Below are 109663 nucleotides of genomic sequence, written 5' to 3'. Positions count from 1 at the left end.
TATGGCGCTTTTATGGCGCCACCGACATTTCGGAGGATCAGCATGACGGATCAAAGCGCTACAATAAAAATCGGTGACAAATCAGTCGACCTTGCCGTTAAAAGCGGCACGATCGGCCCGAGCGTCATCGATATCGGTGCCCTCTACAAGAACACCGCCTCCTTCACCTACGATCCGGGCTTCACTTCGACCGCATCCTGTGAATCGAAAATCACCTATATCGACGGCGACGAGGGTGTCCTGCTGCACCGCGGTTATCCGATCGAACAGCTCGCCGAGCATGGCGACTTCCTCGAGGTCTGCTACCTCCTGCTCTACGGCGAACTGCCGACCGCTGCGCAAAAGAAGGATTTCGACTATCGCGTCACGCACCACACGATGGTGCATGAACAGATGACCCGCTTCTTCACCGGCTTCCGCCGCGACGCGCATCCGATGGCCGTCATGTGCGGCTGCGTCGGCGCGCTGTCGGCCTTCTATCACGACTCGACTGATATCACCGATCCGCACCAGCGCATGGTCGCCAGCCTGCGGATGATTGCCAAGATGCCGACGCTTGCCGCCATGGCCTACAAGTACCATATCGGCCAGCCCTTCGTTTACCCGAAGAACGACCTCGATTACGCGTCGAACTTCCTGCGCATGTGCTTTGCTGTTCCCTGCGAGGAATATGTTGTCAATCCGGTGCTTGCCCGCGCGATGGACCGCATCTTCATTCTGCATGCCGATCACGAACAGAACGCCTCGACCTCGACCGTCCGTCTCGCCGGTTCGTCGGGCGCCAACCCGTTCGCCTGCATCGCCGCCGGCATCGCCTGCCTCTGGGGCCCCGCTCACGGCGGCGCCAACGAAGCGGCGCTCAACATGCTGACGGAAATCGGCTCGGTCGACCACATTCCGGAATACATCGCCCGCGCCAAGGACAAGAACGATCCGTTCCGCCTGATGGGCTTCGGTCACCGCGTCTACAAGAATTACGATCCGCGCGCCAAGATCATGCAGAAGACGACGCATGAAGTGCTCGGCGAACTCGGCATCAAGGACGATCCGCTGCTCGAAGTGGCGATGGAGCTGGAGCGCATCGCGCTCACTGACGAATATTTCATCGAGAAGAAGCTCTACCCGAATATCGACTTCTATTCCGGCATCACGCTGAAGGCGCTGGGCTTCCCCACGACCATGTTCACCGTGCTCTTCGCGCTTGCCCGCACCGTCGGCTGGATTGCCCAGTGGAACGAGATGATCGAGGATCCGGAACAGCGCATCGGCCGTCCGCGCCAGCTCTATGTCGGCGAACCGAAGCGCGACTACATCCCGGTTTCGAAGCGCTGATCGCTTCAGGACTCAAAAAAAACCCGGTCAGGAATGGCCGGGTTTTTTCTTTTTCAATACGTCGAGAAGGATTTCGGCGGCGTGTTCGCCCGGCGGCTTTTCCGTCTGCATGCGCTGCCAGATGAGCTCGTAGCCTTCCTTCATCGCCTTGAGCTGAAAGGTGTCAGCCGACAGCCTTTCCATCCACCGTGCAAGGCTTGCGCCGCGAACGATGTCGTTCAGATATTCCGGCACGACCGGATAATCGGCGATCAGGTTCGGCAGCGCGCCGGTCCAGGTCTTGATGCCCGATGTCAGCATGCGCATGATCCAGTCGACCTTGTAGGCGGAGACGACGGGAACATCGGCTAGGGCAAGTTCAAGAATAACGGTTCCGGACGCCGCCATGGCTGCATCGGCCTCGGCAAAGGCTTTCCATTTTGCTTCCGCGCCGATGACGATCTCCGGCTTTACCGCCCATCCCGCCGTCATTTTCCGGACAAGCGCCTCCTTGTGCGTCACCGTCGGCAGAACGAACCGTGTCGGCCCGTTGCGGGTGACAAGTTCGTTCGTTGCGACCTCGAAATAAGGCAGAAGCTTCTGTATTTCGGAGGAGCGTGAGCCGGGAAGAAGCAGGATCGTGCCGGTGCCGGGTCGCCTTCCCACGCGCAGGCGGCGCGTCTCCTGCAGCGCTGGGTCGGCGACCAGACGATGCCCGACATAGGTTGTGGCGGGGCCATTCAGGCGCTGCATCGTTGCCGGTTCAAATGGCAGGACGGCAAGCACGTGATCGACATAGCCGAGCATACGCTTGGCCCGATATTCCTTCCAGGCCCAGACACTCGGGCAGACGTAATTAACGACAGGAAGGTCGGGCAGCGCGGTGCGCACGCGCTTGGCGACACGATGGGTGAAGTCGGGGCTGTCGATGATGAGAAGGATATCCGGCTTTGCGGCGATGATCTCCGCCGTTGTTCGACGGATCAGGCCAAACAGCCTTGGCAGCCGCGTCAGCACCTGCGTGATGCCCATGATCGACAGCTCGGAGAAATCGAATAGGGAACGCAGTCCTTCCGCCTGCAGCCCCTCGCCGCCGACACCGACGAGTTCCACCGGTCCGGCATGAATGCGCTTGAGCGCGGCGATGAGATCGGCGCCAAGCAGATCACCCGACACCTCCCCGGCAATGACGGCAATCTTCAGGGGCGCCCCACTCATTCCAGCCCCCATGCCGGTAAGCCGCGATCAATGCCGCAAACGAAAAGGCGGGCCTCATCGGCGGCGCTGATGACTGCGGCCCGATCGAGCACCAGCGAACGGCCGGCCTCGACGGCGATGCCGGCAAGGCCGGCTTTCGCGGCGTTCAGGATTGTGGAAACACCGATCGCCGGGAGGTCGGCGCGGATATCCTGCTGCGGTTTGCAGAGCTTGACGAGCCCGCCGCGGCGGCGCGGCGAGATACGCCCGGCGGCCCTGAGCCCCGCGACACGCTCCAGCATCTGATCGGTGCCTTCCAACCCCTCCAGTGCAACGACGCGTCCGCCGATGCTGACGGCACCCTGCCCGACATCGAGCCGGCCGAGCATTTCGGCGGCTTCGGCCGCGCAGGCAATATCGCGCCGATCTTCCTCACCGGGCGCCACGGCACCAAGCGGTCCGACTGATGCAAGAAGATCCGGAGCGATCTCATGGGCGCCAACGACGCGCCGGCCGTTCCCCTCGATCAACCGGATCACCATCTGCAAAACCGTATCGTCGCCGCCGGACAGCAGGGTACGAATAGCAGCAGGAACCTTCATCAGGATACGCATCGTGGGGCGCACATCGCGCCATTCCGGCCGGCGGCGTACGCTCCCCGACATTACCACGCGCCCGACGCCATACCGGTTGAACAGCCCGTCGAGGGCGGCGAAATCGCCGATGCCGATGACGGCGTGATCGTAGTCCTCCCAGCGCCGGTCACTCTCATCCTTCAGCGCAACGATAATGGGATCTTCCCCGGCCGCGCGCGCGGCTTCGGCGACATAGGAAGGCAGAAGGCCGCCGCCGGCGATGATCGCCAGCCGGCCCGCAGCGGTGTCGCTAGGTAAAGCCACGGGCTAGCCCTTCTGCCCTCGCGTCGGCGAGGACAGTGCGCGGTCGCTATCGGCCGCGATGAAGTCGAGGATCTGCACCACCTGCTCGCAATCGGAGTATTCCTCGCGGATTGCCGCGGCGTTTTCGCGGATGGAGGCCGTTCCCTCGAAAATCGCCTTATAAGCACGACGCACTCTGTGGATGACGGCGCGATCAATGCCGGCGCGCGTCATGCCGACGACGTTGAGGCCGCTCAGCACACCGGGATTGCCGTTCAGCATGCCATAGGGAATAACATCGTAGCTCACCGCCGACAGGCCGCCGACGAAGGCCTGGCGGCCGACACGGGTGAACTGATGAACGGCCGAGCCGCCGCCGAGGATCACGCGATCCTCGATGACGACATGGCCGGCGAGCATGACGTTGTTTGACATGATCACATGATTGCCGACCCGGCAGTCGTGTGCGACATGGGAATTGGCTAGGAAAAGGTTGTTGTCGCCGACGATCGTCTGGCCGCCGAAATCGGCCGTTCCGGTGTTCATGGTCACACCTTCACGGATCGTGCAATTGGCGCCGACCGTCAACGTCGTCTCCTCGCCGCCGTGATGCACGCTCTGCGGATCACCGCCGATGACGGCCATCGGGAAGATGCGCGTGCCCTTGCCGATGACGGTACGGCCGGTGACGACCGCATGCCCCAGGAGCTCGACATGCGCATGCAGGACAACATGCGGCCCGACATGGCAGAAAGGACCGATTTTCACGCCCTCGCCGATGGTAGCCCCGTCTTCGACGACGGCCATCGGATGAATACGGGCGCTTTCGGCGATATTGCTCATGCCTGATCCTTACGAACGATCATCGCGCCGATATCGGCCTCGGCGACAAGCGCGCCATCAACCTTGGCGTCGCAATGGAATTTCCAGATATTGCCGCGCTGCTTGTGCTTCTTGACGTGGAATTCGACGCGATCACCAGGCACGACTGGCTTGCGGAAGCGCGCGTTCTCGATGGTCATGAAATAGACGAGGTTGCCCGGCTGACCTTCCTTCTTGGCACAGATCGCACCCGCCGTCTGAGCCATGCCTTCTATCAGCAGAACGCCCGGCATGATCGGTGACTCCGGGAAATGACCGGTGAAGTGCGGCTCGTTCACCGTAACGTTCTTGATGCCGATCGCCGTATTGTCACCGTCAATCTCAATGATCTTGTCGACCATGAGAAACGGGTAACGATGCGGCAGCAACTTCATGATCTCAATGATGTCAGCCGAAGAAAGCGTTGTCGTGGCTTCCTCAGTCATTTTGCTTGCCTCCAGGTTTCCGCCCCTGCGATCTGGTTTTCGACACCAGTTGCGCGGCATCTCTCAAATAGTCTTTTAACGGACGCGCAGGTATGCCGCCATATTGTCCGCCGGCTGCAAGATCGGTCATGATACCGCTTTTGGCAGCGATCTGCACGCCGTCACCGATCGTCACATGCCCCTTGATTCCAACCTGGCCACCGATCTGCACGCCGTTGCCGATCTTCGTGCTGCCAGCAATGCCGACCTGTGAAACTACGGCGCAATGGCGGCCGATCTGAACGTTGTGGCCGATCTGCACCTGATTGTCGATCTTGGTCCCCTCGCCGATCACCGTATCGTCCATGGCGCCGCGGTCGATGGTGGTGTTGGCGCCGATCTCGACATTGTCCTGGATGATTACCCGGCCGATCTGGACGATCTTGATCATGCCGCGCGGACCCGGCGCATAACCGAAACCATCCTGGCCGATGCGAACGCCGTTGTGGATGATGACGCCGTTGCCGATCAGCGCGCAGAGAACGCTCGCGCCAGCCGCAATCGAGCAATCCCGGCCGATCTTGACGTTCGGTCCGATGACGCAGTTCGCGCCGATGCGCGTTCCCTCCCCGATCTCCGCATGTGCACCGATGACGGCCAGCGGTTCGACGATCACGCCCTTTTCAAGCCTGGCGCTCGGATCGATGACAGCGCTCGGAGCGATGTCGCTCTCACCCGAAATGACGACCGGCCGCAATGCCGCGGGGTAGAACAGACCGCCCGCCATCGCGAAAGCCGCATGCGGATTGGACGAGAGGATGACCGGAAGATGCGGAGGAACGAGATCGGCGAGCGACTTGTCGCAGATCACCGCCGACGCCTCGCATGTCGCAAATTCCTCGCGGTTACGACGCGAGAGAATATAACAGACATCGCCCGCCTGTGCCCGGCTGATGGGGGCGACAGACCGGACGACGACATCTGCGTGATCGGAATTGGCGAGTTCTGCCCCAAGAAACTCTACCAGCTCAGCGAGCTTCAGACCTTCATGGGGCAGAAAAAAAACGTTTTGCTCCATCGGCAATGCTCCAGAACGGAATTGAGTCTTACAGTTCCGGACTGCCGATATCAGAATTGGTTGTTGATGCCAAACTTGAAGTTCTGCGTCTTGTCGAAGTCTTCTTTGAGAACCGGGATCGCGTAATCCAGACGCAATGCACCGAAAGGAGACTGCCAGACGACACCGACACCGACGGAAGCGCGCAGCGAAGCACTGGTGCCTTCAGCCTGATCGGAGCCGAGAAGCTCGACATCGTTGCCGAAGAGCGTGCCGGCGTCGGCAAAGACTGCGCCACGCAGGTTGAAGTCACGCGGGAAGCCCGGCATCGGGAAGGTGGCTTCAGCAGACGCCGTGAAATAGGTCGTGCCGCCGAGCGGGTCATCGTTGTTGCCCCTGATGCGCGGACCGATGCCCTTGTTTTCAAAGCCGCGAATATCGGCGTTGGTCAGGGTGAACTGGTCGAAGACGTTCAGGTTATTGTCGAAGCCAATGACATAACCCGCCGACGCGGAGAGCGAGCCGATAATATCGGCATCGTCGGCGAGAAGGTGGTAATAGCGCGCCTTGCCGTAAATCTTGTAGAACTGGGAGTCGCCGCCGAGGCCGGCAATTTCATGCGTCGCCGTCGCATAGATGCCTTCACGCGGCAGGACTGTGTCGTCGAGCGTGTTGTAGGTCAGCGTCTGCGAGACGGAAGAACGCGTCCAGGGGCTCTCGTCCACCAGGTTTGCGTAGGTGGCCGAAAGGTCGGCGGTATCGCCGTCATACTTCATCTGCTTGTAGTTATAACGGAAGGTCGTCGCCAGATCTTCGGTGATCGGCGCTGTGACGCGCAGTACGACGCTGGTTTCCTCGTAGTCATAATCATCGTTGCTCGACGTCTCGCTGTGGTTGACGTCGAAGCCCGCCGCCAGGCGATAGCCGAGGAAATAGGGTTCGGTGAAGCTGACGCCGTAGGCGCGCGAGCCTTCCTGACCGCCGCCGGCGGAAATCCGGATGTACTGACCGCGGCCGAGGAAGTTCTTTTCTTCGATCGATGCTTCAAGCAGCAGACCATCGCCGCCGGCAGCATAACCCGCGCCGACACCGAACGAACCGGTCGACTGATCCTGCACGTCGACCACCACCACGACCCGGTCAGGCGAGCTACCCGGCTGGGTGGAGATATTGACGGAAGAGAAGTAACCGAGCGCTTCCAGGCGACGCTTGGCCTTGGTGATCATCTGCTGATTGAAGGCATCGCCTTCACTCATGTCGAATTCGCGGCGAATTACGTAGTCGCGCGTGCGGCTGTTGCCGCGGATTTCGATGCGCTCGACATAGGCGCGCTCGCCCTGATCGACGAGATATTCGACGCCGATCGTGTTGTTGTTGAGGTCGCGGTTACCGCGCGGCGTCACGCGCGCGAAGGGATAACCGGCGGATGCCACCTGATCGGAAATCGCTTCGATCGACTTCTGCACCTCCTTGGCGCTGTAGACCTGGCCTTCCTTCGTGCGCACGAGCGGCAGCAGCTGATCGGAACCGACGCCTTCGACGGTCGATTGGACAGTCACCGGCCCGAAGTCGTAACGCTGGCCTTCCTCGATGTTGAAGGTGAGCGTGTATTTGTTGGTCGCCTCGTCGAAGGTCGCATCGGAAGAGACGATGCGCATGTCGGCATAGCCGCGATTGTAATAGAACTGACGCAGCGCTTCTTCGTCGGCGTGGAGCTTGTCTTCGTTGTAGACGTCCTTGCGGGTCAGGAACGAAAGGAAGTTCGAACGCTTGGTGTTGATGACCGCAGCCAGTCGGCCCGCGCTGTAGGCGTTGTTGCCGACGAAATTGATCGAGTCGATCTTAGTCCGATCGCCCTCGTTGATGACGAAGGCGAGATTGACGCGGCCCTCACCGAGCGGCACCACCTGCGTCGTCACTTCGACTTCGCTGCGGCCAGTGGCGGCATAGGCGTCCTTGATCGCCTGGATGTCGGACTGAATCTGCGTGTCGCTGTAAGGACCAGCAGCACGGGTCTGAACGATCGTCGCGAGCTTGTCATCCTTGATCTTGCGGTTGCCATTGAAGACAACCTGGTTGACGAGCTGGGCCTCCTGGACATTGACGACGAGAGTGCCGCCGGAAACCGAAATCTTGACGTCGGAGAAGTAGCCCGTGCCGTAAAGCTGTTTGACGGAATTATCGATATCAGTGTTCGAGAAACTCTTGCCGGGTGTGATGGTGAGATTCGACCGGACGGCTTCCGCGCCAACGCGGCTTGCGCCACGCACATCGATGCGCTGAATGACCGCGGCCTCAGCGGCCGTAGCGGAAACGAACGTCAAAGCACCTGCGCCCGAAGCAACAACACCAGCAGACAGCGCAACCGCCGATACTGCGTTCAAAAACCTTGAACCAGCCTTCATTTCACCTATTACCTTTTTTCCCTCGTCCCCGTCCCCGGGAGAACCCGATTCCGGTCACGTGTGTCGTTTTACCCGCTTTTGACATACAAGCAAGGGAGGTCGTTAATTTCTGTTTACTTCATTTCCAAGCGTGACCCATTCGCCACTACAGCCTTGAAACATCGTAAATAAATAGTAATTCCCTTGCCTTACGCGTTTACCCTCAGCTCAGGCTGATGTCGTTCCAGGTCGTGAAAACCATCAATGTCAGTATCATCGCCAAGCCTATACGAAACGCAATTTCCTGGGCCTTGGCGCCCAGCGGTTTTCCTCGGACCGCTTCCACCGCATAGAACATCAGGTGGCCGCCATCAAGTACCGGAACCGGCATCAGGTTAAGCAATCCTATCGAAACCGACAGCACAGCGGCAAGCTGCAGCACCGCCCCCAGGCCAAGCTGCGCCATCTGGCCGGTAGCCTGCGCCACACGGATCGGGCCGCCCAGTTGATCGGCTCGCATCGACCCGTTGAAGATGTTGCCGATATATTTGAAAGTGCCGGTAACAATTTGCCCGCTGGCGATCACGCCCTCACGCAGCGCCTGAAGCGGCGTGTAGGTCTGCAGGCGGAAATTGCCGGCTTCCTTGCTGGTGACGATGCCGATCTGGCCTACTTCCATCTTGTTGCCGAACTGGTCGGTCTGCTCTACGCGCTGCGGCACCATCGGTACATCGAGCTTCTGGCCACCGCGCTCGACCGTAACTACCACCATCTGGCCCGGGCGCATGCCGACATAGCGGCGCACATCTTCGAAGGTCTCTACCTTGCCGCCGTCGATGGCAACCAGGAGATCGCCGGGAAGAATGCCGGCGGCGGCGGCCGAGGTCCCCGGCCTGACCTCGGCTACGACCGGGTCGGCGATCATGCGGCCATAGACGGTGAAGAGAACAGTGAAGATGGCAATCGCCAGCAGGAAATTTGCGATCGGGCCGGCTGCCACGGTCGCAGCACGTTTCCAGAGCTTGGCGCCGGCAAAGGAGCGCGCCCTGTCCTCCTTCGACATGGCGGCAAGCTTGTCGCTGTCCGGTTTGCTCGAAACATCCTCGTCGCCGAAGAACCGGACGTACCCGCCCAGCGGAATCACGGAGAGCTTCCAGCGTGTTCCATGGCGGTCGGTGAAGCCGAATATCTCCGGACCGAAGCCGACGGAAAAGGCAAGGATGCGGATGCCGCTCCACCGCCCGACCAGGTAATGGCCCATCTCATGAACAAAGACGAGCAGCGAGAGCACCAGGATGAAGGTGACGATGTTCCCCATCACGAATGCATATAGGCCTGTCATCACGTCCATGAGTTCCTTCCGTCAGGCTGCGTCATCAAAGACCGAACAATGCCGCTCCGAGCGACGCCATGCCGGTCCCTTTTATCACGGAAAATAGTCCAGCAAGCAAGAACGCCGCAAAACAGGCGAAAATCAGTCCGTCGACCCGATCCATGACGCCGCCATGGCCGGGAATGAGACGGCTGGAATCCTTGGCGCCGAATTTTCGTTTGATAAAGGATTCGAAAAGGTCTCCCGACTGGCTGCACACCGACAGGACGAGCGCCACGCCGGCGGCGACGACTTCCGAGCCCGGGAAAAGAAAGTGAGCGAGAAGGACGCCGGCGGCAACAGCGGAAATGGCGCCGCCGATTGCACCCGACCATGTCTTTCCTGGCGAAATCGATGGGGCAAGCTTCGGTCCGCGGAGCGCCCTGCCGACAAAATAGGCGAGGATATCGGTCGCCCAGACGACGGCAAAGACGAAAAGCATCGCGTAAAGGCCTGGTTGGTCGTTGCTTCTGATCGCGGCGAGCGCCAGGCCGGTGGCGCCCGCATAAAACAAGCCTAGTGGCAGCCAGCGGCTCGTGCCATGCAGGATGATCAGCGCTATGCCGACGGCGGTGATGCCGGCCAGCATGCCGGCGGCAAATTCGAAATTGCCGACAAGCACGAGGAAGGCAACCGCCGCTTCGCCAATCCAGCCGACCACATTGGCGACCCAATCACGCGCAATGCCGGTTATTTTCGACCATTCATAGTAGATCAGCAGACCGATCACCGCCGCCAGCATGCGGAAGGCAAGGCCGCCATACCAGGTGGCGACAAGAACGATGACCGCGAGAACCAATCCTGAAACGATGCGCAGTTTCAGTTCCTGCTGCATCAGGTACCGACCGCGGCTGCCTGGGATGACAGGCCGCCGAAGCGCCGGTCGCGGGAGGCGAACTTTTCCAGCGCCGAGCGGAAAATCTCCGGGCTGAAATCGGGCCAATATTCCGGCACGAAAATGAATTCCGAATAGGCCGCCTGCCAGAGCAGGAAGTTGGAAAGCCGTTCCTCGCCGCTGGTGCGAATGATGAGATCCGGATCGGGGATGCCCGCCGTGTCGAGGCGGGCGTTGATCAGAGCGGGAGTGATGTCCTGCGCCCTCAGGCGCCCGGCCTCGACGTCCCTCGCCAAGCTCACCACGGCGCGCGCGATTTCGTCGCGCGAACCGTAGTTGAAGGCGATGACCAGGGTCAGCGCCGTATTGTCCCTGGTCGTCTCCTCCGCCTCGAGCAGCAGGGCGAGGATGTCGCTGCGCAGACTGTGGCGGTCGCCGATCACCTTGATGCGCACATTCTGGCGATGAAGCTCGGCCAAGTCGCGGCGGATGAAAGCCTTGAGCAGACCGAGCAGATCGGAAACCTCGGCCTCGGGCCGGCGCCAGTTCTCCGAGGAGAAGGCGAAGAGGGTGAGATATTTAATGCCGGCGGCGCCGGCGGCGCGTACTGTCTCGCGCACCGCTTCGACGCCCTTGCGATGGCCCATCGTGCGCGGCAAGCCGCGCTGCTTTGCCCAACGGCCATTGCCGTCCATGATGATGGCAACATGCTCTGGCACAGTCACAAATATAGATTCCGACATTTCCCGTCCGGTCTTTCCAGGCAAAGGCACAGATCCACTAGACCTGCATGATTTCCTTTTCCTTCTCGCCAAGCAAGCGGTCGATTTCGGAAATCGTTTCGTCCGTCATCTTCTGTACGCGTTCGGATTGCGCACGGCTCTCGTCCTGGCCGATTACACCGTCCTTTTCGGCTTTCTTGAGGCCGTCCATGCCGTCGCGGCGAACATGGCGAATCGCGACCTTGCTCTTCTCGGCATAGTCGTGAGCCACCTTGACGAGCGACTTGCGGCGCTCCTCGTTCAGCTCCGGCAGCGGAATGCGCAGATTCTGGCCGTCGACGATCGGGTTCAGCCCGAGATTGGATTCGCGGATGCCGCGCTCGACGGCGCTGACCATCGACTTGTCCCAGACGGAAACCGTCAGCATGCGGGGCTCGGGTACGGTAATGTTGGCGACCTGGTTCAAGGGCACGCGCGAACCGTAGGCCTCGATCGTTACCGGATCCAGGATGTTGGCCGAAGCACGGCCGGTGCGCAACGATGCGATGTCGCTCTTGAACGAGGAGACCGCGCCGTCCATGCGGCGCTTCAATTCCTTGATATCGATACCTTCACTCATGTCGATGCTCCCGTTTAGAGCGATGCCGAATAGTTTTAGCGGTTTTCGGGCGTCTCACGCTCTAATTATTCAATGTAGAACATGATTCAGATTTCGGGCCAACCGGACCTAAAGTCTGAAGCATGTTCTAGCGATGGCTGCGCCGAAAACGCGGCGCAACTTGTATCAGTTGTCGGAGACAATGGTCTTGAGGCCACCGCCCGTCAAGATTTCACCAAAACCACCCTTCTCGTGGATCGAGAAGACGATGATCGGAATGGAATTTTCCCTGGCAAGCGCCACGGCGGCAACGTCCATCACTGCAAGCCCCCTGTCCAGCACTTCCTGGTGCGTCAAGCGGTCGAAGCGGGTCGCGTCGGGATATTTCTTCGGGTCGGCGGTGTAGATACCGTCCACCTGCGTGCCCTTGAAGATCGCTTGCGCGCCCATTTCGGCGGCGCGCAGTGCGGCGGCGGAATCGGTGGTGAAGAAGGGATTGCCGGTGCCACCAGCGAAAATCACCACGCGCCCCATCGACAGATGATAAAGGGTTGCTCGCTGCGAAAAGCTCTCACAGATCTCCGGCATAGAGATGGCCGAAAGCACCACCGTATCGATATTCAGCTTGCGAAGCGAGGTCGCCAGCGCCAGCGCATTGATGATGGTGCCGAGCATGCCCATATGGTCGCCCGTCACCCGGTCGCCGCCTTTGGACGCGACTGCGACACCGCGGAAGATATTGCCGCCACCGACGACGACGCCGACTTCCACGCCCATATGCCTTGCTTCGGCGATATCAGATGCAATGCGGTCCGCCACCGCGACATCGATCCCGAAACCCTGGGCACCCATGAGCGCTTCGCCGGAAGCCTTGAGTAGAACGCGTTTATAGACAGGCTCTAAAGACATCTTGGCTCCTCGTAAATTGCCGTGAATGCCCGATACACGAAGGGCACCGCGTTGTCACGCGATGCCCTGGCGTTTTCCCAATTATGGCTGAAAGATCAACCCTTGACGGCAGCCGCAACTTCGGCCGCAAAATCGGTCTCTTCCTTTTCGACGCCCTCGCCGAGCAGGAGACGGGCCATGCCGGCAATTTCGATCGGGGCGCCGACAACCTTTTCAGCTTCCTTGATGGCGGCTGCGACGGTGAGATCCGGATTGATGACGAAAGCCTGCGAGAGAAGAGCGACTTCTTCGAAGAACTTGCGCATGCGGCCTTCGACCATCTTCTCGATAATGTTGTCGGGCTTGCCCGAAGCGCGCGACTGCTCGATGAAGACGTTGCGCTCGCGCTCGGCGACGGCGGCATCGACTTCTTCCGGGCGGATCGCCAGCGGCGCGGTCGCAGCAATGTGCATGGCGACCTGGCGGCCGATTGCGTTCAGGGCTTCCTTGTCGCCGGTCGACTTCAGCGCGACGAGAACGCCGAGTTTGCCGAGGCCGTCGGAAACCGCATTGTGAATGTAGGTGGCCACGACGCCGTTCTCGACGGAGAGAGCGATCGAACGGCGCAGGTTCATGTTCTCGCCGATCGTTGCGATCGCATCCTTGATCGTGTCGGAAACGGACTTGCCAGATGCCGGGTAGGTCGCAGCAGCGACGGCCTCGACGGTGCCGTCCGTCGAGACGGCGACCTTCGCGATGCCGCGGACGAGATCCTGGAAGGCATCGTTGCGGGCGACGAAGTCGGTTTCGGAATTAACTTCGACGACGACGGCCTTTGTGCCTTCGCTCGAAACCCCGACGAGGCCTTCGGCGGCGGTACGGCCGGACTTCTTGTCGGCCTTGGCGATGCCCTTGGCGCGCAGCCAGTCGATCGCCGCTTCCATGTCGCCATTGGTTTCAGCAAGCGCCTTCTTGCAGTCCATCATGCCTGCGCCTGTCTTTTCGCGCAGTTCCTTCACCATTGCAGCCGTAATCTCGCTCATTATCTTCCTCTTGTCGGTTCAAACGGTGGACCGCAAAGCGGCGCGGCACCGGATTGAGGCACGAAATGTACCTGTATGTATGACAGCGTGATGAAGACGCGTCATAACGAAACTTAACTGGCGGAGCGCCTGACGCCTCTGCCTGAAACAGGTAAGGCCGCCGAACTTCATGAGTCGCGAGCGGCCTTCCCAGTCTATGCAAGCTTCGACGGAGTTTTCGCTCCGCCCGCTTTCATCAGCCTTCGGCTGCTTCCTCGAGAGCCGGCTCGACCGGAACTTCGGAGGATGCGCCAAGATCGCGGCCGGAAGAGCTTTGCTGGCGCGCAATACCGTCGATGGCAGCGCGGGAAATCAGCTCGCAGTACAGGGCGATGGCGCGCGAAGCGTCGTCGTTGCCCGGGATCGGATAGTCGATCAGATCCGGATCGCAGTTCGAATCGATGATGGCGACGACGGGAATGCCGAGGCGCTTGGCTTCGTCGATTGCGATCTTTTCCTTGTTCGTGTCGATGATGAACATCAGGTCGGGCGTGCCGCCCATATCGCGGATACCGCCGAGTGCCTTGTCGAGCTTTTCACGCTCGCGCTCGAGGTTCAGGCGTTCCTTCTTGGTGAAGCCCTGAGCTTCGCCGTTGAGGATCTCGTCGAGCTTGCGCAGGCGCTGGATCGAGTTGGAGATCGTCTTCCAGTTCGTCATCATGCCGCCGAGCCAGCGCGAGTTGACGTAGTACTGGGCCGAGCGCTTGGCACTGTCGGCGATAATCTCGGACGCCTGGCGCTTGGTGCCGACGAAGAGAACGCGGCCGCCGCGGGCGACAGTGTCGCTGACGACCTGAAGGGCGCGCGACAGCATCGGAACGGTCTGCGCCAGGTCGATGATGTGGATGTTGTTGCGGTCGCCGAAGATATACGGCTTCATCTTCGGGTTCCAGCGATGGGTCTGGTGGCCGAAGTGAACGCCTGCCTCAAGAAGCTGGCGCATAGAAAAATCAGGCAATGCCATGCCTTGTTACTCCTTTTCCGGTTGAACCTCCGCAAGACGAACAGCACCCTCGTCGAGAATGCCACCGGCGGAACAGCCCGGATTTCTCCCGGACGATCCCATGCCTTACGTGTGGAATGCCGGTGCCCATACATTCGATTTGCCACGAAAGCAAGGCTTATCCCGAAAAAAGCCGGCCTTTCGCTGTCACCGCGCGGCGATCCGGAACAAAGGCATGCCCGCCGCCTGCCCGCCCATACAAATGCCGCGGCTCAGCTCGCTAGCGTGGGCGTTAGCGCCAGCATGACGCCGGCGTATGGAAGCGGAGGAACCGCAGCCTACTTGCACACCTCAGCCTTGTGATCGAGCAGCTCGAGCTTGGCGAGCTTACCGGTCAGGACGAAATCGCCATAATCCATCGTCAGGTCGCGGGTGATGCCGTTCTCGTAGAGCTTGAACGACATACGATAGACCGGCACCGAATCCGATTTCGCACTCTCATTGAAATAGGCGATGGTCACCGGCCAGAAGGCTGTCTTCGAGAAGGCGCCGGCGTTGCCGGCATCGGTCTCCTCGGCAGCGGGCGTCTCCTGCTTGCCGACGATCGTCGTCGTCACCAGCGACTTGTCGCCGTCATCGGAACCGTCGAAAATGCGCGCTTCGAAGAAACGCTTGCCGTCCTTGGCGTTCTGGATCACATCGAGCATATGCTCCGTCGGGAAGCTGCTTTCGGCAAGCTGCAACTCGCGGCTCGCCGGCTGCTTGAGGTCGACCTTGACGCCATTGGCCTGATTCTCGGCCGCTCCATTGACCTCCTTGTCGAGCTGATCGTCGGTGAAGGATTTTGTGTCGAAGGTAAACTTGCGGTCCTTCAGGTTTTCGAAGGTCCTTGTCTGCTGATCGCTGACGCGTACGCTGTCGCCGGTGTCGATCTGAGTCACGAAGCGGAAATTGGTGGTGAAGCCCTGGCAATAGCTGCCGTCGAATTCATAAACCATGCGGCCGTACATGGAGGCGATGCCGGAGCGGTCCGACGCATCCTTCAATTCCAGATCATAGACCGCGCGATGGGCGACGAGGCCGCTTGCAATCGCAGCGCTTGCCGCTGGCGCGCCCGCCCATGCATCGGCGGAAACGCTTGCAAGAAGCAGAGCGGCAAGACTCGATCGGAACATTCATTCACTCCTGTTGGATTCGGCCGCGATGTTATAAGAACGCTTTCGGCCAAATCGAGGCTCGGACCTGTCATATTAAAGATTCTAGTCTTGATGCATAATTTTTGAAACATTGACAACAAAAGCGGAGACGAAAATGTCAGATGAAATTGCAGCGCGTCTGAGTGAGATGGGGATAACTTTGCCCGAAGCTGCGGCGCCCGCCGCAAATTACGTTCCCTATGTCATCAGCGGCAATCTGCTCTACATCTCCGGCCAGCTGCCGCTCGAAGGCGGCAAGGTTGCCATATCCGGCCATCTCGGCAAGACGATCGACGTTGCGACTGGCCAGCGCGGCGCCGAACTCTGCGCCATCAACATCCTTGCCCAGGCGAAGGCTGCACTTGGCGGCGATCTTGGCCGCATCCGGCGCGTCATCAAGCTGAACGGCTTCGTCGCCTCGGCTCCCGACTTTGTCGAGCAGCATCTCGTCATCAACGGCGCCTCGAACCTGATCGCCGGCGTACTCGGCAAAGTTGGCAAACATGCACGCGCTGCCGTCGGCATGGCCGCTCTTCCGCTGAACGCCGCCGTCGAGATCGACGCTATCATGGAAATCGCAGAATGACCAATGCAGACTGGATCAAGGACGTGCCAGTCGCCCATCGCGGCTATCACGACCTCAACAGGCTTGTCTGGGAGAATACGCTTTCGGCCTTTTCGCGCGCTGTCGAAGCCGGCTTTGCGATCGAATGCGACCTTCACTACGCCTCCGACGCGGTGCCGATCATCTTCCACGACGAGGACCTCAAGCGTCTGTGCAATCTCAACGGCGACATCCGCGAGCGCACCTCCCGAGAACTCGGGCTGATCGCCATCGGAGGCACGGGCGACAAGGTGCCGACGCTCCGCCAGCTCCTCGATCTCGTCCAGGGCAAGGTACCGCTGGTGCTGGAGCTGAAGGGCCGTGAGGCCGACGACGAAGGTTTTGCCGAATCCGTGATCGAAGTGCTCGAAGGCTATGAGGGCAAGGTTGCGCTGATGAGCTTCGACCACTGGCTGCTGCGCGATCTGAAAGCGCTCGGCTCGCCCTACCCGATCGGATTGACGGCGGAAGGCAACACGCGGGAGGCGTTCAGGTTACATGCGGAGGCAATGGAGATCGGCCTCGATTTCATCTCCTATTATTATGGTGACCTGCCGAATGCCTTCATCACAGGCGAACGCGAAAAGGGCATTCCGGTGATCACCTGGACGGTGCGTGACGAAGAGGCGCGCCGTCGCACTTTCGCCAATGCAGACCAGATGACCTTCGAAGGCTTCGATCCGCGCATGGCCGTTTGACGCTCGCTTTTTGGCCAAGATCATGCGCAGACTGAGGCAGAGCCGAACCGTCCCCCACAGGCTTCGCATTTGCCCCATGACAGATGAACTATCCATTCGAGTAGAACGCTCCTTCACCGCGATTTCCCCGGAGAGCTGGTCCAGGCTTTCCGGGGCGTCGAAGGCTTGCAGCACACTTGCGTACAACCCATTTGTTTCGCACGCTTTTTTATCATCGCTGGAAGAATCCGGCTCTGCCACGGCCGAAACGGGTTGGCTCGGCCATCACCTGTTACTCGAGACAGATCGCGGCGAACTGATCGGCGCCCTGCCCGGCTACCTCAAAAGCCACAGCCAGGGCGAATATGTCTTCGACCACGGCTGGGCCGACGCTTTCGAGCGGGCTGGCGGGCGCTATTATCCCAAGCTGCAGTGCTCGATCCCGTTCACGCCGGCGACCGGGCCGCGTCTCCTTGTCGCCGAGGGGCTGCAACGGCTACCGATCCAGAGCGCGATCGCCGAAAGCCTGAAGGAGATCGTGCGCCGGCTCGGCATCTCCTCGGCACATATCACCTTCGTGCCGGACGAGGAGATCGGCGTCTTCGAAATGGACGGCTATCTGCACCGTACCGACCAGCAGTTTCATTTCATAAATGCCGGTTATGCCAATCACGACGAATTTCTGGAGACGCTCGCTTCGCGCAAACGCAAGGCGTTGCGCAAGGAGCGCCGCGCCGCGCTCGAAAACGACATCAGCATCGACTGGCTGACCGGGCGCGACCTGACAGAGCGGATCTGGGACCAGTTCTTCAAGTTCTACATGGATACCGGCGGCCGCAAGTGGGGCCGGCCTTATCTTACCCGCAAGTTCTACTCGCTGATTGGCGAACGCATGGCCGACGATATCCTGCTCGTCATGGCCAAGCGCGAGGGCCGCTATATTGCCGGCGCGATCAACTTCATCGGCGGCAATACGCTCTACGGCCGTCACTGGGGCTGCATCGAGGACCACCCCTTCCTGCATTTCGAGGTCTGCTATCACCAGGCGATCGACTTCGCCCTTTCCAAAGGTCTGAAGCGCGTCGAAGCCGGCGCGCAGGGCGAACACAAGCTAGCGCGCGGCTACCTGCCGGTGACGACGCATTCCGCTCATTATGTCGCCCATGCCGGGCTCCGCAGGGCGATCGGCGACTATCTCGCGCGCGAGCGTGCCGATGTCGAACAGATGGGTGAGCTTCTGAGCGAGCACAGCCCTTTCCGCAAAGGCGAACGCCTGCAGGAGGATTGACGCCGCCCCGGCGAGCGCGCTACCCGATCAATTGGAACGTGAGGAGATTTCGCGATGACCAGCGCCTATGACGATAACAATATCTTCGCCAAGATCCTGCGCGGCGAAATTCCCTCGCACCGGATCTACGAGGACCAGTATACGGTCGCCTTCATGGATGTGATGCCGCAGGCGCCGGGCCATGTACTGGTCGTTCCGAAGGCGCCTTCCCGCAACATTCTCGATGCCGATCCGACTACCCTCACCCAGGCCATCACCGTTGTCCAGAAGGTCGCCAACGCGGTCAAGGACGTCTTCGACGCCGATGGTGTGTTCATCGCCCAATTCAACGAACCGGCGGCCGGACAAACGGTGTTCCATCTGCATTTCCACGTCATTCCCCGCCATGAGAGCACGGCGCTCAGGCCACATTCCGGCAAGATGGAGGACGGCGCCGTTCTTGCCGCGCATGCTGAAAAACTTCGGGCCGCGCTGGCGTAACGCGGATCGCTGCCAGCACGGGAAACGAAAAAGGCCGCGGGTGACGCGGCCTTTTCCAAATTCGGTGACGAGGTCTTACTTCCTGCGCGGAACCTTGGGAACGGCGCTTCCCTTCTTCGGAGCGTCGCGGACCTCGGGCTCGGCCCGCGGAACCGTCTTGGCACGGGTCTTGCGAGTCGTCTTCGTTTTCAGCTCGCCGTCATCCTCATCGTCGGCTTCGGGATGCACGACCTCGGCTTCCGGCTTCGGCTTGATCGGCGCCGTATCCGGAATGGCCTCCAGCAGGATGCCGGGCTTGCCATCTTCCTTCGGGCCGACGGTGACGTTGACAACGCCGCCCTTCTTCAGCTTGCCGAAGAGGATTTCGTTGGCGAGCGGCTTCTTGATCGTGTCCTGGATCACGCGGGCCAGCGGGCGGGCGCCCATCTTCTCGTCGTAACCCTTTTCGGCGAGCCAAGCGATCGCGTCCTCATGCAGGTCGAAGGTGACGTTCCTTTCGGAAAGCTGGGCCTCCAGTTGCATGATGAACTTCTGCACGACCTTGTGGATAACCGCCGTTGGCAGGGCCGCGAAGGGAATGATCGCGTCGAGTCGGTTGCGGAACTCCGGCGTGAAAAGACGGGTCAGCGCCTCCTCGTCCTCGCCCGTGCGCTTGGACGAGCCGAAGCCGATTGCGGCCTTGGCCATTTCGGAAGCGCCCGCATTCGTCGTCATGATCAGGATGACGTTGCGGAAGTCGATCTTCTTGCCGTTATGGTCGGTCAGCGTGCCGTGGTCCATCACCTGCAGCAGGATATTGTAGATATCCGGATGCGCCTTCTCGATTTCGTCGAGCAGGACCACGCAATGCGGATGCTGATCCACGCCATCGGTCAGAAGACCGCCCTGGTCGAAACCAACATAGCCGGGAGGTGCGCCGAGCAGACGGGAAACCGTATGCCGCTCCATATATTCCGACATGTCGAAGCGCAGGAGCTCGACGCCGAGTGACGAAGCAAGCTGCTTTGCCACTTCGGTCTTGCCTACACCGGTCGGACCGGAGAAGACATAGGCGCCAATCGGCTTGTTCGGCTCGCGAAGACCGGCACGCGCCAGCTTGATCGAGGTCGAAAGAGCTTCGATAGCAATATCCTGGCCGTAGACGACCGAGCGCAGTTCCTGCTCGAGATTGGCAAGAACCGCCTCGTCGTCCTTGGAGACGGTCTTGGGCGGGATGCGCGCCATCGTGGCTATCGTCGCTTCGATCTCCTTTTCGGTGATCAGCTTGCGGCGCTTCGAGGGCGGCAGAAGCATCTGGGCCGCACCCGTTTCGTCGATCACGTCGATTGCCTTGTCCGGCAGCTTGCGGTCGGAGATGTAGCGGGCCGACAGCTCGACGGCCGACTTGATGGCGTCGTTCGAGTAGCGCAGGTGGTGATATTCTTCGAAATAGGGCTTCAGGCCCTTCATGATCTCGATCGCATCATTGATCGAGGGCTCGCTGACGTCGATCTTCTGGAAACGGCGGACCAGCGCCCGGTCCTTCTCGAAGAACTGGCGGTATTCCTTGTAGGTGGTCGAACCGATGCAGCGGATGGCGCCTGATGACAGCGCGGGCTTCAGCAGGTTCGATGCATCCATCGCCCCGCCGGATGTGGCGCCGGCGCCAATCACCGTATGGATCTCGTCGATGAACAGCACGGCACCCGGATATTCTTCCAGTTCCTTGACGACCTGCTTCAGGCGCTCTTCGAAATCGCCGCGGTAGCGTGTGCCGGCGAGCAGCGTGCCCATGTCGAGCGAGAAGATCGTCGCATCGGCAAGCGCCTCGGGCACCTTGCCTTCGACGATGCGCTTGGCAAGACCTTCGGCGATCGCCGTCTTGCCGACGCCGGGATCACCCACATAGAGCGGATTGTTCTTCGAACGGCGGCACAGGATCTGGATGGTGCGGCTCACCTCGGCATGACGGCCGATCAGCGGGTCGATCTTGCCGCCCTTGGCCTTCTCGTTGAGATTGACGCAATAGGCCTTGAGCGCATCCTGCTGCTTCTTCGGGCCGCCCTCTTCCTCGCCGCCGCGCGCCGTCGGCTTGCTTTCGGCCTCCTCCTCGGCGCCGCGGGGGGTGCGGGTCTCCGAGGCGCCCGGCCGCTTGCCGATGCCATGGGAGATATAGTTGACGGCATCATAGCGGGTCATCTCCTGCTCCTGCAGGAAATAGGCGGCATGGCTTTCGCGCTCGGCGAAGATCGCTACGAGCACGTTGGCGCCGGTCACTTCCTCGCGCCCGGATGACTGCACGTGGATGACCGCGCGCTGGATTACGCGCTGGAAGCCGGAGGTCGGCTTGGAATCCTCGTCGTAACCGGTGATCAGATTGGAGAGTTCATTATCGACATATTCGACGAGCGTCTTGCGCAGCGCGTCGAGATCGACATTGCAGGCACCCATGACCGCGGCCGCATCGGCATCGTCGATCAGGGCGAGCAGCAGATGCTCGAGCGTCGCATATTCATGATGCCGCTCGTTGGCAAAGGTCAGTGCCTGATGGAGCGCCTTCTCTAAGCTAGGCGAAAATGTTGGCACGTTCAGATCCTCACTTCTTTTCCATGACGCATTGCAGCGGATGCTGGTGCTGCCGGGCGAAGTCCATCACCTGGCTGACCTTCGTTTCCGCTACCTCGTATGTGAATATTCCGCACTCGCCGACGCCGTGATTGTGGACATGGAGCATGATGCGGGTGGCACTTTCACGGTCCTTCTGAAAAAAACGCTCCAGAATGTGAATGACGAATTCCATGGGCGTATAGTCATCATTCAAAAGCAGCACGCGATAGAGGTTGGGCTTCTTGGTCTTCGGCTTGGTGCGCGTGATGACCGAGGTTCCGCGATTTCCGTTGTCCCCGTTCCTTTCGCTGTCGTTCTGCATCCGGATCGGCTTTGCGATCATTGTCATTCATTCCTCGATCAATCCGACGGAGCATGGGAGGGTGCTTTTCCCGCCGAATATCTGAAACACTAACTTAGTTCATAATAGGCCGATTTTAAGCCCCCTGTCAGACACTGCAATCAAGAAATGCCGGCATGCACGGGAAAGGCCAAAAAAGTCCCCGGCCGATCCATGCAGCGCTGCGGCGAAAGCGGAAGCAAAAAAAGACCGGCTACAAATGCGTAGCCGGTCTTGGCATTTCAATACGTAGCGCAGGTTGCGCTACCGAAATCAATTCATGCGGCGGCGGGCGTTGCCGGCGGCGCCTGCCGGGTCGTCTTGGCGACGGCAGCGGCGATCGGAGCCTCGTAAGGCTTATAGGCGGACTTGGCGAGATCGGCGTACATTTCGCCGAGCTTCGTCGCTTCGGAAACGAAGCTCTCATAGCTCGACTTGACATAGCTCGTCTGCAGCTCGAAAGCGGCCTCGAAGCTCCTGACGCCCGCCAGCGTTTCGAAATGCGTTACCGCATCCTGAAAGGACTTCTTCGAATATTCAGCAGCTTCGGCGGCGATCGCCTGAAAGCCCTTGGCCGTGTCAGAATAGGTTCTCAGCGCCGTGTCGACGGCTTCCCTGCTCTTCTTGTTGGCTTCGTCAAAGTTGAACATGGCCGTCCTCCGTTGGGCTGTTGGATGGCGGCAGGGTAGCCGCAACGCACAAATAGTCAAGTAGTCTTGTGCGGCGCAAAACATCCAAAGGTTGTGTTACAGCAATAAGACAAAGCCAACGCGCCGGTGAACGTACGTCTTTAACGGTTTTTGCTAATATATATCACAACTCCACAACCAAGCGTTTTAAAAAAAATTTGATTCGTCAGCAAAAAAACAAAAAAAGACCGGGCGGATGGCACCGCCCGGTCTCATGCGCGATCAAAGATCGACGTCGAGGATCGCCATCGAAAAGTTGTAGGAGCGATCGCCGTCTTCGTCGTCGACATAGACGACGCCCAGAAATTCTTCGCCGAGATAGACTTCCGCAGAATCATTCTTGCGCGGACGTGCCTTGACGACAATCTGCGGGTTGAGCGTACGTTTGAAGTAGGCGTCGAGCTTCTTGATTTCTTCTGGCTTCACTCTGTCATCTCCGTAAGCGGTCTTGATTGGCCGCTTCTTGCACACGAAACGCAGCGGTGTAAAGGCAAGGTTGCCACTTCAGCCTGTCGCCGCCCGGTTCCTGCCAACCTTCCCTAACCTCTACTAGCGCTCAGATATCCGCGCCAATGACCTGGTCCATATTGCGCGACGGCTCGGAACAACCGGCCTCGCCCACGACCTTGGCGGGAACGCCTGCGACCGTCTTCTTCGGCGGCACCGCTTTCAGCACCACCGAACCTGCGGCAACGCGCGAGCAGTAACCGATCTCGATATTGCCGAGGATCTTGGCGCCGGCGCCAATCATGACGCCGCTGCCGATCTTCGGGTGGCGATCGGCGCCCTCCTTGCCGGTGCCGCCGAGCGTCACACCGTGCAGGATCGAGACATTGTCGCCGATGACCGCGGTCTCGCCGACGACGAGGCCGGTGGCGTGATCAAGGAAGATGCCCTTGCCGATACGCGCGGCCGGATTGATATCGGTCTGGAATACGCTGGAGGAACGGCTCTGCAGATAGAGTGCAAAATCACGCCGGCCGCGGTTCAGCAGCCAGTGGGCTAGACGATGCGTCTGCAGCGCATGGAATCCCTTGAAATAAAGCACCGCCTCCATGAAACGCAGGCAGGCCGGATCGCGGTCATAGATCGCCTGGATATCGACGCGAAGAATGGAGCTCCACTCCGGCCAATCGAGGAGCATTTCTTCGAAGGTCTGACGCAGCAGGTTCGCCTGCATATCGGGATGGTCGAGACGTTCGCAGATGCGGTGGATGACGCATTCCTCGAGCGAATGGTAATTGATAACCGTTGAGTAGAGGAAGGCGGCGAGAACCGGGTCCTTTTCGGCGGCGATGCGTGCTTCCTCGCGCAGGCTGTCCCAAATGGGATCCATCACCTTCAGCGGATGGCCAGTCTCAAAAGCACGAATATCTGTTTTGGCGACCATCGCCGCTCTCCTCGTTGCCAGCCGGAATGCCGTCTTCGGATTGCCAATTATATAGTGGAAAAAGCCAATAACATAAATGGGTGCCGTCACCATGGTTTTTTAGCATGGTTTTTCGGCATCACGATGATGTCACCCCTCGGCGACCCTTGCGTAGAAGGCCAGCACTGCCTGCTTGAAAACCTTGTCACCCACGGCGAGCATATGATCGCGCCCAGGAATATCGAGCGCTTCGGCTTCGGGCATCAGAGCAGCCAGTTCCTGCGGCGAGCCGGCGATGTCGTCCTTCGTGCCGACGCCGATCAGGGCCGGCATGTCGAGCTTGCCCATGTCCGAGCGCGCGACGAGGTCGCGCGAGCCGCGAATGCAGGCGGCAAGCGCAGTGCGGTCGCTCTTCGTCTGATCGGCGAAGGCGCGGAACATGCGGCCGCGGTCATGCGTCACGACCTCCAGCGACGGTGCTAGCAGCGCATCGGCGATCGGGTCCCAGTCGCCGACGCCATCGGTCATGCCGATGCCGAGGCCCCCGAGCACCAGAGAGCGGACCCGGTGCGGATTGGCAAGCGCTGCAAAAACGGAAATGCGTGCCCCCATCGAATAGCCCATGAGATTGGCATCAGGGATGCCGAGATGGTCGAGCAAGGCGATCGCGTCGCCGGCCATGACCCAAGGGCGATAGGCCTCGGCGTCGTGCGGCTTGTCGCTTGCGCCATGGCCGCGATTGTCGACAGCGATCACCCGGTAGCCGGCATCACCCAGCGTCTTCAGCCAGCCCGGATGCACCCAGTTGACGTTCGCCGTCGAGGCAAAGCCATGGATCAACAAGACAGGCACGCCGGAAGGGTCGCCCTCGTCAAAAAAAGCGATCTTCAATCCGTCATGGGTGAAGCTTGAAAATGCAGGTGTATTCAGGTTCATCGGGCCTTCCTTTTGGCGCGACCATAGTCGAGCCGCCTCGCGGCGGGAAGTCAAAACTGTGGGTAAAAACTGTGCCGGGCGCGGCGCTTTGGCTCTACACATTTAGGGCGAAGGCTTATAAGGTTCGCGCACTTGCAAAGCATTCGGAGAGCGACATGGCCGGCCACAACATTCCTCACTTCCAGAACGACGGCGGTCATCGCGTCATCGAAGTCGGCGTCAAAGAATTCATGTGCACCGGCGCTTCGGTTCCTTTCGACCACCCGCATATCTTCATCGACATGGGCGACGACAACGAGAAGGTCTGCTCCTACTGCTCGACGCTTTACCGCTATAATGCGTCTCTCAAGCCGAGCCAGACCAATCCGGCCGGATGCGTTTTCCACGTGAAGGCGGCGTAAACCGTCCAGAATCCGGATCGGACTGATAATGCCGGTCGAACATGCCGCCATCATCGGCGCCGGCATTGCCGGCCTGACCGTTGCCCTTGCACTTTCGCGCCGGGGCATCAGCTCCGAGATTTTCGAGCAGACGGATGAACTCGCCGAAGTCGGTGCCGGATTGCAGCTTTCGCCGAACGCCTCCCGCATCCTGGCAGAACTCGGCGTCCTCGAGGAACTTTCAAAAGTCTGGCTCGAACCGGAAGCGATCCGGCTGATGTCAGGCGGTTCGCTGCGCCAGCTTGCAGCCGTGCCGGCAGGCAAATTCGCGCGGCAGCGCTGGGGGGCACCCTATGGCGTGCTGCATCGCGCCACATTGCAGACTGCGCTTCTGGCTGAGGTCGAAGCCGACCCGCTCTGCCGGCTTCATCTCGGGGTGCGGGTGGAATCGAGCTCGCCGCCTGTCGAACGAGCTGCCGATATCGTCATCGGCGCGGACGGCGTCTGGTCGAATCTCCGGCAGTCCGTGCCCGGCAGCCCCTTGCCGCGGTTTTCCGGCAATATCGCCTACCGCTTCACCATTGCCGAAGATGAGGCGCCGGGCTTCCTCGATCGAACAAGCGTTTCGGCTTTCCTCGGCGGCTCGGCGCATCTCGTCTGCTATCCGCTGAAAGAGACCGGCAGTATCAATATGGTGGCGATCACCGCCGGCAATGCCGCGCCGCAGGCCTGGCGAAGCGAGCCGACGGCAGAGCAGCGTGCGCGGCTGCGGGCGCAGCTTTCGGGCTGGAACAGCGCGATCGTGTCAATGCTCGAACAACAGCGGAAGCTGACTTTCTGGCCGCTCTTCGAAACGACATCGGGCGCGTGGCAGGACGGCCGAAGGACGGTTCTGGTCGGCGATGCCGCGCATGCGATGATGCCCTTTGCCGCCCAGGGAGCGGCCATGGCAATCGAAGACGCCTATGAACTTGCCGTTTTTCTTTCGAGTCGGCCGGTGCCGGAAGCAATGGCGCTCTTCGAGAGGCATCGGGCGCCGCGCATTGCAAAGCTTCGTCGGCGCGGCGCCTTCAACAAATTTGCCTATCATGCGAAGGGGCCGATCCGGATCGGCCGAGATCTGGTGCTCGGCCTGAAGCCGCCGCAAAGCCTGGCGGCCGATCTCGACTGGATCTACGGCTACCGGGCTCAGCGCACCCTGTAAGGCGCCGCAAGCAGCCGCAGTGCCCTTAAGCGCGTCGCGATCTTTCAGATTCGCTTCTTGCGCTTTAGTTGTTCGTTTACGCATGTCGCTGCCACAAAACCGCTGCACAGTTTTGCGCGACATGCTTTAGCCGCAACTGCTCAGACGGCGTTTGCCGCAGCAAAACCCCGTTCGATATCGGCCTTGAGGTCGGCCACATCTTCAAGGCCGACCTGCAGGCGGATGACCGGCCCCTCCTTCGGAGCCTTGGCGATCTTGCGATCGTTCAGATTGGCGTGCAACGCGAGGCTTTCAAAGCCGCCCCAGGAATAGCCGAGACCGAAGATCCTGAGCGCGTCGAGAAATGCATGCGCCCTTGCCTTGAATTTCTGAGGGCTCTCCGCGGCAAGAATGAAGGAAAAGATACCGCTGGCGCCCTTGAAATCGCGCTTCCAGATATTGTGGGAGGGGAAACTCGGCAGCGCCGGATGCAGCACGCGGGCGACACCCTCCCTGCCCTCCAACCATTCGGCGATGTCAAGCGCGCTTTCATAATGCCGCTCGAGGCGCAGGCCCATGCTGCGCAATCCGCGCAGGATCTGATAGGCGTCGTCGGGCGCGCCGCAGATGCCAAGGGCGCCGTTCGCCTCCTTGAGCCGCTCCCAGTGTTCGGCATTGGCCGATACCGTTCCGAGAAGGATATCGGAATGGCCCGATGGATATTTCGTCGCCGCATGGATGGAGATGTCGACGCCGTGATCGAGCGGCCTGAAATACAGCGGCGTTGCCCATGTATTGTCCATCATGACCACGGCGCCGTGGCGATGCGCTACTGCCGAGATCGCCGGAATATCCTGCATTTCGAAAGTGTTGGAGCCGGGAGCCTCGGTATGGACGATCTTGGTGTTCGGCCGGAACAGCCCCTCGATGCCGGCGCCGATCGCCGGATCGTAATATTCCACCTCGACGCCGAGGCGCTTCAGCATCGTATCACAGAAATGGCGCGTGGGGCCGTAAACCGAATCGACGACCAGCACATGATCGCCGGCGGCGGAAAAACCCAGAAACGGAATGGTCACAGCCGCCAGCCCAGAAGGCACGAGGATCGTGCCGGCCGATCCCTCGAGTGCGTCGATCGCATCGCAGAGCGCGTCCGTCGTCGGCGTGCCGCGCGTTCCGTAGGTGTATTTCTGCGAGCGCTTCTCCATCGTCGCCGCATTGGGGAAGAGCACGGTCGAGGCATGCACGACCGGCGGATTGACGAAGCCGTGATAGTCGAAGGGGTCGTTGCCGATATGGGTCAGGCGCGTATTGATGCCGGCGGTCTGCAGCAAGCTGTCTTTGTCTTTCATGTCGGAAATAGCCTTTGGCGAGGGGCGCAAAGCCAGACTTTTGGACGCCCCGGGCAGCCCGGTCAACCCCTCAAAGAGGGATCCCGCAGGTGCCTGGAATTTCGAAATTCGCGTTATTTTTCCGCAGTGAGGCGCTCATTTCCTAGCCAACCGCCTTCGAATGCGGCTCAATTCAGCAAAAATCTGAATTTCGCCGCAATTATTGATCGCGACACTTGACCATGGTGACATTTGCGACTGTGATAGGGTACTCGCGCCGGGAGGGTGTCGAGACGATGGGGGGTGGCAGAGTTTTTCCGCCGGAACGCCCCACAAGAAATAATACAACGGAAAAGGTTGGGAAAAAAATGAAGAACAAGCTTCTGTCCGCCGCAATCGGCGCAGCAGTTTTCGCTCTTGGCACCTCGGCTGCTTCGGCCACTACACTCGGCGATGTTAAGGCAAAGGGTTTCATTCAGTGCGGTGTCAACACCGGTCTCGCAGGCTTTGCGGCACCTGACGCTTCCGGCAACTGGGCCGGCTTCGACGTCGATTTCTGCAAGGCCGTCGCTGCGGCCGTCTTTGGCGACCCCACAAAGGTGAAGTTCACCCCGCTGAGCGCCGCCAATCGCTTCCCCGCCCTTCAGTCCGGTGAAATCGACGTGCTCGCCCGCAATACGACCTGGTCGATCAATCGCGATACGGCACTCGGCCTGAATTTCCGTTTCGTCAACTACTATGACGGCCAGGGATTCATGGTGCGCAAGAGCCTGAATGTGAAGTCGGCACTGGAATTGTCCGGCGCATCCGTGTGCGTGCAGTCGGGCACGACCACCGAGCTCAATCTCGCCGACTATTTCAAGGCAAACAACCTTCAGTACAATCCGGTCGTCTTCGAAAAGCTGGACGAGGTCAATGCCGCCTACGATGCCGGTCGTTGCGACGTCTACACAACCGACCAGTCCGGTCTCTACTCATTGCGCCTGACGCTGAAGAACCCGGACGAACACACGATCCTGCCGGAAATCATTTCCAAGGAACCGCTCGCCCCGGCCGTTCGTCAGGGTGACGACCAGTGGTTCGATATCGTCAGCTGGGTTGGCTATGCCATGATCAATGCTGAAGAATTCGGCATCACTCAGGCGAATGTCGACGACATGAAGAACTCGCCGAATCCTGACATCAAGCGCTTCCTCGGCGTCGAGGCCGACACCAAGATCGGCACCGATCTGGGCCTCACCAACGATTGGGCTTACAACATCGTCAAGAACGTCGGCAATTACGGCGAGGTCTTCGAGCGCAACATCGGCGAGAGCAGCCAGCTCAAGATCGCGCGTGGCCTTAACGCCCTGTGGAACAAGGGCGGCATTCAGTATGCTCCGCCGGTTCGCTGAGCGGCATCAAGTATGAAGCCGGAAAGGCGGGCGACCGCCTTTCCTCCTCCAATAAAAAAGCTCCGAAAAGGAGCATAATGGGGAATTGGCCAAGCATGACCCACCAGGCTTTGGATTCAACACGTTTATCCAGAGGCGGCTGGAGTTTTCAGTCCGCGCTCTACGACCCGACAATTCGGGGCATCTTCTTCCAGGTTCTCACCATCGTACTGCTGGTCGTCTTCGTCTGGTGGGTCGCGCACAACACTGCTGTCAATCTGGCGCGCGCCAACATCGCGTCGGGCTTCGGTTTCCTGAATGGCCGTGCCGGCTTCGAAGTCGGTCAGTCGCTGATTGCCTATTCAAGCGATTCGACTTACGGCCGCGCGCTTGTCGTCGGCCTGTTGAATACGATTCTCATAGCCGTTACTGGCATCATCACCGCCACCATCATCGGCTTCATCATCGGCATCGGACGGCTGTCGCGGAACTGGTTGATTGCCAAGCTGTGCACGGTCTATGTCGAAGTTTTCCGCAATATCCCGCCGCTGCTCGTGATCTTCTTCTGGTATTCGGGCGTTCTGGCGATTCTGCCGAGTGCGCGCGAGTCGCTGCATCTGCCGCTCGGGTCGTATCTGAACAATCGCGGTCTTGCCTTTCCCAAGCCGATTTTCGGTGAAACTTTCTGGCTTGTCGGCGTAGCCTTCATCTTAGCGATCATCGCCGTCATCGCCATGGCCCGATGGGCGCACCGCAGGCAGGCGGCGACGGGCCAGCCGTTCCATACGATCTGGGCGTCGATCGGCCTGCTGATCGGCCTGCCGATTATCGCCTTCCTGCTCGCAGGCGCGCCGCTGTCTTTCGATTATCCGGTCGCGGGCAAGTTCAACCTCACCGGCGGCTCCGTCGTCGGGCCTGAATTCATGTCGCTCTTCCTGGCGCTTTCCTTCTACACCGCGGCCTTCATCGCCGAGATCGTGCGCGCTGGCATTCGCGGTGTGCCGAAGGGACAAACGGAAGCTGCAGCCGCACTTGGGCTTCACCCCTCGTCGATCACCCGGCTGGTTGTCATTCCGCAGGCCTTCCGCATCATCATTCCGCCGCTGAGCAGCCAGTACCTCAATCTGACCAAGAATTCGTCCCTGGCGATCGCCATCGGATTTGCCGATCTCGTCGCCGTCGGCAGCACGACCCTGAACCAGACCGGCCAGGCCGTCGAGGTCATTCTCATTTGGATGGTCATTTACCTCGGCCTCAGTATCGTGACATCGCTGTTCATGAACTGGTTCAATGCCAAGATGGCGCTGGTGGAGAGGTAAGATGAGCAACAGTTTCGTCAGAACCGCCATACTGGCGCCGGAGCCGCCTCCGTCAGGAGAGAAAGGCATGGTCGCTTGGGTTCGCCGCAATCTTCTCGCGACGCCCAAGGACATGATCCTTACGGTGCTGGCGCTTATCTTCGTCGGTTGGGCCCTCCTGCACGCGATCGACTGGCTCTTCGTGCAGGCGGTTTGGAGCGGTCCGGATCGCACCTTCTGCGCCACTGCTGTGCAGGGTGGCATACAGCCAGACAGCTGGAACGGTGCATGCTGGGCCTTCGTCAATGCCAAATTCGACCAGTTCATTTTTGGACGTTATCCGCTCGACGAGCGCTGGCGGCCGACGCTGGTCGGCATTCTTTTCGTGCTCCTGTTAGTGCCGATGCTCATCCCTTCGGCACCACGCAAAGGCCTCAACGCGCTCCTGCTCTTCGGCGTGCTACCGATCGTTTCCTTCTTCATGCTCTACGGCGGATTCGGATTGGAAATCGTCGAGACCCCGCTCTGGGGTGGGCTGCTTGTAACGCTGGTGCTCTCCTTCGTCGGCATCGCCGTCTCCTTTCCGCTCGGCATCATCCTGGCGCTCGGAAGGCGCTCGCAGATGCCGGTCATCCGCACGGTCTGCATCATCTTCATCGAAGTGGTCCGCGGCGTGCCGCTGATTACGGTCCTCTTCATGGCGAGCGTCATGCTGCCGCTTTTCCTGCCGGCCGGCTGGACGGTGGACAAGCTCCTGCGCGCGATCATCGGGGTCTCGATCTTCGCCTCGGCCTACATGGCGGAGGTCATACGCGGAGGCTTGCAGGCCATTCCCAAGGGGCAGTTCGAGGGAGCGGATTCGCTCGGGTTGGGTTACTGGCAGAAGATGAGGTTGGTCATCATGCCGCAGGCAATCAAGCTGGTGATCCCTGGTATCGTCAACACCTTCATCGGCATGTTCAAGGACACCTCGCTGGTGTCGATCATCAGCATGTTCGACCTTCTCGGCATCGTTCGCCTCAACTTCGTCGATCCGAATTGGGCGACCGCAGTAACGCCACTGACGGGACTGATATTCGCCGGCTTCGCCTTCTGGCTTTTCTGCTTCGGCATGTCGCGCTATTCAGCATTCATCGAACGTCACCTCGACACCGGCCACAAACGATAAAAATGAGGGAAAATAATCATGGCTGAAGCTCCTGCTAAAAAACTCACCGTTTCCGCAACGGAAGTGGCGATCGAGATCGTCAACATGAACAAGTGGTACGGCGATTTCCACGTGCTGCGCGACATCAATCTGAAGGTCATGCGCGGCGAGCGCATCGTCATCGCTGGCCCGTCCGGCTCGGGCAAATCGACGATGATCCGCTGTATCAACCGCCTGGAAGAGCATCAGAAGGGGCAAATCATCGTTGACGGCACTGAGCTCACCAATGATCTGAAGAAGATCGATGAAGTCAGGCGCGAAGTCGGCATGGTGTTCCAGCACTTCAACCTCTTCCCGCACCTGACGATTCTCGAAAACTGCACGCTGGCGCCGATCTGGGTGCGCAAGATGCCGAAGAAGCAGGCGGAAGAAATCGCCATGCACTTCCTGAGGCGAGTCAAGATCCCGGAACAGGCCAATAAATATCCGGGCCAGCTTTCTGGGGGCCAACAGCAGCGCGTGGCGATCGCCCGATCGCTGTGCATGAACCCGAAGATCATGCTGTTCGACGAGCCGACCTCGGCGCTCGACCCGGAAATGATCAAGGAAGTGCTCGACACCATGGTGGGTCTGGCCGAAGAAGGCATGACCATGCTCTGCGTCACACACGAAATGGGCTTTGCCCGCCAGGTCGCCAACCGCGTCATCTTCATGGACCAGGGCCAGATCGTCGAACAGAATTCGCCTGCGGAATTCTTCGACAATCCCCAGCACGAACGCACCAAGCTGTTCCTCAGCCAGATCCTGCATTGAGCCCCGGAACTGAACTTGTCAAAGACCCGCCGCCCCTTTCGGTTCGGCGGGTCTTTCATGTTCAACGAGAGACTGTCGCCTGCAGCAGACTGCAGAGACCGGCAAGACCTGGATCGGAACCGCCCGATCCGGAAATATCGGCGCAACGGACGAGCATCTTGCGCCGCTGGTCGGCAGGCATGCTGCGGAAGGCCTCGAGGGTGCGCACCTCAGCCGTATCGGCGGCGCGCGTCGCTGCGGCATCGCTTCTACCGTTCACCCGGCCGATGGCCAGATTGGCGTTGACGCCGTTGCCGCCGCCAATCGAAGCCGTGGCGTCGGCATCAACCGGTCGGAACCGCCGACACGTGCCTTGAGATCGGCATTGACGCGGCGGTCGCCGCCGGCATTGGCGGCTGCATCGGCGTTGACGCCGTTCGAGCCGCCGAGGGATGCGCCGGGCGTCGCATCGATGCCTCTTCGTCCACTGAGCGAAGCGCCGGCATCGTCACTGACGGCATTGCCGGCATTGACCGGAACGCCGACATCGATCGCCTGTGCTTGGCCCGCCGGCATAGCAAGGACGGCACAGGCGGATGCAAGCAGGGCAACCGGTAGCCTGAGGTGGATATTCGTCATGATCTTCCTCCGTTTCATGTGCCGTACGGTGCAGCCCGACAGCTGAGATCGAGGAACGAGCGTGCCTTCGATCGATTGGACACCTGCCTTCCAGGACACCCATGCGAAGCCAACGTGAAGGATTGGCGAGTATTTCCTCTCGTTGCGTTGGGAGCCGGCGCCATGGCGGAGAATGATCCCGCCTCGTTATCGCCGTTAAGCGGCCGTGGGCGTCTGTGCCAAAGCGGTCATGTCAACTTTCAGTTCTCGACTCGCGCGGGCAAAAATAATCCTCCCATCTTCTGGATATGCCCATTGCGAATTCCATGTTTCAGCATGTTCTCATTAATTGACAGTGGAGGTTCGAGAATGGGCATTTTCGACAAAATCAAACATGCAATCTTCGGAGAAGCGAAGGCAGCCGAACCCGTTGCCGGGAGCGCGCAGAAGACAGAACCGGCACGAGCGCCTGCCTCACCGTCGGCCCCGCCCAGCCCGGCGCCTGCGGCCTCTCCCGCCCAAGGCAAGCCGGCCACAAGCCCAGCCGCGGCGACAGTCGATATCGTGCCCATCCTCGACGCGGCCGCGAAGAAGAGCGGCCAGAAACTCGATTGGCGTCACTCGATCGTCGACCTGATGAAAGCGGTCGGGATGGACGCGAGCTTGGCTGAGCGCAAGGAACTCGCCGCTGAACTCGGCTATACCGGCGATCCCAATGATTCCGCAAGAATGAATATGTGGCTGCACAAGGCGCTGATGAAGCGGCTTTCGGAAAATGGCGGCAAGGTGCCGGCCGATCTCCTGGACTGATCCCGATCCGTTGCTGACGAATGGCTGCCGCCATTTGCGGCGGCAGCCATTCGGCCTTGTCTTAGGCCCTTGCCCGCAGGCGCTGGAACCAATAACGTCCGGGCAGATAACTCCAATTATTCGATCTAGGGAGAGATAAATCCAATGCGATTGATGGCAGTTGTTGGTGTTGTGCTTAGCTTGGGCTGTATTTCGGCCGCAGAATCTCCTTCAAACTATCAATCCTACAGCGGCATTCGGGTCGATACCGACCCGGTCCTCTTGGCCCGATACGACAAAGCGCTCCAGCGGTGCGTGCCAGAGGCCGGCTCATGGCGACGCGGCTCGCCGGACCCGAGAAGCCTCCATTACAACGCGGCGCTCAGAAATTGTCTCTATCGACGCGGCTTCGTCGACAGAGGCGTCTATGCCTACCCCATCCCCGAAGTTTACTTCCAGCATTTCCTGGATCGCTGAGAAGAAGCGAACGGCTCTAATCTGCCATGGAACGTCAAAGGCTGGGATAAACCGGTCATTTGGCGAAGGCTTCTCGATTGGCGGCTGCCACATGTCAGCTGTTGCGCGACCATGGCTGGCGGTTTGCCGTCTGGCAATTGCCGCAGCGATGAGCAGCCGAATGAATCTCGATGAGGGGTCGGAGCGGTGGATGACTGGAACCTTGCCCGACGGTCGACACCGCGTGCACCTTCATGTCATCTCGAACTTCGTAGAACTTGTCGCCGTCGATTCGATAAAATGGCAGCTTGGCTTCTCGCCCTTGCCGGCAGAACAGGCTTTATCGCCCTTGAAGGTGAGTTTTGTCTTCACGCGATCGTCTTGCCGACATCGGCTTTACCGGTGATGGTGCCGTTCTTCCAGCTCCAAACGAGTTCGGCCGGTCACAGGCTTTTCCAAATCGAGAATTCCTACCTTCACATGCCTGCTGTCAGAAAAAGCTTTAAACTCGTCCATCGTAATCTTTTGGCCCCCGCAGGAAGATCAACGGCGTAGCCATTCATCGGATAAAGCAGAAATGCAGCAGCGCCGATGCGTGAAAAATTCGTTCTCATACTCGCCTCCAAAGAACTGAAAGGGAGGGTATACGCCAGCTGCGGCTTCAACATTCCGCCTATTGTAGGTAGGAAAAGTATAGCGTTGATTGAAACGTATCTAATCCTAGGCTGTTTCAACTTCTCGGCGATATCATCAGAATTTCTGTCATTTTCATTGCCGCATCACGCCAGTGGAAAGAAATATCCGTCGTCGAGTACTGGACAAGCTTTAACAATATTATTCTCGTCGGCGCTGCATTAAAAAGCATTCCATAAAACTGCCCTTCAGCTGCGTGCCGAGATGCCAATCCAGCCGAAATCGTCATGGCTCCGGCATTAAAAAGACCAGCTGCGAAGGAGATGATCTTCCATTCGCCATAGAACAACTTCGAGGTTGAGAGCCATTGAGCAGTCGCCGCCGTGCCACCCGATGTGCCGTCGAAAGAGATCGCGCCGGAATTGGGTGCGGCCTTCTCGTTGCCAGATGAGCTGTGCGAGCAAATCTCCTTTACGATCTGGGCGATAGGCGCCCGAACCGCAGATGATTGGCCTGCTCGCGCTGTCCGGGGCGACTAGGTTCGGCATCAAATTTGTTCGAGATAGCCACTACCTTGGCAGTGTCTTACGGCGCAAGCCACACGTATTCGATGAGGTTGCGCCAGCGCATATGCCTCCGCCAGAGCCTGCGTTTCGAAGGTGAATTTCGCCCGCTGGCATGTGCCGGCGGGGGAGGTGTAGCCCATCGCCGGGTGGGTCTTGCGCGACGACTCATGGTCGAATTTAAGAACTCAGAGAGCGGTGTTGGCCCTGTCGTTGCCGTTGCGAATAGTGCCAATCGTTAAGGCGAAGCTGCCAAAAATTGAAAAATTCAGAAAAAATGTTGATCCCGCCTTGGCGGCAGGATTTCAGCCACGTTTATCAGGTTTTCCTAATCTTTTCAATGGGCGGGTGTCGCTGTAGTTGCATAAAGAATAATTCGCGGCAAGCGAGATATATATTTTGTCCCAATTTGGGCGAATCGGATTTCCGCAAATATTTCAAAATGTAACTCGGGGGTGATCCGGATATTATGGCAGCAATATGGCTATTGTTCTCAAGTACTTACTGTTTCTGTGCTGTTGCACCCTTCGGAACGTCGGCCTATAAACCCCCCGCAACACATGATTAACTACAAAATATTAGACAACGCTGAAGTTGAGGAACAGAACCATGACAACATACTACGTAGCTTCGAGCAGCAGCGGCGGGAACGGCAGTGCCTCCTCCCCTTTTCGCACGATCAGCGACGCGATGGCGGCGGACCTTAAGCCCGGCGACGAGGTCGTGGTGAAGGCAGGCACTTACAACGAGGCCATCAACATCGACAAGGACGGCTCGGCTGCAGGCAACATCACGCTGCGCTCGGAAGTGCCCGGCGGGGCACTGATCCGGCCGCCCGAGGGCTCCTGGAACGCGATCAGTGTCAACGCCAACTACGTGGTCGTTAACGGCTTTGACATCGGCGGCGCCAACGGCGACGGCATCGAAGCGAACAATGTCCACCACGTCCAGATCCTCAATAACAAGGTCCACGGCAGCGGGGAGTCGGGCATCCAGTTCAACCAGTCGGACTTCATCCGCATCGAAGGCAACGAGACCTACAATAACGCGTCGACAGGCTGGTTCTCGGGCATCTCGATCTACCAGAACCGGAACATCACCGGCGATACCTCGACGGACGGCTACCGGACGATCGTGCGGAACAACATCTCGCATGACAACGTCACAAAGGCCGGTGAGCACACCGATGGCAACGGCATCATCATCGACGATTTCCAGAGCACCCAGACGAGCGGTTATCCGAACTACACGTTCAAGACCCTGGTCGAGAACAACCTAGTCTACGAGAACGGCGGCAAAGGCATTCAGGTTACCTGGAGCGACTCCGTCACGGTGAAAAACAACACCGCCTACCACAACAACCAGGACCCGCTGAATACCGGCACCTGGAGGGGCGAACTCAGCAACTCGGCGTCGAGCAACAACACCTGGGTCAACAACGTCGCCGTAGCGGATCCCTCGCTGAACCAGAATAATACAGCGATCGACAACACCTCGACCGACAGCTACTCCAACGACAACGTCGTCTGGGCCAACAACATCACTTACAACGGCACGGCCGGCCAGGCCTCGGTCAAGACCGACGGCGGCAACGCGATGCCGAGCGCGGCGAGCGGCAACAAGCTCGGCGTCGACCCGAAATTCGTGGGGGCATCGAGCGACGACTTCCACCTAGCCTCCGGCTCGGCGGCGATCGACAGCGGAACCAGCAAGTACGGCGTCAGCTCGGTCGATCTGGACGGCGACGCTCGTGTCGTAGGAACTGTCGATATGGGTGCTTACGAATCCGGCTCCGCCCCGGTATCGGGAACGCCGTCGGCGCCGACGCAACCGACAACGCCAACCGCGCCGACGGAACCGACGACGCCAACCGCGCCGACGGAACCGACAACGCCAACCACGCCGACGCAGCCGACAACGCCAACCGCGCCGACGGAACCGACAACACCAACCACGCCGACGCAGCCGACAACGCCGACTGCGCCGACGAAGCAATTCATCGGCACCGATGGCAACGACATCCTGCCGCATACCGGTCAGTCCAATAGCGGCAGCGAAACCTTCAAGGGTCTCGGCGGTCGTGACGTGTTGAAAGGCGGCGCCGGTGCGGACGTGCTCGACGGCGGTTATGGCAACGACACAGCCAGCTATGCGGGCTCCGGGGCGGTCAAAGTCAATTTGGCGACTGGGACCGCATCGGGCGGGCATGCCACCGGTGACAAGTTCGTCAGCATCGAAAACCTGACTGGCTCCAGTTACAACGACGTGCTGACCGGCGGCAATGGTGGCAGCAACGTTCTGCGTGGCGGGGCTGGCGCGGACAAGCTGGATGGCGGCGCCGGCGGGGATAAGCTGTTCGGCGGTGCCGGCGGGGACGTCATCATTGGTGGCGCCGGAAAGGACGTCATGGCCGGCGGCGCCAGCTCGGATACGTTTGCCTTCAAGACACCGACGGAGACCGGGTCGGGCTGGAACCGCGACGTCATCACCGACTTTCAGCACGGCGTCGATAAGATCGACCTCTCGGCGATAGATGCGAATGGCTCTGCGCAGGGCAATGGAACCTTCCATTTTCAGGCGCAGGAGAATGCCCTGTTCGATAAGAAGGCTGGCGCGCTTGCCTGGCACTACGATGACAGGGCTGGATCCGATCACGATGCTACCATTGTCCAGGCAGACCTGAATGGCGACGGCGTTCATGATTTCGAAATCCAATTACAGGGCCTCGTCCACCTAGGGGCAGGCGATCTAATCCTGTAACTATGTGAGTTGCGGCGGTCGTCCGATCGCCGCAACAATCATGCTAATAATCCGGAAATATATCGATCGCGGAGTGTAACCCGCCACGGGGCGCGCAAACTTCGGCGACTTCAGCGCGTGGATGAGCAAGCCGGGAGGGCGTGACCCGAGTGGCGATCTCATCCGCGCGCTGAAATTTTTTTGGGTGTCAGCCGCCTGTCCGGTGCAATTGTGCGCGAGGCAATAGCGGTCGCCGTTCATCGTGAGGGGTTGACCTGGCGGGTGATGCAGACTGCAAAGCGCCGGTCAGGCGCTCGGATCCAGGTCTCTGTCAATTCGTCGAACGGAAGGTTGCCTGGTGAGCAGGCGGCACCTCGATCAGTCGAAGAATAATCCCGCACCCGTCTTACAGGTTGTCTCCGCTTCCAGATGCAGCTGGGCGGCTGCAAGCTGCTGATCGTCAATGAGCTTGGAATCCCAATTGATCAGCGAGATGATAAGGCCTGTGATGGTTTGGTCGCGGAAGGTCCAGCCGCTGTTCTCAATTCTTCTATAGGGGACGCCCGTCCGACAGCCGTACACGTAATGGCCGGACGACGCCGAACGGTGCGCCGCTGACCGGGGCATATCAAGTCATTGAAATAGTGGCGACCCCTGCAGGAATCGAACCTGCGACAACCTGCTTAGAAGGCAGGTGATTCCTGCTAACTCCACCTATCAAACGCTATCAACAGATATCATTGGACCGCCTCAAATCCAGGCCTTGCAGGGCATGTGATCAATCGTGATAATAACAATCGCAATCACGACCTATCACCCCTCCGCCGTTACCCCGGCGTTACCCTGGAAAATCAGATGGCAAAAGCCCTTACCGTCCGCGCGATCGAGGCACTGAAAACGCCGGACGTTCGCAAAGAGATCCCCGACGGTGGCCTGCCGGGTCTTTACCTGGTCGTTCAGCCTTCCGGAGTGATGAGCTGGGCCATCCGCTACAGGTTCGATGGGAAGCCGAAGAAGTTTACGATAGGTCCCCTGCCCGTCTTTCCATTGGCGAAGGCTCGTGAGGAGGCATCAAAGCTTTTGCGTGGCGTCTCCGAGGGCAGAGATCCCGCGGCAGCCAAAGCGGCCCAAAAGTCGCTCAAGCTCGACATTGTTGAAGATGCGATCGACGAGTTTATCAAGCGGTACGTTGAGAAGAAAAACCGGCTTTCGACGATCAAGGAGCGGAAGCGTCTCTTTGATAAGGACTTCCGGCCGAAGTTCGGCAAGCGGAGAATGAAGAGCCTCACGAGGCAGGAGATTGCCAGCCATCTGGACGAGGTGGCTGAACGGGCGCCCATCGTCGCAAACCGACTTCTTTCGCTGCTCAGAAAGTTCTTCAACTGGGCTGTTCAGCGCGACATCATCGACAGCTCGCCGATGGAAAAGAAAATCGACAAACCAAGCCAGGAGATCACGCGAGATAGAATCCTGACAGACAATGAAATCAGGCTTGTCTGGCTGGCTTCTGAAAAGCTTGGCTATCCCTTCGGACCGATGGTCCGGCTTCTGCTGCTAACAGCGCAGCGGCGCAGCGAGGTCTCGGGGGCTCAATGGTCAGAGATGCATCTGTCCGGCAACGATCAGGAATGGGTCATTCCGCCGGAACGGTCGAAGAACGGCAAGGAGCATTATGTCGCCCTAGCAGCCGAAGCCATCCGAGAGATCGAAGCTCTGCCAAAGGTTCGACCTGCCGAGGACGAAGAGCCCGTTTTCCTTTTCACGACAACGGGCGTGACGAAAGTCTCTGGCTACGGTCGGGCCAAGAAGAACCTCGACACAGAAATGCTCAAGATTGCTAAAGAGGAAGCGACGGCGGACGGGCGCTCGGCGGATAAGTTGGAACTCGAGCCTTGGACATTCCATGATCTAAGACGCACCGCAGCGAGTGGCATGGCTCGGCTAGGCGTTCCAGTGCATGTCGTTGAAGCAGTGATCAACCATCGGTCAGGATCAATCAAAGGGGTCGCAGCCGTCTACAATCGCTACGACTATGCCGAGGAAAAGAGGGATGCATTGGCTGCCTGGTCAGCGTTCGTGGCTAGAATCGTCTCCACGAAACCCAACTTTCCGCCGTTCAAAGATTAATTATGTCACTCGCGCCAGCGAACCGACAGCTCGCCATCCAGAAGCTCGATCGCCTTCACGAACCGATTATAATTCGGTCGAGCGGTACGCCATTTACCCTTCTGGAAATATCGCTTTGTCCCAAGTTCCTTATCAAGTTCAGAAAACGAAAGATTGGCCTCAAACAGCTTCGCCAGCATCCCGTCGATCGGCTGATTGCCTGTCGGCTTGAATGGCTTCCTATTCCGGCGAAATCCATGATATCGAGCAACTTGGCGGATATTCACCCATGTCGAATGCGGGAACGTCGCGCAAATTTCCGCAATCGTCGCGGCAGGATACAGCTTGCGAAGCTTTGAAATCTCGGCAGCTGACCAGATATGCTGCTCTTTTTTTCTCAAGTCCATTTTTCTGCATTGCGCGCAGATCGCATTCCTCGTTCGGTGCGGAAGCGCCTTCTCGATATCATCAAGATTGGGCCACCTCTCTCCGATGATTTTTAGATCGTCTTCAGTCCAGAGCTTGTCTCCACTCATGGTCAGACCCTCTCGTTGTACCCGGCGACGAGCACGTTCTGCGCTGGCGGCACCTCGTGCGAAATAGGTTAGTTGCGACATGGCGCACCTCCACCTACAGCATCTTGTCCCAGCCCCGGGAGAGCCAATCACAAATCCGGTTTTCCACTCCTTTTGCGTCCGACGCAATTTGTGCGCACAGTTGCAATCTCTCCGAGCAGTGTTAATCGTATTCTCGGGGCATGGTCTGCGTCCGGATAATTAGAGGTTGGCATGAAGCTCATCGTCTTCGGTTCCGCCATGGTATTGGCCGGATGCAGCTGGCAGCCCAGTGGCAGTTATACTCTCTATCGAAATTCGGTACTCGACGGGAGTATGAGACTGCATGTTGCATCATTCGACAGCAAAGATGGCGACGCCTATAACTCCGACAACTGCCGGATTGCTGCTGAACTGTTTCAAAGTCAGCCGGGGGTGACGGTCAGATACTGGTGTGAAAAGGGAGCTTTTAAAGCTTAGCCCCGCCGTCGATCAGGGAGGAATGACTAGTTGAGCGACAAGATAGCTTATTTCGGTTTCACAGGCCCAATCGAATCTGGTTCGGCCACGCGCATCGGCGCCGCTATGAACTACGCTGTCAACAACAGCTATGACGGCATTTATCTGGCCTTTAGCTCACTTGGCGGATTTATCGCGGACGGGGTCTATCTCTACAACCACATCCGAGCCTTGCCCATACCGGTGACAATCCATGCAACGGGGAACGTGGCGTCGGTGGCAGTAGCAATTTATGCTGGAGCAACAAGGCGCGTGTGCTCGCGTCATGTGTTGTTTATGATTCATCCAGCCGCCGTACCGGGGAGCACCGAAGGGATGACATGGGACAGGCTACAGCAGCTAATGAACTCTGCCTTGGCGGAGGAGAATCGCACGGAAGGCATCTTGCGCGATCGGTGTTCTATCCCCGATGAGCTTTTGAACGCCCGGCGGTTCAGTGAAGTTCACTTCTCGGCGGAGGATGCGGTCAAATTCGGTGTCGCTCACGCCATCGAGGAGTTTACGCTCCCGAGTGGGTGTGAAATGAACCAAATTTAGCCGTTTTCTATCCATGGAGAACTCCCAAACTGGAATATCGCATACGCCGATATTCATGTCCACGTAAACTCAGATCTTGATTTCGTTTCCCTTGAAGTCCTAGCGACCAATGAGGCGCCTAAATGTCAGTAGTCGCCGGCGACACCGCCGCCCTCCTTGAAGACGCCGCCAACCGGATAGACGAAATTTCCACGCGGGATTTGCAGATCATACTTCGCCGCACCGCCCTGCTGGTGCGCAATGCCGGTTCGATCACTCTCGATGATGCTACTGAAGAGGCGCTTCGGAATGTCTCAAGCGAGCTGGTGCTGAGCCGTGAGGATGCGATCAGGTATATCGTCCGTGAGTGGTTGGAGCGGAACACCTATCTGCCGGTGCACGAGCTGGACGAAGATGGCGATGTTGATGGGAGTGCCTGACGCGCCATTCTTCGTGGGCGCCGCCGTGCGAACATGAACCGAGCAGTATTATTTTTCGGTCGAGGTTGGGTTGCTCGGATTTGACGCCGGGTCTAATTCGCCTTTCCTATACGGCACTGAGAAATCCAGGGGCCGTCCTACAACACGGTCGGTTGATTTCAGTAACTCGTATGATCGGATTAAAAGAGCACGGGAGGACGATAAAGTAGCTTCGATAGAGGACTTGCTCATGAGTGCACTCCGCTATTTGCAGGCGGGAGCACATCGTAACTCTCGGTCATCAGCGCCTACGTTCTCGGTTGCTGATGATAGAAGGGATATAGGGCGCTCCTGCGAAGAGTCCACCCACACACCCGCAGTGAAGAGAAGCGCCGATAGCATCCCGAGCTATTCCAGCTCATAGACCCCGGCGTTATCCTGCTCCTCTCGCAGCCCCTTATACGACGGATGCCGCAGCTTCCCGTCGCGCGTCCACGATCGGTATTCGATCTCAGCGACGAGTTTCGGTTTGATCCAGATCAGGTTCTTGCGCTGGCCGGTGTACCTCACCGCGGGCGCCGACACCTTAAGCTTGTCCATCGCAGCGCGAAGCTCCATTGCCTGGTCTGCCTTAAAGCCCGTTCCGACAGATCCCACATAGACCAGCTGTCCGTCTTTCCGTGCCGCAAGCAGCAGCGCGCCGATATTGCCAAATGCCGAGCTGGACCTCTGATAGCCAACAATGGCGAAGCCGTCGCTCTGGATGCACTTGATCTTCAGCCACTCGCCGCCTCGGCCGCCGCGATACGTGCTGTTCCGATCTTTCGCGATGATGCCCTCGAGCCCATGCTCGCAGGCGATGCGCAGAAGCGTTTCACCATCAGCCTCGATCTCCTCGGAGAGACGAATAGCCTCCTCCCCGCCGGCAGGTACCACGCCCTCGAGGAGATGGCGCCGAGCGGTAAACTCGGTTTCCGTCAGGTCGCGACCATCGAGATAGGGGAGGTCGAAGACCATCAAGACCGATTCCCACGATGTCCGCTTGCCGCCTCGGCCGCCCAGCGACTGCTGGAGCTTGCCAAAGTCAGACCGGCCGTGCTCGTCGAAAACGACAGCCTCGCCGTCGAGTATCGCTGTTGAAACCGGGAGGCGTTTCGCCTGGGCGACGATGGCAGGGAAGCGGTCGGTCCAGTCATGGCCGCCGCGGGTAATGACCCGGACGCCCTTCGGTTCGATATGAATGGCCAGGCGATACCCATCCCATTTCACTTCGAAAGCCCATTGCCGACCCTTCGGGGGTCTTGGCTTGAGCAGCGCAAGGCACGGATCGATGCGCGCCGGCATAGGGTCGAGAGTCAGCTGGTGCTGAGCTGGGTCACGCTTCTTTCGCGGGCGGCTGCGGATCGGCGCTTCGGGTTCACCGAGCAGCGGCTTAGAAGGCTTGCGAGGCGGCTTTGTCATGACCGCAGTTCAGCAGCAACACCTTAAAAAGCAATTGACCCTGATTGAGTAACGAACTCTCGCAAAGTGAAAAACAAGATGATCGCGGCTAGCGTTGAAATGCCAAAATCGGGTTACATCTAAAGAGTTAGTAACTCCCCACGGAAATACGGAATGTGTACTCGCGTTTATATCAAGGAATCGCTTGACGAACTTGCGCGTAGTTTTGCTTTCGCTGGACAAAGCGCGCTAGAGGGCTTGGTCGGTCGCATCCCTCGATACAACGGCTCGCCGAGCCAAGTCTATCCAATCATCATCGAAGATGCCGCGCTGCGGACGGGTATCAGGGCTCCGGTCTTTGCAATAGCAAAGTGGGGCCTGGTGTCGGCATCTAGAACGCCTAGCGACCGGCGTCCCCCACTGGTCAACGTCCGCTGCGAAAAGATTACCACACACGGACTCGCCGGACCGGCCTACCGGTCGCGTCGCTGCCTGATCCCAGTCAATGGTTTCTTTCAGTGGAAGCCGATCTCCCCCCACAGCCGAGACAGGCAACCCTACGCAATCGCGATGAAGACCGACGTCCTGTTCGCTCTTGCGGGCATTTGGGAGGTTTGGCGCCACCCGGCTGGCATCGATATCCGCACATTCGCAGTCATCACCTGCTCGTCGAATGAGATGATGACGACGATCAGTAGTCAAATGCCGCTCATTCTCCATCGGAGGGATTATCAGCGCTGGCTATCTCCTGATTCAAATCCATCCGACCTGATGAAGCCATACTCGGCCGAGCTTATGACCATGTGGCCGATTGGCAGGGACGTTGACAACCTGAAGAACACCGGTCCGGAGATCATCAACCCGGTTGATCTTCGTCCTCATCGTCATGTGAATCATCGCCTTCGCTGATGGGCGAGAACGTCGTCAAGGCGGCCACGACACCGGCACGGCCTTAAAAAGCAATTTGCCTAGAATGATTATTGACTCACCTACTGATGAGAACATATTAGCAACATCGCTCGGGCGGAGCACTCAACAACAATGCGGCAGAAAGGACCTCGAAAGGGGAATGATGACGTATGGCCGAAACAATCGGCGAGGCAATGGATGCAGGATGGGATGTCACCGCCAGATGCGCTTGGGGAAGACGTGAGGGGCTGAAGAGCGTGCGCGAATGCCTGTGGAGACACAGGCTCGATCTCGTCACCCTGGTGGCGACGAGGGGACGCGATTTTCCGCTTGCGATGCTTTCGCAGTGCATGCGCTGCCCGGTCTGCGGCAGCCGCCGCGTGGCAATTGCCTACCTGCCCAAGAGCGCGCCGAGGGCTGAAACCATGCCGCGGGGATCGAAATGGTAAGATTTTTGGAGGTGCCGAATTGGGACCCGGGCTACGTCAACACGACGCCGCAACACATCGCAATCATGGCTGAATGTACAGCCTGCGGCGATAGGCGCGAATTCTCTATGGATCGGCTGCCGGCGAGCCTTCATTATGCGCAGATAAAGGAGGTCGAGAGACGCCTAAAATGCTCGTTGTGCGGCGCTAAGGCCGGAAAGCTGCGGTTCGGCAGCTTTGTGCCGGATTAGTAGGGAGGGGACAATTTGAGTATCGAAGGGCATTCATCGGCACCTGGCGCTAACGTGATCATCGAGCACTATTGCGAAGAGCCCGGCTGCAAGGAATGGGAGGCTTCGGCAATAGCCCCTCGAAGGCTATTCCCGTTCGATGGTGGTGTTGGGAGCACTTTCCGCACAAGACGTATGAGCAGGAACAGGAACTGAAACGGAAGCTCGAGACGGCAAAAAAAGGAAAGCCGGATTGATCGCCGGACTGATTCTTTGCGCCTCATTGACGGCGGTCGACGGCGACACCGTGAAATGCGACGGGCAGAACATGCGACTGCTGGGGGAAGGTGTACCGTTCGTCTCAGGCATTGATACGCCGGAGATCGGAAGTCACGCGAAGTGCTTGAAGGAACGGAAGCTGGCGCTAATCGCCAAGGGAAGGCTGAAAGAGCTTTTGGCTGAAAAGGGATTGCGGGTGATATTTAGCGGCTCGGTGGACCGTACGCAGTCGCACAGGCCGCTCGTCAACATCTATCGAACGAACGGCGAAGAGATCGGGAGGAAGCTGCTCAGGGAAGGTTTCGCACGGTCGTGGAGCCCGAAGAGCAGGAACGATTGGTGCGATTAGGGCGACGTCGAAGAATCGACGGCGCGCGAGCACTCGATCAACAATAAGTCAGGAAGTTCGACATTCGCGACTTTCGGGATATAATCGCAAAGCATTGGCTCGGTGGGTAGCAGGTGAAATCCGCTTAAGGTGGGGCCATGATTGAGAATTCTGTAATCGTTTCCGAACGCGGCGGTCTGTGGGTCGTCTCTATCATCGAACGTGGTGAAAGGCACGAAAAGGAATTTCTTAAAGAGGAATTCGCACGAGCGTACGCGGCTGGCCAGGCAATGCGTATCCAGAAAGAAGTTCAGCCGAGAACTTGACCCGTTCGCGCGGATCGCTGGGCCCGATATTATTAAATCGAGTTGATCTCAGCGCGACATAACTCAACAACAAGATTAGCAATTTAAGGCTAATTGAATCTCCTCGGAACCATGTCATCCTACTCTCCTGGCGCCCCTCCTCGCGCATTGGGCGCCTTTGATCACAAAATGCCTCGCAGCCCCTTGTGGGGCATTTTGCTTTTTACTTGAAGGACGAACGTCGCGACGTTCCGAATACGGAACTTTCTCAGATTCACAATGTTTGGTGTGCGGATGTGCTGGGAGTTTCGGCACGTCCAACTTCCAGAACGCAAAAATTGCCCCGCGAGAATGCGGGGCTCTTTTTGTCCGGCATCTTACCGAACAGCACTACAAAACCACGGCAGTACCCGGTACCCGACTTAAGTCCGTCTTTTTCTCGGTAAGAGCCGAGCTAGATTTTATTCATCCTTGTGAACAGGACGCCAGGGAGGTTCTAGTAATGTTGCTGTATCTAGTCAGAACCTCCCTGGTGAAGCAAATAACGACTTCCTTAAGCTCAATGAAAAGACGAAGCTGAGTTCAGCTATGTCCAACGCCGTACCGGAACAAGCCAGTCCCTCTTTCGTTGAAGCAACAGGAAAGCACGGGTGTTCCTCCTGTGCGATCTGTGTTGCAAAACTTGCCCCGCTTCGGCGGGGCTTTTTTTGTCCGGCATCGTACTGGAACCGCGTTGGGACAACGGGGTTAACTCACCGGATCGCCGGAGAGAGGTAGTAACTTCGGATCGCACACGCCTTTCCACCTAAGCGATCCACCCCATCCTAGAGTTGGGTCGTGCGGAGGCAAGTTTTAGGTCCGCTCCCAAGCGACGCTCCGCGCGGCCCGACGCATCAAGGCCAGACCGCGCACTAGGTCGTAAGATCCGGCCAGGTGGAGCAACGCCCTCACGCCCCAGCCTTCTGAGGGAGTTATGATCCTGTCTTGAGTATTCCAAACTGAAAGCGCGCTGAATGCCGACGAAGTAGCCCTTTGCCAAAGGGTCTATTGATGTTCGGCCTCAGGAATGGATCAGGCATTCCACGTCCCCTTCAGTCTTGCCGGTCTTTGATCTTCTGGCAACTGGGAGCCAAGTAGCCTTTCGTACTCGGCTTCCGGAGCGCCGTAACAACCATCGGCAACGTCGAGAAGAATTTGGCGGTTCAAAATCCTGACGTTCCCTCGCATCGACTTAATGGCGCGCATACCCTCGAGGATATGCAAGTGGTCGGTGACACCAGATCGCCTGACGCCAAGCATTAACGCCAAAAACTCATGAGTAAGCGGCATATCGTCCACGAGAAGACGGTCATGGCACATGAGCAACCATCTCGCGAGGCGCTGGTGCATGTTGTATCGACCCGCCGCCAAAGCCGAGTAAGCCAGTTGCAGTTCCCGCGTGTGAACATAGCGGAGAAACATTAGACGAGTTGCTTCGTCGGCCAAAAGCGGCAGGAAGCGGCTGGTGGGCAGTTCTAAGCCTCTGCCTGCAACCTGCATGAAGGTTCGGTTTGGCGTTCGATCGACGCCGAGCACCACCGGATATCCGCTCATCCCTTCGTATCCAATCTGACCCACCTCGATGCCTGTGCCGTTTGGAGCCTCGGCCACCATTGAAGCTAGGCCGCTCTCGATAAAACAGACCTGCTCTATGGGTTGATTAGGGTCAACAAGCGGCCGGCGGGTCGGAAGATAAACGGGCTTCAGGTATGATGCGATATCGTCGAACGACTTTTCGGGAAGCTCTCGGAGTAACCTGTTAATGGTATCTGTCTGCGCAACGTTTGTCACAGCGTCGCCTCCGTCAATGGAGTTCATACGTCATGCACTGCTTAAATGGGCTTCCACCCTGTTAAACGCACGAGAGCGACAATTGATACCGAAAAAATCGAAACAATGAATCATCTATCGAAAACCACTGGGAACTTCGAAGTAATTCTGTGGTTTAACTGAAAGTAGCAGGGGTGAATGTGCTTGCCAGGCGCGGAGCGACTGAAGTTGAGGGTGCAAGCCGTTGCCGACGTACTATTTTCATATAAAACACTTTGATGGTGTCATACCAGACCCGGACGGTGAGTATTTTCCAGACCTGGACGCAGCAAGAAAAGAGGCCAGCGAAGCCCTCAGAGAGCTAGTTGGCAGGGCAATCTTATCCCATCGAGCGGAACTCCCGCAGGCAATAGAAATTTGGGACGCCCACGGCCATCTGGTTGCCGAGGTACATATCGATGCAGCAATCCCTCAGATTGCGCATCGAAACCCAGATTGATAATCCGATTATTAATTGATCTTCAACCAATGTCGCAGCCATGCAACCGCGCCATCGCTGGCCCAGGTGACAATTGCGCCGACCGTCAGGCCCGCGATGGCGATCAGCCCTGAGACGCCATAGCCAATTGTCTTAATGCGTTTCCAATCCTCCAGGGCCGGCTGCGTGGCCGCGTGATTTTGTTCCACGGTCGCCTTAAGGGTTTTGATCTCCTCTCGTATCTGGGCGTCTACCGCGCCGCTTATCGCAACCGTTGTTTCAAAGTGGGCGATCTGTTTTGCCTGCTCATCGAGCCGCCGATGGATTACCGATCGGCTTTCGTGGGCGTTGTCCTTCTCATCGCTGACCTCCTCCCGAAGGAGGGAGACATTCTCCTCTATCCCGGTAAGTCTGCCCTCAACACGCCCAAGGGCACGGATAATGTCGTCATTGGATGTCATCTATTTGTGGCGCCTATGGGTAGAATTTCGATTTTTCCGACTGCGGGATACGGCCTGCCGTGTAGAGAACCCCATGCAACGCCGAATGAATGCCGTCCGCTTGCGTCATGTAGAAGAGCGGAGCATTGTCCTGCACATTTGTGGCAAAGACTTCATCGCCGTTGACTGTCGCCGTCCATGTGCCGTTGCCGTTGTCAACGGCATCCCGGAGCGTGCGTGAGGTGTAGAGTCCCGGCTGATATTCGAACTGGATGCGGCAGCCGAGCGGAACCTGCAGCGGGAGGACGATGGTCGACCATGGGGTGACGCCATCCTGATTGCCTGGATGGCCTACGACGTTGCCAATCGGGTACAGCTCTGGCGTCGGCGGTTTACCCAGCGCCCGATCATCGGACCAGTAAGGCACGATGTCGATCACCTTGGCATATCGCGTCGAAGACTTGATCAAGTCATTGACGGATTTGAGAGTGCCGCCGACCGCATCCCAGAGCGTCGAGACGGAGATGTTTGCAAAGGCGTGGTAGTTCTGGTTGGTCGGGTTTGACGTGACGGTCGGCTGGATCGTGATGCCAACTACGTGCGTCCCGGCGCCGTATCTGGTCTTGATGCGATCGACTAGGCCGAATTTGAAATTCGCCCAGGTGCTGGCCGTGGCGTTGTTATCGTTGCGGCCGGATTGGTCGAGCACAAACGTCCACGGGTCCAAGCCGCCATTATAGGTGTTCTTCACAACATCGAGGAAGCTGTCCCAGCGCTTCATGGCGCTCGTGGCCAATTCATTCTGAGATTTTGCGCCAGGCAAACCCATGAAGATGTGTGGCGTGCTGCCCCAGGTGGGGTCTTGTTGGTCGAGCCATCGGCCAATGACGCCCATATTGCGCCTGGCATCCGCCGAGGCGGCGAGTTCCTGCCGTTCGACCAGGCTGTCGGAAAGCACCATCGCCACCGGCCGGCCGTCCCACCCCTTGGCGAAGATCTGCGCCGGACCAAAGGCGAGCGGTTGAGACGTCGAGACGTTGCCAAGGCAGTTATAACGAGCGTCGGGGTCCATGGCGGCAGTGCTCGCGCCGTTGGCTGCCGCAAGCGCCTGGACGGATGCAAGATCACCGGCTGCCCAATACTTTTCGCCCCGGTGGCGCTGGCAGCGATAACCGCCAATATAGGTATTTCCTACCGTGCCATGCCAGACAGTGCGGATACCGTAGATCGACCAGGCCGGCAGGTCTGCAGGCAGGGTGACCAGACCGAAGGCAACACCGGTCGCTGCCACGACAGCGACCGATGAAACACCCGAGAACAAGATGGGGTATTCCGTGCCGTTCGGATGGATGAAGAACGCCTCATCAATCAAAACGTCGGCATTGGGATTGATCGTTTCTTGAGGGGCATTGCCGCCGTCCGTCAGCCCAAATCCAAGGTACGGCACGAGGAAGCTGTTGGTCGGATAGGCGGGCGAACCAAAGAACAGCTTGGAGCACTGATAGTTGAGGCCGGTCGCATAAGTCTGGGTGAAGCCCTGCGACCAATGGATGCCCGTCGCCGCCGGCATGTAGCGGTTGGGGTCTGGGACCCATGGCGGCGGCGCGACTTCGCCTGCATCCGCGGCCCTCGTCAAAGCGAGCGCAAGAGCGTTCATCATAAGCTGATCACTTTCGGCAAGCCGCGTCTTTGCGGCACTGGTTGTTATTGGAGGATATGGCGGGACCGGCGGTGGGATCTTGAGACGCAGCAACAGCCGCCGCGGCGCTTGAGAAGCGGACGAACTGATATCCGCTACCGTTGATCGCAACTGTCTTCTGGCAACCCGCTGTCACGCATGAACACAAGACAACGGTCCCGAGCAGGGAGATTGCGGAAATTCGCATTGTTCTTCTCCAGGGAATTGATGCGGTCGAGAGCTTCTTTGGCCGCATTGACCTGCTGCGCCTGCCGCTCGTCGCGGGCACCGATCAGTTTTGAGGGGTAATAGGCCAACGCAGCGCCAAGAATGACCCCGAGGGCGGCGACGGCCGGAAGCTTCAGGCTGTCGGGGATGAGCTTGAGGAGAAAACCCATCAGCGTTCGCGCCGCTTGTCGATGTAGAGGTAGAGACCGAAAAGCGCAGCGCCGATGAGGATGGCAGCCAGGGCATAGGCAAGCGGTCCATCAGTCGGGACGAACTGCAAAGCGCCGCCAGACGCGACGGCGGTCATCGTCGTCGTTACTTCCTTGGAGATGAGCGGAGCGCGCTGCGGGAGCGCAGGCGTGCCGCTGGACTGGATATAGCCACCCTTTGCCCAGAGCCCGGCCTCTGCAGCCCTGCGGTTCACCAAGCCATTGCTGACCACCTTCTTGCCGTCGATCGTCGTCTTGTTCCACTTCGCCAGCTCGCCAGGCACGGCGGCATAGTTCCCGGCGTTCAGCTTTTTCAGCAGCGTCGAAGATTTGAACGCGCGGACACCGGCGTTGAACGTGAACATGACGAGCGCGCCGAACTGGTTATCTGTCAGATCGACCTTTACTGACGATGCAACAGCCTGCTCGCACGGGTCGAGATCATTTCGCAGCCACGCGAGCGCCTGGGCTTCGGTGACGTCAGGAGCACCGGGATAGACGTCGCGTCCGGTATGTCCATAGCCTTGAGTGGCCGTGCCGCGGATCTTCGCCCCGGGCCGCAGGCGTGTTTTCTTCAGACCGGGTTTGGGGTCGGCATCGTCATAGACGAACGGAATGAAAAACTCCCACTGCTTGAGCGCAGCTTCGGTCGTGGCGTTGACTTGTCGCGCCATCTGGTAGTCTCCGAGTTGTGGATATTGGAGGGGGGGCGTTGCCAAAACAGGAGGAAGTACTACTTCCCCGGTTTTCGATGGAGTTCGAGATTGCTGCAGGAAGACACACGCAAAGCGCTTATTCTTGCCGTAGGTATCGGCGGCGCCTTTTTAATTGCAATCCGCTACGGCATATATTCCGGGTATCTGTGAAACGAACGATCAGAGACCGGCAGCGGCCGTGAAAAACTCGTCGATCTGGTGAGGCGCGAAGCCCATGGCCGCAAATCCCGCTAGCATCATGGGGCTGTCTTTGACGAAGGTACCGCTATATTCGAAGGCGTCCTGCGTCTCGCCATCCTGCTGCGCTACCCATGCCTTCACCTGGTCCAGCAGGCCGGCGCGACGCAGCATAAGCCGGAATTGTCGGGCAGACACCGATGACACCTTCGGCGGGGCGTTCAGGCGTGCGACGAGTTCGGGATTGTCGTCAGAGAGGAATTCCTCTGCCGTGCCCTCCTGCAGCTGCTCGAACACGCCATCGATGGTGCCGTCGTCAGATCGTGAAACAAAGGGCATTACGCGTTTCTCCCGCATGGAAAATGGAAGCCGTCAGTCCAGATCCAGAGGCTACCGGAGGCGCCTGCGACGCGCCGGATTTGCCTGCTTGTATTGGTCCAGATTTCTTGCGAGCCGATCGCGAAGCCGCTTGCGACCTGCATGGTGCCGAGGTTGCCGCCGTCATCCCCAATGCCAGCCGCAAGTACGCCCTGCGCTGGGTCGGATAGCAGAGCTGCGTTGGTTGTCGCAGTCGAGGTGAATTCGAAGCGAAGTTTCGCCCTGGACTTGACGCCGTTCGGCACAGTGAGCGCAAGCAGGTTCGATGTTGCCGATATGCTGACGCCGACCGCATCCTTGACCGGCGTCACAAAGGTATATTCATCGCGCGGATACATGATGAACGGGCGAATGATCGAGCTGCCATCGGTCAGCACGACGCCAATGCACTTCACGATAGTGTAGCCGGTGAGCAGCGTTGTGTTCACGCCGGCGATTGTCGGAGACGTGGAGAATACGGCGTCGAACGATCTGTCTGAGTTTTTGCGCAGCCCATAGAGAAAATACGTGCCATTGGCGCCGACCGCTCCTGTGTCGAGACCGCCACTGCCCGTACCGGCCGCAAAGGTGCCGTTCAGTCGCTTCGTCACCGTGGAAGCGCTACCAACGAAGAGCGCGCCGGAGCGGACCGAGATCGGCGCAATGTCGATGTGAGTGTTCGGGTTCCCGGAATTATTCGACAGGATGCCACCGTCGATGAAGCTCCCGACGTCCGTTTCGTCCGCCTTCTCATTGAGCGTCGCAAGCACCCGATCTGTGAAAAACTCCGTACCGTCGCAAACGAGGAAAACGGACGTGCCATCAGGAACTATCAGCTCCGCGACCCCATCGATCGTCTCCGATCCGTTTGGGTTGAGGGTCACGTCTCCGCCGTCTGCGATTACGGTATAGTGCCAGCTGATCCCCATGGTGGCCGCCGCATCCAACGTCGCCACCGCATCCGTGGTGAATCGATGGATGGCGTTATTGTCGGCAGCGACAACGGCGTAGTCGGCGGACTTGACGGCATACGTCGTGCGCTTTTCCAGACCGAGACCGGACCTGGCGCCCTCGACCGTGTTGGCACCGGTGCCGCCGGCGGTGATCGGCCGCGGATTGTTCGCGTCGGTGACCAGATCGTCGACAACCGCGTTGAACGTCGCGCTCTTGATGACCGTGTTCGGCTGAGCTGTCGTGTTCGGCGGCTTCGAATACTGGCCTTGTCCATTCCTGGGCATCGTGTCTTCCTCAACAGGAAAAGGCCCCTTCCCAGGAGCCCTTTCATTCAGATCTGATTTCGCTTATTTTCGCCGTCTATCCAGAAGGTCGGCAAATGGGTCTGCGCATCGTTCAAATCACCTGCATCGTCGTTACAGCGGCGATCCTCTGCGCGATAGGCTATTTGTTCAGGTCACTGGACACAGTATTTTCAGCCGAATTTCCAATCGGCTTTCTTGCCGGGTTCGCGTTCGCTGCCCTGCTCTACCTGCTCATCTGCTGGATCGATCCGTCATCGCGCCCACGCGGAACCGCTGGAAAGCAACAGGGCTTTGACGACCGGGCTCGCTAACGCGGCTGCCCGGCTTGGTGCGCTCACTGCCATCAGAGCATTCACCACACCCTCGCTGTCTTTCCCTACGAGCGCCTTGGCAAGGCTTTCTCGCGCCGCCGCCTCCGTATCAGGAAGAAGAGCTTTTGCCACGCTCTCTGCCTTGTCTAGAGCGAAGGAGCGCGCAGCCCCTCGCATGCCTCCGGCCTTGAAGGACTCCTTCAGACCGAAGCCACCGCCGCCGGCGCCGCCAAGTTCATTCTGAGCGGCCAGACGCGCCGCGCTCTCGCTGTTGCGGGTAGCCGTGTTGGCCGTGTCGGCATAGATGCGCTCGTTCTCCAACACCTTGAACAGCCGGTCCGCCTTCTCCGGCCCGAACAGTGTCGCGAGACGGGCGCGGTTCCAATCACCCTCCCCTTTGATCAGCCGGTTCATCGCGACGATGTCGTTCGAGTTCGTGCCGACAATGCGGTCGATCTCGGCCCGGGCGCCCTGAGACAGTCGCAACGGCACCGCGGACGGGCCGATCTGCATTCCCTGCGGCTGAACGCCTCGCTCGACCTCAGCGACAAGCTCGGAAGGGCGCGGTGCGGTCCGGCCGCTGTCCAGGACCTGCTGTCCGCGCGTCAATGCTTCATCCTGGCGGGCGAGTTCGGCATAGCCGGCGTCAACTTCCTTGATCCGCGGGACTGCCCGCGTGAGGCCATCATCGAGCATCTGGCGCGCCTCAGTCAGCGCGGAGATAACTTTGGGATCGACTTCCGTCTTCAGGATACCGTCAATCGCCTGGCGCGTCTGAAACATGACGCCCGGATCGTTGGACAGCACGTTCGAGTCGGCGATGTTCAGCATGTTGCGGACCTGACGCAGACGCGCCTGGGCGGGACCGCGTAGCCGGTTGATGTCCACCTCGAGGGCGGATGCGATCGGCTCCAGATCATACGGCCGGGCCTCGCGGAACGCTTCGCGGTAAAGCGGCGTGAATGATCTCTGATTGCCCGCGATATCCGCTTGGATTTCAGAAGGGACGATATTCCGACCGGTCGTCTCGTCGATGGTTTGCGCAAGGCGAGCATTGGCGCCCGCTGCGCGATCCTCAAGGGCGGATCGAACGATTTCCTGGCCACGGCCGGGCGTTGCTGCTATGGCGCCGGCCTGCTTCTGAAGGTTCGGCCCGAGATCGGCAAGCATCGCCTCCGGCCCCATGTCGGCGAAACGAGCGGGAAGACCGGCAGCATCGAGGCCATCATCGCGGACCGCGCGCGAGAGGTATTTCAGGGCCTGCGGCTCCATCCCGGCTGACCGCGCAACTCGGAGATTTCGGCCGGCGTCGATGAGGGATTTGAAGCCCTTGCCGACAGCCGCCCCAACAGCCGGGCCAGCCGCGCCCATCACCAATCCAGAGCCGGCGCCCCAAGCAGTGTCCCCAAGATCCCCGCGCGATCGGACGGCCGCGTCTGTCCCGCCCATAGCCATGCCTGTCAAAGCTGAAGCTCCGGAACGTGCAAGCAGGCTTCCACCGCCAGCACCAAACGCGGCAGGGGCGGCCATGATGGCGGGAATCGTTCCCGCCACGCCGCCGGTGATCTGCGCGGCCATGTCGATCTTAGGGTTCGCTTCTTTTTCGGCCTTGTTCGCTTCGCGGATGCGATCCATGACCTGATCATATGTCTCTTCCGAGAATGCTGCGATTGTCGCCGCTGCAGCCCGCTCGGTACCACCGCGGATGATCGGCCCAATGATCGGGATACCTTCGATAAGGCCACCAGTGGCCGTGCGCGCCACGGAAAGCCCATCGTCAGCCGGAGGAGCGGCGTTCTTGGCCTCAGCAGCAGCGCGCAGGCGCTTTGCCTGAGCCATGGCGATGGCCTGCTGCTGATCGATCGTCAATTCTGCCATAGGCGCCTCTGCTCGGGAGTAAGGAATTTCCAGTCCTCAGGATCGACACCCTCAGGAGCCGGCGGAATGTCGGCTGCAGGAGTCTTGTCGGGGTTCGGGTTCCAGGGCTGATAGGTCCCGAAATCCGGGATGACATCGGCCGGATTGAACTTGTTGCGCTCGACGATCCCGGAATACTGCGAGGCGTCCTGCTTGAACGCCTGGTCGTATCCCTGAACTCGCCCGAAGGCTTCCTTCATGATCGCCTCTCTGGTTTCCGGCGTCAGCGCTGCGCCGCCGTTGAGGGAAGCGATGGCGCCCTGGAACCAGTCGGGAAGCGAAGCCGTGTTCTTGACCATGACCATCTCACCCTCGCGAACGACTGACGTGGGGTCCATGATCTTGCCGAGGCCGTAAACGAGGTTGAGGTCAGATGCCTTCGAGTTTCGGCCGGCCGTCTCCGCCATCGAGCGATAAATCGGCAGCGCCTGGGACAGATTTTTGTAGGATGGGAGCTGCTGGATTTCCTTGCGCAAGCTCGAGACGTCATCAAACTTGGGTTGGACGCTCCCCGGCGCCGGCGGCGGAGCATCGCGGAACTCTCCCGTCGTTTGATTGTAGAGACGGCCATCGGTCAGCTTCTGCCACTGCCCCTTCTGCAACTCGGCATCGAACTTCTCGCGCTCGAACTTCATCTTTTCGCGCTCGCGAGCATCCGTCGCCTGCTCTCCCGGCGATAGCTTCGGGTTCCGCAAATTGTCGAGTTCGGCTTCAGTTTTGGCGATGCCAAGCCGATAGGCGGGGTCGTTCTGCTTCACCCACGCTTCATAGGCCGTCTGCTGGCGCTGCTGGTCCTGTTCCATCATCGAGCGGACCATGGCAGCCTGCCCCGGCGTGACATAGGGATCGCTCAGGATCTCCAGATAACGTGGGTCTACTCGCCCCGGAGGCGGAGGCGGTGTCTGCTGTCCCGTCAGCGCCTGGGCAACTAGTGTATTCCGCTGCTCGGGAACCGCCGCAACTGTCGGTGCCGGCGCAACTTCGCGGCTCGGCAGCGGCGGCAAGGGTGTTCCGGCGGTGCCCGGCTGACCTGCAAGCGCAGCAGCAACCGGCGACGGCGGAGCAGGCGCGGCACTATTGCCGGAACCCAAAGCAGCCACCACGGCCGGCGACGGTTTGCGATAGTCCGTCGTCACCTGCGGATCAACATACCCGGAAGGTGCCGCCGCGGCATCGATCGCCTGCGGTGCGGTTTGTGCCATGCCGGCGGAGGGATCAAGGCTCGCAACCTGCGTTCCGCCGCCCTGCCCCTGAAAGGTCGGAAGGAATGATTTCGCATAGCCGAGCCGGCGCGCGGTCTCCCCTCCGGGCTGATCATAGCCGGCGAAGGCCCATGCCCGGTTCATGAGCTGCTGCGCCTCCTCAACGCTCTTGGCGCCGTTCAGCGCCGAAACTAGGTTCGGATCTTCCTGAAGGAAGAATGCTGCCTGTGTTTTCGGGCTGATCGCGCCCGGCTGCTCGCCGCGGGTCTGCGCGAAATCATAGAGCGCCTTCAACCGAGGCCCGCGCCACGACATGATGCCGCCGGCGGTTCCCGGCTGCCCGCTCTGGCTCGGGTCGCTCCAGGAACGGTTGGCGTTGGCAGCGCTATAGGCGCTTTCTGCCCGACCAGTAGCGGCGACGGCGGCCAGGCCGAAGGGATTGGTGACGCCGCCCTCCTTCACCGTGCCGATGAAGTCGTTGTAGATCTGGTTATCGCTGAGATCTACCGGAGCCGGTGACGTTGCGCCGAGTTCGGCCGCGGCACCAGGAGCCGGAAGGCTGCTATCCCCGCCGCCCCAATAGCTCTTGATCTTGGCATCGAGCGCGGCACTGCCGGCGTCCTGCTTCTTCTGCAGGGCGTTCAAGCCGAGCCGGCCAGACAAAGCCTGGCCGATCGCCGAAATACCTTCACCGATGCTCTGAGGAACGCGGCTGTTCGCATTGGCAAGCAGAGCCTCCGCCACGGCGCGCTTGCGTGCGAGGGATTCCGCCGTCTCGCCAGTGTTTCCGCCGAACAGATATCCAGCCATTATGCGGCCATCCTTTCGCCGATCTGGAAAAGCTTTCCGTAGTTGACCTGTTTCAGCCCGTCCGGACGGGTCGAGACGGCATCGGGCCGCGTCTTCTCCGCCTCCTGCGCCATCACGCCGACATGCTTCTGCCCGTCGTCGAACCGCCCGCGATATCGATACTCATAGACCTTGTGACCCATGAGCTTGCCGACCGGCTTGATGTCCTTCTTCGCGCGCCGGTCAGAAAGTGCCGGATTGCCGAGTAGTGCCGCGCCGGCGCCGAAGAGCCCGCCGAAGATGTTATTCCGCTGGGCGACCTGCTGCTGATAGGCGGCCATCTGGTTTTGATAGTTCGACTGCACCAGCCCGGAGTAATCGACTGTCGGCAAGCTCGGCTGATTGGTGCCGGCGGCGAACTGCGGAACGCCGACCTGTGTCCCGCCGAGGAGGCCGATGATTTCGTTGATCGGCTGGTTCCGCTGCGTCAGCGCCTCCTGAACCGCCTGCGAACGGCCATTGAGGATCAGGGAAGTCAGCGCGTCGTTGTCCGATTGCCTGGCTGTCTCGATCTCGCGACCATAGGCCTCCGAGCCGGCTTTGACGCCTTGGTTCGCCAGCCGCGTCCTCAGCGCCTCGTCGCGCTCCGCAAGCATCGGGTCCAGCCGCTTGCGGCCCAGCTCGATAAGCCTTGCTTCGGTCGCATCGTTCGAAAGATCGACCGGCTTTGAAAGGTAATCTTTCAGGAAGTTCGACTGGTTGTTCGCGATGTCGGCAAGGTTCAGGCTAGCGGCGTCGTTCTTGTCCTTGATGGCCTGCTGAGCCGCCGAAAGCGACGTCGTCTGCGTATAGCGCGGAATGTTGTAGGTAGCGCCGCTCGTCGGGTCGGTGATCGTCGTATACCCATTGGTCGAATAGGTGACGCTTCCGTCCGGCCCGTACTGGTTGACGTTCTGCAGTTGAGCGTTGGCGAGCGCCGTCGAAACATTGGTGCCTGTCTGGGCTGCGGCAGTCTCTTTCGGGTCTGGAGCCTTTGGCGCCTTCGGCTTGCCCATCAGTGCACCTCATTCTTTCGGTTGAACTTGTTCCCGGCCCATGCCTCATCGGTGAGCACGAAGACGTTTTCCGCCTGGTCCCGGCCGCGGAGACGCGGAATGCGGTACCGCTCGAAGCCATAGCGGAACAGGATGCTGTGAAGCGCCTCGTCATGATCGGAGACGCGCAAGACCACTGCCTGGCATCTCCAGTCACGAAACGGCACCTGAAACAGCACCCGAAGCGTTTCCTTCGTCAGCCAGCGCTTTGAGGTCGAGGCTGCAGATATTTCGACGACTCCGGCCTCCGGTTCAAAATTGTGATAAATCGCCCCGCCGATGAGAACATCGCCCTCAATGACCGCCATGCCTTGGCAGTTGCCGAAATCTCGCCCCTGCCCGGGCCATATCTGATCGGCAACCCAACGAGACAACAGCCCGATTTCGTCTCTTTTCGCGATTGCCCAGGTAATCAAACCATCACCGCGCCGAGTTCATAGATTGCGTCTAGCTGGATAAGTTCGGTCACCGGCTTGATATTCGTGCCGCACGTGATCTGGATCTGAGGCGAGACGGCGTAACCGGAGTTGCCGATCGACACCCAGCGGGTCGTCACCTCGCTCACCGACCCGACGTCCCAGACGGCTACATCCCATAGACCCACGTCCCAAAGGCTATCGCTCAGATCGGCAACGGACGATGGAGCCGATGGTAGTTCGATGCGATAATCGGTCGAGGAGGAAACCTTCGGATTGAAGGGGATGTTCGAGTTGAAGGTCGCACGCGCGGCGTGGATGATCTTGAAGGCGCCCGGCCGGCGCATCTGGTCGGGAAGAGCGACATAGCTGCATGTGTAGGGCATGCCGTCGTCAGAGCCGCCGTCCTCCATCCGGTGGATCGTGCCGGCGGACGTGCCGAAATAGCCGGCATCTCCAAAGAGCGTCATGCAGCGCGCATCCCAGCCGGTGAAGAAACCCCAGGCCCCGGTTTGTAGATTGGCCGCAAAGCAAAGCGTTGAAACCGAGGCGTCTGCGCCGGGCAGCGAGACAACCATCATGTTGTTCGTTGGCCATTTCAGGATTTCCCACGGCAACGACGTGCGCTGGGAGACCTGCCGCTTCCACTCCGGCTCTATCGTCCTCGTTACCGAGGAGAGCGAAAGCGCTGCCTCGTCCTTGTTGACCGCCTGGGAGATGGGGACGATGCCATCCTGCGCGCCGATGAGGAGATCACCCCCTGCCGACATAGTGGCATTGGGTCCGACAGGAGGCGTGATCTTGTAAACGCCGACCTTCTGCCAACTGGCATCGCCGGGAAACAGCCCCTGAAAGACTGCAACCTCGCCCTTGGTCGAGACAAACACGATTTTGTCATCAAGACCATCACCGGCATCGAGCGACCATTTGCCCCCGAACAGAACCTCGCCGCCTTCCTGAAACACGCCGGCAAGCGAGAACACCGAGGCCGCGCCGCCGATGCTGTCGACTGGCAAGTACCAGACATTCATGGTGCCCTTCTCGACGAAGAACAGGCGGCTGGCATACGACCAGACGAAGGAAAGCGCGGCCGTGGCAACTCCCGTTATCGCCGGCGTGGAAAGCGTATTAATAGGTGTCCAGGTCAGGCCATCGTAAAGCAGAGCATCGTCGGCGCCATTCACGGCATAGAGATAGTTGCCGCCTGCGGTACCGAATTGAGCAGTCGAATAATAGCCCTCCGACTGCCCGGTCACATCAGCAACCGGAGGAACGTCCGGATCTGGCACCGAAGTGATATTGAAGATGTTCTCTTCGTCAGAGGCAAAGAATTCATCCGCGTTTCCGCTCGTGAACGTCCACAGGCGACGAACAGGGGCTGTTCCGATCGTCGCGACCTTCCGGCTCCCTCCGCGCGTCCTTGCGCCCGTCGCGGTCGGGAAAAAGTTTTCCAGCACACGCGCGCCGCCCGGCTTCGAATTGCCCAGCGGCTCGTTCATCACGACGCCGCGGATCGGCGCCTGAAACGTGAAGGAGGCCGAAGCAGCGCGGCGGCGCGGCTTCTGTCGCTGCATCTGCCTGTAGACCATCAGGGAGTAACCTTGAACGGGAATGCGCGCTGGACGTTGCTGAAGGTGCGGCGCGGGTTGCCGCTGACGACCGGCTTTGAACCCTTGTCGTTGTTCATGGCCGTATAGACGGCGTGGTCATAGGCAGCCTGGTCACCGTCAGACGCGACGCCCTTCTGATCCCGGTAGCGATAGATCATCCCAAGCTCGAGTGCGCGTTCCGAAAGCCGGAAGGTGTCAGTGTCCGCATCGAACGCCACTTTGTTCGGGCCGCTGGCGGGTTTCACGATGAGGTTGCTGATGTAGATGAATTTCAGCGTGTCGGCGGCTTCCAGCACCGGCAGGATATGCAACTGGTCGCCGTAGATGATCCACTGCCCGGATACAGCCACGTAGGGCAGAGTCAGAAGCTCAAGCCATTCGTCGGTGTCGGTGATGTGCTCCATGCCCCATAGCCAACGGCTCGACCAGAGCGTCGCTTTGGTTTTCATCCGGGCATAGTCGGACGGCAGATCAAAGGCGGCGGTAACGCCGTCGCCGTTGAAGTCCTTGATGACCTGAAGCGCCTGCCAGTCGAATTCAGCATCGCGAATTTCTGCCGCTACGTCGCCGGCAAGCCGGACAAGCTCCAACATCTCGCGATCCGTCGAGGACATGACGGCATCAGGCTTCTGCAGCCCGACCGCCAGACAGACGTTCTGAACGACTGACAGGATCGTCATCAGGCCGCTTCCGCCAGCAGAGCGCGCAGCGTGTCGACGCCGGCGCGGTGGTGATATTTCACGCCCTTGGCATCAAGTTTCGCCTTGAGAGCGGCGGCCTCGTCATCTCCGCCCGGCTGCGTGCGCTCTTCCAGGAGAGCCATCGCGGCCGCCAGCTTTTCGTTCTGCTCCGCGAGCATCTCCTTGAGGGCGGCAACTTCGTTGTCGCGCTCGACTTCCCGCTCGGCGGCTTCGGCGCTGCGCAGGTTGTCGAGGAAGGCTTTCGCCGAGTTGCGGAGATCCCGCATGTTCGGCAGTCGGATACGTTCGAGCTGCGTTTCTCCGAGGTCGCGCACATTCTCGACCGTGAGGATGTTGTACTTCCGCAGTTCCGCCGCCATCGCCGCGGAGACCCCCGGCCAATGGGCAAGCGGCGTTCCATTGATCGGCAGTTCGTGGCCCTTCTTCCAGGCTTCATAGGCCGGCTCGATCGCCGCCCAGCGCGCCATCATGAAACGGGTCTTCTCGGCATTTTCGCCGTCCATGATTTCCTGCGTCGGCTTCATGTGCCGAATGCGTTCGGTCGTATTGGCGCCCATGGGCGAATGAGCCGGCGCGTAGGTCACCCAATCGACTTCGACGTTCGTCAGGACGCGCTTGCCCTTGTCGTCGAGCTTGAAGCCGCGGGCGTCGATATTGTCGTTCAGTTCGTCGCCCTTAACGGGGACGCGCTCAAAGGTCTGGTGGAAGCCCAGGACGATGACGAGCGGACGGTTTTCGTCAGACATGGTCATATCTCTCGTTTTGGAAGGTGGAATGGAAAAGGGCGACCCGAAGGCCGCCCCTAGATTCTGATGGTTGCCGATCAGTACGGGCAGTTGAGCATCACGATTTTCGCCGAGGCGTCGATTGCGACAGCGCCGACCGAGTCCGTCACAGCGCCGACCACCTTCAGAGTGCCGTCAGTGGTCGAGGACAGTGTGAGCGCGTTACCGTCGGCGCCGGAGACGAGAGCCGGTGTCAGGGTGGCGACGCCGCCCACCTGGATCCAGCAATAGTCGCCCGAAGCCGGAGCGGACAGCAGCACGCCGGCCAGCGCGCCGTTCGTGTCGGAAACGTCGGACGTGACGTCATTAGTGACGCCGGTCGAGACGCCAGCGGGGGCATAAAAGCCCACGGTGTTGCCTGCGGCCGCCGCGATTGCGCCAACGCCGCCGAGATAGCGGACGAAGCGATAGCGCTTGTTGTCATGCGAGACATAGATGTCACCGATGCCGGGCACCTTGCCGCTGTTGATGCCCGTGAGATCGGCCGCCGTATAGGTCTGGTCGAGCTGAGCGCCTACGAATGCAGTCATGGTCGTTCCTCCTTATGCAGCGTCGAGCAGGACACCCTGCAGCGAACGGTTGGAGCAGACGAGATTGCCCATCCAGTAGTACGGGATGACCGTAGCGTCCTGGTTGACCGGCTTCTTCTCGTCATCCTGGGTCCACTGCGCCTCATTGTGCTGGGCGACGTAGAGGTAATCGGTGTTGAGGAAGTAGCCCTTCTCGGCCGTGGTGGTGAAGTTGGTGTTGTCGTCGAAGATGACCGTCGCCGACTTGTACTTCAGGTTGGCGAAGCCGGCCTTCGCCATGTCTTCGTCCATGTACCGCTGGAGCTGCTGCTCGCCGGATTCATAGACGCTATAGAAGTCGTGGCTGAGAACGACGAGGTCGGGCTTGTCGGCGCCGCGGTTGAGCGGAAGCCAGAGGTTGTTGAATTCGCTCTTTAGCGTGTCCTTCGTATAGGCGTTGGAGCCGGCGATTTCGCGGAACTTGTTGCGCCAGAACGCCCAGGTTGCCGAGGGAATGCCGCCGACCGTGCCCTGACCGTTGGTCTGGACGATCTGCGCCAGGCCGCCGATCTGGTTGGCAAGCGAGCCATCCGAATAGACGTCGACAGAGAAGTTGTTCGCCGCCGTTTTCAGGGCGTTTGCCTTCTTGGTCTTCACCAGGTTGACCATCTTGCTCTTGCCGGAGTTCATCAGCAGTTCGCGGCCGGAGGCAACGACGTGGATCGCGATCTGCGCCCAGTCGTACTTGGCCGAGGTGATGACGTCCGAGCCGTTGACGTTCAGCGTGTCGAAACCGGCGAAACGCTGATAGGTCCCATTTTCGGCGTATTCCAGCGGGATCTGGATTTCGGTACCGCCATCGAGATTGATGAAGCGGCCCTTTTTCTTGAGAACGGCCAGAAGGCCGTTATGCTTGGAAACGTTGTCCGTCACGTCCTTAGCGCTGTTGCGGAGCGTGGTGGAAACCATTTCCGTGAAGACTGCAGATGGACCTGCCATCGTCGCTTATCCTTTGTGCTTATCGTAAACGGCGCCCAGCTCTTCCTCTTCGGTGAGCTCACGGGTTCGGCCGGTCGATGTTGAACGGAGATTGGCTTGGGTTGCCCTCTTCGCAGCCGCGACCTGGCTCGGATCGGTCGCTGCGGCGGTTTTGAGCGCGGCAGCTTTCGCCCTGAGGTCGGGGTCGGCGTTGACAGCCATGTCGTAAGCCCGCTGCAGAACGGCTTCCTGGGAAGCGGAACTGCCGAGCTTCTGTTTTGCAAAATGAATGAAGGTCACGAGATCGGGTTCGGGGATTTGATCATACAGCGGCATGTCTTTCGTCACGCGGCTGATGAGTTCGTTCACGCTCCCGATTTCGCGCTCTTCAGTCAGTCTCTTCGAAATGCGCTGATCGATCTGCGACGGATCACCCATCGAGCGGATCGTGTTTTCCAACTGGCTGATTTTTGCCAGGAGCACATTCGGGTTGTTGTCGCCCTCGCCGGCCTCGCCTCCGAACATCTTCGCGAGCTGCGGTCGGAGTTCGTAATTGTCGGCGATGGTGAGCAGCGTCTCCATCGGATTCTCATCCATGCCGCGCTGGAGACTGAACAGGTACTCGACGGCTTCATGAGGCTTGTAGTTGCCTCTCTCGCCGCCGAAATATTCCTTGTAGTTCGAAATGACGTCCCCGAGCGGCTTATACGCGGAAAGAAGCTGCCCCTGCTGGGAAAGCGTCTTGTGCAGCTCCTCCTGGTGCGCACGCAGGTCCGTCTTCAATTCGGCCGGGACCTTCGCCCAAAGGTCCTCCTTGCCTCGCCAACTTGAAGGGAGAGGAACGTCCGCCGGCGGCGTCGAAGTATCACCGGCAGCCTTATCCTCTCCCCCACCACCTTCCAGTGGTTCATCGGCGCCGGTCGTGTCGGCGGTATCGGCTCGGCTCGAGGTGAACCGACCGTCTGCGCCGCGAGTCGCGCCGTTATTCTGCTCCATGCGATCGAAGATTGCGCCGAGCGCGTCGTCGTCGCTGGTATTGCTGTTGATCATGCCGGGATCGATCGCCGCGGAATCGTTCAGCGGCGCATTGAGTTCTTCGACGCTCATTGCGTTGGTCCTTGCTCTGTTTTTGGAATGGTCACAGGTACTCTTCGGAAACCTTCAGGCCGCGCTTGGCGGCGAAAGCCTTGTTCCGGATCTTGCCTTTGGTCGGCGAAATCGACGGCTCGTATTCGACGCAGCCGTTGCGCTTCAAGTCATCGCGGCGCTGCGTCCGCGATCCGATCAGGCGCCCATCGATTGGGCTGCGATACTCGGGGATATCGGACATGACGAAGGGGACCGCGATAGGCTTCGCGCGATCCTCGTCCGTCAGCATCGGCGAGCCGGTTGCCTTTTCGACCATCACGCCGTTTTTGCGGACATAGACGGCCATCAGAACGAACCCTCGATACCGCTGGCCGTCGTGCCGGCCTGATAAACCTTTGTCACGTAGACGACACGCGTCTCGCCGGCTGCGAAGTTCAAAGTCCTGTTCGAGCCGCTCAGCGTGTCGACCTTGATCGTGCCAGCCGAGTTGGCACGAAGAGCGCGATAGGGCTGCACCGGGGTATGGTCTCCGCCCGATACATCGATCGCGATGACATCCTCTGCCGGCGACGTGCTGTCGCGGCCAAAATCACGCCAACTCATTGGCTGTCTCCTGTTTGGTGGGCTGAAGAAGAGCGTTGGCTTTGGCGGCCAGATCGACCTCTTTCAATTTCACGTCGAGCTGTTTGGCCTGGACCTCGAGGCGCTTCAGTTCCTCCTCGAGAACCTTGATCGCGAGCTCGCGCTTCGCCTTCTGGCTATCGATGCCAGCCTTTGCGCTCTCACGCTGCATGCGAGCTTCGAATTCGGCGGTGAACCGCTGCTCTTCCTGCTGGGCCGCCTTTGCCTTAAGGGCCATTTCCGCCTGCTCCGGGGACGGCTCCTGTGATTGCGGCTGCTGGCGAGCCTGTTCGGCTTTGGTGCGCGCGTCGGTGACCATCTTCTCCAGCGTGTCTTCCACCGACTTGCCGAGATTGAACATGCGGGACGTCGAGGCGAAGATTTCGACGGCGGCATCAGCCGGCAGTGCGCCCTGCTGGACAAGGGGCGCGACGGCCGCGAAATAGGCGGACGCGCCCTGGAGGAACTGCGAGACCTCCTGCTTCTGCCGGGTCAGGTCGGCGCGGATCGTGGAATCGCTCTCGACATCGATCCGGTAATAGGAAGCCAGAGGGCGGCGAAGCAGCGCGACGACATTCGCCTTCAGCTCGCGCTGCTCAGGCGTATCGGTCGGCGCCGGCAGCAAAGGAATGCCCGTCATTTCCTCCAGCGTCTTTAGCGAGAAGAGCTTCGGGATGATTTCGCTCATCATGACGAACAGGTCGCGGGCGCAGCGCTCCATCATCCGCTGCATTTTTTGGATGCGCAGGGAGCCCCATTGGCTCTTGATATTCTGGGCCGTAGCGGTCTCCGATGCACTCGAAGCGCCCCGGACGATGTCACTGATGCCGGTAATCTCGTAGATCGCCTGCTTCGTCTGCTCCCGATCGGCGTAAAGCTCCCGCAGCACGGCGATAAAGTTCTCGACCGGCCAGAAAGCGATGGCTGCCGCAATACCGCCCTGGCTCTTCGACCAGAGTTCGCCGTTGTCGATCGGCGCGAACTCATTGTCCTCAAGCGCCAGAACGCTTTTCAGGTCGGCAGTCTCGCCGGCGTACCAGCCCCTGACTTTCATGGCCTTCGTCAGCACGTCGATCCGCTTGGTGATCGTGTCGAGCTGATCAGCAAGCTTCCTGTAAATCGAGAACGGGTTGACCGGCTTCAGGCGGCCAGTCAGTTCGATCGGCTGCATCGGCGTCGGAATGGGGAAGAAGCCCTTCAACCCCAGCGGATCGTCGATGACCTTCATGATGATGCCGTCATCGCTGACGAACTTCACCTTACGCGTCTTCTTGCACCAGATTTCCCACCCGCAGATGTCGCTGTCGCTCTTCGACCAGGCGTTTTGCTCGCTGTCGTCGAACTGGCTGCGGATCATATCCGCGTCGAAAGACTCCTCCTCGTCTTCCTTCGCTATCACGAAGCGGAAGGCGTCCCATGGCCGGTCCTCCCAACGCTTCGCCTTGCCGTGGCGGTAATCTTTCCAGCTTACCGCCTCGAAGCAGATGCGCTCATTCTCAACGCGCTCAACCGACGGGGCGCCGTTCCCGCCCATGCCGTCGGCAACTTGATCAGGCGCCTCGTTGAACATCGTGGCGCCGATCGCTTCTGAAGTTCGGCCGTTGTCCGCACCATCGTCAGCTTCGTCATCGGCATCCCGGATATCCTGATCGGTAGGCTCGCCCCCGAGAATGTCGCTCTTGAACTTCAGGCGGACGACGCCGCGACCGGCAAGGAACGAATCCTGCGCACCCGCCTCCATCTCGACCTGCAGGCGACTGTCGTCGATCTGGACCGAGATTGCCCGTTCCATGATGTCTGCGACGATGCGCGCAGCCGGATCGGGATCGTTGAACCGACGGCGGATATCGGGAACCGGCGGGGAATTGATGACTGCGGGAACGATTGTTTCGACGTTGGCGAACAGGATGTTGAAGTCATAGCGCGACCCCAGCGCCTTCTCGTCGTTTTCGGCCTTCTCTTCGTTCGTATAGGCGCGAACTGCTCTTGCCGCGTCGTCGAGCCAATCCTTTTCAAGCTTCTCGGCTGCCTTGATCTTTTCGATCCAACGCTGCCCCTCTTCGCGGAGCTTTCGATCAGGAGAAGCGGGTTTGGTCATCGATGATCCCATGCGAAAAAGGCCCGCCACGAATGACGAGCCTCTGAAAGGTGATGAGGGAGAAGCTTAGGCGGCGGTCGGGTTCTGCGGATCGGGGTTCAGCTTCGTCGACACGACATCGCCGGCTGGCCCGGTATCCTTCTTGTCGTCCGTCTTCTTGCCGCCGGCTGCCTTTGCCCGCGCCTTCCGGCCCGGCTCCAGCGCCTTGTCAAGGGCGTTCTGCTGCTCCTTGGCGGGCTCGCTCGATAGGTTCGATGCGCCCGTCGCTTCCTTCTGGTTCTCCGGCTGGGTGGCAAGAGGGTTGCCGCCCTGGTCCTCGACCTGCTCGACAACGGCGCCGCTCGCAGGTGCGGAGATATACCGCTCGATGCCAGGGATCTTTTCCCGCAGCTCGTCGAACAGCTTTTCGTTCAGCTTATTGCCGGCGCCGTAGACGAGTTCGCTTGCGCGAGCACCGGAGAGACGATGTTCACCCCCGTTCCACTGACGGACGATGGATTCCACTGCCTGCTCTACATTGGCTTTCATGACTGAAGTCCTTTCACTTCGGGACTTCGACGCGCTTTCGAAACGCGGCCGGTCCTCTTCGGGTTCCTACGCATTCGCACGACGGCGGCGAACCATCGCCTCGACTGCCTCTTTCACATTCACCTTGATCTCGATGCTGCCATCGGCGCGGCCGCTTACGATCGGCTCGCCCTTGGGCGGCGGCGGTGGCGGCGCTTCGGTCTTGATCAGCTCCTGACGCCAAGCGAGACCCAGATAGCGCCAACTCGACCCGATATGTTCGGCCCAGTCCTTCAGTGGATTGTCTCGGAACGTCTTCCGTTCGTCGTCCCATTCGCGGCGGTAGCTCTTCAGGCCGTCATACCCGTATTTGACCCGCTCGCCGCGCTCGTCCTCACCTTCGTAGAAGGTCGCGACCTTGATCGTCGACCGTCCCGCCGTTAAGCCGTCAGCAACCGAAACCTTTTCGACCATGCGAGGCTTGCGGCCACAGTCGCGAAGCATGTCATACCGGGTTCGCTTCGCGCCCCAGTTCTTGACCATCACGTCATGGGGCACATAGTCGTTTCCGTGATAGCCCTTGCTATCGAGCCAGTGGCACCAGTCCTCCAGGTCATCCGACTCCGGCCGGTAGAAATCGACAATCCGCGGCCCAGGCTCGCCCGGGATGCACTGGAAACACCAGATTGGGTTATTGACGGCTTTCCCCAGGTCCCAGGCGGTATGAACCGGATAGCGAAAGTCGATCTCGAATGACCGGAAGCGCCCTTGCCTCTCCGCCTCCGATATCTCCGCTCCCCAATAGGAGCCGACCATCGCGCCGGCGAACGAGCAGTAATATTCCTGGTCGATCAGGAGGTTCGCAATCTCCTTCCCGAACAGGGAGGCGTATATCTTGCGCTGTCGCTCAATACCCTCCGCGCTGATCGCCCTCGTCTGATCGGCGCGCAGGATCTGCGTGAACCATCCCTTCGGATTAGTCACCGGATCGTAGGCGTCGAGCCTCGCAGCGTCGAACATGCCCTTGGCGTGGTTATTGCCGCGGGGCGTAGTGATGAACGATGCCCAGCCGCCGTTCTCCTCAAGGATCGGCGACAGGAACGCCCAGGCGCTCGGATTGGCAAGCGCCCACTCCGAGAAGGTGATCCCGACCGGCGGCGAGCCGACCAGGCTGTTGAAGTTGTCCGAACCGACCACCTGAAACGTCGAGCCAGTCTTGAACCGGATGAACATCTCGTTGTCGTTCTGGTTCTCGATGATCTCCTTCGGAAAGGCTTCATCGATACGGCGCCGGCCGGAGTGCGGATTGACCGCGTTCCAGATCGCCTTGCGCGCCTGCGAGGCCTCAGGAAGCATATGCCAGTAGGTGCCAGGACGGGTGACGGCACTGACCGCATGCTTCTGCAAGTCGATTTCATCCTTGCCCGCGCGGCGGTGCCAGATGAGGAGCTGGCGCTTACATCCCCTTTCCCAGGCGTTCCATGCCGGCATCTGGTAATCGCGTGGACGCCAGCCCAACGCGGGAATTCGTATGGACGCGTTCATTTCTCATCCGAAAACCGCACTACCTCGACGGTGATGTTGCCGGTGTGCTCGACCTGGTCTTTGAACATGCCGAGATGCTTGCCTAGATCAACCAGCGCCGCTTTCTTGTCGTGGAGCTTGAACTTGATCTTTCGCACATCACGAGCGTCTTCGCCGCGGCCGTCCTTGAAATCCTCAACTGTCACCTCCGCCACCGCCGCCGCCTGATCGCGCGTCATTCCCCCGAGCGATACGAAGGGATCGCCATCAGCGCCGATCGACACATAGTCGAGCATGTTGGCGAAACCGATCTTGGCAAGCTCTGCGACGATCATCTCTTGGGTGATCTCAAGTTTTGCCGCGACCTTCTCCTGCCGCTCCGCAATCGCCGCTTTCACCACAACATTCAACAACAACCGGGAACCCTGTTGCTGAGCTGTCGTTCGGCTGTATCCAGCTCTGATAGCGGCCTGCGTCGCGTTGAGATCCACGAGATACTCGGCAACGAACCGCGCTTGCTTGTCTGTTAGAGCGGTCATCAATTTCCTTGGGAGGACAAAATGCGATTGGTGGCATTCCACTATGCCGGACAGGATAACCCGCTGGTCTACATCAATCCTGATCAGGTGGTGGCTGTGAGGCAGTTCACCAGCAGCACCCATATCTCTGTATCGGTGCTGCACAAGGACGGAGGCCCGAGCTACTATCCTGTGAGAGAGAGCCTTGAGGAAGTGGTCTCGCTGCTCACCGAACGTTAGAAGTGCAGCCCGCATCCTTTACGCCTTTCGTAGGCGCATTTCGCCAGGCCATCTACAGGAATGCCCATGCAAGGGCAGCGACGGCTGCAAGGCAAAGCAGCAACAAAACTACGCGCTCGATCCTCTCGTTCATACTGGCCACCATGCCGGCAGCGATGAGAGCGCGAACATCAGTGCCGCCAACACAACAAGCCAGATCCACGCAAGTAGCACTCTGTAAAATCGATGTAGCGCAGCCACCCGAGCTTGCAGCCTTTGCGCAAGGCTTCGTCCTTGGGAAACGTTGTCTTTCCCTTCACCTTCGCTTTGCTGATCATCGTGTGAGCTAGCCATTCAAGTAGCCCCGAACACAGTACCGCCGGCACCTATTGCCAGAATGGGCGATCAATGGAGAAACGCAGATCGCGCCCTAATGTTTGGCATCAAAAAATGATCGGAATGACAGAACATGCTAATGATGTTCGAGAAAAGAGGAGAGCATTTATGGCCAAAAAGTCTAAGAAAATGCCCGAATTTCAGCCAGGGCGTGGCTACACCGAAGAGGATTGGGATGCAGTCGATAGTCCCGAATTGACTGACGAAGAGTTGGCTAAGGCTCGGCCGTTTCGAGAAGTCTTCCCAGATCTTGCAGCAAGCATCGACCGGGAACTCGCCAAGAGAGGGAAATCATAACTTGGGACGCACTTCTTCCAACGTGCGGATTGCTGCTTATCCGCGTGGACCGGCGCTCTGCGCACTGAACATCCACAAATCAGTGCGCAGAAGATAACCGATAGGTTATGCTTATTCAAGCTCTCCGCCAAGATTTCCCAACGTTTTCATCGTTTCCGTTATGAATGCACGCGAGGAAGGCGTTGCCAAGCTGGATGATAGCCCTCCCCCCAACTCCGTGAATTGGGCCCTTCGTATTCTGCGGGTCGAAGACTTACCGCGGCGGCCGGGATGCTCCCGATCCAGTTCTTCTTCTCGCTGTCGGCGGGCGCGGCCAAACAGAAAGTTCTGCTCCTGCTCCCACTCGATGTAGCGGAGGCGGTCGATCGTCTCCTGGGGAAAGGCGAATGGCATGGGCCGCTGCTCGGACGACGTGGTGAAGCGCAGGATTTTGCTGACGCCGTTTACCTCTTCGACCCTCCGAAAATCCGCAGGCCCGATGTTGACGAAAACGTAGCCAACGAAGGTCGGGAAGCGGCGCTCGATCCAATGGCCCTGCCGATGATGGCGGACTTCGATCCGATAGCTTGGCATGAAGGCCTCGAAGCCCTCGTTGCGAAGGTTCCGCTCGATGATGCTTTCGCCCTTCCGGTCGTGCCCTTCACGCATCGATGGGCAACGCTGCGCGCCTGGCGCAGTCTTGACCGCAAACCAAAGATCGGCCGCGGGCTTCCACTCGCCCGCCTTGCCTTCATCTTGACGAACTTTACGGAACCGGAGTTCCTCGGCCCGCGTCTCTTTCGCCAACTGATCTTCCTTGGAAGGGTTGAAGGCGCGATTGAGGGTCTGCATGTTCAAATCTTGATATCCTTCAGCTTGTCCATGATTGATCTGCGGCGTTTTTGGCCTGCGGAGCGGGCTTGTTCGCGTTGGGCCTTCGTAGGCTCGAGACCGATCGGCACCTGCTTGACGGTGAAACCCTTGCGTCGGAGCGCTTCGACCTCAATGAGGCAGGACTCCTTGTCCAAGTCTGCGAGGTATTGATCCTTTCGGCCGTTCTCGATTCGATCGATCCGCCAATTCCTAAAGAGCTCCTTTGGCAGCTGGTAGTACTCGTAGGCGACAATGACAGGCGTAGGCCGGAAGCCTTTCGTCGCCGTCTTGATCCGCTCGGCATTCACCTTGCCGAGCAGCTTCTCCATCATGCGCTGCTGCACATCTTCGGGAAGTTCGTCGACCATCACTTACCCCTCGCCTTCTCGGCTAAATACATGGCCGGATCGATAAGCTTCACTTCTGACGCGGCGCCGAACGTGCCGAGCCGGTGATCTCGATAGCTGCGCTCGCCTGCAGGATCGAACTTGGCCGCGGCGACCGAGCGCACCCAGCCTGGCGCCTTTGCGGCATTGACCTTCATCCGGTGCTCGTCTCTGGCCGCCTGTCTCTTGCTCGCCTTTTTGCTTTTGCGCTTTGCTGGCTTCTCCGGCTTGCCCCAGAGAACTTTCTTGTTGCTGCGAGGCTTGCCGGGCAACGTTTCGTGATCGATCCGGTCCAGCGCCGCCCAGGCCGCAGCGTTCGTGTCATACGGACCAGAGACGACCTTCCCGCGCTGGTCGGTGATTTCATACTGGCCGTCGTCGTTTCGGATAATGGTGAGGACCTGTGGAGCGGTCATTTCTCACCCCCGATCGGATCCAGATTTAGTGGAAAGAATTTTGCAACAATATAACTAGACACGTCTCTCTCCTTCTCTCCTTTCCTCTCTCACAGCAACCTCACAATCGGTGGATCGTTTTTCCCTTTCCCGCCTGGGTGAACAATCTCGATGAAAAACCGGTCAGCAAGGTCGTCGCGGGCAGCCCTAAAAGTCGGGACACTCATATCCATAGATTCCGCGTAGGCATTAGACAGCGCAAACTCGCCACCGTTCCTGTGTCCGTGTGCCAAGCGCAGGCGGATGAGCAGCGTGACGGCGTTCGGCCTGTCCCAGAGGTGATCAATGTCGCTCTGAAAGATTACTGCAGTCGCCTCGCCGCCGGTGACCATCAGGCGGCCGGCCTGCTTGTACTTCCAGGCGGATCGCGACACGCTAAGCACTTCTTCGTTGGGCAGCGGCTCAGCGAACTGCGTATTTGCGTGGTGCACCATCTGGATTAGATCCTCCATTGTGGTTGCTTGGCGCGCTTGGCGTAGTGCGCGCGTGAAGAGAGAGTTATTGCGGCCGTCGCCTTGGCGCATGCCATTGAACCTGCGGCCCTGCTTTTCCGTTCGCCCTGAGAGAACTGGCTCTTCGGTTCGCCCCCGGAAAGCCAGTTTTGGATCAACCGGAATTCCGGCGATTGGCGGCAGCCTTGCTAGATCATCCATAGAGCCTTGGATGATTTGATAGCGACCTTTTGCACCCATCGAGGGTGGAGCGACGACATAGCCGTCACCAAGTATATCGATAGGCCGCTCCGGATCGGGCCGGATTCGCCGGCCCTCCCCGTTGTTACGATACCATGCCTGAAAATGTCCGGACCCACTTCTGACGATGAACGGCGTCGAGCCATGCTTCGCCAGCCCATCCGCAAGCTCTCGTTCGTCAGTCGTGTCGACGTCAAGGATCGTCAGCTTATTGCGTCGGCAGGCAATGCCTAGCGCTTCGTGAGCGGGAAATTTCAAGGCGAGCTGACTGCTCGTGGGAAGACCGATCTTCAAATAGCCTTTTACGGCGGGCTTCTTCAGCTTGTCGTTAACTACAACAGGAAACGTGCTTATGCCGCGAGCCGCATATTCGGGTTGCCATTCGGCGAACGCCCCCATTATGCATCCCCGATCTCACGCTGGAGCGCGGTTATCAGCGTGCGGACGTCGTCCGCCGTTGCAAAGAAAACAAACTGATCGTCATCGCCGTTCATCGCCTCTTGGCGAATGACCACAGCTTGGTGGACATTGCGATAGATGGCGGTCCCTGGTTGAGTCTGAATGATTACGTCAGGCCCTTTCCAGTCAAAATCCTCGTCCTCTTTGCATTGGTTAGGCGCAAGGCCTGGAAGCTCCGATTGCCTGCCGGTCATCCGAACACCCTCCGCAACACGCGAAACTTTTGGGCCATGGCGCAAGCCTCCGCAGCCTGTAAGGAGGTCAGAGAGAACTTCGCCTTCAGGTGCGGGATGATGTCGGGCCGCGGCTGATTGTCCGCGACCCATTGCGCTGCGACGGTGACCGCCGGTTCCATATTGATCTGGCGAGGCTCTGTCACGCTGACTGTCCTTCCAGAACGACCAGCTCTGAACACAAGCGATATCGCGCATGTGTGCCAGGATACTTTCCCCCATGCGCCTCGTGCCGAGTTTCGATCGCGAAACCGAAGCTCCGCAGGCGATGGATGTAGTGGGCGGTACGTGGGGCCGGCCTTTCGATCGAGCTGAAGCCTCGATCACCGGCATCTATCAATGTTTGCAGTGCCCAAGCGTTTCGCCCCACAACGGTAATCGGTGAACTAACGGGGCTACCCTTGTCCATAATCTGGACTCGAATTCGAGTACGTGCTTTAGGTGTCTCTGTCATCTGCGGTCTTTCCGTGGGTGATGAGAGGAAATCGTTTTGCGATTTTGACCGAGGCGGCAGGGACCGGGCGCCAACCTTTGTGTCCCTGCCGCTTCGTCGTGCGGGCAGTCATGCTGCCCCCTTAGCGCGTGAGCGCTCCCATGCGACCAACTCGTCGATTTTGAAAAGCTTGCGACGATTGACGATCATCGGCTGAGGGAAGCCTAGTCGTTCGTCGCGTTCCCATCGGTACAGCGATACGGGTGTTATCTGGTACCGGGTAGCGACCTGCTTTCCTGTCAAATATTCATGAGAGGAATGTTCTGCATTCATGCTCAAACTCCTGATGTCTCTGTACGGTTTCGATAGTACAAGAACCACCAAGATCGGGCAAATGTTAATGTGATGATTGCAAAATATTCACAGATTAGTTATGCGTACGCGCGATAGGGAGATTCGATGGGCAGACCTGCATCCAAAAGCCCCAAGTCTGAAGCGCTGACGATTCGGCTGGATCCGAAAACGCGCTTCATCCTGGATTACATGGCGAGGTTCAAAGGGCAGACGATCACGACCGTCGTGGAACGAGCCATTCTTGCAGCGGCAGCGAATACCGTAATCAGTCGGCCGGACGACTACGGCGACCAAAACATTACTTGGCAGGATCTTTGGGATGTAAGCGAAGGGGTGCGTGCTCTTGAAGTCTCAAAGGTGCCCGAGCTGATCCCCACCTTTGAGGAGGAGCGGCGCCTCTCATTCGTGTTTAACCACTGGCCTTTTTTCTACGCGAGTGAAAAAAAGCTGACATATCTCAATCACTACATTGATGTACTGTGGCCGCGAATCGATGAGTTCATTCAGCTTCACGACGACATGAAGCGGCAGGACTACTATGCCGCCGGCAACGCGATGGTCGAAGCACTGAAGGCTGCCAAGCTGCAGCCTCCAAAGTGGCCAGTTGAGCCAACCCGGCCAACTCCCGAAAAGAGCGGCGGCAATTTTTCCCGGGACCTCGACGACGATATCCCATTTTAACAGAGGACTCCATTACCCTCCCTTTCTGATCAGGCGGACACCCGGACCACCGTCATTTGTCCCTTCATCGACGATTACAACTCCGGCAGCCTTGAGCGCGTCGATCACAGCGTCAAGGGTTTCAGTACGAACGCGTATCCTGTCTGCGCCTGCGCCTTCCATATTCCTAACGGTGTTGATCCCGATAGAGGCCTTGTCTGCAAGAGCCTGCTGATCCATTCCAACAAGAGCCCGAGCAGCCCTGATCTGGTTTCCGGTTATTGGCAAATCCGTCTCCTGAAAATCGCTTGTTGGTTAAAATACACAATTAGCTGTTGACAGCAAATCAAATCCGTAAGATGGTTAATTCACACAAGCAAACGTGTGTCGCAACCAACTACAGGAATTCCCCAATGCCGAACGCAACGATTCTGGCAGCCGCCGAAGGCTTGCCCGATGCCACCCGCCGCGCCATTCTTTTCGGCCTTGCCGCCGCTTCGACGACCGCCGCAATCGCCGTTGCGCCTGACGCGCAGGGTGCCGATGTTGTCGAGGCCCAATCGCTTGCCGATCAGGCTGAGAACCCTGAACTGGTGACAGCGTACCAAGAGTTTGACGTTGCCTGCACGGAACTGAAGAGGGCTCACGATGAGCTGGAGTGGTTGGCGGACGAGTGGCGGCATCAGTGGCCGTTGGCGCCCGAGGAGCTACTTCTTGGAGCGAACGCGCAGGACGGTCGGTACCCCGGGCCAGCCGAGCGCGACATCATCGGCCGCTATCTCGTCCGAGATACAAGCGAGTTGACAAAGAGGTTGTCACCGAAATTCCGCCGGGGAAACCCGAAGACGTGCTTTGCCATTCGCACTGCCGACGAAGAGAGAAAGCACCTGGAAGGGTGGAGGCAATCTACTCCCAACGGGCGAACCGAAAAGGCTCTGGCGCGCAATCGAGCGTACAGGATCAAGGCGATCAAGGAGTGCGAACTGCGCATCCAACTTGCCGAACGGTACGAGGCGGAGACCTCGCGTCTTCGGAAGGTTTCAGGCGCTGATGCTGCAAAGCTGCGTGTGGCCAAAGCTGATACTCGCCTCTTGGCGGCAGCCAATGACGTCTCGCAATGCCAAGCTCGCACTCTGGCCGGCTTAGGGATGAAAGCTGACGCCCTCGCCGTCACTGCAGCCGCGCTCATCAAGGCAACGGAATTTGACCCCGGCCCTCTTGGTCAACTCGCTCGGTTCGTCGACTCGGTGGCTGGCGTCGCTGGGAGGGCTGCCGTATGAGCCAGCGGGTTCAGGAGCTGCAACGTGAAATCGTTGAAGCTTGCATAGAGCAATTGATCGCGCTCCTGGATCTCCTCGACGGGGACCCAGATCTCGAGGACAACGGCGACCTGGAACCCTCCATCGGAAGCGCGCCGCTGTATGTCGGCAATCAGTGCCTCTATGACCTTGAGTTTGATGATGCTGACGATGAGGACGGTGGCGACGCCGAGGGCACGCTGGGCTGGTCGAATCCCTCCGGACTGCGCGCCCACATCCGAGATGAAGCCGAGCAGCTGATGGCACCTATCGACAATGAAGAAGGACCGCTCGGCTTCGACGGATCGGGCGTGAGGATTGCAAAGGCTCAGCTGAAAGAGCACCAACGAAAATCCGCCACCGTTACCCCCAGCGTTACCCCGGAGGTGGCATAAGAAGAACAAGTGCAGCTAAATCCTTGAAAAGATGGCGACCCCTGCAGGAATCGAACCTGCGACAACCTGCTTAGAAGGCAGGTGCTCTATCCAGCTGAGCTAAGGGGCCGTCTGCTGCCGCACCCAAGGATACGACGGCATATGTGGACGAGAAATCTCAGTGCGTCCAGGGCTGCGTGCGGGTATAGCGGAAATTATCCGGATAGGCCACAACCTGGCGGGCCGGGTCCTTCGGCGCGATAACGCGGTATTCAATGCCGTTGCGCTGGGCGTAGGCTTCGGCAAGCGCTTGCGTTTCGAAGGTGAGCTTTACCTGCTGGCGCGTATCGCTGGAGGAGGTGTAACCCATCATCGGATCGATCTTGCGCGGCGACTCCTGATCGAATTCAAGCACCCAGAGATGGGTCTTGGCCTTGCCGGACTGCATGGCGGTCTTAGCAGGACGATAGATCTTGGCAGACATGACTGCGGCATCTCCGAATATGCGGGGACATCCCGCCTTGCATGGTCTCAATCCCGTTACCGGGCTTTGCTTCGTCGTTACGGATAACGCGAAGAGATGAATTTTGCTTATCCGCGAATCCCCGTTTTTTCAAGAAAAAAGGCGGATCGGCGCACCGCCCTTACCTCCACACTGACGAGGCGCCAAATGCGTTGGGAACATAGTGCTGCCGCCAGATCGGACCTTGCGCACATTCTTCCCTCAGATCACGTTGCCATCTGTCCCAATCCATTTGCATGCGATTGCGCAATATTACCACTTGTCTCATGTTGTGATCACAAGCTGATTGCCGCATCCAGCCCGGGACACTAGTTTGCGGCCTAATCGCTTTCAGTGGATCATACGCATGATGAGACGTTCGGCAGAGTTCAATGCCATTGTGATAGGAGCCGGCATCACCGCCTTCTTCTATGTCGCCATCAGCTATGCCCAATATATCGGCCTGATCGCGCGCGGCTAAGGCCGATCCAGCACCCACGCCGAATTGCGCCCCGCAGAGAAAACGAACGGGCGCTCGAGATTTTCGTGTTGCGTCCACAGGTCAGGTGAGAAATCTGCGGCCACAGCTGGATTTATGGGTTGCGACGGCGAAGTGAACCGTGTATTCCCGCTGCCAATCACGGCACGGAGTGTAGCGCAGTCTGGTAGCGCATCTGGTTTGGGACCAGAGGGTCGGGAGTTCGAATCTCTCCACTCCGACCATTCAAATATCCTTATATTCTTGAACTTCTAGCCGCGGGCCTGGGCGCTGTCACTTCGCCTTCGTTGTCGTGGCGCTGACGATCCGGTCGCCTGGCTTGATTCCGAGTTTGCTGACGACGCCGGCATTCAGTTCGAGGACGTATTTCACTTCACTCATCGAATCGATGATGTCGCGCGAATAGGGCGTCGCGTTTTCCTTGATGTGGCGGATCGTGCCAGTGGTATCGGCGAAAAGCATGTCGAGCGGCAGGATGGTATTTTCCATCCACATGGCGACGCGCCGCGGTTCGCCGAAATCAAAGATCATACCTGCGTCATCGGCCATCGACTTGCGAAACATCAGCCCGCGGGCGCGCTGATCACCGGTGGCAGCCACCTCGACGGTGAAACGCAGCGTCTTGCCCGCGGCCGTCTCAATAAGCAGCGGCTCCTTATCGAATCGCATCTCCTCCGCAGCCAAAGCCGGCAGAGCCACCAAGAAAAAAAGCGCCATGATGGCGCTTCCGATCGCATGAAAAAGGATATGGCCGCGCATGTCAGTGCGACCGGCTCGCTGGGCTCGGAACATCGGGATGGATCTCAGCGGCCATCAGGCCCTTCTCGCCGTCGCCGAAGCGGACGAGGACCACCTGGCCGGGGCGCAGTTCCGTCAGTCCGAAGCGGCGCAGCGTCTCCATGTGCACAAAAATGTCTTCCGTGCCCTCACCCCGCGTCAGGAAGCCGAAGCCCTTGGTGCGGTTGAACCACTTGACAAGCGCGCGCTCCAGCCCGCTTGTCGCGGTGACCTGCACATGGGTGCGCACCGGCGGCAGCTGCGAAGGATGAATTGCGGTCGATTGGTCCATCGAGAGAATCTTGAAAGCCTGGTAGCCACGCTCGCGACGCTGGACGAGGGCGACGATGCGCGTTCCCTCGAGGATCGTCTGGTAACCGTCGCGGCGCAGGCAGGTCACGTGCAGGAGAACATCCTGCATGCCATTGTCCGGCACGATGAAGCCGAAGCCCTTGGCGACGTCGAACCACTTGACGACACCGGTGATTTCAACAAGGTCGACCGTCTCTGACGACAGCTCGTCGAGATCAGTGTATTCGTTCGATGAAATCCTATCAGCCATTGTCGCCAGCCCCTCGAATACGCGTCACACTGTTACGGTTAACTGATTCTTGAAATCAAGATTAACATCTTGGTAACGGATAAGCGCAAGTCCTAGTTTTCGGTTATTCCCAGATGCACATTTTATGATGATGACTTGCCCGAAGCTGACCACGGCTAGCCGAAAAGGGCCAGCCCCAATATAGGAGTAGATAGAATGCGTTATCTCCACACGATGGTTCGCGTCAAAGATCTGGACGCTTCGCTTGCCTTTTATACGACGCTCTTCGGGCTGGAGGAGATTCGCCGCCACGAAAATGAGAAGGGCCGCTACACCCTGGTTTTCCTGGCCGCGCGCGACGATCTCGACCGTGCGCGCAGCGAAAAAGCCCCCTGCCTCGAGCTTACCTACAACTGGGATACGGAGGATTATAGCGGAGGACGCAATTTCGGCCACCTCGCCTATGAGGTGGATGATATTTACGCGACCTGTCAGAAGCTGATGGATAACGGCGTCACCATCAACCGGCCGCCGCGCGATGGCAACATGGCTTTCGTGCGCTCGCCAGACGGCATCTCGATAGAAATCCTGCAGAAAGGAAGCCCGCTTCCGGCCGCCGAACCCTGGGCTTCTATGGGCAATACCGGCGCCTGGTAGGGGTTTTGGCCGCAAGGCTTTTGCGAAGCTTGCGGCTTTTGCGATTTCGGGTCCGGCCGGCGCCTTGGCGCTTGCCGCGATCCGGCCCCGCAGGCAATCTCCCGGTGACTCGAAGCGGAGGAGGGCAATATATCGCCGCTTTTCGCATCAACCGGAGACCGATTGCTTGTGTGATATTGAGACGCGGATGCCCATAATGGGCGCATTGCTGATCGCCACTTCCATGCTGGTGCTGTCGGGCTGCGTATCGAACAAGAAGGCGGTTGATTCCGCAGCAGCGATTCCGGCGCCTCCGGCGGCGACAGCCGCAGAGCCCCAGCTTGGCGCAACGGCGCCCGTGAAATCTTCGCCGCGTTCAGTCTATTCCGACCCCCGGCTCGTCAATGTCTCCGGCGCCCAGACCGCGCCGCAGATAGTGTCAGGAGATCCGAATGCCGCCGTCCCGCCGGTTGATCCGGCAATGCCGGCGCCTGCAAACATTGGCGGGCTCGTGATGCAGTCGACACGGATCAACGCGCAGGCGATGAGCATCTTTTCGGATCACCAGCCGCTGCCGCAGAATAACGGCACCTCCACTATCATCCAGCCCCAGGCCTATGGGCCGACGGAAGGCGTGGTACCTGCAAAAAGCAGCGTCTACAGCCAACCCACCGCGCCTGGACAGCCGGCAGCGCCGGTGCCGCCACAGCAATCGTCAGAAAATTCCAGCACGCAGCCTGCGCCCGCACAGACAGTCTCGCTGGCGACGGGCGGAATTCCGGCATCGACAACAAACGCCCTCTACAGCGCACCGAAGCAGAACCTGCTCGGCAGCCTTTCCGGCCTTCTGCACAAGGCGGCCCTGCCCGGAATGACGCGTGTTGCGCCAAACGGGCTGCATGTCCAGAATGATCATGTCGAAGTCGGCTGCTTCAAGCCGGACCTGCTGAAAGTGATCAGGGCGGTCGAAAGCCATTTCGGCAGACCTGTCATCGTTACCTCGGGTTATCGCAACGAAGAACACAACCGCATGGTCGGCGGCGCTGACGAATCGATGCACAAGAGCTGTGAGGCCGCGGACATTCAGATCGACGGCGTGTCCAAGTGGGATATCGCCGCCTATATTCGTTCCTTGCCGGATCGCGGCGGCGTCGGCACCTATTGCCACACCGACTCCGTCCATCTCGACACCGGCAAGACCCGCGACTGGAATTGGGGTTGCGGCGGCAAACGGGCGCCGGTGACCACTGCAAGAGCGATCTGAAACCGCGAGCGCGAAGTTCCCTCACCCTACGTCAGCTGAATTTCATCTTCTTCTGGGAGGCTCTGCAAACCTTTGATTTGGCAGCGGTAATCTCAGATTACCATTGCCGCCGGAATATCTGTCATTTTTTTGAGAAAAATCGAATTTGCCGCTTGCGGGATCGAAAGTGCCTGACTATAAGGGCGCCACCACGAAGGAAGCGCCCTTCGTCTATCGGTTAGGACACCAGATTTTCATTCTGGGAAGAGGGGTTCGACTCCCCTAGGGCGTGCCACTTTCTCTCCATATTAGTAGCATCGCATCCGCTTGCAGAAGCCAGCGCGCGCGCCTATTCTAGCAGATGGCCTGCGCCCTTCGTCTATCGGTTAGGACGACAGATTCTCATTCTGTAAAGAGGGGTTCGACTCCCCTAGGGCGTACCATCGAGCCTAAGCAGTGCCGCCGCCCCTTCCGCCGGTTCGTAATTCCAGCTATCCGCCACCTCGTGATGCCATGGTTTTCCACAGCACAAAAAAATCGGCGAAAACGGTGATTTTTTCGCGCCTTGGCGCTTGCGGCTTTCGAAGGTGCTGACTATAAGGGCGCCACCACGAAGGAAGCGCCCTTCGTCTATCGGTTAGGACACCAGATTTTCATTCTGGGAAGAGGGGTTCGACTCCCCTAGGGCGTGCCACTTTATTTCTTCTAAATTGCTCAATCGCCACCGTTTAACGCAGCCGTTTATCTTGCCGGCGCTGCGTCGCAGATGCGCAGCTGGATGCGACGTGCACCTTGGTAATGTTCGGCGCCGAGCGAGCCTGCGACATGGACAGTCGCGCCGCGTGAATTGATGAGAAGATTGCCGAGGCCGGTATCGGCGGCTCGGAAGGCGATTCCATCGAGCCGCGATCCGTCCATTGCCTCCAGCGTCACCTTCACATGTTTCTCGCCGACCAGGCGTGCATCGCGAACACGGTGAGCCGGTACGGCAAACAGTGGCTGGGCGTGGCCGGAGCCGTAGGGGCCGGCGGCCTCCAGGCGGTCGATGAGTTCAAGGGTGGCGCCGCTTGCGCCGATCGCACCGTCTATCTTCAGCGTCTCGTTGGCGACGAGACTCGCCACGGTCCTTGCCGCTTTCTCCGTGAAGAAGGTCCTCAGCCTGCCGAGATCGGCACGCTCGACCGTCAGCCCCGCGGCCATGGCATGGCCGCCGCCCTTGACGAGGATGCCCTCCTCGACCGCAGCACGCACCATCCTGCCCATGTCGAAGCCGTTGATGGAGCGGCCTGAGCCGGTGCCGCGGCCGGAGGGATCGAAGGCAATCGCGAAGGCCGGCCGTTTGAATTTCTCCTTCAGCCGCGCCGCGATCAGCCCGACGATACCCGGATGCCACTTCTCATGGGCAGTGACGATGACGGAGGCGCCCTCGCCGTCACCATATTCGGCAAGCGCCTCGGCTTCCGCCTCCTGCAACATCATGGCTTCCATTGCCTGACGTTCACGGTTGAGTTCATCGAGGCGCTGCGCGATCACCTCCGCCTCGCCGGCATCATCGAGCGTCAGAAGCCGGCTTCCGAGTGCGGCGTCACCAATCCGCCCGCCGGCATTGATGCGCGGGCCGATCAGAAAGCCGAAATGATAAGGAGTTACCGGGCCTGCAAGCCCCGCCTTGCGGAAGAGCGCGGCAAGGCCGGCATTGCTCTGGTGCCGGGCAGCGACCAAGCCCTTCACCACATAGGCGCGGTTGAGGCCCTTCAGCGGCACGACATCGCAGATCGTCGCTAGCGCCACGATATCAAGCCATTGCAGTAGATCGAGCGCCAGGATGTGTTTGTTGCCGGCCGCGCGCAGCAGCCGCAATGTCGCGACCAGCACCATGAACACGACACCGGCTGCGCAAAGATGCCCCTGCCCCGAGAGATCGTCTTCACGGTTCGGATTGACGAGTGCATGGCATGGCGGCAGTTCATGTGTCACTTGGTGGTGATCGATGACGACGACATCGATATTGCGCGCGGCGGCCGCCGCAAGCGCCTCGTGACTGGTGGACCCACAATCGACGGTGACGATGAGCCGGGCGCCATTGTCGATCAGTTGGTTGATCGCCGCCGGATTGGGGCCATAACCTTCAAAAATGCGATCGGGGATGTAGATGTTCGCCTTGACGCCGAAATGGCTGAAAAAGCGGAACATCAGCGCCGAGGAGGCAGCGCCGTCGACGTCGTAGTCGCCGAAAATCGCCACGCTCTCGCCGCGCTCGATCGCATTCACGAGGCGGATTGCGGCCTTTTCGCAATCGGTCAGCGTGTGGGGATCGGGCATCAGGCTGCGGATCGTCGGATCGAGGAATTCGATCGCTTCGTCCACCGGAACGCCCCGTCCTGCGAGAACGCGGGCGATCAGATCCGGCAGCCCGTGAATCTGCGAAATGGCGAGCGCGCGGTTCTGGCCGGCCTGATCGAGTCTTGCAACCCAACGATTGTCGAGTACGGATTTCTCCACGCCGAGAAACGCGCGTTGTACCGGATCGACGAGATCTGCCATGCCAAACTCCGCTGACTTCATCTGTTCTTTCTACAGGAGCAGCGGAGATAACATAGCGATGGATTTGCAGACACGGATTTTTACCAGAAGATCAGCCAGACGATCACCGCGAAGCCGCCGATCTGCACCAACAAGAACGAAAAGAGCGTCAGCAGGATGGCCCAGTTGCGGCCTTGCGTCTCTTCGTCATCAAGGGCCTCATCAAGGCTCTTTTCACGAAAGTCACGGCGCACCGGCTTGAGGATGTCTGCAAACATATCGGGACGGGCTGGCGGCGCCTTGCTCGGGCAGCCATGCTCCTTCCCGGCATGGCTGTCCTTGCTCATGAAATGCTCCACGCGACGACTCACCATCTATGGTTTTATTTATATCAATATTTCGGCATTTGGTAATATAAACTTCCGTAAGGGGAGACGGAACGATTAACAGAAAAAGCCACCCTGTCAGAGACAGGGTGGCTTTTGCTTCCGGGCTTGAAATGCTCAGGCTTCTTCTTTTGGCCGTTCGATACGAATTACCTGCGGCTCGCCGAAAAGATAGCCTTCGGATTTTATTGAGGCGACCGCCTTGCGCACCGACTCCTCCATCGTCGCATGGGTAACGAGAATAATCGTCTGGTGATGCGATGGCGCCAGGTGCTGCTTGGAGCGCTGGACGATCGATTCCAGCGAGATGTGGTTTTCCGCCATGCGTGTGGCAACGCTTGCAAAGACGCCAGTGCGATCGAGCACGGTCAGGCGGATGAAATATCCTCCCTCGTGGCTCTGCATCTGCGCCTTGCGGTAGGGCTCCAGCGCCTTTGCGGGATGACCGAGCACCGGCACGCGCTGGGCCCCCGGCTGGCTCTTCGCGATATCGGCGATATCGCCAAGCACGGACGAGGCCGTCGCATTGCCGCCAGCGCCCGGGCCGACCATCAGCAGTTCGCCGAGCACGTCGGATTCGATTGCCACCGCATTGGTGACGCCGTCGACTTGGGCGATGACGGAATCGACCGGGACCATGGTCGGGTGCACGCGCTGCTCAATTCCGGTCTCGGTGCGCTGGGCAACGCCGAGCAGCTTGATGCGGTAGCCGAGTTCGGCGGCGGCGTGGATGTCCTCGATCGAGATATTGGTGATGCCTTCGAGATAAATGTCGTCAGCCGCGATGCGATTGCCGAAGGCAAGCGTTGTCAGAATTGCGAGCTTGTGGGCGGTATCATTGCCCTCGATGTCGAAGGCCGGATCGGCCTCGGCATAACCCAGCCTCTGGGCTTCCTTGAGGCATTCGGCGAAGGACAGCCCCTCCTTTTCCATCTTGGTGAGGATGTAATTGCAGGTGCCGTTCATAATGCCATAGATGCGTGAGACGGCGTTACCCGTCAGCGATTCACGCAACGCCTTGATGACCGGGATGCCACCGGCGACCGCCGCCTCGAAATTTAACAGCGATCCCTTTTCTTCCGCAATCGTCGCAAGCTCGACCCCATGATAGGCAAGCAGCGCCTTGTTGGCTGTCACCACATGGAGACCGCGCTGGAGTGCGGCGCGCACGGAAATGTTGGCAGCCCCTTCGGCGCCGCCCATCAACTCGACGAAGACATCGATGTCACCCTTTTCGGCGAGGTCCTCGGGCCGGTCGAACCAGGTGACGCCGGAAAGATCGATGCCGCGATCCCGTGTTTTGTCGCGCGCAGAGACCGCCGTGATAGTGATCGGACGCCCGCAGGTGACGGCAAGCTCGTTGCTCTTCTGCTGAATGATGCGAACAAGCGAGGCGCCAACGGTGCCCAAGCCCGCAATGCCGATTTTGAGGGCATCTGCCATGGATCGATCCTGAAATGTCTGGTGAGAGACAGCCGCAGTTCCGCGGCTGTCTTCGCGGTTGGAATTAACGGTGAGCGTTCAGCGAGATGACGTTATGCATCGTCTCATCTGCCGTCGACATGAACTTCTTGATGTTGCGCGCAGCCTGACGGATGCGGTGTTCGTTTTCGACAAGCGCCAAACGGACATAGTCGTCGCCCATCTCGCCGAAGCCGATGCCCGGGGCAACCGCGACGTCGGCCTTCTCGACCAGCAGCTTGGAGAATTCCAGCGAACCGAGATGACGGAACTTTTCCGGGATCTTCGCCCAGGCGAACATGGTGGCAGCCGGCGGCGGCACTTCGAAGCCGGCCTTGCCGAAGCTTTCGACCATGACGTCGCGGCGACGTTTATAGACGTTGCGCACTTCGGCGATGTCGGAACCATCGCCGTTCAGCGCATGTGTCGCCGCCACCTGGATGGGCGTGAAGGCGCCATAGTCGAGGTAGGACTTCACGCGGGTGAGCGCAGCGATCAGCCGCTCGTTGCCGACGGCAAAGCCCATGCGCCAGCCCGGCATGGAAAAGGTCTTCGACATCGAGGTGAACTCGACCGTCACGTCGATCGCGCCCGGCACTTCGAGGACCGATGGCGGCGGAGCGCCGTCGAAATAGATCTCCGAATAGGCAAGGTCCGAGAGCACGATGATGTCGTGCTTCTTGGCGAAGGCGACGACGTCCTTGTAGAAATCGAGCGTCGCGACAAAGGCAGTCGGGTTCGAGGGATAGTTGAGGATCAGCGCCAAGGGCTTCGGAATCGAATGCCGGACCGCGCGCTCAAGCGGCGGGAAAAAGGTCTCGTCCGGCTCCACCGACATCGAGCGGATCACGCCGCCGGCCATCAGAAAGCCGAAGGCGTGGATCGGATAGGTGGGGTTCGGGCAAAGGATCACGTCGCCGGGCGCGGTGATTGCCTGCGCCATATTGGCGAAGCCTTCCTTTGAGCCGAGGGTGGCGACCACCTGCGTATCCGGGTTGAGCTTCACGCCGAAGCGGCGGGCATAATAGGCGGCCTGGGCGCGGCGCAGGCCCGGTATACCCTTGGAGGAGGAATAACGGTGCGTGCGCGGATCCTGCACGACCTCGCACAGTTTGTCGACGATCGCCTGGGGAGTGGGAAGGTCAGGGTTTCCCATGCCGAGATCGATGATATCGGCGCCGCCCGCTCGCGCGCTTGCTTTCAAACGGTTGACCTGTTCGAAAACATAAGGCGGCAAACGCCGGACTTTGTGAAACTCTTCCATTTCATTCCCCATGGAAAGGCGACTTTTGGGCCGCGGTCGAAGTTCGTTCCGTCTCCCGGCGGCTGCGACACGAACCTCACAATCGCAGCGCCGTATTCATCAGACCCAAGCCACGCGGCGAATCTTTGACGGAAAGGCCGCGCAACAACGCATTATCGGGAAATTCGCATCTTCCGATCCATCCGGAAGGCTTTGCGTCCAAATTGCCTGAAAGGCAAGGTTTATTTGGAGATTTCGGATAGCGTCTGCGCACCGTGTTCGGCGGCAAGGCGGCGCATTTCGGCGACCTTGGCCTGATATTCGGCTTCCGAGATCGTGCCGGCCTTGCGCCGGGCGGCGAGCGCGGTCAACTGATGCTGCAGTTCGGCCGCCTGCTCATCGCTCATCTGGACATTGGCGGCCGTCAGCGGCGCGCCGAAATTCGGGTAGCCGTCCGGCGATTTCGTCAGACCGCCTTCCACCGGCTCACCCTTCGTGGCCGGCATGACGACGGCGGTCGGCGCCGCTCGCCTAGCGGCGGCCGCGGCCTTTTCCTCCGCCGTCAGATTGCATCCGGCAAGCGTCATCGCCGCCGCGGCGCAGATCAATGCGGTGCGGTTGAAGGTTGCGATGCGCCGAATGCCGTTCTTCGTCATGCCTCAAATCCAGTTCTGACTGCTTCGACTGTTAAATTTGTCGTAGCCACAAAGCAATAGCACGAGCCGATGCGGCTGGAACTTGTTTTCTCGTTCGATCACGATGTACAACGAATGGATAAAATGGGTGCTGCCGCCGGAGGAAATGGTGACCGACAGCAAGCAGGAGAGTGGCGGCCATAAGAATGGCGACAAGACCGGTTTCGACGCGGCCGATCTCGATCCCTATCTGTTGAAGGATCCCGAGACGATGGCGATGAATTTCGCCCGGGCGCTCGAAAATCTCGGGCAAGCCGCCTCGGCCTGGCTTGCGCCGCGCGAACGCGGCGAGATCACCGACACCGTGATCGATCCGATGACCGATATGGTCAAGACGCTTTCCAAGGTCACCGAATACTGGATTTCCGATCCCCGTCGCACCTTCGAGGCGCAGACAGAGCTGATGTCCTCGTTTTTCGGCATCTGGATGCGCTCGATGCAGCGCATGCAGGGTGAGCCGCTGCCGCCCGAACCAGACACTCGCAAGGACAAGCGCTTCGCCGACGAAGATTGGCAGAAAAATCCTTTCTTCGACTTTCTCCGCCAGGTCTATTTCGTCACGACCGACTGGGTGGACAAGCTGGTGTCGGAGACCGACGGTCTCGACGAGCACACCAAGCACAAGGCAGGCTTCTATGTGAAGCAGATCACGGCAGCACTCTCGCCCAGCAACTTCATCGCTACCAACCCGCAGCTTTACCGTGAGACGATTGCAAGCAAAGGCGAGAACCTGGTGCGCGGCATGAAGATGCTCGCCGAGGACATCGCTGCCGGGAATGGCGAGCTTCGCCTTCGGCAGACCGACATGACCAAATTCGCCGTCGGCCGCGACATGGCTCTGACGCCGGGCAAGGTCATCGCCCAGAACGATATCTGCCAGATCATTCAGTACGAAGCCTCGACCGATACGGTTCTGAAGCGGCCGCTGCTGATCTGCCCGCCCTGGATCAACAAGTTCTATATTCTTGACCTCAACCCGCAGAAATCCTTCATCAAATGGTGCGTGGATCAGGGCCAGACCGTCTTCGTCATCTCCTGGGTCAACCCGGACGCGCGTCACGCGGAGAAGGACTGGGGAGCCTATGCCCGCGAAGGCATCGATTTCGCGCTCGAGACGATAGAGAAGGCGACCGGCGAAAAGGAAGTCAACGCCGTCGGCTACTGCGTCGGCGGCACGCTACTGGCGGCAACGCTGGCGCTGCATGCCAAGGAGAAAAACAAAGGCATCAAGACCGCCACGCTCTTCACCACGCAGGTCGACTTCACCCATGCCGGCGATCTCAAGGTCTTCGTCGACGAGGAGCAGCTTGCAGCCCTCGAAGAGCATATGCGGGCCGCCGGCTATCTCGACGGCACGAAGATGTCGATGGCCTTCAACATGTTGCGCGCTTCCGAGCTGATCTGGCCTTATTTTGTCAACAGCTACCTCAAGGGCCAAGAGCCCCTGCCCTTCGATCTCCTGTTCTGGAACGCCGATTCGACGCGCATGGCGGCGGCAAACCACGCCTTCTACCTGCGAAACTGCTATCTCCGAAATGCTCTGACGCAGAACGAGATGATTCTCGATGGCAAGCGCGTATCGCTGAAGGACGTGAAGATCCCGATCTATAATCTCGCCACCCGCGAAGACCACATCGCGCCCGCCAAATCGGTCTTCCTCGGCAGCCAGTTTTTCGGCGGCAAGGTGGAATTCGTCGTCACCGGCTCGGGACATATCGCCGGCGTCGTCAACCCGCCCGACAAGAAGAAATACCAATTCTGGACGGGCGGCCCGGCCAAGGGCGACTATGAGACCTGGCTCGCGCGGGCCGCCGAGACGCCGGGATCTTGGTGGCCGCATTGGCAGGCCTGGATCGAGACGCATGACGGACGGCGCGTTGGCGCGCGCAAACCCGGCGGCGATGCGCTGAACGCAATCGAGGAGGCGCCGGGAAGTTATGTGATGGAACGCACCTGAGAAGCCGGCGCGCTTCTGTTTTTGCGACGTCGTAAGAAACAGCGATATCACGTAAACAAATTAGAAACCATAATTCGTCATCCTTGCGAAACAGTCGGAAGTCGCAGGCGGCCTAAATTCGGCCCTTTTGCGGCCCTACCGGCCCCGGCGAAGTTTAGTCAGTCAGTGCCGCCGGCCTGCGTAGCGAGTTTGAAAGACGAGTGTAGTATGGCGTTTGCGGTTGGGACGTTGGATAACGTCGCCCCTCTTGGCGGATCTGTTTTGCGTTCGCGCAAATCTCGCGGCTTTCTTTACGGTGTCGTCAGCGCCGGACTTTTAACCTCAACATGGCTGATCGCGACCTTGGCAACGATGCATTCGGTGGCCGGGCACTTTTCTCCACCAGACAGCCTGGCACAGATCGGGGCCGCCCCGAAGGTGGCGCCGTCAACTCGCCTCGAGCGGTTGATCCACGTCGGCAAAGGTGACCGGCTGGCCGCCTTCAACGCGAAGCCAAAGATGCCGCTGACAGCAAGCCTCATCCAGTCGCATGCTGAAAAGACTGCCGCCGCAGCAACGGCATTGGCGGCTCTTACGAAGAACAATCGGCTCACCAAGGCTGCCGAGCAACCCCTCCTTGCCGCGATTTCCGACAGCGCCAAGTTCCGCAAGGACGATGCGATCGCGCCGCCGCCTGTCGAGCTCGCCTCGGCAGAGACTGAAGAAGATAACACCAACCGAATCATCGTCCCATCAAAGGAATCCGTCGCCGCGGCCCAACTCCAGGCGATGGTAGCGCTGGCCGAGGCAGGCCCCCGGCAGATCGCCCCCGCCCCGATCGAGCCGATCGATTCTGTCAGGACCGCCTCAGTTCCTGCAACAGATTCAGCACCGGTGATGGTCGCAGCGGCAGAGGATCAACCCTTCGATCTCGTCCTGTCACCCGACGCAGGTTCCGTGCCGTTGCCGATGGCGCGTCCGGACGGGCTCATTGGCAAACCGGCAGCGGTCGCCAAGGGTGCACAGCGCTCTGCCGGGTCTGTTCTGGCCTATGCCCAGCCGAACTCGCCGATCGAAGACGACGAGGACGATGCCGTGCCGCGCTACGACAAGCCGGTCTTTTCGCCGAAGCTGCGGGCAGGTGTCGCAATCTATGATATCGAAAACAGCACCGTCTATCTGCCGAATGGCGAACGGTTGGAGGCCCATTCCGGTCTCGGCAAGATGCGCGACAAGCCGCGCTACGCCGACAAGAAGATGCGCGGGCCGACGCCGCCGCACACCTATGTCCTTACCATGCGCGAGAGCCTCTTTCACGGTGTCGAGGCGATCCGCCTGACGCCGGTCGAAGGCTCGGACGCCATCTTTGACCGCGTCGGCCTACTCGCCCACACCTATATGCTTGGCAAGTACGGGGATTCCAACGGCTGCGTGTCCTTTAAGGATTATAAGCGCTTCCTGGCCGCCTTCAAACGCGGTGAGATCAAGCAGCTGGTGGTGGTTCCGCGGCTGAACAACAAGCCGGCTTCGACACTCGCTTCACTGTTTTCTTCGGGAAGCTGATTAAGCAGCAGTGGGCAAGTAGCCGCTTGCCCACACAGCCCTACTTCAGCCAGACTGCTATCCGCTCCGCCGCCTCGGCTATCTCTCCTTGCGAGCCCGCGTAGGAAAGGCGCAGGGTTCGATGTCCCTCCAGCGGATCGAAGTCCAGGCCCGGCGTCGCCGCGACATTGATTTCGGCCAACATGCGCTTGGCAAAACCCATGCTGTCATTGGTGAAGCGCGAGACATCGACATAAGCGTAGAAGGCGCCGTCCATCGGCGAAGCGGGCGCAAGGCCCATCTTGGGCAGGCGGTCGAGCAGCAGCTCGCGGTTTGCGGCATAGCTCGTCTTGATATGATCGAGCTCTTCGCTTGCGCCAAGCGCGGCTACCGCTGCGATCTGGGAGAGTTCGGGCGGCGAGATATAGAGGCTCTGCGCCACCCGCTCGATCGGCCGCACCAGCCGCTCCGGCAGCACCATCCAGCCGATTCGCCAGCCGGTCATGCAGTAATATTTGGAGAAGGAGTTGATGACGATCGCCTCGTCCGTCAGCTCAAGGGCGCTCGCCTCCTCGCCGGCGAAGGTCAGCCCGTGATAGATTTCATCGGAGATCAAGGCGATGGACTGGGCGGCGCAATAATCAGCAAGCGCCTTCAGCCCGTCGCGGCCGGTCACAGTGCCGGTTGGATTGGCGGGGCTGGCGAGCAGCACGCCTTTCAGCCTGACGCCGCTTTGCTGCTGCGCCGCTTCTAGACTCTCAGGCGTCAGGGTGAAGTGCGTCTCGGCCGTCACCGGCACCTCGAGAACGTTCAGACCCAAGGCGCCGAGAATATTGCGATAGGCGGGATAACCCGGTCTTGCGATTGCCACGGCATCACCGGCATCGAAAAGCGACAGAAAGGCAAGATTGAAGCCTGCCGAGGAACCGGTGGTTACCGCGATGCGCGCGGGATCGATGTCCAAGCCGTGACGGTCCTTGTAGTGCCAGGCGAGCGCCGATTTCAGCCGCGCCGTCCCCAGTGCATCGGTATAACCGATCCGGCCTTCGGCAAGTGCGGCGCGTGCCGCTTCGAGAGCAGCCTGAGGCGCGGGATGCGAGGGTTGACCGACCGCCATGGAGATGACGGGCTGGCCGGCTACCCGCCGCTTCGTCGCCTCCGCCAAAACGTCCATGGCATGAAAAGGCTCGACTTCGCTGCGTTTGGATATGGAAAACAAGATCGCTTCTCGCTCGACTTCTTCGATAATGGCCAGACAATTGCCGCATTAATCGGCTCATCACAATCCCGCGAGGGTCGTGCGGGGGTGAAAATTCCTGTTTGAACAGACCTCGACGCACCGTACCTTGACGCGACGCGTTCAAATCCATAACCCGGCGAAGGTTTTCTCGACCAAGACCACATCGCCGATGACGAGGATATCATGGCCTTCTTCCCGAAAAGCTTCACCGCACTGGCGCTTGCCGCATCGATTGCGCTCCCGTTTCCAGCAGCAGCGCTCGACGATCAGCAGAAGAAGGAGTTTGGGGAATTCATCAAGCAATATCTGATCGATAACCCCGAGATCATGCTTGAGGTCCAGGAGGCGCTGCAGAAGAAGCAGGAAGCCGCGCGGCTGGTGAAGGCGAATATGGCGATCGAAGAGAACAGCGCCGGAATTTTCGAATCGAAGGATGACGTGACGCTCGGCAACCCCAAAGGCGATGTCACGGTCGTCGAATTCTTCGATTATAACTGCAGCTACTGCCGACACGCGCTTACCGACATGCAGGCGCTGCTGAAGAAGGACAAGAACGTCCGCTTCGTGCTTAAGGAATTCCCGATCCTCGGGCCGGATTCAGTTGCCGCCCACAAAGTGGCCGACGCCTTCCGCAGGCTGGCGCCTGCGAAATATGCCGACTTCCATGTCGCCCTTCTCAGCAGCGAAGGCCGAGCCTCGGAAGAAAGTGCGATCGCTGTCGCAGGTTCTCTCGGCTTTAGCGAGGATAAGATCCGCGCCGAGATGGCAAAGAGTCCGAACGACGGAATCGTTCAGGCGACCTATCAGCTTGCCTCCAGCCTCGGCATCAGCGGCACGCCCTCTTATGTCATCGGCAACGAACTCGTCCCTGGCGCCGTCGGGCTCGACGATCTCGAAGCCAAGGTCAAGAACATGCGCAGCTGCGGCAAGACCGCCTGCTGACCAAAACGGGCGGCCGACCGGCAACTCATCAAATCGCCAAATTCGAAGCGTTTCAGCCATGTGGACAAATGTGGCGCGATTCCTGCCGGCCAACCCGTAAGGGCTTTCATTCAGCCCTCGTGGAGTCTATAGGTTGCCGTCGTGCATTTTACGGAACATTCGATGACGCAAACGATTTTTGTCCTGAACGGGCCTAACCTGAACATGCTGGGTAAACGAGAGCCCGGCATTTATGGCGGCAAGACGCTCACGGACATCGAGGCGGACTGCAAGGCGGCAGGACGCGAACTCGGCTTTGATATCGACTTCCGTCAGAGCAACCACGAAGGCACGCTGGTCGACTGGTTCCACGAGGCCGACGAAAAGGCCGTCGGCGTTGCCATCAATGCAGGCGCCTATACGCATACGTCAGTCGCCCTGCACGACGCGATCCGCGCTATTTCCATCCCCGTCATCGAGCTCCACATATCCAACGTCCATGCACGGGAAGAATTCCGCCACAAGTCGATGATCGCGCCGGCATGCAAGGGCGTGATCTGCGGCTTCGGGCCTCACAGCTACATCCTGGCGCTCCACGCGCTGAAGAACATCACGGCATAAGAAGAAGACAGGGCAATACCATGGCTGAAAAGAAATCGGGTATCGATCAGGCACTGATCCGCGATCTCGCCAATATTCTTAACGAGACGGATCTGACGGAGATCGAGGTCGAGCAGGACGATCTGCGCATCCGCGTTTCGCGCGGCGGCACACCGCATTACGTCCAGGCGCCGGTCGCTGCACCGGCCTTTGCAGCTCCGGCCGCAGCCGCCGCTCCGGCAGCCGCCGCTGCCGCGCCCGCAGCGCCCAGTCGGAACCCGGCCAATGTCGTCAGTGCACCGATGGTCGGCACCGCCTATATGGCGCCTGCTCCGGGCGCGCGTCCCTTCATCGAAATTGGCGCAACCGTCAAGGAAGGCCAAACACTGATCATTATCGAAGCGATGAAGACGATGAACCAGATTCCCTCGCCGAAATCGGGGAAGGTAACCGAAATTCTCGTCGATGACGGACATCCCGTCGAATACGGCCAAGCCCTCGTCGTCATCGAATAGGCCCAAGCCCATGATTTCGAAAATCCTCATCGCCAATCGCGGGGAAATCGCCCTTCGCGTGCTCCGGGCCTGCAAGGAACTCGGCATCGCCTGCGTCGTGGTTCATTCCACCGCCGATGCCGATGCCATGCATGTGCGCCTTGCCGACGAAAGCGTATGTATCGGCCCGCCCTCCTCCCGTGACAGCTATCTGAACATTCATCAGATCGTCGCTGCCTGCGAGATCACCGGCGCCGACGCCGTGCATCCGGGCTACGGCTTCCTGTCCGAGAACGCCAAGTTCGCTGATATCCTCGACGCCCACGGCATCACCTTCATCGGGCCGACGGCGGATCATATCCGCATCATGGGGGATAAGATCACCGCCAAGACGACGGCGCTGGAACTCGGCATTCCCGTCGTTCCCGGCTCGGACGGCGAAGTGAAGACCGAAGAGGATGCGCTGAGGACGGCCGCCGAAATCGGTTATCCCGTGCTGATCAAGGCAACCGCCGGCGGCGGCGGACGTGGCATGAAGGTCGCCAAGAGCGAGGCCGATTTGATCGAGGCGTGGTCGACGGCGCGCACGGAGGCGGCGGCGGCCTTCGGCAACGATGCCGTCTACATGGAAAAATATCTCGGCAAGCCGCGCCATATCGAAATCCAGGTTTTCGGGGACGGTGAAGGCAATGCCATTCATCTCGGCGAACGCGACTGCTCGCTGCAGCGCCGCCATCAGAAGGTCTGGGAAGAAGCGAATTCGCCGGCACTCAACGTCGAGCAGCGCATGAAGATCGGCCAGATCTGCGCCGATGCGATGAAGAAGCTGAAATATCGCGGCGCCGGCACGATCGAATTCCTCTACGAAAACGGCGAGTTCTATTTCATCGAGATGAACACCCGCCTGCAGGTGGAGCATCCGATCACCGAGGCGATCACCGGCATCGACCTAGTACACGAACAGATCCGCGTCGCCTCCGGCCGCGGTCTCTCCGTGACGCAGGACGAAGTACATTTTTCCGGTCACGCGATCGAATGCCGTATCAATGCCGAGGACCCGCGCACCTTCGTTCCCTCGCCCGGGACGATCACGCATTTCCATGCGCCGGGCGGCCTTGGCGTGCGCATCGATTCCGGCGCCTATCAGGGCTATAAGATCCCACCGTACTACGACAGCCTCATCGGCAAGCTGATCGTGCACGGCCGCACCCGCGTCGAATGCATGATGCGCCTGCGCCGCGCGCTCGACGAGTTCGTCGTCGACGGCATCAAGACGACGCTGCCGCTGTTCCAGGAACTCGTCTCCAACCAGGATATCGCCAACGGCGACTACGATATCCACTGGCTGGAACATTATCTCGCCAACACGCCAGCGGCATAGGACAGGAATGGCAGGACCGCGCAGGAAGTCACCAGGCATTACCCCTGACATTCTCCTGCGCGCCTATTCCATCGGCCTCTTTCCGATGGCCGAATCCGCCGACGACCCGGAGATCTTCTGGGTCGAACCGGAATTGCGCGGCGTGCTGCCGCTCGATGATTTCCACATATCGAAAAGCCTCGCCAAGACGGTTCGCAGGAAACCGTTCGAAATCCGTTTCGATCACGCCTTCGATGGGGTGATCGCGGCTTGCGCAGAGGAAACATCCGGCCGCCCGAGCACGTGGATCAACCAAACGATCAAATCGCTCTACACAACGCTCTTCGAAATCGGGCATGCCCATACGGTCGAAGCTTGGGATGGCGAAGAACTGGTTGGTGGCCTCTACGGCGTTTCGCTCGGCTCGGCCTTCTTCGGCGAAAGCATGTTTTCGCGCCGAACTGACGCCTCGAAGATTTGCCTCGTGCATCTGGTCGAACGGCTCCGGGAAAGGGGCTTCACGCTGCTCGACACGCAATTCACCACCGAGCACCTGAAGACGTTCGGAGCGATCGACGTCCCCAAGGCAGATTATGCGGTGCTATTGGCCGCCGCTATGGAGTCGCCACACCTTAAGTTTTGAACGCCGGCTCCAACCGACCTGAATCAGCGGGCTGTCGCCTTGGCGTTATCGGGAGCCGGAACGTCCGAACTTGTCTTGCAGTCCTTCAACCAGACGTCGTAGATCGGATGTTCGACGGCGTTGAGGCCGGGGCTGTCGGCAAACATCCAGCCTGTGAAGATGCGACGGATCTTGCGGTCGAGCGTGATTTCGTCGACTTCGACAAAGCCGTCGATCTTCTGCGCTTCCGCCTGGTCGCGCGAATAGCAAGCCTTCGGCGTCACCTGCAGCGCCCCAAACTGTACCGTCTCATTGACATAAACATCGAACGTCGTGATGCGGCCGGTGATCTTGTCGAGGCCGGAAAAGACGGCAACCGGATTGTCGATGCGTGCGGCATATGCCGCAACCGGTGGAAGCAGAGCCGAGAGCGCCAGCAGCGATCCGGCGCCACGCAGGACCATGTTCCGCGTGAAGAGCTTCATATGTACCCGTCTCCAGACATTTTCAGTTCATGGCCGCGGTCAAGCGCGGTCAACCTGCGGGTAAAGGTCAATTGTGGCCAAAAGCCGAGCTTGCGATCGCCCGGTCAGGCCGCCGTCTCAGTTGCCAGGTGTCCAGGCGTCGTAATCGCCGGTGACGCGCGGCCGCTCCCCCGGAACAGCGAGAGAGCCAGGAGGACGGTAAGCCTGCGGAGAACCGGTGAGGTTCGGACGGTGCGCCTTCTGCCATTCCCTGGCGACGTAATTTTCCTTGGACGGCGGAACATCGGTGCGATGATGCATCCAGCCATGCCAGCCCGGCGGAATGGCGGAGGCTTCGGCATACCCCTTGTAGATCACCCAGCGCTTCGGCAGGCCGTAGGAAGACATGCCGCCTTCATAATAGACGTTGCCGAATTCATCCTCGCCGACGCGCTTGCCAAAACGCCAAGTCGCAAAACGCGTGCCTATCGTCTGACTGTTCCACCAGGTGAAGATTTGAACCACAAGATTCCGCATGTCTTTTCCTTGTGCCCGCCAGTGCGAGCCAAACCAGAATTTAGCCTCTCGCTTATGCCGTCGCCAAGCCGAATTGTCCAGCGATTCCACGAGAGGCAAGGGTCATTTCAAGGCCATCTTGAAGCCGAGATGCGAAGGCTTGAAGCCAAGCCTTTCATAGAAACGATGGGCATCCTTGCGTAGGGCATTCGACGTCAGTTGCACCAGTCGCACGCCGCGGCCTTTTGCCTCTGATATGGCGAACTCGATCATTCCAGTGCCGATGCCCCGCCCGCGCATCTCAGCCCGCGTCTGCACCGCCTCGATGATCATCGTCGAAGAACCGCGGCCTGTCAGCGAGGTCGTGAGCATCGTCTGGAATGTGCCGACGACTTCGCTGCCGCGCTCTGCGACATAAAGCGTCTGGTCGGGCGAAGCCTCGATGACCGCGTAGGCCCTGGCATAATCAGCAAAAGCCGCGGCATCCGTCGTATCGCCGTGACCGCCGAGAGTATCGGCGGCAAACAGCGCCACAAGCGCCGGCAAATCTTCCCTGCGCGCTTCGCGAATGAGAATATCCCGCAATTCAACTGCCACAGCCTCAATGTCCTTCGAGCGGTTTTTCGAAAATAAGCGACGGAATGCCGGATTGTCCGGCCGCGTTGTTCTCGTTGCGGCCGACTTCGATGAACCCATGCGTCTGATAGAAGGCGATCGCCGCCGCATTCTGCGGCTCGACTTCCAGACGCATGATCTCAGCATCCGGAAAGCAGGTTTCGAGCTCGGCGAAGATATCGCGGCCAATGCCTTGGCGCTTCAGCGAGGGGCTGACATAGAGGAGATGCAGCATGACCGTCTTCGTCAGCACCTGCGACATCGCCGCAAAACCTACGCCGCCAATGTTGCGGCCATTATCGGCGACCAGGAATTCGGCATCTCTGCGCCCCAGCCGCGCCTTCAGTGCTGCCGGCGTAAAGAGATGGGCGATCAGATCGTCCACCTTTGTTTTGCCGTGGAGGTCGTCATAGGTGGCGTGAAAGCTCTCCACCAGAAGAGCGCGCACCTTCTCCAGGTCGCGCTCTCCGGCGGTGCGGACGAAATACACGGCTATTCCTCGATGCCGAGTTTCGCCTTGACGAGCGCCTGGACCGCCTGCGGATTGGCCTTGCCGCCAGTCGCCTTCATGACCTGGCCGACGAACCATGCCGCCATGGTCGGCTTCGCCTTAACCTTTTCAACCTGTTCGGGATTGGCGGCGATGATCTCGTCCACGGCTTTTTCGATCGCGCCGGTATCTGTTACCTGCTTCATGCCACGCGATTCGACGATCTCGACGGGATCGCCGCCTTCGGTCAACACTATCTCGAAAAGGTCCTTGGCGATCTTGCCGGAGATGGTACCAGCCTTGATAAGGTCGATTATGGAGCCGAGTTGGGCCGGCGATACCGGCGACTGTTCGATGTCCTTGCCGGTGCGGTTGAGCGCGCCGAGCAAGTCATTGATCACCCAGTTTGCCGCCGTCTTGCCGTCGCGGCCGGCGGCCACGGCCTCGAAATAATCGGCGATGGCCTTTTCTGAAACCAGCACGGAGGCGTCGTAGACCGACAGGCCGAGTTCACGCACGAAGCGCTCCTTCTTGTCGTCGGGCAACTCCGGCAGATCGGCTTCGAGCGCCTTGATGAAGGCATCGTCGAATTCGAGCGGCAGCAGATCCGGATCGGGGAAGTAACGATAGTCATGCGCATCCTCTTTCGAGCGCATGGAGCGCGTTTCGCCCTTGTTCGGATCAAACAGGCGCGTCTCCTGCTCGATCACGCCCCCATCCTCCAGAATGCCGATCTGGCGACGAGCTTCATATTCGATCGCCTGGCCGATGAAGCGGATGGAGTTGACGTTCTTGATTTCGCAACGCGTGCCGAAGGGCTCGCCCGGACGACGCACGGAGACGTTGACGTCGGCGCGCATGGAGCCTTCATCCATGTTACCGTCGCAAGTGCCAAGGTAGCGGACGATCGAACGCAGCTTCGTCATATAGGCCTTGGCTTCGTCGGATGAGCGCATGTCGGGCTTGGAGACGATCTCCATCAGCGCCACGCCGGACCGGTTGAGGTCAACATACGACATGGTCGCGTGCTGGTCGTGCATCGACTTGCCGGCATCCTGTTCCAGGTGCAGGCGCTCGATCCCAATCTCGATATCCTCGAACTGGCCCTGACGGTCCGGCCCGAGCGAAATGACAATTTTACCTTCGCCGACGATCGGATCCTTGTACTGCGAAATCTGATAGCCCTGCGGCAGGTCGGGATAGAAATAGTTCTTGCGGTCGAACACCGAGCGCTTGTTGATCTGAGCCTTCAGGCCGAGACCGGTGCGCACGGCCTGCTTGACGCACTCCTCGTTGATGACGGGCAGCATGCCGGGCATGGCGGCGTCGACCAGCGATACGTTCGAATTCTGCGGCTTGCCAAATTCCGTCGAGGCGCCGGAGAAGAGCTTCGAATTCGACAGCACCTGGGCATGGACTTCCATGCCGACGATGACTTCCCAGTCACCGGTGGCGCCGGGGATGAAGCGTTTCGGATCGGGCGTACGGACGTCGACAATGGTCATCTGATGCTCTTTGCAGGCTGTTCTTTTCCACTGGTGAGGTAAAGGAAACGGCGCGCGGGTGCAAGGCTTTCGCGGAGTTGTGTAGCGGTTGCCGCCGAGAGCTCCGGTCCGAGCCGGCGTGCCGCTCGGCGCCAAAGGCGGCCATACATTTTGCATAAGCCGAGCGATCGAGATGAGTTTCGATCGGCCCGATTGCCGATAGCATAATGGTCTCTATTTCAGCCAAGGATGCCGCTAGGACTTACCCTGGCCACAAGGAGACACTCTTGAAGGATTATCTGCCCTATCTGCTGGGAGCGCTTATTGCGTTCGCCATTTCCAGCCTGCTGACGCTGCAGGAAACACCGCAGCTCATGCTTTTCGCTTTGCTGCCGGCCGTCGGTGGCGCGTTGGCGGAGCGCCTCTCCCGACATAGAGCTGACAGATTTTAGAAGCACCATGGGAAAGCTGAAAGAAATCGTCATCGATTGCGATGTTCCCTCACGCGTAGCTCGCTTCTGGGCGGCAGCGCTCGACGGCTACAAAGTGCTGCCTTATGACGATGCGGAGTTGGCCCGGCTTGCCGCGATGGGGCTTACACCTGAAACGGACCCGACCGTAATGGTCGAAGGTCCCGGCACGCGCCTTTGTTTCCATCTCCGCCAAGGAGAGCGGCCCGCCCGCAACCGTGTTCACCTCGATATGGCCGCTGCGGATCGGGAGAAAGAGGTGGAACGGCTCTTATCCCTCGGTGCGACCTTTGTACGCGAGACGGATACCTACAGCGTTTTGAATGATCCCGAAGGCAACAATTTTTGCGTGACGTCCGATTAGTCCGCTTTGAGGCGAAGACCGCGCCGGCGCATTTGCCATACGATCGTCACCTGGGCAATGACGGGATGCTCACCTTCCGCCGCAAGCGATGCTTCGCTTGCCCGCAGGTTTTGAAAAGTCAGAACTCCTGCCCATATCCGCCTTGGCCGTCCGAAACGAGCTGTTTCGTCAGCCCGACAGACGGCACGTCGCGGTCAAGCTTTGGATTATAAGCGACTGAAAGCCAGTGGATGCCATAGCCATGCTCCCGGAAGAAACCGATTGCCTCGCTATTGCCGGAATGCGTCTGCATAGCCGCCTTGTCGAAGCCCTGCCCGGCAATGTCCTTTTCGATGCGCTCGAGGAGAGCCGAGCCAAGTCCCTGACGGGTGAAGGCGGGATCGATCCAGAAATCCGAGATGGTCTCATCAAGAGCCTCGCGCGCCGCCCAGCCCGCAACCTGACCATTCTGCTCGATGACCGTAATGGTCAGCCAGTCATTCTCCACGAAGTTGCGAAAGGCATTGCGCGCCGCGTCGATCATCGCATCCGATTCGCCGATCGATGCCATCGCCTTTTGCCAGGCCCTCAGCCCGATCTCGCTCAAGAGCTCCGCTTCCCCGTCGCGGGCATTGCGAATGTGGATCAACGACACCTCCGCGTTACCCCTCTATCTAGACCACTGACTCGCGGAATTTACCAGTAGCTGCAAAGGGATGATCAACGGAAACCAAGGGTTTTCGACTGGTTTTCATCGACACGGATGCTCTTGACCGCATTTTCCAGGCTGAATAATAGATCTTATCGAGGTGTTTTATGTTGAGCCTGCCTGAGACCCGGTAAAGGCCCTGCCCGCAAGATTTCTTGCGCGCACGGGCCCGAAAAAACGAAGCCCTGACGTTCGGATGAGCGCCAGATCGTTTTTGTGCGCGCCTGCGGGCGCGATACCGGATCTCACAACATGGATATTTCCCGCACGGAGCAGCGCATCCTGCATCTCATGGCCCAAGGCGGCCGCATCGAAATTAGCCGCGACGACAACAGAAAGATCGAGGACGTCAGTTGCTTCACCCGCGATGGCTGGCTCTATCCCGGCGTAGACCTCGAGCTCTTCCGCAGGCTGAAGCGCCTCAAGGCGATCAAGTCTTCGGGCGGCCAGCCCTACCGGATCACAGAACGCGGGCTGAGACTGGTCAGGTCGCAGTTGGATAATAGATAATCAGGCAAGAAACCCTGACCGCGTCTTAAGCCGGCGCGGTCAGGACGCAGCTTCACGCTTTTGCAGATAGTTCCGCCCGCATCGCCGACCATTCGTCGGCCATCGTGCCCGTGCCGCGCGTTTTGCCGGCGCGGCGATACCAGTAGTCGGCATTCCAGTCGTCGCCCTCGATGCGGTGGCAGAGGGCGTGGCCCCAGTCGAACGGCTGTTCGCCTTCGTGGCGCTGACAAATATCGTGAACCGCCTGCCAATCCGCCCCCATGGAAAAACCGCCGGCGGCAAGGCGATCGATTGCCTCGATCAGGCGCATAAGATCATTGGCTGCCATGAAGCTCTCCCTGTTTCGGCTATCGCTCAGCCTAGCTGCTTCTCCATATGCACCTTTTCGAGCGGCACACCCATGCTCCTGGAGAATTCGATGCCGTGCCAGATGATGGTAAAACCGCAGCGTTTGTAAAGCCGGATCGTCCCGGCATGCGTGTCAATCCGGGCAGTCGTCAGTCCTTCGGCCGTCATCAACTCGCACAGATGCAACAGCAGTGCCCCGCCCACACCCTTGCCCTGATGATCGGGATGCACCCAGAGATCCGAGACATAATTGGGTTCGCCTTCACGAGCGCCCCAGTCGACGATCTCCGCGTCAAACTCGGCAGCGAAGATCTCACCTTTTGTCTCTAGCGGAAAAACGGTGAACTCGTGCCTGACTTTGGCAATCACACGAGGATCGCGATAGCAATCCTCGAAAGCCTCGCCTGCGGCCCAAGAGGCGAAGCCGACGGCGCCGACCTTTTCATGGTCGGCGGGCGTAATCTTTCGGATCGTGAGGCCCGTTACCACCACTTCGCCGGCGTAAACTTGCCGGCAGCCTGTTCGATGACGTAGGCGGTCTTGAAGAGGGTTTCCTCGTCGAACGCCTTGCCGATCAGTTGCAGGCCGAGCGGCAGGCCCTTGTGGTCGAGGCCGGCGGGCACGGCGATGCCTGGCAGGCCCGCCATGTTGACCGTCACCGTGAAGATGTCGTTCAGGTACATCTTCACTGGATCGGCGGCGAGGTTTTCATCGGCGACGCCAAAGGCCGACGACGGCGTTGCCGGCGTCAGGATAGCGTCGACGCCGGCGTCGAAAGCCAGTTCGAAATCACGTTTGATCAACGTCCGGACCTTCTGGGCGCGGATGTAATAGGCGTCGTAATAACCGGCCGACAGAACATAGGTGCCGATCATGATGCGGCGCTTGACTTCTTGGCCGAACCCGGCTGCGCGCGTCTTTTCATACATGTCGACGATATCCTTGCCGTCGACGCGCAGGCCGTAGCGCACGCCGTCGTATCGCGCGAGGTTCGAGGAAGCCTCGGCCGGCGCGACGATGTAATAGGCCGGAAGCGCATATTTGGTGTGCGGCAGGGAGATATCGACGATTTCGGCGCCGGCGTCCTTCAGCCAGGCAATGCCCTGGCGCCACAGCGTCTCGATCTCTTCGGGCATGCCGTCGACGCGGTATTCATTCGGAATGCCGATCTTCATTCCCCTCAGCGACTGGCCAAGGACGGCCTCATAATCCGGCACCGGCAGATCGACCGATGTCGTGTCCTTCGCATCAACGCTCGCCATCGATTTCAGAAGGATAGCGGCGTCGCGCACATCACGAGCGATCGGGCCTGCCTGGTCGAGCGAGGAGGCGAAGGCGACGGTGCCCCAGCGCGAGCAGCGGCCATAAGTCGGCTTGATGCCGACGGTGCCGGTGAAGGCGGCCGGCTGTCGTATCGAGCCGCCGGTATCGGTCGCGGTGGCGCCGGCGCAAAGATGCGCGGCAACAGCTGCCGCCGAGCCGCCGGAGGAGCCGCCCGGGACGAGCTGCTGGTTCGAGCCCCCTGCCCGCCAGGGATTGATCACCGGTCCGTAATGGGACGTCTCGTTGGAGGAGCCCATCGCGAACTCGTCCATATTAAGCTTGCCGAGCATGACGGCGCCGTCGTCCCAGAGGTTTTGCGTGACTGTCGATTCATAACGCGGCTCGAAACCGTCGAGGATATGGCTGCAGGCCTGGGTGTGAACGCCGACTGTGGCAAAGAGATCCTTGATCCCCAGCGGAATGCCTTCGAGGGCGCCGGCCGTTCCGGCGGCAATCCGCTCGTCCGATTTCCTGGCCATGACGCGGGCGAGATCCGGCGTGACCTTAACATAGGCATTCAGCCTGTCATTGGCCGCGTCGATCGCCGAGATATAGGCTTCGGTCAGTTCGATCGCGGTGATTTCCTTGGCGCGCAGCTTCTGGCGGGCTTCGGCAATGGTCAGGCTGGTGAGTTCGCTCATCGTGTTTTCGCTTCAGATCTGTGAATGGCAACAGGGTCGGAAAGAGGCTTTCAAAGCCTTATTCGACGACTTTCGGCACCAGGAAGAAATTATGGTCGGTGACCGGCGCATTGGCGACGATATCGGCTGCCTTGTTGCCGTCGGTCACCTCGTCGGCCCGCTTCTTCATCGCCATCGGGGTCACCGATGTCATCGCCTCGACGCCATCGACATTGACTTCGGAGAGCTGCTCGACGAAGCCGAGAATGCCGTTCAGCTCGCCGACCATGCGATTTGCCTCATCCTCGGAGACGGCAATACGGGCAAGTTTGGCGACGCGCTTCACGGTGGCAAGATCGACGGACATGGCATTCTCCGGATAGGATTTTTCCTATCGCTATAAAGGCCATGTCCGCCAGGTGCAACGGGGTTTCGTCAGATCGACAGGCTCTCGGCAGGCTTCATCGCCCTCGCCTGCGTCTTCGATCCCTCCATGCCGGCAACGAACTTATCGGCCGTCTGGTCGATGATCGGGAAGGTGCCGTAGTGGCAGGGGATTGCGATCTTGAAGCTGAAATAGCGCTGACAGGCGAGTGCTGCCACCGCGCCCCCCATCGTGAAGCGGTCGCCGACCGGCACGAAGCCGATGTCGGGCTGGTGCAACTCGTTAATCAGCGCCATGTCAGAGAAAATGTCAGTGTCGCCCATGGCGAAGATCGAAGCTTCGTCGTCGAAATGCAACATCAGGCCGTTGGCGTTGCCGAGCGCATGCGAGACCCCGTCCTCGGTGATTTGAGCGGAGGAATGCAGTGCATTGGTGAAGGTCGCGGAGAAGCCGCCGAGCGTGATCGTCCCGCCCGTATTGCCCATCTCGACCCTGTCGACGCCCTTGGAGCCGAGCCAGGCGGCGAGATCGGCATTGGCCAGAACGACGGCGCCGGTTTCCTGGGCAAGGGCCACCGTATCGCCGACATGGTCGCCATGGCCGTGGGTCAGCAGGATATGGGTGATGCCTGCGGAAACATCCTTGATATCCTGGCCGGAAAAGGAGGCGTTATGGCTCAGGAAGGGGTCGAGCAGCATCTTCGCCTTTGATGTCTCGATGCGGAAGGCGGAATGGCCGAGCCAGGTGATCTTCATCAAATCTCTCCTTACGTGATGCAAAATCTTATTTCGATGGTAAGGACATATCTCATGCGCCTGCAAAGAAAAGCGGCGGCGGCTTCAATTTCTTTTGACGGGATGAAACGGCAATGACGGTGCTGACGATCGAGGAAATGGCCGGAACGCTTGCCCCTGGACAGGCAATCGCCGGCCTCGATCTCGGCACCAAGACGATCGGGATTTCGATGTCCGATCTCGGCCGGCGTTTCGCCACGCCACGCCCGGTGATCCGCCGCGTCAAGTTCACGGTCGATGCGCAGGCGCTGCTGGATTTCGCAGCTCAGGAAAAGGTCGCGGCCTTCATCATCGGCCTGCCGATGAATATGGACGGATCGGCTGGACCGCGCGTGCAGGCGACGCGCGCCTTCGTGCGCAACATGGAGCAGAAGACGGCGCTGCCCTTCGTCTATTGGGACGAACGGCTTTCGACGGTTGCAGCGGAACGGGCGCTCATCGAAATGGACGTCTCACGCGCCAAGCGGGCCGAACGCATCGATTCGGCCGCGGCCAGCTTCATTCTTCAGGGGGCTCTCGACAGGCTTTCCTTGCTCGCAAGGTCTGCCGGAGACGAATTCAGCGCCTGACGCGCCTTCCACCAGGCAGCGATCGACTTGCGCTTTCTAAAGCCCAGGATGGCGAAGACGACGAGACTGTCCACCGCGATGGCGCGAGCAACGAGCGGCGGAATAGTTTCCGGCGGAATGCCGAGGGCTTCGCCATAAATCTCGAAAGTCAGGTCATGGACCTGCCGTGTCAGCATGAAGATGCCGAAATTCATGTCGTAATAGGAGAGCCAGTACCATCCGCCCAGAAAGACGATGGGGCCGGCCCAGAAGATCAGAAACCACTTCATGCGGCCTCTCCTCCATGCTTGCGCGCGATGGGCAGATCGAGGGAAACCAACCTCGTCGACAATGCCATGATGCAAAGAACCAGCGTCGGAATTGCAATATCCAGCGCCAGGACGGCGAAGAACATCATTGCCGTCACCAGAATTGCGGCTTTGGCGATCTTGCTTCCCATGGGCGTCAACTCGCAGGTTCTCACTCGTACATCTCTGCTCCCCGCCACACTGTCGGCTTAACCAGCCCCACGCAACGTAAACCATTTGTTAAGGTTAACACCGCGGCCTTGCTGTGGAAAAAGGGGGTCAGCCGTAGACGCCGCGCACGAGACGCTTCAGTGCCGTCGCCGCCTTCTCCCAATCCTTTGATGTCTTCAGCGACATGCCGGCGCACTGGCCGCCGGCGGCGCCGGCAAGCACGAGGTGCTGGATCGCAGCGATGACGACGGCATTGACGGCTGCCGCATCCACCCCCTTCGGCGGCGCCAGCGAGCCGCGCATGCGATCCAGCCAGAGGGCAAGAGCCTTCGAACGGGCTTCGGACAACCGCCTCACCTGCTCGGTGTTTTCCGAGACCTCCCAGGCGACGATCCTGCGCATCAGCGGATCACTTCTCAAGGCGTCAAGCAGGAGGAGCGCCAGCCGCTCCATCAGATCGCCATAGGTGAGCATGAACATGCCGCCGGCATCTTCCGGGATGCGGTCCTTGACCCAGGTGCCGAGATCTGCGCCGATCGCCTCTACCAGCCCGTCAAGGCCGCCATAGTAGCGGTAGATCAGCTGCTTATCGCAACCGGCGCGGCGGGCGACCGCATTGATGCCGAAATTCTGAAAGCCCTCCTCCGCCAGCAGGCCCTTGGCGGCGGCAAGGATCGCGCGCTCGGTGGCACCGCGATCGCGTACGCGCCGTTCCGGCTCAGCGCCGGCCCCAGGCGAAATCTCAAGATTTTCAGCTTCAATCAGCATGATCGACCCTTCCCCGCTGTCACCAATCGGTGAGTAGCGGGGAGGTCTTATCCGATCAATCCTATCCTCTTGGGAAGATTGTGGATATTTCATCCGGCGCTAAGAATTCGCCAGCGGAAGGGCGCGGATGGCGGAGCGAATCCTTCCAGAAATCTCGCGCCGACGGTTGATCGCGATGGACGAACCCGGCATAGCTGCATTATGAACAAATCTAACAATCTCCGCTAAGGCCCTGCAATGGTGAATTATATCGAAGCCTCCTCCGCGCCGCCGAAGAATACGGGCGCCATCCGGCTTTACGATGCGCAGGCCTTCGAGGGCATGCGCAAGGCGTGCCAGCTGACCGCGCGCTGCCTTGATGCGCTTGCCGAGATCGTCAAGCCCGGCGTGCTCACCGATGAGATCGATCGGTTCGTGTTCGATTTCGGCATGGATCACGGCGCGCATCCGGCAACGCTGAACTATCGCGGCTACACCAAATCCACCTGCACCTCGATCAATCACGTCGTCTGCCACGGCATTCCGAACGACAAGCCGCTGCGCGAAGGCGATATCGTCAATATCGACGTTACCTTCGTGCTCGACGGCTGGCATGGCGATTCGAGCCGGATGTATCCCGTCGGCACGATCAAGCGCGCCGCCGAGCGGCTGCTTGAGGTCACCTATGAATCACTGATGCGCGGTATCGCCGCCGTCAAGCCCGGCGCCCGCACCGGCGCGATCGGCGAGGCGATCCAGACCTATGCGGAGGCCGAGCGCTGTTCGGTGGTGCGCGATTTCTGCGGCCACGGTGTCGGCCGACTGTTCCACGATTCGCCGAACATCCTGCATTATGGCCGCGCCAATGAAGGGCCGGAGCTGCGCGAAGGCATGATCTTCACCATCGAGCCGATGATCAATCTCGGCCGGCCGCATGTGAAGGTGCTGGCCGATGGCTGGACGGCCGTGACCCGCGACCGCTCGCTTTCGGCGCAATATGAACACACGGTCGGCGTCACCGCCGAGGGCTGCGAAATCTTCACGCTGTCACCGGGCGGTCTCGACCGGCCCGGATTGCCGCCGCTTGCCCGGTGACGATCCGATGGCGAAGCGGCCTGTTGCGACATCTTCCGACGACGAGCTGCCTTTCGAGACTGAAGAGCCTGTTGCCGACGAACGCTCATTCTTCGGCGTCCGGCCGCAAAATCCAGCCGCGCCGAACGCCCGGACCGCCCTACCCGCCTCGCTCTCAGGGCCGGAACACTATCACGGCCATCGTGAGCGGCTGCGTGACCGCTTCCGCGAGCTGGGCGACACGGCGCTTGCCGATTACGAAATCCTCGAACTCCTGCTTTTCCGGCTGATCCCGCGACGCGACACCAAGCCGATCGCCAAGGCGCTCATCGAACGATTCGGCTCTCTTGCCGGCGTCTTTGGCGCGCCCGCTGGTCTCCTGACAGAGGTGAAGGGCGTCGGTGGGAATGTCGCCCTCGACCTGAAACTGATCGCCACCGTCGCTCACCGGACTTTGAAGAGCGAGATCAGAAGCAAGCAGGTTCTCTCCTCCTGGTCCTCGGTCATCCAGTATTGCCACGCCGCCATGGCGCACGAGACACGAGAACAGTTCCGCATCCTCTTCCTCGACAAGCGCAACGTGCTGATCGCTGACGAGGTGCAGGGCCGCGGAACGGTCGACCATACGCCGGTCTATCCGCGTGAAGTGGTCAAACGCGCACTTGAGCTTTCGGCAACGGCGATCATCCTCGTCCACAATCACCCCTCCGGCGATCCGACGCCCTCGCGCGCCGACATCGAGATGACGAAGGTGATCGTCGAGGCCGCCAAGGCACTCGACATCACCGTCCACGACCACATCATCATTGGCAAGGATGGCCATGTCAGCCTGAAGGGGCTGAAGTTAATGTAATCCCGCTACGCTGAATAATACCCGCCCGAAATACCGAGAAGATAAAGTTTCATGACGATCTCCCGCGGTAACACTGATCGATCGACGCGGCTCTGCCGCGATGCGCTCTGCCTCGATGACTTCGAAATGAGCGCGCGGCGACATCTGCCGAAGCCTCTGTTCGGTTATATCGCCGGCGCGACCGAGACCAATGCGTCGCTGCGGCATAACGCAGAGGCCTTCCAGGCCTATGCCTTTCGGCCTCGTGTACTTCTGGACGTCTCGAGACGCAGCACCGAGACGAGCCTCTTCGGCAAGACTTATGCCGCACCGTTCGGCATCGCGCCGATGGGGATCAGCGCGCTGATGGCCTATCGGGGGGACATCGTGCTCGCGCAAGGAGCGGACCGATCGGGAATCCCGATGATTATAAGCGGTTCGTCACTCATCCCCCTGGAAGAGATAGCCGCGGTTTCGCCACAAGCGTGGTTTCAGGCCTATCTCCCCGGC

Annotated in this window: 122 protein-coding genes, 5 tRNA genes and 1 pseudogene (1 of these 128 running past the window's edge); 47 read left to right on the top strand and 81 right to left on the bottom strand. The window is 59.5% G+C overall.

Annotated elements, in window-relative coordinates; all coding sequences use genetic code 11:
* The first annotated feature begins 42 nt into the window (after positions 1-42).
* On the top strand, positions 43-1332 hold the full coding sequence (gltA, locus tag J2J98_RS09970; RefSeq protein ID WP_064709038.1) for a citrate synthase: 1290 nt from the start codon (positions 43-45) through the stop codon (positions 1330-1332).
* Positions 1333-1359: 27 nt separating this feature from the next.
* On the opposite strand, the gene lpxB is transcribed toward gltA, so the two are convergent.
* The 14 genes from lpxB to J2J98_RS09900 all read right to left on the bottom strand — a co-directional run bounded on the left by lpxB (position 1360) and on the right by J2J98_RS09900 (position 15728).
* Positions 1360-2529 (bottom strand): lipid-A-disaccharide synthase, encoded by a 1170-nt coding sequence (gene lpxB / locus J2J98_RS09965; protein WP_207602991.1) that lies wholly within the window; start codon positions 2527-2529, stop codon positions 1360-1362.
* Positions 2526-3407, bottom strand: a complete 882-nt coding sequence (locus tag J2J98_RS09960; protein WP_207602990.1) for an LpxI family protein — start codon at positions 3405-3407, stop codon at positions 2526-2528. Before J2J98_RS09960 ends, lpxB begins: the two co-directional genes overlap by 4 nt.
* A 3-nt stretch (positions 3408-3410) precedes the next feature.
* Positions 3411-4229, bottom strand: a complete 819-nt coding sequence (gene lpxA / locus J2J98_RS09955) for an acyl-ACP--UDP-N-acetylglucosamine O-acyltransferase (RefSeq protein ID WP_138394143.1) — start codon at positions 4227-4229, stop codon at positions 3411-3413.
* Positions 4226-4693 (bottom strand): 3-hydroxyacyl-ACP dehydratase FabZ, encoded by a 468-nt coding sequence (gene fabZ, locus J2J98_RS09950; RefSeq protein WP_064709042.1) that lies wholly within the window; start codon positions 4691-4693, stop codon positions 4226-4228. Before fabZ ends, lpxA begins: the two co-directional genes overlap by 4 nt.
* On the bottom strand, positions 4686-5750 hold the full coding sequence (gene lpxD / locus J2J98_RS09945) for a UDP-3-O-(3-hydroxymyristoyl)glucosamine N-acyltransferase (RefSeq protein WP_064712837.1): 1065 nt from the start codon (positions 5748-5750) through the stop codon (positions 4686-4688). The genes fabZ and lpxD overlap by 8 nt, the downstream gene beginning before the upstream one ends.
* A 50-nt stretch (positions 5751-5800) precedes the next feature.
* A complete protein-coding gene (gene bamA, locus J2J98_RS09940) occupies positions 5801-8134 on the bottom strand; it encodes an outer membrane protein assembly factor BamA (protein ID WP_138394142.1) in 2334 nt (777 codons plus the stop codon).
* A gap of 202 nt (positions 8135-8336) precedes the next feature.
* Entirely contained in the window at positions 8337-9464 is a 1128-nt protein-coding gene (gene rseP / locus J2J98_RS09935) for an RIP metalloprotease RseP (protein WP_064709045.1), read from the bottom strand.
* 25 nt (positions 9465-9489) lie between these two features.
* The gene (locus J2J98_RS09930; RefSeq protein WP_138394140.1) at positions 9490-10320 is read right to left on the bottom strand and encodes a phosphatidate cytidylyltransferase; all 831 of its coding nucleotides are present in this window, start codon (positions 10318-10320) and stop codon (positions 9490-9492) included.
* Entirely contained in the window at positions 10320-11063 is a 744-nt protein-coding gene (locus tag J2J98_RS09925; protein ID WP_207602989.1) for an isoprenyl transferase, read from the bottom strand. The genes J2J98_RS09930 and J2J98_RS09925 overlap by 1 nt, the downstream gene beginning before the upstream one ends.
* Positions 11064-11100: 37 nt before the next feature.
* Positions 11101-11661, bottom strand: coding sequence for a ribosome recycling factor (gene frr, locus J2J98_RS09920; RefSeq protein ID WP_064709048.1), 561 nt, complete (start codon positions 11659-11661; stop codon positions 11101-11103).
* 165 nt (positions 11662-11826) lie between these two features.
* Positions 11827-12549, bottom strand: a complete 723-nt coding sequence (pyrH, locus tag J2J98_RS09915) for a UMP kinase (protein WP_064709049.1) — start codon at positions 12547-12549, stop codon at positions 11827-11829.
* Positions 12550-12644: 95 nt separating this feature from the next.
* Complete coding sequence (tsf, locus tag J2J98_RS09910) at positions 12645-13571, bottom strand: translation elongation factor Ts (RefSeq protein WP_064709050.1); 927 nt, start codon at positions 13569-13571, stop codon at positions 12645-12647.
* A gap of 235 nt (positions 13572-13806) precedes the next feature.
* Positions 13807-14574, bottom strand: a complete 768-nt coding sequence (gene rpsB, locus J2J98_RS09905) for a 30S ribosomal protein S2 (protein ID WP_003573382.1) — start codon at positions 14572-14574, stop codon at positions 13807-13809.
* A 317-nt stretch (positions 14575-14891) separates the two neighbouring features.
* Positions 14892-15728, bottom strand: coding sequence for a cell envelope integrity EipB family protein (locus J2J98_RS09900; RefSeq protein WP_207602988.1), 837 nt, complete (start codon positions 15726-15728; stop codon positions 14892-14894).
* A 136-nt stretch (positions 15729-15864) separates the two neighbouring features.
* On the opposite strand from J2J98_RS09900, the gene J2J98_RS09895 reads away from it, so the two are divergent.
* The 4 genes from J2J98_RS09895 to J2J98_RS09880 all read left to right on the top strand — a co-directional run bounded on the left by J2J98_RS09895 (position 15865) and on the right by J2J98_RS09880 (position 18798).
* Positions 15865-16335, top strand: a complete 471-nt coding sequence (locus tag J2J98_RS09895; RefSeq protein WP_207602987.1) for a RidA family protein — start codon at positions 15865-15867, stop codon at positions 16333-16335.
* Complete coding sequence (locus J2J98_RS09890) at positions 16332-17051, top strand: glycerophosphodiester phosphodiesterase (protein WP_064709053.1); 720 nt, start codon at positions 16332-16334, stop codon at positions 17049-17051. The genes J2J98_RS09895 and J2J98_RS09890 overlap by 4 nt, the downstream gene beginning before the upstream one ends.
* A gap of 76 nt (positions 17052-17127) precedes the next feature.
* Positions 17128-18318 carry a GNAT family N-acetyltransferase gene (locus tag J2J98_RS09885; RefSeq protein ID WP_064709054.1) on the top strand — a complete coding sequence of 397 codons (1191 nt, stop codon included), beginning with the start codon at positions 17128-17130 and terminating at the stop codon, positions 18316-18318.
* A 54-nt stretch (positions 18319-18372) separates the two neighbouring features.
* The gene (locus J2J98_RS09880; RefSeq protein WP_207602986.1) at positions 18373-18798 is read left to right on the top strand and encodes an HIT family protein; all 426 of its coding nucleotides are present in this window, start codon (positions 18373-18375) and stop codon (positions 18796-18798) included.
* 75 nt (positions 18799-18873) lie between these two features.
* On the opposite strand, the gene clpA is transcribed toward J2J98_RS09880, so the two are convergent.
* The 6 genes from clpA to J2J98_RS09850 form a co-directional block, all read right to left on the bottom strand.
* Positions 18874-21363 carry an ATP-dependent Clp protease ATP-binding subunit ClpA gene (gene clpA, locus J2J98_RS09875; protein WP_207602985.1) on the bottom strand — a complete coding sequence of 830 codons (2490 nt, stop codon included), beginning with the start codon at positions 21361-21363 and terminating at the stop codon, positions 18874-18876.
* A gap of 10 nt (positions 21364-21373) precedes the next feature.
* Positions 21374-21727 (bottom strand): ATP-dependent Clp protease adapter ClpS, encoded by a 354-nt coding sequence (gene clpS, locus J2J98_RS09870; protein ID WP_008526939.1) that lies wholly within the window; start codon positions 21725-21727, stop codon positions 21374-21376.
* Between the two features lie 275 nt (positions 21728-22002).
* Complete coding sequence (locus J2J98_RS09865; RefSeq protein WP_207602984.1) at positions 22003-22374, bottom strand: phasin family protein; 372 nt, start codon at positions 22372-22374, stop codon at positions 22003-22005.
* Positions 22375-22635: 261 nt separating this feature from the next.
* The gene (locus tag J2J98_RS09860; RefSeq protein ID WP_008526943.1) at positions 22636-22839 is read right to left on the bottom strand and encodes a DUF3126 family protein; all 204 of its coding nucleotides are present in this window, start codon (positions 22837-22839) and stop codon (positions 22636-22638) included.
* A 130-nt stretch (positions 22840-22969) separates the two neighbouring features.
* Entirely contained in the window at positions 22970-23803 is an 834-nt protein-coding gene (gene cysE / locus J2J98_RS09855; protein ID WP_064709189.1) for a serine O-acetyltransferase, read from the bottom strand.
* Positions 23804-23932: 129 nt separating this feature from the next.
* Positions 23933-24718: an alpha/beta fold hydrolase gene (locus tag J2J98_RS09850; RefSeq protein WP_064709058.1), complete on the bottom strand. Its 786-nt coding sequence runs from the start codon at positions 24716-24718 to the stop codon at positions 23933-23935.
* 155 nt (positions 24719-24873) lie between these two features.
* Between J2J98_RS09850 and J2J98_RS09845 the strand changes: the two genes are divergently transcribed.
* Complete coding sequence (locus J2J98_RS09845) at positions 24874-25119, top strand: zinc-finger domain-containing protein (RefSeq protein WP_011425183.1); 246 nt, start codon at positions 24874-24876, stop codon at positions 25117-25119.
* 28 nt (positions 25120-25147) lie between these two features.
* On the top strand, positions 25148-26302 hold the full coding sequence (locus tag J2J98_RS09840) for an FAD-dependent monooxygenase (RefSeq protein ID WP_207602983.1): 1155 nt from the start codon (positions 25148-25150) through the stop codon (positions 26300-26302).
* Positions 26303-26442: 140 nt separating this feature from the next.
* Here J2J98_RS09840 and J2J98_RS09835 read toward each other — a convergent pair whose 3' ends face one another.
* A complete protein-coding gene (locus J2J98_RS09835) occupies positions 26443-27633 on the bottom strand; it encodes a cystathionine beta-lyase (protein WP_064712842.1) in 1191 nt (396 codons plus the stop codon).
* 347 nt (positions 27634-27980) lie between these two features.
* Here J2J98_RS09835 and J2J98_RS09830 point away from each other — a divergent pair, with 347 nt between their 5' ends.
* From J2J98_RS09830 to J2J98_RS09815, 4 genes are all read left to right on the top strand, one after another.
* Complete coding sequence (locus tag J2J98_RS09830) at positions 27981-29006, top strand: amino acid ABC transporter substrate-binding protein (RefSeq protein ID WP_207602982.1); 1026 nt, start codon at positions 27981-27983, stop codon at positions 29004-29006.
* 95 nt (positions 29007-29101) lie between these two features.
* Positions 29102-30304: an amino acid ABC transporter permease gene (locus J2J98_RS09825; RefSeq protein WP_207602981.1), complete on the top strand. Its 1203-nt coding sequence runs from the start codon at positions 29102-29104 to the stop codon at positions 30302-30304.
* Between the two features lies 1 nt (position 30305).
* Positions 30306-31451: an amino acid ABC transporter permease gene (locus tag J2J98_RS09820; protein ID WP_207602980.1), complete on the top strand. Its 1146-nt coding sequence runs from the start codon at positions 30306-30308 to the stop codon at positions 31449-31451.
* An 18-nt stretch (positions 31452-31469) separates the two neighbouring features.
* Positions 31470-32243: an amino acid ABC transporter ATP-binding protein gene (locus J2J98_RS09815; RefSeq protein ID WP_064709064.1), complete on the top strand. Its 774-nt coding sequence runs from the start codon at positions 31470-31472 to the stop codon at positions 32241-32243.
* A 61-nt stretch (positions 32244-32304) separates the two neighbouring features.
* Here J2J98_RS09815 and J2J98_RS30770 read toward each other — a convergent pair whose 3' ends face one another.
* Together J2J98_RS30770 and J2J98_RS09810 are read right to left on the bottom strand one after the other, a co-directional pair.
* Complete coding sequence (locus J2J98_RS30770; protein ID WP_311044204.1) at positions 32305-32502, bottom strand: hypothetical protein; 198 nt, start codon at positions 32500-32502, stop codon at positions 32305-32307.
* Positions 32499-32861 carry a hypothetical protein gene (locus J2J98_RS09810; protein ID WP_311044205.1) on the bottom strand — a complete coding sequence of 121 codons (363 nt, stop codon included), beginning with the start codon at positions 32859-32861 and terminating at the stop codon, positions 32499-32501. The genes J2J98_RS30770 and J2J98_RS09810 overlap by 4 nt, the downstream gene beginning before the upstream one ends.
* Before the next feature lie 348 nt (positions 32862-33209).
* On the opposite strand from J2J98_RS09810, the gene J2J98_RS09805 reads away from it, so the two are divergent.
* A complete protein-coding gene (locus tag J2J98_RS09805) occupies positions 33210-33650 on the top strand; it encodes a DUF3597 domain-containing protein (protein WP_207603111.1) in 441 nt (146 codons plus the stop codon).
* A 144-nt stretch (positions 33651-33794) separates the two neighbouring features.
* Positions 33795-34106, top strand: coding sequence for a hypothetical protein (locus J2J98_RS09800; protein WP_064691462.1), 312 nt, complete (start codon positions 33795-33797; stop codon positions 34104-34106).
* Between the two features lie 455 nt (positions 34107-34561).
* Here J2J98_RS09800 and J2J98_RS30295 read toward each other — a convergent pair whose 3' ends face one another.
* Positions 34562-34699, bottom strand: a complete 138-nt coding sequence (locus J2J98_RS30295; RefSeq protein WP_246569412.1) for a hypothetical protein — start codon at positions 34697-34699, stop codon at positions 34562-34564.
* A gap of 1191 nt (positions 34700-35890) precedes the next feature.
* Here J2J98_RS30295 and J2J98_RS09790 point away from each other — a divergent pair.
* Both J2J98_RS09790 and J2J98_RS09785 read left to right on the top strand, forming a co-directional pair.
* A complete protein-coding gene (locus J2J98_RS09790; protein WP_207602979.1) occupies positions 35891-38041 on the top strand; it encodes a choice-of-anchor Q domain-containing protein in 2151 nt (716 codons plus the stop codon).
* A gap of 834 nt (positions 38042-38875) precedes the next feature.
* On the top strand, positions 38876-40147 hold the full coding sequence (locus tag J2J98_RS09785) for a tyrosine-type recombinase/integrase (RefSeq protein WP_207602978.1): 1272 nt from the start codon (positions 38876-38878) through the stop codon (positions 40145-40147).
* A gap of 5 nt (positions 40148-40152) precedes the next feature.
* Here the strand turns inward: J2J98_RS09785 and J2J98_RS09780 are convergent, their stop codons facing one another.
* A complete protein-coding gene (locus tag J2J98_RS09780; RefSeq protein WP_207602977.1) occupies positions 40153-40743 on the bottom strand; it encodes a hypothetical protein in 591 nt (196 codons plus the stop codon).
* Between the two features lie 171 nt (positions 40744-40914).
* Between J2J98_RS09780 and J2J98_RS09775 the strand changes: the two genes are divergently transcribed.
* The 3 genes from J2J98_RS09775 to J2J98_RS09765 all read left to right on the top strand — a co-directional run bounded on the left by J2J98_RS09775 (position 40915) and on the right by J2J98_RS09765 (position 42155).
* Positions 40915-41160, top strand: a complete 246-nt coding sequence (locus tag J2J98_RS09775) for a hypothetical protein (RefSeq protein ID WP_207602976.1) — start codon at positions 40915-40917, stop codon at positions 41158-41160.
* A gap of 30 nt (positions 41161-41190) precedes the next feature.
* Positions 41191-41736 (top strand): ATP-dependent Clp protease proteolytic subunit, encoded by a 546-nt coding sequence (locus J2J98_RS09770; protein WP_207602975.1) that lies wholly within the window; start codon positions 41191-41193, stop codon positions 41734-41736.
* Between the two features lie 122 nt (positions 41737-41858).
* Entirely contained in the window at positions 41859-42155 is a 297-nt protein-coding gene (locus tag J2J98_RS09765) for a CopG family transcriptional regulator (protein ID WP_207602974.1), read from the top strand.
* A 387-nt stretch (positions 42156-42542) separates the two neighbouring features.
* Here the strand turns inward: J2J98_RS09765 and ligD are convergent, their stop codons facing one another.
* The gene (gene ligD, locus J2J98_RS09760; RefSeq protein ID WP_207602973.1) at positions 42543-43595 is read right to left on the bottom strand and encodes a non-homologous end-joining DNA ligase; all 1053 of its coding nucleotides are present in this window, start codon (positions 43593-43595) and stop codon (positions 42543-42545) included.
* Positions 43596-43748: 153 nt separating this feature from the next.
* On the opposite strand from ligD, the gene J2J98_RS09755 reads away from it, so the two are divergent.
* The 4 genes and pseudogenes from J2J98_RS09755 to J2J98_RS09745 all read left to right on the top strand — a co-directional run bounded on the left by J2J98_RS09755 (position 43749) and on the right by J2J98_RS09745 (position 45769).
* Positions 43749-44483: an SOS response-associated peptidase gene (locus J2J98_RS09755; protein ID WP_207602972.1), complete on the top strand. Its 735-nt coding sequence runs from the start codon at positions 43749-43751 to the stop codon at positions 44481-44483.
* 170 nt (positions 44484-44653) lie between these two features.
* Positions 44654-44932: a hypothetical protein gene (locus tag J2J98_RS09750; protein ID WP_207602971.1), complete on the top strand. Its 279-nt coding sequence runs from the start codon at positions 44654-44656 to the stop codon at positions 44930-44932.
* A 245-nt stretch (positions 44933-45177) separates the two neighbouring features.
* A pseudogene (locus J2J98_RS30290) lies at positions 45178-45398 on the top strand (hypothetical protein).
* On the top strand, positions 45395-45769 hold the full coding sequence (locus J2J98_RS09745; RefSeq protein ID WP_207602970.1) for a thermonuclease family protein: 375 nt from the start codon (positions 45395-45397) through the stop codon (positions 45767-45769). The pseudogene J2J98_RS30290 and the gene J2J98_RS09745 overlap by 4 nt, the downstream one beginning before the upstream one ends.
* Before the next feature lie 1355 nt (positions 45770-47124).
* Here J2J98_RS09745 and J2J98_RS09740 read toward each other — a convergent pair.
* Positions 47125-47883, bottom strand: coding sequence for a Crp/Fnr family transcriptional regulator (locus J2J98_RS09740; RefSeq protein WP_246569411.1), 759 nt, complete (start codon positions 47881-47883; stop codon positions 47125-47127).
* 223 nt (positions 47884-48106) lie between these two features.
* On the opposite strand from J2J98_RS09740, the gene J2J98_RS30845 reads away from it, so the two are divergent.
* Entirely contained in the window at positions 48107-48361 is a 255-nt protein-coding gene (locus tag J2J98_RS30845; RefSeq protein WP_375337099.1) for a DUF6894 family protein, read from the top strand.
* 11 nt (positions 48362-48372) lie between these two features.
* Here J2J98_RS30845 and J2J98_RS09735 read toward each other — a convergent pair whose 3' ends face one another.
* The 22 genes from J2J98_RS09735 to J2J98_RS09630 form a co-directional block, all read right to left on the bottom strand.
* The gene (locus tag J2J98_RS09735; RefSeq protein WP_207602968.1) at positions 48373-48801 is read right to left on the bottom strand and encodes a DUF1515 domain-containing protein; all 429 of its coding nucleotides are present in this window, start codon (positions 48799-48801) and stop codon (positions 48373-48375) included.
* A gap of 13 nt (positions 48802-48814) precedes the next feature.
* Positions 48815-50440, bottom strand: coding sequence for a hypothetical protein (locus J2J98_RS09730; protein ID WP_207602967.1), 1626 nt, complete (start codon positions 50438-50440; stop codon positions 48815-48817).
* 134 nt (positions 50441-50574) lie between these two features.
* The gene (locus tag J2J98_RS09725; protein ID WP_207602966.1) at positions 50575-50856 is read right to left on the bottom strand and encodes a hypothetical protein; all 282 of its coding nucleotides are present in this window, start codon (positions 50854-50856) and stop codon (positions 50575-50577) included.
* A complete protein-coding gene (locus tag J2J98_RS09720) occupies positions 50856-51569 on the bottom strand; it encodes a lysozyme (protein WP_207602965.1) in 714 nt (237 codons plus the stop codon). The genes J2J98_RS09725 and J2J98_RS09720 overlap by 1 nt, the downstream gene beginning before the upstream one ends.
* 201 nt (positions 51570-51770) lie before the next feature.
* Positions 51771-52127, bottom strand: coding sequence for a hypothetical protein (locus J2J98_RS09715; RefSeq protein ID WP_207602964.1), 357 nt, complete (start codon positions 52125-52127; stop codon positions 51771-51773).
* Complete coding sequence (locus J2J98_RS09710) at positions 52127-53383, bottom strand: hypothetical protein (RefSeq protein WP_207602963.1); 1257 nt, start codon at positions 53381-53383, stop codon at positions 52127-52129. Before J2J98_RS09710 ends, J2J98_RS09715 begins: the two co-directional genes overlap by 1 nt.
* Positions 53384-53655: 272 nt before the next feature.
* Positions 53656-55593 (bottom strand): hypothetical protein, encoded by a 1938-nt coding sequence (locus J2J98_RS09705; RefSeq protein ID WP_207602962.1) that lies wholly within the window; start codon positions 55591-55593, stop codon positions 53656-53658.
* On the bottom strand, positions 55581-57644 hold the full coding sequence (locus J2J98_RS09700) for a phage tail tip lysozyme (RefSeq protein ID WP_207602961.1): 2064 nt from the start codon (positions 57642-57644) through the stop codon (positions 55581-55583). Before J2J98_RS09700 ends, J2J98_RS09705 begins: the two co-directional genes overlap by 13 nt.
* Positions 57644-58678 (bottom strand): tail fiber domain-containing protein, encoded by a 1035-nt coding sequence (locus J2J98_RS09695; protein ID WP_207602960.1) that lies wholly within the window; start codon positions 58676-58678, stop codon positions 57644-57646. The genes J2J98_RS09700 and J2J98_RS09695 overlap by 1 nt, the downstream gene beginning before the upstream one ends.
* A complete protein-coding gene (locus J2J98_RS09690; RefSeq protein WP_246569410.1) occupies positions 58678-59025 on the bottom strand; it encodes an N-acetyltransferase in 348 nt (115 codons plus the stop codon). Before J2J98_RS09690 ends, J2J98_RS09695 begins: the two co-directional genes overlap by 1 nt.
* 104 nt (positions 59026-59129) lie before the next feature.
* Complete coding sequence (locus tag J2J98_RS09685; protein ID WP_207602958.1) at positions 59130-60722, bottom strand: hypothetical protein; 1593 nt, start codon at positions 60720-60722, stop codon at positions 59130-59132.
* Entirely contained in the window at positions 60722-61423 is a 702-nt protein-coding gene (locus J2J98_RS09680; protein ID WP_207602957.1) for a phage adaptor protein, read from the bottom strand. Before J2J98_RS09680 ends, J2J98_RS09685 begins: the two co-directional genes overlap by 1 nt.
* The gene (locus tag J2J98_RS09675) at positions 61423-62190 is read right to left on the bottom strand and encodes a hypothetical protein (RefSeq protein ID WP_207602956.1); all 768 of its coding nucleotides are present in this window, start codon (positions 62188-62190) and stop codon (positions 61423-61425) included. The genes J2J98_RS09680 and J2J98_RS09675 overlap by 1 nt, the downstream gene beginning before the upstream one ends.
* Before the next feature lie 77 nt (positions 62191-62267).
* Entirely contained in the window at positions 62268-62759 is a 492-nt protein-coding gene (locus J2J98_RS09670; protein WP_207602955.1) for a hypothetical protein, read from the bottom strand.
* Positions 62760-62771: 12 nt separating this feature from the next.
* Positions 62772-63737 (bottom strand): phage major capsid protein, encoded by a 966-nt coding sequence (locus tag J2J98_RS09665; protein WP_064712105.1) that lies wholly within the window; start codon positions 63735-63737, stop codon positions 62772-62774.
* A 6-nt stretch (positions 63738-63743) separates the two neighbouring features.
* Entirely contained in the window at positions 63744-64823 is a 1080-nt protein-coding gene (locus tag J2J98_RS09660) for a hypothetical protein (protein ID WP_207602954.1), read from the bottom strand.
* A gap of 31 nt (positions 64824-64854) precedes the next feature.
* Positions 64855-65151 carry a hypothetical protein gene (locus J2J98_RS09655; protein WP_207602953.1) on the bottom strand — a complete coding sequence of 99 codons (297 nt, stop codon included), beginning with the start codon at positions 65149-65151 and terminating at the stop codon, positions 64855-64857.
* Positions 65151-65408, bottom strand: coding sequence for a spike base protein, RCAP_Rcc01079 family (locus J2J98_RS09650; RefSeq protein ID WP_207602952.1), 258 nt, complete (start codon positions 65406-65408; stop codon positions 65151-65153). Before J2J98_RS09650 ends, J2J98_RS09655 begins: the two co-directional genes overlap by 1 nt.
* A complete protein-coding gene (locus J2J98_RS09645) occupies positions 65395-67524 on the bottom strand; it encodes a cell envelope integrity TolA family protein (RefSeq protein ID WP_207602951.1) in 2130 nt (709 codons plus the stop codon). Before J2J98_RS09645 ends, J2J98_RS09650 begins: the two co-directional genes overlap by 14 nt.
* Positions 67525-67590: 66 nt before the next feature.
* A complete protein-coding gene (locus J2J98_RS09640) occupies positions 67591-68052 on the bottom strand; it encodes a hypothetical protein (RefSeq protein WP_207602950.1) in 462 nt (153 codons plus the stop codon).
* A gap of 66 nt (positions 68053-68118) precedes the next feature.
* Positions 68119-69576, bottom strand: a complete 1458-nt coding sequence (locus tag J2J98_RS09635) for a hypothetical protein (RefSeq protein ID WP_246569409.1) — start codon at positions 69574-69576, stop codon at positions 68119-68121.
* Positions 69573-70217 carry a terminase small subunit gene (locus tag J2J98_RS09630; protein WP_246569408.1) on the bottom strand — a complete coding sequence of 215 codons (645 nt, stop codon included), beginning with the start codon at positions 70215-70217 and terminating at the stop codon, positions 69573-69575. The genes J2J98_RS09635 and J2J98_RS09630 overlap by 4 nt, the downstream gene beginning before the upstream one ends.
* Before the next feature lie 483 nt (positions 70218-70700).
* Between J2J98_RS09630 and J2J98_RS09625 the strand changes: the two genes are divergently transcribed.
* Positions 70701-70985 carry a hypothetical protein gene (locus tag J2J98_RS09625; RefSeq protein WP_246569407.1) on the top strand — a complete coding sequence of 95 codons (285 nt, stop codon included), beginning with the start codon at positions 70701-70703 and terminating at the stop codon, positions 70983-70985.
* A 111-nt stretch (positions 70986-71096) separates the two neighbouring features.
* On the opposite strand, the gene J2J98_RS09620 is transcribed toward J2J98_RS09625, so the two are convergent.
* The 7 genes from J2J98_RS09620 to J2J98_RS09595 all read right to left on the bottom strand — a co-directional run bounded on the left by J2J98_RS09620 (position 71097) and on the right by J2J98_RS09595 (position 74828).
* On the bottom strand, positions 71097-71816 hold the full coding sequence (locus J2J98_RS09620; RefSeq protein WP_246569421.1) for a transcription termination/antitermination NusG family protein: 720 nt from the start codon (positions 71814-71816) through the stop codon (positions 71097-71099).
* Positions 71817-71818: 2 nt separating this feature from the next.
* Positions 71819-72205 (bottom strand): hypothetical protein, encoded by a 387-nt coding sequence (locus tag J2J98_RS09615; RefSeq protein WP_207602948.1) that lies wholly within the window; start codon positions 72203-72205, stop codon positions 71819-71821.
* Complete coding sequence (locus J2J98_RS09610) at positions 72205-72639, bottom strand: hypothetical protein (protein ID WP_207602947.1); 435 nt, start codon at positions 72637-72639, stop codon at positions 72205-72207. Before J2J98_RS09610 ends, J2J98_RS09615 begins: the two co-directional genes overlap by 1 nt.
* 89 nt (positions 72640-72728) lie before the next feature.
* On the bottom strand, positions 72729-73769 hold the full coding sequence (locus J2J98_RS09605) for a bifunctional DNA primase/polymerase (RefSeq protein ID WP_207602946.1): 1041 nt from the start codon (positions 73767-73769) through the stop codon (positions 72729-72731).
* Positions 73769-74023 carry a hypothetical protein gene (locus J2J98_RS09600; RefSeq protein WP_207602945.1) on the bottom strand — a complete coding sequence of 85 codons (255 nt, stop codon included), beginning with the start codon at positions 74021-74023 and terminating at the stop codon, positions 73769-73771. Before J2J98_RS09600 ends, J2J98_RS09605 begins: the two co-directional genes overlap by 1 nt.
* Positions 74024-74204: 181 nt before the next feature.
* Positions 74205-74471: a winged helix domain-containing protein gene (locus J2J98_RS30840; RefSeq protein WP_409078044.1), complete on the bottom strand. Its 267-nt coding sequence runs from the start codon at positions 74469-74471 to the stop codon at positions 74205-74207.
* A 153-nt stretch (positions 74472-74624) separates the two neighbouring features.
* Positions 74625-74828: a helix-turn-helix transcriptional regulator gene (locus tag J2J98_RS09595; RefSeq protein ID WP_081279350.1), complete on the bottom strand. Its 204-nt coding sequence runs from the start codon at positions 74826-74828 to the stop codon at positions 74625-74627.
* Between the two features lie 126 nt (positions 74829-74954).
* Here J2J98_RS09595 and J2J98_RS09590 point away from each other — a divergent pair, with 126 nt between their 5' ends.
* Complete coding sequence (locus J2J98_RS09590) at positions 74955-75530, top strand: hypothetical protein (protein WP_207602944.1); 576 nt, start codon at positions 74955-74957, stop codon at positions 75528-75530.
* A gap of 12 nt (positions 75531-75542) precedes the next feature.
* Here J2J98_RS09590 and J2J98_RS09585 read toward each other — a convergent pair whose 3' ends face one another.
* The gene (locus tag J2J98_RS09585) at positions 75543-75797 is read right to left on the bottom strand and encodes a helix-turn-helix domain-containing protein (RefSeq protein ID WP_207602943.1); all 255 of its coding nucleotides are present in this window, start codon (positions 75795-75797) and stop codon (positions 75543-75545) included.
* A gap of 125 nt (positions 75798-75922) precedes the next feature.
* Between J2J98_RS09585 and J2J98_RS09580 the strand changes: the two genes are divergently transcribed.
* Positions 75923-76789: a hypothetical protein gene (locus J2J98_RS09580; protein ID WP_207602942.1), complete on the top strand. Its 867-nt coding sequence runs from the start codon at positions 75923-75925 to the stop codon at positions 76787-76789.
* Positions 76786-77202 (top strand): hypothetical protein, encoded by a 417-nt coding sequence (locus J2J98_RS09575; protein WP_207602941.1) that lies wholly within the window; start codon positions 76786-76788, stop codon positions 77200-77202. Before J2J98_RS09580 ends, J2J98_RS09575 begins: the two co-directional genes overlap by 4 nt.
* 32 nt (positions 77203-77234) lie before the next feature.
* Here the strand turns inward: J2J98_RS09575 and J2J98_RS09570 are convergent.
* A tRNA-Arg gene (locus J2J98_RS09570) sits at positions 77235-77311 on the bottom strand.
* Between the two features lie 48 nt (positions 77312-77359).
* On the bottom strand, positions 77360-77665 hold the full coding sequence (locus J2J98_RS09565) for an ETC complex I subunit (RefSeq protein WP_064683560.1): 306 nt from the start codon (positions 77663-77665) through the stop codon (positions 77360-77362).
* Positions 77666-78329: 664 nt separating this feature from the next.
* On the opposite strand from J2J98_RS09565, the gene J2J98_RS09560 reads away from it, so the two are divergent.
* Positions 78330-78406: transfer RNA gene (locus J2J98_RS09560), tRNA-Pro, on the top strand.
* A 49-nt stretch (positions 78407-78455) separates the two neighbouring features.
* Here the strand turns inward: J2J98_RS09560 and J2J98_RS09555 are convergent.
* Positions 78456-78941, bottom strand: a complete 486-nt coding sequence (locus tag J2J98_RS09555; RefSeq protein WP_207602940.1) for a DUF192 domain-containing protein — start codon at positions 78939-78941, stop codon at positions 78456-78458.
* 1 nt (position 78942) lies between these two features.
* Positions 78943-79521, bottom strand: a complete 579-nt coding sequence (locus J2J98_RS09550; RefSeq protein WP_064709076.1) for a cold-shock protein — start codon at positions 79519-79521, stop codon at positions 78943-78945.
* A gap of 195 nt (positions 79522-79716) precedes the next feature.
* Here J2J98_RS09550 and gloA point away from each other — a divergent pair, with 195 nt between their 5' ends.
* The 5 genes from gloA to J2J98_RS09525 all read left to right on the top strand — a co-directional run bounded on the left by gloA (position 79717) and on the right by J2J98_RS09525 (position 82073).
* Positions 79717-80157, top strand: coding sequence for a lactoylglutathione lyase (gene gloA / locus J2J98_RS09545; protein WP_138394088.1), 441 nt, complete (start codon positions 79717-79719; stop codon positions 80155-80157).
* Between the two features lie 187 nt (positions 80158-80344).
* Entirely contained in the window at positions 80345-81400 is a 1056-nt protein-coding gene (locus tag J2J98_RS09540; RefSeq protein ID WP_375337100.1) for a YcbK family protein, read from the top strand.
* A 199-nt stretch (positions 81401-81599) separates the two neighbouring features.
* Positions 81600-81674 (top strand) — tRNA-Glu (locus J2J98_RS09535).
* Positions 81675-81747: 73 nt separating this feature from the next.
* Positions 81748-81822: transfer RNA gene (locus tag J2J98_RS09530), tRNA-Glu, on the top strand.
* Positions 81823-81998: 176 nt separating this feature from the next.
* Positions 81999-82073 (top strand) — tRNA-Glu (locus J2J98_RS09525).
* Between the two features lie 47 nt (positions 82074-82120).
* Here the strand turns inward: J2J98_RS09525 and recJ are convergent.
* From recJ to J2J98_RS09500, 5 genes are all read right to left on the bottom strand, one after another.
* The gene (gene recJ, locus J2J98_RS09520) at positions 82121-83923 is read right to left on the bottom strand and encodes a single-stranded-DNA-specific exonuclease RecJ (protein ID WP_207602938.1); all 1803 of its coding nucleotides are present in this window, start codon (positions 83921-83923) and stop codon (positions 82121-82123) included.
* Between the two features lie 80 nt (positions 83924-84003).
* A complete protein-coding gene (locus J2J98_RS09515; protein WP_207602937.1) occupies positions 84004-84249 on the bottom strand; it encodes a hypothetical protein in 246 nt (81 codons plus the stop codon).
* Between the two features lie 156 nt (positions 84250-84405).
* Positions 84406-85731: a homoserine dehydrogenase gene (locus tag J2J98_RS09510; protein ID WP_064709080.1), complete on the bottom strand. Its 1326-nt coding sequence runs from the start codon at positions 85729-85731 to the stop codon at positions 84406-84408.
* A gap of 64 nt (positions 85732-85795) precedes the next feature.
* Entirely contained in the window at positions 85796-87013 is a 1218-nt protein-coding gene (locus J2J98_RS09505; protein WP_064709191.1) for an LL-diaminopimelate aminotransferase, read from the bottom strand.
* A gap of 221 nt (positions 87014-87234) precedes the next feature.
* A complete protein-coding gene (locus J2J98_RS09500; RefSeq protein WP_064709081.1) occupies positions 87235-87648 on the bottom strand; it encodes a hypothetical protein in 414 nt (137 codons plus the stop codon).
* A gap of 103 nt (positions 87649-87751) precedes the next feature.
* Between J2J98_RS09500 and J2J98_RS09495 the strand changes: the two genes are divergently transcribed.
* The gene (locus J2J98_RS09495; RefSeq protein WP_207603108.1) at positions 87752-89644 is read left to right on the top strand and encodes a PHA/PHB synthase family protein; all 1893 of its coding nucleotides are present in this window, start codon (positions 87752-87754) and stop codon (positions 89642-89644) included.
* A gap of 207 nt (positions 89645-89851) precedes the next feature.
* The gene (locus tag J2J98_RS09490) at positions 89852-91186 is read left to right on the top strand and encodes a DUF2778 domain-containing protein (protein WP_207603107.1); all 1335 of its coding nucleotides are present in this window, start codon (positions 89852-89854) and stop codon (positions 91184-91186) included.
* 40 nt (positions 91187-91226) lie between these two features.
* On the opposite strand, the gene J2J98_RS09485 is transcribed toward J2J98_RS09490, so the two are convergent.
* The gene (locus J2J98_RS09485; RefSeq protein ID WP_207602936.1) at positions 91227-92384 is read right to left on the bottom strand and encodes a pyridoxal phosphate-dependent aminotransferase; all 1158 of its coding nucleotides are present in this window, start codon (positions 92382-92384) and stop codon (positions 91227-91229) included.
* 204 nt (positions 92385-92588) lie between these two features.
* Between J2J98_RS09485 and J2J98_RS09480 the strand changes: the two genes are divergently transcribed.
* The 5 genes from J2J98_RS09480 to aat all read left to right on the top strand — a co-directional run bounded on the left by J2J98_RS09480 (position 92589) and on the right by aat (position 96423).
* Positions 92589-93347, top strand: coding sequence for a DsbA family protein (locus tag J2J98_RS09480; RefSeq protein WP_064712855.1), 759 nt, complete (start codon positions 92589-92591; stop codon positions 93345-93347).
* A 162-nt stretch (positions 93348-93509) separates the two neighbouring features.
* Positions 93510-93947: a type II 3-dehydroquinate dehydratase gene (gene aroQ, locus J2J98_RS09475; protein WP_064709086.1), complete on the top strand. Its 438-nt coding sequence runs from the start codon at positions 93510-93512 to the stop codon at positions 93945-93947.
* Between the two features lie 20 nt (positions 93948-93967).
* Positions 93968-94441, top strand: a complete 474-nt coding sequence (gene accB, locus J2J98_RS09470; protein ID WP_064709087.1) for an acetyl-CoA carboxylase biotin carboxyl carrier protein — start codon at positions 93968-93970, stop codon at positions 94439-94441.
* A gap of 10 nt (positions 94442-94451) precedes the next feature.
* Positions 94452-95801: an acetyl-CoA carboxylase biotin carboxylase subunit gene (gene accC, locus J2J98_RS09465; RefSeq protein WP_064709088.1), complete on the top strand. Its 1350-nt coding sequence runs from the start codon at positions 94452-94454 to the stop codon at positions 95799-95801.
* A gap of 7 nt (positions 95802-95808) precedes the next feature.
* Positions 95809-96423 carry a leucyl/phenylalanyl-tRNA--protein transferase gene (gene aat / locus J2J98_RS09460; protein ID WP_064712856.1) on the top strand — a complete coding sequence of 205 codons (615 nt, stop codon included), beginning with the start codon at positions 95809-95811 and terminating at the stop codon, positions 96421-96423.
* A gap of 23 nt (positions 96424-96446) precedes the next feature.
* Here the strand turns inward: aat and J2J98_RS09455 are convergent, their stop codons facing one another.
* The 5 genes from J2J98_RS09455 to gatB all read right to left on the bottom strand — a co-directional run bounded on the left by J2J98_RS09455 (position 96447) and on the right by gatB (position 99992).
* Positions 96447-96887 (bottom strand): DUF2155 domain-containing protein, encoded by a 441-nt coding sequence (locus tag J2J98_RS09455; RefSeq protein WP_064709090.1) that lies wholly within the window; start codon positions 96885-96887, stop codon positions 96447-96449.
* A gap of 117 nt (positions 96888-97004) precedes the next feature.
* Complete coding sequence (locus J2J98_RS09450) at positions 97005-97403, bottom strand: NADH:ubiquinone oxidoreductase subunit NDUFA12 (protein WP_138394082.1); 399 nt, start codon at positions 97401-97403, stop codon at positions 97005-97007.
* Between the two features lie 102 nt (positions 97404-97505).
* The gene (locus tag J2J98_RS09445) at positions 97506-97979 is read right to left on the bottom strand and encodes a GNAT family N-acetyltransferase (RefSeq protein ID WP_064709091.1); all 474 of its coding nucleotides are present in this window, start codon (positions 97977-97979) and stop codon (positions 97506-97508) included.
* A 4-nt stretch (positions 97980-97983) separates the two neighbouring features.
* Positions 97984-98487 carry a GNAT family N-acetyltransferase gene (locus J2J98_RS09440; protein WP_138394081.1) on the bottom strand — a complete coding sequence of 168 codons (504 nt, stop codon included), beginning with the start codon at positions 98485-98487 and terminating at the stop codon, positions 97984-97986.
* Between the two features lie 2 nt (positions 98488-98489).
* A complete protein-coding gene (gene gatB, locus J2J98_RS09435; protein WP_207602935.1) occupies positions 98490-99992 on the bottom strand; it encodes an Asp-tRNA(Asn)/Glu-tRNA(Gln) amidotransferase subunit GatB in 1503 nt (500 codons plus the stop codon).
* A gap of 266 nt (positions 99993-100258) precedes the next feature.
* Here gatB and J2J98_RS09430 point away from each other — a divergent pair, with 266 nt between their 5' ends.
* Positions 100259-100423 carry a hypothetical protein gene (locus J2J98_RS09430; RefSeq protein ID WP_207602934.1) on the top strand — a complete coding sequence of 55 codons (165 nt, stop codon included), beginning with the start codon at positions 100259-100261 and terminating at the stop codon, positions 100421-100423.
* A gap of 7 nt (positions 100424-100430) precedes the next feature.
* A complete protein-coding gene (locus J2J98_RS09425) occupies positions 100431-100805 on the top strand; it encodes a VOC family protein (RefSeq protein WP_207602933.1) in 375 nt (124 codons plus the stop codon).
* Positions 100806-100923: 118 nt separating this feature from the next.
* On the opposite strand, the gene J2J98_RS09420 is transcribed toward J2J98_RS09425, so the two are convergent.
* Entirely contained in the window at positions 100924-101433 is a 510-nt protein-coding gene (locus J2J98_RS09420; RefSeq protein WP_207602932.1) for a GNAT family N-acetyltransferase, read from the bottom strand.
* A 312-nt stretch (positions 101434-101745) separates the two neighbouring features.
* Between J2J98_RS09420 and J2J98_RS09415 the strand changes: the two genes are divergently transcribed.
* Positions 101746-102003, top strand: coding sequence for a YjhX family toxin (locus J2J98_RS09415; RefSeq protein ID WP_064709096.1), 258 nt, complete (start codon positions 101746-101748; stop codon positions 102001-102003).
* A 52-nt stretch (positions 102004-102055) separates the two neighbouring features.
* Here J2J98_RS09415 and J2J98_RS09410 read toward each other — a convergent pair whose 3' ends face one another.
* The 5 genes from J2J98_RS09410 to J2J98_RS09390 all read right to left on the bottom strand — a co-directional run bounded on the left by J2J98_RS09410 (position 102056) and on the right by J2J98_RS09390 (position 105434).
* The gene (locus tag J2J98_RS09410) at positions 102056-102331 is read right to left on the bottom strand and encodes a hypothetical protein (RefSeq protein ID WP_207602931.1); all 276 of its coding nucleotides are present in this window, start codon (positions 102329-102331) and stop codon (positions 102056-102058) included.
* Between the two features lie 26 nt (positions 102332-102357).
* The gene (locus J2J98_RS09405) at positions 102358-102843 is read right to left on the bottom strand and encodes a GNAT family N-acetyltransferase (protein ID WP_138394063.1); all 486 of its coding nucleotides are present in this window, start codon (positions 102841-102843) and stop codon (positions 102358-102360) included.
* Positions 102834-104315 carry an Asp-tRNA(Asn)/Glu-tRNA(Gln) amidotransferase subunit GatA gene (gene gatA / locus J2J98_RS09400; protein WP_207602930.1) on the bottom strand — a complete coding sequence of 494 codons (1482 nt, stop codon included), beginning with the start codon at positions 104313-104315 and terminating at the stop codon, positions 102834-102836. The genes J2J98_RS09405 and gatA overlap by 10 nt, the downstream gene beginning before the upstream one ends.
* Positions 104316-104373: 58 nt before the next feature.
* A complete protein-coding gene (gene gatC, locus J2J98_RS09395) occupies positions 104374-104661 on the bottom strand; it encodes an Asp-tRNA(Asn)/Glu-tRNA(Gln) amidotransferase subunit GatC (protein WP_011425142.1) in 288 nt (95 codons plus the stop codon).
* 68 nt (positions 104662-104729) lie between these two features.
* Positions 104730-105434, bottom strand: coding sequence for a metal-dependent hydrolase (locus tag J2J98_RS09390; protein WP_207602929.1), 705 nt, complete (start codon positions 105432-105434; stop codon positions 104730-104732).
* 113 nt (positions 105435-105547) lie between these two features.
* Between J2J98_RS09390 and ruvX the strand changes: the two genes are divergently transcribed.
* The gene (ruvX, locus tag J2J98_RS09385; RefSeq protein ID WP_064695988.1) at positions 105548-106042 is read left to right on the top strand and encodes a Holliday junction resolvase RuvX; all 495 of its coding nucleotides are present in this window, start codon (positions 105548-105550) and stop codon (positions 106040-106042) included.
* Here ruvX and J2J98_RS09380 read toward each other — a convergent pair.
* The 3 genes from J2J98_RS09380 to J2J98_RS09370 form a co-directional block, all read right to left on the bottom strand.
* Entirely contained in the window at positions 105979-106311 is a 333-nt protein-coding gene (locus tag J2J98_RS09380) for a DUF6105 family protein (RefSeq protein ID WP_064695989.1), read from the bottom strand. The genes ruvX and J2J98_RS09380 overlap by 64 nt on opposite strands.
* Positions 106308-106481, bottom strand: a complete 174-nt coding sequence (locus J2J98_RS09375) for a hypothetical protein (protein WP_167358511.1) — start codon at positions 106479-106481, stop codon at positions 106308-106310. The genes J2J98_RS09380 and J2J98_RS09375 overlap by 4 nt, the downstream gene beginning before the upstream one ends.
* Positions 106482-106608: 127 nt before the next feature.
* Positions 106609-107268 (bottom strand): TetR/AcrR family transcriptional regulator, encoded by a 660-nt coding sequence (locus J2J98_RS09370; RefSeq protein WP_207602928.1) that lies wholly within the window; start codon positions 107266-107268, stop codon positions 106609-106611.
* Between the two features lie 237 nt (positions 107269-107505).
* Between J2J98_RS09370 and map the strand changes: the two genes are divergently transcribed.
* The 3 genes in view from map to J2J98_RS09355 are tightly spaced (at most 51 nt apart) and all read left to right on the top strand, a layout consistent with a single transcriptional unit that may run on beyond the window.
* Positions 107506-108342 carry a type I methionyl aminopeptidase gene (gene map / locus J2J98_RS09365; RefSeq protein WP_207602927.1) on the top strand — a complete coding sequence of 279 codons (837 nt, stop codon included), beginning with the start codon at positions 107506-107508 and terminating at the stop codon, positions 108340-108342.
* 7 nt (positions 108343-108349) lie between these two features.
* Positions 108350-109174, top strand: a complete 825-nt coding sequence (radC, locus tag J2J98_RS09360; RefSeq protein ID WP_207602926.1) for a RadC family protein — start codon at positions 108350-108352, stop codon at positions 109172-109174.
* 51 nt (positions 109175-109225) lie between these two features.
* Positions 109226-109663: the 5' portion of an alpha-hydroxy acid oxidase gene (locus J2J98_RS09355; RefSeq protein WP_207602925.1), read on the top strand. 750 nt of this gene lie beyond the right edge of the window; only the first 438 of its 1188 coding nucleotides appear in the window; the start codon lies at positions 109226-109228; its stop codon lies beyond the right edge, outside the window.

Origin of the sequence: Rhizobium bangladeshense, assembly GCF_017357245.1 — a bacterium.
Taxonomy (GTDB): Bacteria; Pseudomonadota; Alphaproteobacteria; order Rhizobiales; family Rhizobiaceae; genus Rhizobium; species Rhizobium bangladeshense.
Note: the sequence above shows the minus strand (reverse complement) of the source record. Positions and strands in the feature narration are given on the sequence as shown.

Excerpts from the sequence above, each read along its gene's own strand:
- gltA (WP_064709038.1), top strand. The coding sequence starts at position 43 with ATGACGGATCAAAGCGCTACAATAAAAATCGGTGACAAATCAGTCGAC.
- lpxB (WP_207602991.1), bottom strand. The coding sequence starts at position 2,529 with ATGAGTGGGGCGCCCCTGAAGATTGCCGTCATTGCCGGGGAGGTGTCG.
- lpxA (WP_138394143.1), bottom strand. The coding sequence starts at position 4,229 with ATGAGCAATATCGCCGAAAGCGCCCGTATTCATCCGATGGCCGTCGTC.
- fabZ (WP_064709042.1), bottom strand. The coding sequence starts at position 4,693 with ATGACTGAGGAAGCCACGACAACGCTTTCTTCGGCTGACATCATTGAG.
- lpxD (WP_064712837.1), bottom strand. The coding sequence starts at position 5,750 with ATGGAGCAAAACGTTTTTTTTCTGCCCCATGAAGGTCTGAAGCTCGCT.
- bamA (WP_138394142.1), bottom strand. The coding sequence starts at position 8,134 with ATGAAGGCTGGTTCAAGGTTTTTGAACGCAGTATCGGCGGTTGCGCTG.
- rseP (WP_064709045.1), bottom strand. The coding sequence starts at position 9,464 with ATGGACGTGATGACAGGCCTATATGCATTCGTGATGGGGAACATCGTC.
- J2J98_RS09930 (WP_138394140.1), bottom strand. The coding sequence starts at position 10,320 with ATGCAGCAGGAACTGAAACTGCGCATCGTTTCAGGATTGGTTCTCGCG.
- J2J98_RS09925 (WP_207602989.1), bottom strand. The coding sequence starts at position 11,063 with ATGTCGGAATCTATATTTGTGACTGTGCCAGAGCATGTTGCCATCATC.
- frr (WP_064709048.1), bottom strand. The coding sequence starts at position 11,661 with ATGAGTGAAGGTATCGATATCAAGGAATTGAAGCGCCGCATGGACGGC.
- pyrH (WP_064709049.1), bottom strand. The coding sequence starts at position 12,549 with ATGTCTTTAGAGCCTGTCTATAAACGCGTTCTACTCAAGGCTTCCGGC.
- tsf (WP_064709050.1), bottom strand. The coding sequence starts at position 13,571 with ATGAGCGAGATTACGGCTGCAATGGTGAAGGAACTGCGCGAAAAGACA.
- rpsB (WP_003573382.1), bottom strand. The coding sequence starts at position 14,574 with ATGGCATTGCCTGATTTTTCTATGCGCCAGCTTCTTGAGGCAGGCGTT.
- J2J98_RS09900 (WP_207602988.1), bottom strand. The coding sequence starts at position 15,728 with ATGTTCCGATCGAGTCTTGCCGCTCTGCTTCTTGCAAGCGTTTCCGCC.
- J2J98_RS09895 (WP_207602987.1), top strand. The coding sequence starts at position 15,865 with ATGTCAGATGAAATTGCAGCGCGTCTGAGTGAGATGGGGATAACTTTG.
- J2J98_RS09890 (WP_064709053.1), top strand. The coding sequence starts at position 16,332 with ATGACCAATGCAGACTGGATCAAGGACGTGCCAGTCGCCCATCGCGGC.
- J2J98_RS09885 (WP_064709054.1), top strand. The coding sequence starts at position 17,128 with ATGACAGATGAACTATCCATTCGAGTAGAACGCTCCTTCACCGCGATT.
- J2J98_RS09880 (WP_207602986.1), top strand. The coding sequence starts at position 18,373 with ATGACCAGCGCCTATGACGATAACAATATCTTCGCCAAGATCCTGCGC.
- clpS (WP_008526939.1), bottom strand. The coding sequence starts at position 21,727 with ATGATCGCAAAGCCGATCCGGATGCAGAACGACAGCGAAAGGAACGGG.
- J2J98_RS09865 (WP_207602984.1), bottom strand. The coding sequence starts at position 22,374 with ATGTTCAACTTTGACGAAGCCAACAAGAAGAGCAGGGAAGCCGTCGAC.
- cysE (WP_064709189.1), bottom strand. The coding sequence starts at position 23,803 with ATGGTCGCCAAAACAGATATTCGTGCTTTTGAGACTGGCCATCCGCTG.
- J2J98_RS09850 (WP_064709058.1), bottom strand. The coding sequence starts at position 24,718 with ATGAACCTGAATACACCTGCATTTTCAAGCTTCACCCATGACGGATTG.
- J2J98_RS09845 (WP_011425183.1), top strand. The coding sequence starts at position 24,874 with ATGGCCGGCCACAACATTCCTCACTTCCAGAACGACGGCGGTCATCGC.
- J2J98_RS09840 (WP_207602983.1), top strand. The coding sequence starts at position 25,148 with ATGCCGGTCGAACATGCCGCCATCATCGGCGCCGGCATTGCCGGCCTG.
- J2J98_RS09835 (WP_064712842.1), bottom strand. The coding sequence starts at position 27,633 with ATGAAAGACAAAGACAGCTTGCTGCAGACCGCCGGCATCAATACGCGC.
- J2J98_RS09830 (WP_207602982.1), top strand. The coding sequence starts at position 27,981 with ATGAAGAACAAGCTTCTGTCCGCCGCAATCGGCGCAGCAGTTTTCGCT.
- J2J98_RS09825 (WP_207602981.1), top strand. The coding sequence starts at position 29,102 with ATGACCCACCAGGCTTTGGATTCAACACGTTTATCCAGAGGCGGCTGG.
- J2J98_RS09820 (WP_207602980.1), top strand. The coding sequence starts at position 30,306 with ATGAGCAACAGTTTCGTCAGAACCGCCATACTGGCGCCGGAGCCGCCT.
- J2J98_RS09815 (WP_064709064.1), top strand. The coding sequence starts at position 31,470 with ATGGCTGAAGCTCCTGCTAAAAAACTCACCGTTTCCGCAACGGAAGTG.
- J2J98_RS09810 (WP_311044205.1), bottom strand. The coding sequence starts at position 32,861 with ATGACGAATATCCACCTCAGGCTACCGGTTGCCCTGCTTGCATCCGCC.
- J2J98_RS09805 (WP_207603111.1), top strand. The coding sequence starts at position 33,210 with ATGGGCATTTTCGACAAAATCAAACATGCAATCTTCGGAGAAGCGAAG.
- J2J98_RS09800 (WP_064691462.1), top strand. The coding sequence starts at position 33,795 with ATGCGATTGATGGCAGTTGTTGGTGTTGTGCTTAGCTTGGGCTGTATT.
- J2J98_RS30295 (WP_246569412.1), bottom strand. The coding sequence starts at position 34,699 with ATGAGAACGAATTTTTCACGCATCGGCGCTGCTGCATTTCTGCTTTAT.
- J2J98_RS09790 (WP_207602979.1), top strand. The coding sequence starts at position 35,891 with ATGACAACATACTACGTAGCTTCGAGCAGCAGCGGCGGGAACGGCAGT.
- J2J98_RS09785 (WP_207602978.1), top strand. The coding sequence starts at position 38,876 with ATGGCAAAAGCCCTTACCGTCCGCGCGATCGAGGCACTGAAAACGCCG.
- J2J98_RS09780 (WP_207602977.1), bottom strand. The coding sequence starts at position 40,743 with ATGTCGCAACTAACCTATTTCGCACGAGGTGCCGCCAGCGCAGAACGT.
- J2J98_RS09775 (WP_207602976.1), top strand. The coding sequence starts at position 40,915 with ATGAAGCTCATCGTCTTCGGTTCCGCCATGGTATTGGCCGGATGCAGC.
- J2J98_RS09765 (WP_207602974.1), top strand. The coding sequence starts at position 41,859 with ATGTCAGTAGTCGCCGGCGACACCGCCGCCCTCCTTGAAGACGCCGCC.
- ligD (WP_207602973.1), bottom strand. The coding sequence starts at position 43,595 with ATGACAAAGCCGCCTCGCAAGCCTTCTAAGCCGCTGCTCGGTGAACCC.
- J2J98_RS09755 (WP_207602972.1), top strand. The coding sequence starts at position 43,749 with ATGTGTACTCGCGTTTATATCAAGGAATCGCTTGACGAACTTGCGCGT.
- J2J98_RS09750 (WP_207602971.1), top strand. The coding sequence starts at position 44,654 with ATGGCCGAAACAATCGGCGAGGCAATGGATGCAGGATGGGATGTCACC.
- J2J98_RS09735 (WP_207602968.1), bottom strand. The coding sequence starts at position 48,801 with ATGACATCCAATGACGACATTATCCGTGCCCTTGGGCGTGTTGAGGGC.
- J2J98_RS09730 (WP_207602967.1), bottom strand. The coding sequence starts at position 50,440 with ATGATGAACGCTCTTGCGCTCGCTTTGACGAGGGCCGCGGATGCAGGC.
- J2J98_RS09725 (WP_207602966.1), bottom strand. The coding sequence starts at position 50,856 with ATGGGTTTTCTCCTCAAGCTCATCCCCGACAGCCTGAAGCTTCCGGCC.
- J2J98_RS09720 (WP_207602965.1), bottom strand. The coding sequence starts at position 51,569 with ATGGCGCGACAAGTCAACGCCACGACCGAAGCTGCGCTCAAGCAGTGG.
- J2J98_RS09715 (WP_207602964.1), bottom strand. The coding sequence starts at position 52,127 with ATGCCCTTTGTTTCACGATCTGACGACGGCACCATCGATGGCGTGTTC.
- J2J98_RS09710 (WP_207602963.1), bottom strand. The coding sequence starts at position 53,383 with ATGCCCAGGAATGGACAAGGCCAGTATTCGAAGCCGCCGAACACGACA.
- J2J98_RS09705 (WP_207602962.1), bottom strand. The coding sequence starts at position 55,593 with ATGGCAGAATTGACGATCGATCAGCAGCAGGCCATCGCCATGGCTCAG.
- J2J98_RS09700 (WP_207602961.1), bottom strand. The coding sequence starts at position 57,644 with ATGGCTGGATATCTGTTCGGCGGAAACACTGGCGAGACGGCGGAATCC.
- J2J98_RS09695 (WP_207602960.1), bottom strand. The coding sequence starts at position 58,678 with ATGGGCAAGCCGAAGGCGCCAAAGGCTCCAGACCCGAAAGAGACTGCC.
- J2J98_RS09690 (WP_246569410.1), bottom strand. The coding sequence starts at position 59,025 with ATGGCGGTCATTGAGGGCGATGTTCTCATCGGCGGGGCGATTTATCAC.
- J2J98_RS09685 (WP_207602958.1), bottom strand. The coding sequence starts at position 60,722 with ATGGTCTACAGGCAGATGCAGCGACAGAAGCCGCGCCGCCGCGCTGCT.
- J2J98_RS09680 (WP_207602957.1), bottom strand. The coding sequence starts at position 61,423 with ATGACGATCCTGTCAGTCGTTCAGAACGTCTGTCTGGCGGTCGGGCTG.
- J2J98_RS09675 (WP_207602956.1), bottom strand. The coding sequence starts at position 62,190 with ATGTCTGACGAAAACCGTCCGCTCGTCATCGTCCTGGGCTTCCACCAG.
- J2J98_RS09670 (WP_207602955.1), bottom strand. The coding sequence starts at position 62,759 with ATGACTGCATTCGTAGGCGCTCAGCTCGACCAGACCTATACGGCGGCC.
- J2J98_RS09665 (WP_064712105.1), bottom strand. The coding sequence starts at position 63,737 with ATGGCAGGTCCATCTGCAGTCTTCACGGAAATGGTTTCCACCACGCTC.
- J2J98_RS09660 (WP_207602954.1), bottom strand. The coding sequence starts at position 64,823 with ATGAGCGTCGAAGAACTCAATGCGCCGCTGAACGATTCCGCGGCGATC.
- J2J98_RS09655 (WP_207602953.1), bottom strand. The coding sequence starts at position 65,151 with ATGGCCGTCTATGTCCGCAAAAACGGCGTGATGGTCGAAAAGGCAACC.
- J2J98_RS09650 (WP_207602952.1), bottom strand. The coding sequence starts at position 65,408 with ATGAGTTGGCGTGATTTTGGCCGCGACAGCACGTCGCCGGCAGAGGAT.
- J2J98_RS09645 (WP_207602951.1), bottom strand. The coding sequence starts at position 67,524 with ATGACCAAACCCGCTTCTCCTGATCGAAAGCTCCGCGAAGAGGGGCAG.
- J2J98_RS09640 (WP_207602950.1), bottom strand. The coding sequence starts at position 68,052 with ATGAAAGCCAATGTAGAGCAGGCAGTGGAATCCATCGTCCGTCAGTGG.
- J2J98_RS09635 (WP_246569409.1), bottom strand. The coding sequence starts at position 69,576 with ATGAACGCGTCCATACGAATTCCCGCGTTGGGCTGGCGTCCACGCGAT.
- J2J98_RS09630 (WP_246569408.1), bottom strand. The coding sequence starts at position 70,217 with ATGGGTGCTGCTGGTGAACTGCCTCACAGCCACCACCTGATCAGGATT.
- J2J98_RS09625 (WP_246569407.1), top strand. The coding sequence starts at position 70,701 with ATGGAGAAACGCAGATCGCGCCCTAATGTTTGGCATCAAAAAATGATC.
- J2J98_RS09620 (WP_246569421.1), bottom strand. The coding sequence starts at position 71,816 with ATGCAGACCCTCAATCGCGCCTTCAACCCTTCCAAGGAAGATCAGTTG.
- J2J98_RS09615 (WP_207602948.1), bottom strand. The coding sequence starts at position 72,205 with ATGGTCGACGAACTTCCCGAAGATGTGCAGCAGCGCATGATGGAGAAG.
- J2J98_RS09610 (WP_207602947.1), bottom strand. The coding sequence starts at position 72,639 with ATGACCGCTCCACAGGTCCTCACCATTATCCGAAACGACGACGGCCAG.
- J2J98_RS09605 (WP_207602946.1), bottom strand. The coding sequence starts at position 73,769 with ATGGGGGCGTTCGCCGAATGGCAACCCGAATATGCGGCTCGCGGCATA.
- J2J98_RS09600 (WP_207602945.1), bottom strand. The coding sequence starts at position 74,023 with ATGACCGGCAGGCAATCGGAGCTTCCAGGCCTTGCGCCTAACCAATGC.
- J2J98_RS30840 (WP_409078044.1), bottom strand. The coding sequence starts at position 74,471 with ATGGACAAGGGTAGCCCCGTTAGTTCACCGATTACCGTTGTGGGGCGA.
- J2J98_RS09595 (WP_081279350.1), bottom strand. The coding sequence starts at position 74,828 with ATGAATGCAGAACATTCCTCTCATGAATATTTGACAGGAAAGCAGGTC.
- J2J98_RS09590 (WP_207602944.1), top strand. The coding sequence starts at position 74,955 with ATGGGCAGACCTGCATCCAAAAGCCCCAAGTCTGAAGCGCTGACGATT.
- J2J98_RS09580 (WP_207602942.1), top strand. The coding sequence starts at position 75,923 with ATGCCGAACGCAACGATTCTGGCAGCCGCCGAAGGCTTGCCCGATGCC.
- J2J98_RS09575 (WP_207602941.1), top strand. The coding sequence starts at position 76,786 with ATGAGCCAGCGGGTTCAGGAGCTGCAACGTGAAATCGTTGAAGCTTGC.
- J2J98_RS09565 (WP_064683560.1), bottom strand. The coding sequence starts at position 77,665 with ATGTCTGCCAAGATCTATCGTCCTGCTAAGACCGCCATGCAGTCCGGC.
- J2J98_RS09555 (WP_207602940.1), bottom strand. The coding sequence starts at position 78,941 with ATGCGCGGCCATATCCTTTTTCATGCGATCGGAAGCGCCATCATGGCG.
- J2J98_RS09550 (WP_064709076.1), bottom strand. The coding sequence starts at position 79,521 with ATGGCTGATAGGATTTCATCGAACGAATACACTGATCTCGACGAGCTG.
- gloA (WP_138394088.1), top strand. The coding sequence starts at position 79,717 with ATGCGTTATCTCCACACGATGGTTCGCGTCAAAGATCTGGACGCTTCG.
- J2J98_RS09540 (WP_375337100.1), top strand. The coding sequence starts at position 80,345 with ATGCCCATAATGGGCGCATTGCTGATCGCCACTTCCATGCTGGTGCTG.
- recJ (WP_207602938.1), bottom strand. The coding sequence starts at position 83,923 with ATGGCAGATCTCGTCGATCCGGTACAACGCGCGTTTCTCGGCGTGGAG.
- J2J98_RS09515 (WP_207602937.1), bottom strand. The coding sequence starts at position 84,249 with ATGAGCAAGGACAGCCATGCCGGGAAGGAGCATGGCTGCCCGAGCAAG.
- J2J98_RS09510 (WP_064709080.1), bottom strand. The coding sequence starts at position 85,731 with ATGGCAGATGCCCTCAAAATCGGCATTGCGGGCTTGGGCACCGTTGGC.
- J2J98_RS09505 (WP_064709191.1), bottom strand. The coding sequence starts at position 87,013 with ATGGAAGAGTTTCACAAAGTCCGGCGTTTGCCGCCTTATGTTTTCGAA.
- J2J98_RS09500 (WP_064709081.1), bottom strand. The coding sequence starts at position 87,648 with ATGACGAAGAACGGCATTCGGCGCATCGCAACCTTCAACCGCACCGCA.
- J2J98_RS09495 (WP_207603108.1), top strand. The coding sequence starts at position 87,752 with ATGTACAACGAATGGATAAAATGGGTGCTGCCGCCGGAGGAAATGGTG.
- J2J98_RS09490 (WP_207603107.1), top strand. The coding sequence starts at position 89,852 with ATGGCGTTTGCGGTTGGGACGTTGGATAACGTCGCCCCTCTTGGCGGA.
- J2J98_RS09480 (WP_064712855.1), top strand. The coding sequence starts at position 92,589 with ATGGCCTTCTTCCCGAAAAGCTTCACCGCACTGGCGCTTGCCGCATCG.
- aroQ (WP_064709086.1), top strand. The coding sequence starts at position 93,510 with ATGACGCAAACGATTTTTGTCCTGAACGGGCCTAACCTGAACATGCTG.
- accB (WP_064709087.1), top strand. The coding sequence starts at position 93,968 with ATGGCTGAAAAGAAATCGGGTATCGATCAGGCACTGATCCGCGATCTC.
- accC (WP_064709088.1), top strand. The coding sequence starts at position 94,452 with ATGATTTCGAAAATCCTCATCGCCAATCGCGGGGAAATCGCCCTTCGC.
- aat (WP_064712856.1), top strand. The coding sequence starts at position 95,809 with ATGGCAGGACCGCGCAGGAAGTCACCAGGCATTACCCCTGACATTCTC.
- J2J98_RS09455 (WP_064709090.1), bottom strand. The coding sequence starts at position 96,887 with ATGAAGCTCTTCACGCGGAACATGGTCCTGCGTGGCGCCGGATCGCTG.
- J2J98_RS09450 (WP_138394082.1), bottom strand. The coding sequence starts at position 97,403 with ATGCGGAATCTTGTGGTTCAAATCTTCACCTGGTGGAACAGTCAGACG.
- gatB (WP_207602935.1), bottom strand. The coding sequence starts at position 99,992 with ATGACCATTGTCGACGTCCGTACGCCCGATCCGAAACGCTTCATCCCC.
- J2J98_RS09425 (WP_207602933.1), top strand. The coding sequence starts at position 100,431 with ATGGGAAAGCTGAAAGAAATCGTCATCGATTGCGATGTTCCCTCACGC.
- J2J98_RS09415 (WP_064709096.1), top strand. The coding sequence starts at position 101,746 with ATGGATATTTCCCGCACGGAGCAGCGCATCCTGCATCTCATGGCCCAA.
- J2J98_RS09410 (WP_207602931.1), bottom strand. The coding sequence starts at position 102,331 with ATGGCAGCCAATGATCTTATGCGCCTGATCGAGGCAATCGATCGCCTT.
- gatA (WP_207602930.1), bottom strand. The coding sequence starts at position 104,315 with ATGAGCGAACTCACCAGCCTGACCATTGCCGAAGCCCGCCAGAAGCTG.
- gatC (WP_011425142.1), bottom strand. The coding sequence starts at position 104,661 with ATGTCCGTCGATCTTGCCACCGTGAAGCGCGTCGCCAAACTTGCCCGT.
- J2J98_RS09390 (WP_207602929.1), bottom strand. The coding sequence starts at position 105,434 with ATGAAGATCACCTGGCTCGGCCATTCCGCCTTCCGCATCGAGACATCA.
- ruvX (WP_064695988.1), top strand. The coding sequence starts at position 105,548 with ATGACGGTGCTGACGATCGAGGAAATGGCCGGAACGCTTGCCCCTGGA.
- J2J98_RS09380 (WP_064695989.1), bottom strand. The coding sequence starts at position 106,311 with ATGAAGTGGTTTCTGATCTTCTGGGCCGGCCCCATCGTCTTTCTGGGC.
- J2J98_RS09375 (WP_167358511.1), bottom strand. The coding sequence starts at position 106,481 with ATGGGAAGCAAGATCGCCAAAGCCGCAATTCTGGTGACGGCAATGATG.
- J2J98_RS09370 (WP_207602928.1), bottom strand. The coding sequence starts at position 107,268 with ATGCTGATTGAAGCTGAAAATCTTGAGATTTCGCCTGGGGCCGGCGCT.
- map (WP_207602927.1), top strand. The coding sequence starts at position 107,506 with ATGGTGAATTATATCGAAGCCTCCTCCGCGCCGCCGAAGAATACGGGC.
- radC (WP_207602926.1), top strand. The coding sequence starts at position 108,350 with ATGGCGAAGCGGCCTGTTGCGACATCTTCCGACGACGAGCTGCCTTTC.